We start from the raw sequence: 92,746 nt of genomic DNA, 5'->3' as shown, positions 1-92,746 counted from the left end.
CGGCGCAGGCCAGCGACAGGGCAAGCACAAGGGGGCGGGGGCACAGCATCGGGGGCTCCAGGGGTTGACGCAGAGCGTCGTCATCCTGGGTAGACGCGGAACGAGGGCCGATGTCAGGGTGCACCGCGTTGTTCCCGTCGCGGCGGCAGCCACACCTGCATTCCTGCGCCGATCCGCAGCACGCGCACATGCAGCTGCGCGGCCAGCTGGTCGCGGTTGCCGGCCGCATCATCAGCACTGCCGAGCAGAGTGACCGGCTGCTGGCGCAGGCGGGCGCCGACAATCCAGGTGCGCCCGCCATGCCAGCGATCCAGGCCCTGGGTCACCTCGGCAAGCGGAGCGGACACCCAATGCAGCCGTCGCTCGCGCCAGGCCATCGCACCTGCATCGGCGGCATGCGGCAGGGCCGCCGTCTTTCCGTCGAAGCGCAGCTGCTGCCCTTCGGTGGCCTGCAGGTTGCCGCTGCCGCCGTCCACGCGCACGCGATGCTCGGTGACCGTGACCACGCTGTCGTCACGCTGCACGGCCAGATCAAACGCGGTGCCCAGCGCGGTGACGGTACCGTGCGGTGTGTGTACCTGAAACGGTCGCGCAGCGTCGACGCTGACCTGGAACCAGGCCTGGCCGCGCTCCACCTGCAGCTGGCGACGCTGTGCGTCGATGCGGACATGCACTTCGCTGCCCGGCGACAGCAGTACATGCGAACCATCCGCCAGGGTTTCGTCACGGATCTCGCCGGACGCGGTGCGCAATACCTGCGCAGCAGGCGGTGAGGCATGGCGGCTGTACAGGCCGAGCGCACACAGCAGCAGCACCGCAAGGCCGGCTTCACCCAGGCGGCGGCGCTGCCGTCGTTGTTGTTGCCGCTGCAGGCTGGGCATCGTCGCACCGGCCTGCCACAGCTGCTGCAGGTGCAGGTACTGCGCGGCATGGCTTGGATCGGCCCGGCACCATTGCTCGAACGCGTTCTCGTCGCGGTCGCCGTCGTGCCCATCCAGCCACCAGCGGGCAGCTTCGCGCGCAATGGCCTCCTGGCTCATGCGCCGGGTACCTGCTGCAGGGCGACCAGGGCGCGCAGCAGATGGCCATGCGCGGTCTGCCGGCTGATGCCGAGCTGGCGGCCGATCTCGGCCAACGCCATCTGTTCCACGCGGGCCAGCAGGAACACCTGCCGCGCGCGCGGCGGCAACGCGGCGATGATGGCATCGAGATGGCGCAGCTGTTCGGCATCAAGCAGGCGCTGTTCCGGCAGGGGCGCAGGATCGGCGATGGCATGCAGCTGGGCATCCTCCAGCGCCTCTTCGCGACGACGCTGGCGTTGCCGATAGTGGTCGACGATCAGGTTGTGGGCAACGCGATACAGGTATGCACGGCCATTGCTCAGCAGACCGCTGGCGGCGACTTTGACGACACGCAGCCAGGTTTCCTGGACGACGTCATCGGCGTCGCTGCGTTGCGGGAGTTTACGGCGGACATGGGCGTGCAGCGGCCGGTAATGGGCCGCGCACAGATGCGCGACATCCGTCGGTTCGACAGGCGTGGACACGGGGCGGGCGACAACTGGGAAAGGGAACAGCCCGCGGCGGCAAGGGCAGCGGCTGCACCTTACAGCAAAAGAGAATCATTTGCATCCATGTGCGATGTGCGTCGACGGGTGGTGGTTGCCGCGTGGCAAGGTCAGCAGGCTGGAAAATTGGCATGCGGCCAGCACTACCGTGACGATCGTCAGAGATCGCGGTACTGGATCTGCGCGGCCAGCACACGCAGTCCGTCGGCATTGCTGGACAGGATGCGCTCTTCGCCGACCCCCTTCTGCCGCTTCAACTGGAAGCCCTGGTGGGCAGGCAGCTGCGCGGCGATGCTGTCCATGCGCTGCAGGGCATCAGGTCCGCTGCAGTCGAAGTGGCCCCAGTAGGCGCCGTTGCGGTGGATCTGCAACCGGTAGTTCATCGCGGTATCTCCTGCAGGTCCTGCAGCCAGTGGTCGAACATCGCGGTAGCGGCTGCGGCCAGTGGTGCGCCATAGCGGCGTGCCTGCGCGCGCAGGTCGTTGGGGTCGATGCCGGCCTGGGCCAGCTCCAGCGTGTGGCCGATCAGCCAACGCTCGAACTGGCGGGCATCCAGTTCCGGATGGCATTGCAGGGCCAACGCGTGCTGACCGATAGCAAAGGCCTGGTGGCGGCAGGCCGGCGTGCTGGCCAGGCGGCGTGCATCGGCTGGAAGCTCGAACGCCTCGCCGTGCCAGTGCAGTACCGGAATGCCCTGCAGTGCCTGCAGCGGCGAGCGCTGGCCCTCATCGGTGAGCAGCAGGGGCGCGAAACCGATCTCCTTGCCGCCACTGGGGGCAACGCTGGCACCCAGCGCTCGCGCCATCAGCTGCGCGCCGAGGCAGATGCCCAGCGTGGGCCGCTGCTGCTGCAACCGCGCCTTCAACAGCGCGATGCTGTCGTTGAGGAACGGGTAAAGATCAACATCGTTGACGCTGATCGGCCCCCCCAGCACCACCAGCAGGTCAGCCGCTTCGGCCGGATCGAGTGCATCTACACCAGCCTGCAGCACCTGCAGTTGCCAGCCCTGCGCCAACAGCAGTGGCTGCAGGGTGCCGAGGTCTTCAAAGGCAACGTGTTGCAGGACAACCGCGTTCTTCATGCCGGGGCTCCGTTGTTCGGCCAGTAGAAGCTGTCCGGAGTGGCGCGGGCGCCGAAGATGGCCTGGCCGACGCGGACTACGGTGGCGCCTTCCTCGATGGCCACTTCGAAGTCCCCGGACATGCCCATCGACAGCTGCGACAGGTCGATGCCGGGTGGGGCGGTATGCTGCAGCTGGTCGCGCAGTTCACGCAGGCGCACGAAGCACGCGCGCACACGTTCGACTTCGGGAGCGAAGATGGCCAGGGTCATCAGGCCGCGCACGCGTAGCCTGTCGAAGACTGGCAGCTGCTGCACGAAGGTCTCGACGGCGTCGGGTTCCAGGCCGTACTTGCTGGGTTCCGCAGACGTGTTGACCTGGACGAATACATCCAGTGTGCGATTTTCCAGCTGCAGGCGCTGCTGCAGCGCCTCGGCTACGCGCAGGCTGTCCAGCGCCTGGAACTCGCTGGCAAAGCGCGCCACGTAGCGTGCCTTGTTGGTCTGCAGATGGCCGATCACCGACCAGTGCACGCCCAGGTCGGCCATTGTCTCGGCCTTGCGCTGTGCCTCCTGCACCTTGTTCTCGCCCAGTTCGTGGCAGCCGGCGGCCACCGCCATGCGGATGCGGGCGTCATCGACGGTCTTGCTGACTGGCAGCAGGCGCACGCTGGCCGGATCCCGGCCTACGCGGGCACAGGCATCGGCGATGCGTTGTCGCACCGTGACCAGGTTGGCGGCGATCTGTTCAACAGACTGGGCGACGGGCCAGTCGGCGGCGGCAAGGGGCATGCGGGCACCTCCAATGCAGGGCGGCCAGGGTGGGATACACTGGCACAGGACAAGAATTATTTTGGCATAGGACAAAATGAAAATCACCGGGCATAGCGCCGAGTCGATCTTCGACAGCATCCGCGATGGCATCGGCAAGGGCCGTCTGCCAGCCGGCAGCGTGCTGCCGCCGGTGCGCGATCTGGCCGACCAGCTGGGGGTCAATCGCAACACCGTGGCCGCCGCCTACAAGCGATTGGATGCGGCGGGCCTGGCCAGCACCGCGGGCCGGCGCGGCACGGTGGTGCGTGGCCTGCCGCCGACGCTGGCCCGCGAGGGCAGTGTGCCCGGGCTGGCCCTGCATGACCTGGCCGGTGGCAATCCGGACCCGCGCCTGTTGCCCAGTCTGCGCCTGGCGCCGGCCGCGCCACGGCTGTATGGCGTGGGCACGGTCGATCCGCGACTGCAAGCGTTGGCGCGGGCCTCGCTGGATGTGGACTGCCCCGAGGGCTATGCGCTGGAACTGACCCATGGCGCGGTCGATGGCATCGAACGCCTGCTGGCGGCGTGGCTGCTGCCGGGCGATCGCATCGCGGTGGAAGATCCATGCTTCCTCGGCAGCCTCAATGTGCTCAATGCTGTGGGCCACGCGCCGTTGCCGGTGGCGGTGGATGAACACGGCATGCAGGTCGAATCGCTGCGGCAGGCGCTGGAGAGCGGCGCACGTGCGGTGCTGTTGACCCCACGGGCGCACAATCCGACCGGTGCCAGCCTGGATGCGAAGCGGGCACGCGCATTGCGCCAGCTGCTGGCCGCCTATCCGCAGGTGGCGGTGTTGATCGACGATCACTACGCACTGCTCTCGCAGCAGGCCTATCACTCGGTGCTGCCGCTGGATGGCCGGCGCTGGGCGCTGCTGCGCTCGCTGTCCAAGCCGCTGGGCCCGGACCTGCGGCTGGCCTGGCTGGCCTGCGATGAAGAGACTGCGATGCGGCTGCGGTTGCGGTTGGCGTCCGGTATTGGCTGGGTCAGTCACCTGCTGCAGGATGCGGCGACGTCGGTACTGGCGTCGGCGTCGCAACGGGCGAAGATCGTCTCGGCGGGGAAGTGTTACCAGCAGCGGTTGCAGTCGCTGCAGGAACTGCTGCGGGCGCGTGGCGTGCCGACGCCACAGCCGATGGAAGGATTGAACCTGTGGCTGCCGCTGCAGGCTGACAGCCATCCGCAGGTGCTGGCGCTGGCTTCGCGCGGATGGCATGTGCGCGCGGGCGAAGTGTTCGCGGTGGCAGCACCGGGGCATGGCCTGCGCCTCACCTGCGCGGCGCTGGGGGCGGCGCAGCTGCGGCAGCTGGCCGATGATCTGGCGGCGGTGTGTGGGGTTGTAGCGTCGAGCCATGCCGGACGTTGCTTCGCCTTTGTAGAGCCGAGCCATGCTCGGCTGCTGTTGATAGAAGCAGTCGAGCATGGCTCGACTCTACACAAGCAGGTCAGGGCGCGGCGTTCGCGCCCGGGCGCACGTAGTAGGACTGGCCACTGTCATCGACGAACATCAGCTCCGGCTTGCCCTGCCAGGACGTGAGCATGGCGCCGGTGTTGTTCTGGTGCTTGACCATCAGGCTGGCGCCACGGTCCGGGTTGGCGACGACCTTGAAGACTTCGGTGGTGCCGGTGGCATCGTCCAGAGTGAGCAGGGCTTCGCCGCCGCGGTCGCTGGTGCCATAACCGCCGCGCTCGGAACCGTCGGGCCCAAGCAGGATCAGGCCGGACAGCGCGGTGGCACGCGGGCCTTGGGTGCGGCCCTTGCTGAGGGGGTCCGGCACCGGCGCACCAAGGATCACCCGCGGCTGGCCGCCTGCGTCGCGGATGACGAGGCCGCGCGCTTCGATGATCCGCTCTGGCGATTGGCTGCGATGCAGGCTCCAGGCGGTCCAGCCGGAAACGAGCAGGGCAAGGGTCGAGACCACCAGGGTGGTCAGCAGCAGCGCACGGGGCATCGGGTCGTCCTTCCTTGGATGTGCCGACGATAGCGGATGCCAGCGGGAAAAGGCCAGTTCGTTGTGTGACGATGTGTATCGTCAGTGGAAATCGCGGCTGTGGCTGCGCAGTCCCTGCAGCAGCTCATCCAGGCAATGCATGCGCTGCACGATGACATGCTGCACGCCATCAACGCGTTCCAGGCGGCCATCGATCTGCATCAGCTGGGTGTCGACCAGCACCCGGTGCTGGCGGTCGGCCAGGTGGCGCCAGACCACCGCATTGACCATGCCGGTCTCGTCCTCGAGGGTCAGGAAGGTAACGCCACTGGCGGTCTGCGGGCGCTGGCGCATGCGTACCAGGCCGGCGATGCGCACGCGGCGGCCATGGCCGTGCCCCGCCAGTTGTGCGGCATCCAGGCAGCCACGGCTGCGCAGCTGCGTGCGCAGGAACGAGATCGGATGGCGGCCGAGGGTGGTGCCGGTGCTGCGGTAATCGGCCTGCATGTCGTCCCATGCGCTGGGCAGCGGCAACGGCACGCGGGCCTCGGCGGTGGCACGCGCCTGGTCGAACAAGGGCAACCGGTTCTCCACGCCGGAGATATCCCAGCGTGCGCGATGGCGATGGCCGCTGAGCCCACGCAGCGCACCGGCATCGGCCAGCAGGCCCTGGTGGCGGCGGTCCAGGGCGGTGCGCTGGCACAGGTCGCCGACGTCCTCGAACGGCCGCCGCGCGCGCTCGCGCATGATGGCCTGCACGGCCGCTTCGTTGCAGCCGTCGATCAGGCGCAGGCCGAGCCGGATCGACGCCGCGCCCTTGCTGAAATCCAGGGTGCAGTCCCAGTCGCTGTGGCGCACGTCCACCGGCAGCACGCGGATGCCATGGCGGCGTGCGTCCTGCAGCAGTTGATCGGGGCTGTAGAACCCCAACGGCTGGCTGTTGATCAGGCTGGCGGTGAACGCGGCCGGGTGGTGGCACTTCAGCCAACAGCTGGCATAGGTGAGCAGGGCGAAGCTGGCGGCGTGGCTTTCCGGGAAACCGTAATCGCCGAAGCCCTTGATCTGCTCGAACAGGTGCTCGCCATACTCGCGGCTGAAGCCGTTCTTCAGCATGCCGGACAGCAGCTTCTCGCGATGCGGTTCCAGCCCGCCACGGCGTTTCCAGGCCGCCATCGAGCGGCGCAGCGCATCGGCCTGGCCTGGTGTGTAATCGGCAGCCACCACCGCCAGCTGCATTACCTGTTCCTGGAACAGCGGCACGCCCAACGTGCGTGCGAACACGCGTTCCAGCCGTGATGGATAGAGCGGATTATCCGGATCGTTCAGCGCATCCGGGCCTTGCTCGCGCAGGATCCTTCGCCGCTCCAGATAGGGGTGCACCATGTCACCCTGGATCGGGCCGGGACGCACGATCGCCACTTCGATCACCAGGTCATAGAACTCGCGTGGCTGCAGGCGTGGCAACATGGCCATCTGCGCGCGCGACTCGATCTGGAATACGCCGATGGTGTCGGCGGCGCAGATCATGTCGTAGGTCGGACCGTCTTCATCGGGGATCGCATCCATGCGTCCTTCGTGCAGGCCGTGCTGCTTGAGCATCGCCAGGCACTTGCGGATGGCGGTGAGCATGCCCAGTGCCAGGCAGTCGACCTTCATCAGGCCGGTGGCATCCAGGTCGTCCTTGTCCCACTGGATGACGGTGCGATCGGCCATCGCCGCGTTCTCCACCGGTACCAGCGTCGACAGCGGATGTTCGGAGATCACGAAACCACCCGGGTGCTGCGACAGGTGGCGCGGGAAGTCGATCAGTTCGGCAGTCAGTGCCAGCAGTCGCCGCATCAGCGGTGTGTCCGGATCGAAGCCGCGCTCGCGCAGGGTCTCCGGCAGCGGTACATGACCGCCCCAATGGTCCATCGCCGCCCCCAGTTCGTTGACCTGGTCCATCGGCAGGCCGAGTGCGCGGGCGACGTCGCGGATCGCGCTGCGGCCACGGTAACTGATCGCCACTGCGGTCAGCGCAGCACGTTCGCGGCCATAGCGCTTGAACACGTACTGCAGCACCTCTTCGCGGCGCTCGTGCTCGAAGTCGATGTCGATATCCGGCGGCTCGTCGCGCTCGGCGGAGATGAAGCGTTCGAACAGCAGGTTGCTGCGCGCAGGATCGATCTCGGTCACGCCCAGCACGAAGCACACCGCCGAGTTGGCCGCCGAGCCACGCCCTTGGCAGAGGATGTCCTGGCTGCGGGCGAAGCGCACGATGTCATGCACGGTAAGGAAGTAGGAGGCGTAGTTTTTCTCCCGGATCAACGCCAGCTCATGTTCGATCTGCTTGCGCTGTGCGTCCTTGATGCCTTCTGGCCAACGCCAGGGAATCTTTTCTTCGACCAGCTCGCGCAGCCAGCTGTCCGGGTCATGCCCCTCCGGCACCAGTTCGCGCGGGTAGGTGTACTGCAGCTGCTCCAGGGTGAAGTGGCAGCGTTCTGCGATGCGCAGGGTCTCGGCCAGCAGTTCGGGCGGGTACAACTGGGCCAGTGCGCTGCGCGGGCGCAGGTGGCGCTCGCCGTTGGGAAACAGGCGCCAGCCGGCTTCGGCCACGCTGCAGCGATGGCGGATCGCGGTCAGCGTGTCCTGCAGGGCGCGGCGGCGTCGCACGTGCATGTGCACATCGCCACTGGCGACCAGCGGCAGGTGATGGCGTTCGCCGAAGGCCTGCAGCTGCTGCAGGCGGCGTGCGTCGTCGTGTTCGTGGTGCAGTTCCACCGCCAGCCACAGTCGATCATTGAAGCCGGCGCGCAGCAGTTCCAGATCGGTGGCGGCCGGTTGCCGGTCCAGCCACAGGCACAGCAGGCCGTCGGGCAGGCCGAGCAGGTCCTCGCGCAGGCAACGGTACTCGCCCTTGGCCGCGCGCCGCCGGCAGGTAGTGATCAACTGGCACAGCCCGGCATAGGCGGCCTGGTCGGTGCACAGCAGGGCCAGCTTGGGTCCGTCCTCGACCTGGAATTCGGCACCGACGATCAGCGCCACGCCATGCGCCTTCGCCGCCTGCCAGGCACGCACGATGCCGGCCAGCGAGCATTCGTCGGTGATCGCCAACGCGCGGTAGCCCTGGCCGGCGGCGCGCGCGAACAGCTCTTCGGCGATCGAAGCACCACGCTGGAAACTGAAGGCTGACAGGCAGTGCAGTTCGGCGTAGCCGGGCAGTTCGCTGTGCATGGCGGCTCAGCCGAACCAGCCGTGCAGCATCCACGGCGCATGCGGGTCATTGCGTGTGCGGAACGCCCAGCCGCGCTGGCCGTGTGCGGTTTCCACCACGTAGTAATCGCGGCGCGCGTCGGCCTGGTCCCACCAGCCCGATTCGATCCGCTCCGGCCCGGCGATGATGCGCAGGCGCGGATCACGCAGTGGTTGCGGGGTGTCCAGCAGCCAGCCTGGGCGCAGTGGCCAGTAAGCGGGCGGTTTGGTCGGGGGCTGGATACCACTGGCGCGTTCAGGGCGATGGTCGGCCTGTACCGCCAGCGGCTGCACGGCGTCATCGCCCAGCCGTGCGCGCAGGCGCTCACGCAGCTGGCTCCAGGGCATGGCCTGCGCCGGCCGGGTATCGAACAGGTCGCGTGCGGCGGGCACGAACGGCGGCAGCTGCTCGGCCTGCAGGCGCAGTGCGCGGCTGCCAGCGGGCAGGGCGAAGGCCTCCATGCGATTGCGCGCGATCTCGAACAGCAGTGTGGGATCGCGTTCGGGTGCCAGCAGGCCGATGGTCAGCACGCTGGCCGGCAGCAGGTCATGCTCGAAATGCAGGTCGAAGCGTTGCACGCCGCCATCGCGCGAGCACAGGAAGGCGGCCAGGTCCAGCAGCAGGCGACGCAGCGGGAACAACAGGGCCTGGCTGGATTCGATCTCGTATTCGAATTCGATGCGCGCATCGAACCGGTCCGGTGGCTGGTAGTAGCGCAGTGGCGCGGTGGGCAGCCCACGCAATGCATCCAGCTGCTGCAGTACCTCGGGGGCGAAGCGCCGGGCCAGGCTGTCGCGCGGCAGTTCGAGCACCGCACCCAGCGTGCGCAGTCCGGAGCGGCCCAGTACGGTCACCGCTTCGCTGGGCAGGCCGCAGCGCGGCAACGGCAGTTGTGCCAGCGCCGCCGGCAGCTGCTGCGCATCGATGCCGAGGCCATCGTGGACGTTGGCCAGCACGCGCGCGGCATGTGGGGTAGGTGCGGCCACCAGACGGTGACGGAAGCCAAGTTCGTGCAGTTCGTTGCGAAGCCGCTGCTGGATCGTCAGCCAGTCGCCGAACAGGGCGCGGCTGGCGCCGATCTCCAGCACCAGCGCATGCGGGAAATCGAGGCTGACCTGCGAGCTGTAAGCGTAGGCCCAGCTGGCCAGCAGCTGTCGGGTGTGCTGTTCGGCGTTGGGGTCGTAATCGTGCAGATGCAGGTCCTGCACCAGCACCTGCGCGGCCGACAGCAGCATGCCCGGGCGCAGCCCCGCTGCGCGGGCGGCCGGGCTGACCGCACGCAGCACGCGACGCTGTGCCGGCCCCTGCAGCAGCACCAGTGGCCGCTGCGGGTCCGGCTGCAGGCGCAGCACGCTGTCCAGCGCCAGCTGCGGCAACAACAGGCAGGCCCAGTGCATGGCGCGACCTCAGTGGACGATGGCCAGCGGCAACGGCTGCGCCGGCGGCAGACCGCCTCGGCACTTCAGCACCCGCACCTGGCCGTGGTCGAGCTGCAGGCGCAGGCTGGCCGGAGAGGGGTTGCGCGCCGCCTGCGCCTCGCGGAACACGAAGCCCAGGCACTGGCCGCTGTCGGCGGCCACCTGCAGGCGGCGCAGGGCGCGGTCGTCGGCCTGGTGTGGCCAGCACAGCACCGCCGCGCAGGCGGCAGAGCGCAGGCACTGCTCGGCGGCCCAGAGCGCTTGTTTCGGTGCGGCGTGGATGATCTGCAGCTGGGCCAGGTCCAGCCCGGCTGCCGCCCAGGCCGGGGCATGCGGGCGATAGGGCGGGGCGACCAGCACGATCGGGCGGTCGCGCTGGCTCAGCTTCGCCAGTGCGGGCCAGACCAGGGCCAGCTCGCCCACCCCGGGCGCGCCCTGCAGTACCTCGCACAGCCCGCTGGCCGGCCAGCCGCCGCCGGGCAGGCGCGCGTCCAGTGCCGGGTGGCCGCTGGCCAGGTGGTCGCTGGCCGGCCCCTGGCGGGCCGGGCCGCGCCACAGCTGGCGGCCGTCAAGCAGCCGGTCGAGGGCGACGACGGCACCCATCAGCCGGCCCTCCAGGGGAGGCGCCGGGCGGGCTGGAAACGGCAGGAACGGGCGGAGACGGCGGGCATGGCGCGAGTATCGACGGGCCGGTATCAGGGGCTGAGACCAGACATGCTACTCGCCTTGTGAGTAAAATTACTAATGAAATCGGAGGGTCCGGTTTCAGGTTGCTGAAGGGTAAAAAGGAGTGCCGACCAAGGTCGGCACCCACAGTTCCCGGTTACGGGCGCACTGGCAATGCCACCGGTCGCAGCGGTGCGGCATCGCCGCCGCGGATCTTCAGCGGGCCGCCGATGAAGGCGAACTCGTAGACCTTGTCGCGGGCCAGTTCGTCCAGCGCCACCAGCTCGATGATCGGCGCGCCCTGCTGGGCCAGCAGGTAGGTGTGCAGCGGCACGTAGTCGTCGGACACCTCCGAGGGGAAGGTCTCGAAGCTGAGGTTGTCGGCACCGACGATCATCGCGCCGCTGTCCTCGACCAGGAAGCGCGCCGCGTCCAGGCCCATGCCCGGCGGGTTGGCCATGTACGCCTTGGGCTGTTCGAACAGGCGCATGCGGCCGGTGCGGATCAGCACCACGTCGCCCTGCTGCAGTTTCACCTTCTGGCGTGCCAGCGCATCCTTCAGGTCCTGGCGGGTGACGCGGTAGCTGTCCGGCAGCATGTCCACGCCCTTGGCGGCGGCCACGTCGATCAGCACGCCCCGCGCGATCAGCGGCGGGAATTTCTCGATGCCGGTGACATTCCAGCCACGGTCGCCAAGATGCTTGTCGGCCTCGAAGCCGTTCCAGATCTTCCCGTGGATGCCGAAATGGTTCAGCGCATCGATGTGGGTACCGGTGTGGCTGTACATCGAGAACGCGGTGCCGGTGTAGCTGCGGGTGAGGTTCATGGTCTCGCCCACGCCCATCGGGTCGTCCATCACCGTGCCGCGCGGGGTGTGGGTCATCCAGAACTGGTAGTGCGGGTCGCCGGCATCCTGCCAGCTGGGCATGCCGACGTAGTACTCGGTGGCCAGGTCATAGGCCTTGCCGCCGCTGACCCGCGACAGGATCGCCGCGCGCGAGGCCTCGGTGATCAGGTTGAGGCGGCCGATCTCGTCCTTCGGCCCCCAGGGGCTGGTGCCGACCTGCTGGCCGGAGGGAACGCGTTCGTGCGCGGACACGGTGGTGGACGCGGCGGCGCCGGCCAGCAGCAGGGCCAGCGCGGTGGCCAGGATGCGTGGGGTCATGGGAAGTCTCCTTGCAGGGTGGGGGAGGGTGCGGCTCAGGCCGCGACCAGGGGCGCCAGGGCCTGGCGCAGGTGTGGCAGCGGCAGGGTCTGCAGGCGCAGGCCGTTGCCGCCGATCACGGTGGGTATGGAACGGATGCCAAGGGCAGCGGCTTCGGCACGATCGTCCTGCACACGCTGGCACACTGCGTCGCTATGCATGTGGTCAGCGAACGCGCCACGTGGGTGGCCCAGCGATTCGGCGATATCCAGCAGTACTTCGGCATCACCGATGTTGCGGTGCTGGTGCAGGTGCGCCCACTGCACGGCATCGAACATCGCGCCATGGGCGTTGTTGCCGCCCATCAATCCGGCGGCCTGGCAGGCCAGTGCGCCGAGCCAGCCGGAGGGATATTCGAAATCCTGTGCGCGCATGCCTTCGATATCGATGCGCGCGGTGTCTTCATGCGCGGCGCAGTCGGTCCAGTGGCGCAGGATGATCGCCTTGGCGCGCTCCATCGAGCCGAACACCTCCACCATCTGCGCGCGCGAGTCCTGCAGCACGAAGCTGCGGTGGCGCACCTGGATGCCGAGTTCGGCCGAGACCTGCTGCAGGCGCGGGGCCAACACGAAGCACCAGCCGCAGACCACGTCGTGGAAGAAATCGACCACCGGCACGGCGGTGGTGGGGGACGGAACGGAAGACATCTGCCTGCCATCGGTGAGAGGGGAGGCGGCAGAGTAGGCAGCGTGGCGTGGCTGAAACAGCGCGCCGCGGGCAGCTCAGTTTTCGCTGGCGGTTACGAATCCAGGCCGGCGCAGCCGGGCAGCTCGGCGTGCAGGAAATCGATGAAGGCACGCACCTTGGGCTGCAGGTGGCGCGAGGTGGGATAGACCGCATGCACGAAGCGCGGCGGATAGCGGTGGTCGGGCAGCACCTGCTGCAGTTCGCCACGGGCCAGCGCCGGTGCCGCCAGGAACGAGGGCAGCGCGCCGATGCCCATGCCGGCCACCAGCAGGTCGCGCAGCAGCAGGCTGTTGTTGACGGTCACGCGCGCTGGCAGGGTGATCGTCACCTGGCCATCCGGGCCGAGCAGCGGCCAGCTGCCGGGTGAGTCGGACAGGCTGTAGGCCAGCACGCTGTGGACCTGCAGATCGTCCACTGCCTGTGGTGCAGGGTGCTGCTGCAGGTAGGACGGCGCCGCGCACAGCACCTGCTGCAGCGAGGCCAGGCGGCGTGCCACCAGCCGTGAATCATCCAGCTCGGCACGCAGCCGCAGCGATACATCGAAACCCTCACCGACCGCGTCGAGCAGGCGGTCTTCCATCACCAGGTCCAGCGACAGCTGCGGATGCTGCTGCAGGAAGCGTGGCAGCAGCGGCGACAGCGTGCTCAGCGCGAACGACTGCGGCGCATTGACGCGCAGGCGTCCGGCCACCTCGCCACGCTGCTCGGCGATGCCGCGTTCCAATGCGTCCAATTCGTCGAGCAGGCGGCAGCATTCGCGGTAATAGGCGTGGCCGGTCTCGGTCAGGCTCATGCGCCGCGTGGTCCGCTGCAGCAGCACCACGCCCAGGTGGGTTTCCAGCGTGCGCAGCTGTTTGCTCAGCCCGGCAGGCGACATGCCCAGGTCTTCGGCGGCGCGGGCCAGCCCGCCGCGTTCGACGATGCGGCGGAAGGCACGCATCAGGTTGAAGGAATCCATGCCGGCCCCGGGCGCGATGAGGGCGCCATTGTAGAGCCGCGCCATGCGTGATGTGGGAAACGCGGCGCCGACCAAGGTCGGCGTCTACCCGGTGCGCGCGGGTTGCGCCGTTTGTTCAAGCCAGCACCCCATACGCGGCGCCAGCATGCAGGCCCCTCACTTTCCGGGTTGCCCATGAAGCACTGGATGCTCCGCCTGTATGCCCCGTTGTTCCTGCTGGGTTTCATTGCCGCTGCCGTCGTCTGGGTCGGCCACTGCCACGGTGACCCGCTGTGGTTGCTGGCCTTGCTGGCGGTCGCCATCGCGGTCTCGTTCGCCGCCGAGCGTGCCTGGCCGTACGACCCCGCGTTCAACCACGACCACGGCGACAGCCTGCGTGACACCCTGCATGCGCTGGTCAACGAAGGCCTGAACCTGCTGTCGATCGCCGCGGTGCCGTTGCTTGCGGCGATCATTCCGTGGCAGTTGTGGCCGGTGCAGTGGCCATTCGCGCTGCAGGTGCTGCTGACCATCGTCTGCGCTGATCTCGGCATCACCTTGGTGCACTACGCCAGCCATCGCATTGGCTGGTTGTGGCGGCTGCATGCGGTGCATCACAGCGTCACCCGCATGTATGGCTTCAACGGCCTGATGAAACACCCGCTGCACCAGGCGGCCGAAGCGGTGGGCGGCGTGCTGCCGCTGCTGCTGGTGGGCCTGCCGATGCCGGTGGCTGCGGTGCTGGCGTTCGCCATTGCCATCCAGCTGCTGCTGCAGCACTCCAACGTGGACATGCGCCCCGGCGTGCTGGGCCGGGTGATGGCCTGGGCGCCGCTGCACCGCTTCCACCACATGCGTTACGGCACCGCGGGCGACGTCAACTTCGGCCTGTTCCTGACCGCCTGGGATCACCTGCTGGGGACCGCCTTCGATGCGCCGGGCTATCGGCTGCGTCAGCACGACCTCGGCATCGGCAGCCAGCCGGACTATCCGCGCGATTACCCCGGGCAGCTGCTGGCGCCGTTCCGAGAACTGCCACATGGCGAGGTGCCGGAGCTGCCCGAAGGCCTGCGCAGGCGCGAATGATCGAACGTGTCAGGCCGCGTGAAGCTGCAGGCCCTGCAGCTGTGCGGCACCGATGCCGAACATGCGGCGCAGGCTGCGCGAGAGATGGGCCAGGTCGGCGAAGCCGGCGGCATGTGCACTGTCGGTCAGGCTGTGCCCCTGCAGGTGGTGCGCGAGCGCGGCACGCAAGCGTTGCCACAGCACCCAGCCGCGCAGGGTCACCGCCAGGTCAGACTGGAAACGCCGGTGCAGCTGGCTGGTCGACAGATGCGCCGCCTCGGCGATGTCGGCGGCCGGCACCGGGCCGGGCAGGTGCTGGGTGATACGGGCCAGCGCTGCCTGCACCCGCCGGTCCAATGGCTGCGCGCGGCTCAATCGCGGCAGCCAGTCCTGCAGTTCCATCGCAGTGTCGGGCAGCGCGTGCAGGTGCTGCTGGATCTGTTCGAGGTCGGCATGCGCCGGCTCAAGGAACACCGTGCAGCCCGCCTCCGGCGCCGACAGGATCGCGTGCGGCTGGAACGAAGGCAGCCACAGCCGCTGGCCCTGCTGGCGCACACCGTCGATTTCGACCCGCCAGGGAACATCCTCGCTCAACAGCAGCTGGTGGGCGTAGTGCGCATGTACATCGCTGTCACCGGCATGGCCCTGCAGCACGGCCACGTGAGCATCCAGCAGCAACGTGCCATTCCAGGGCAGGGCAGGGGAGGACATGGAGGGATTGTAGATCCACGCCATGCGTGGATGAATCTCCATCGAAATCGAATATTCCGAGAGTTGGACGAAGAGCAGCCGAGCATGGGCTCGGCTCTACAGCAGGCCGTGCGGGGAATTGTCGAAGGCGGGCCCATCCCGCCTACCCACAGGAGCCCGGCTGTTGCTTTGGCTTTGGCTGTCGCCTCTGCGGGTGCCGGGCGCCGCCCGGCCGAACCCTCACCGCCCCTGCGGATCCGGCCGGTGATGCACGTACTCGACCACCGTGCCATCGGGATGCACCGCGTTGAACGCCGCCCCGGTGGGTACCACCTGCAACGGGAAGATGATCTCGGCGCCAGCCGCGACCAGTTTGTCGTGATAGGGCCGGACGTCATCGACCAGCAGTGTCCCCGTGGTCGAAGTGAACGGTGCCAGCGCCGCCTCGCTGCCTTCGATCAGCAGGAACGCACCGACCATCGCCAGGCGCAGCCCGGCCTCCGGAAACGGGAACCCCGCATCGGCCACCACGCCCTGCAACTGCTCGTAGAAGGCCACGCTGCGCTCCAGCTCCCCCGGGGCCACGAACACCCGGATCAACACGCGCGGCGCGCGCTGGCTGGAGGTGTCACAGCGGTCGCGCCAGAGATGGTCGAAGTCGCGATGGACGGTCATGGGCTCGGTTCGTGGCCAGGGACCCTCATTATCGGCAGCCTCGCGCGGCGCGCTGATGACCGCCGGTGATGGCCTGATAACCGCTGGCCGGGTTGCCCCTGTGACTTAGGTCCTGTTGACAGGTGTGAACGCCCTCGCACAATCTTCACAGGATTGGGCCGCCCTGCGCGGCCTGGGCAGGCAGGTTGTCACGCCGGGAGGAGGGTCCCGCGCGCAGACCGGCCCGTCCATAGGCCTGCGGGACGTTGCCTGGCAACCCCTGCGCGGCATGAACGCTGCACCCTTCGGCGGCACTTTCCCTGGACCGATTGCCTTGGCAACGGAATTACGCCTGCCGATGAAAACGTTTACAAAGCCGCTTGCACTGTCCCTGGCCCTGTCTGCCGCACTGGCCGCCCCGGCCTGGGCCGACCCCGCCGCGTTCACTGTGCTGACCCTGGAACAGGCCCCGACGGACGAGGCGATGCCGGCCCTGGCCGCCCAGCTGAAGACCCTGCAGGTGGACGCGGTGAGCGTGCGCCAGGTGCAGCGCGGCATCGGCCAGGTCGATCCGCTGCAGGTGCTGGCCGATGGCCTGGGCTACGAGTACCGCTTCATTGCTGCCGGCAAGGACGATGGCCAGACCCAGCGCGGCCAGGCCGTGCTGACCCGACTGCCGATCGCCGCTGAATCCGGCCCCGACCAGCCGGGCCTGAACTACCTGCGCCTGGACGACGGCCGCCACACCGTGGCGGTCTATACCGATGCCGGTGCAGGTGCGGCGCAGCTGCCGGCGCTGGTCACCCGTTCGCGGCTGGGTGCACCGGCGGTGCTGCTCGGCGCGGTGGCCGGTGAATCGGCCAAGGCCGCAGGCTTCGATCCGGCGCGTGTGGCGTTGGAAGCCGATGCCAGCTATTTCAGCGATGGCTTCCAGGCCGCCAGCAGTGCGCCGTTCAAGGTGGAAGGCAGTACCCTGCGCGCCACCCTGCTGACCCTGGCCTATGCCGCCGACAAACATGGCGACAGGCCGTGGATGGACACCACCCTCAACGCCGATGCGCGCGCTGCGCTGCTGCTGAAGGCGATGACCGAGGACGAGAAGTTCCAGATGCTGCACAGCTATTTCGGGCTGGGCAAGGACGGTGGCCCGCTGCCGGAAGGCGCGGTCGGTTCGGCCGGTTTCGTGCCGGGCGTGGCGCGGCTGGGCATTCCGTCGCAGCAATCGGCCGATGCCGGCGTCGGCGTGACCAATCCCGGTGGTATCCGTCCGGGTGACTTTGCCACCGCCATGCCGTCCGGCCCGTCCACCGCCTCCAGCTGGAACCGCGATGTGGCCTTCGCCGGTGGCGCCACGATGGGCCGCGAGGCATGGCAGCAGCGCTTCAACATCCTGCTGTCAGGCAGCGTCAACCTGCAGCGCGACCCGCGCAACGGGCGCAATTTCGAATACGCCGGTGAAGACCCGCTGCTGGCCGGCTCGATGGTTGGCGCGCTGATCCAGGGCGTGCAGAGCCAGCACGTGATCTCCTCGATGAAGCACTTCGCGCTGAACGACATGGAGACCCGTCGCAACTTCCACGACGTGCGCATCGGCGAACAGGCCATGCACGAGTCGGACCTGCTGGCCTTCGAGATCGCGCTGGAGGCTGGCCGCCCGGGCGTGGCGATGTGCTCGTACAACAAGATCAACGGCACCTACGGCTGCGAGAACGGCTACCTGATGAACCAGGTGCTGAAGCAGGAATGGAAGTTCCCCGGTTTCGTGATGTCCGACTGGGGCGGCGTGCACAGTGGTTCGAAGGCCGCGCTGGCCGGCCTGGACCAGCAGTCGGCCGGTGAAGTGTTCGATGCGGCCGTGTTCTTCGATGAACCGCTGCGCCTGGCCGTGCACGGTGGCGTGGTGCCGCAGGCGCGCCTGAATGACATGGTGGCGCGCATCCTGCGCACGATGTTCCTGCATGGCAACTTCGACAATCCGCCGCAGCACCAGAAGGTCGATGCCGAGGCCGGTTTCGCCGTCGCCCAGCGTACAGTGGAAGAAGGCAGCGTGCTGCTGCGCAATGAGGGCAACCTGCTGCCGCTTGCCGACAGCGTGAAGCGCATCGTCATCATCGGCGGCCATGCCGACAAGGGCGTGATCGGTGGCGGTGGTTCGTCGATGGTGGGCGTGACCGCCAAGGGCACCAATGCGGTGCCGGGCGTGCTGCCGACCACCTGGCCGGGCCCGGTGATCTTCCACCCGTCCTCGCCGCTGGAATCGCTGCGTGCGGCGCGCCCGGACGCGACCATCGAGTACGTGGACGGCAGCAATGCCGCCGCTGCGGCCAAGGCAGCCGCGCAGGCCGACGTGGCCATCGTGTTCGCCACCCAGTGGGCCGCCGAATCGGTGGACCTGCCGGACATGCAGCTGCCGGACAACCAGGATGCCCTGATCTCGGCAGTGGCCAAGGCCAACCCGAAGACCGTGCTGGTGCTGGAAACCAACGGCCCGGTGCGCACGCCTTGGCTGGCGCAGGTGCCGGCGATGCTGCAGGCCTGGTACCCGGGCATCCGCGGCGGTGAAGGCATCGCCGCGCTGCTGACCGGCCAGGCCAACCCGTCCGGCCGCCTGCCGGTGACCTGGGTGGTGGACGAATCGCAGCTGCCGCGCCCGCACATCGACGGCCTCGGCTTCAAGCCGGCCAAGCCGTTCGGTGATGTGTTCGATTTCGATATCGAAGGCGCCAACGTCGGCTACAAGTGGATGGCGGCCAAGGGCCTGACCCCGACCTTCGCGTTCGGTCACGGCCTGTCCTACACCTCGTTCGCCTATGAAAACCTGAAGGTGAGCGTGGAGGGTTCGCGCCTGGTCGCCAGCGTCGACATCCGCAATACCGGCAAGCGCGCCGGCGCCGACGTGGCCCAGCTGTACCTGAAGCTGCCGGCCGGCAGCACCACGCCGATCCGCCTGATCGGCTACGACAAGGTGAACCTGCAGCCGGGAGAACAGCGCCGCATCCGCATCGAAGCCGAGCCGAAGACCCTGGCCCACTACGATGCACAGGCGCGCCAGTGGAAGATCGACGGCGGCACCTACCAGGTGCAGCTGTCGCGCAATGCGGCCGAGCCGCTGCAGAGCGTGGACGTGCAGCTGGTGGAGCAGGTGCTGCGCTGATGCCTGAAGACACGGCCCCGGAAGGGGCCGTGTTTGTTTGCAGATTGCCGCTGCGCTCGCCGGGCACGGCCCGGCGCTACCGGATATCTACTGTAGAGCCGAGCCCATGCTCGGCTGTTGTAGAGCGGAGCCGAGCGTGGGCTCGGCTCTACAGAAGGCCGCGCCCGGCGGACGCCGTCATCACCCGGGCGTGCCGGTGAACCACCCGCGCAGGAAATCGATCAGCTGACGCACCTTCGGCGAGGGCTGCGTGCTGTGCGGGTAGACCGCGTACACGCTCTGCTGCGGGAAGCGGTGCTGGCGCAGTACCGGGCGCAGCCGGTCCTGGGCCAGATCGTCCTCGATCAGCCAACGTGGCAGCACGATGACCCCGGCGCCGGCCACGGCGAAAGCGCGCAGGCTGCTGGCACCATCTACGCGCACTACCGCATTGCCCGGGTTGGTGGCAAACAAGGCGTCGCTGCCATCCGGCGCTACCACCGGCACATCGGCCAGGCGCGGGTAGCCCAGGCGGGGCAGGGTGCCCAGCTGCACGGGGTCATCGGCAGCATCGGCAGAGGGCAGGCGTACGAGCAGGGACGGAGCCGCCACCGCGCACAGTGGATGGCGTTCCAGCTCGCTGGCATGCAGCTCTGAATCCGGCAGGCGGCCGAGGCGGATGGCCAGGTCGAAGCGTTCGGGAATCAGGTCGGCCGGTGCCGGTGAGGTCGACAGGTGCAGCTGCAGGGCCGGGTGCCGCGCACGGAAGGCCTCCAACGCAGGAATCAAGCGTAGCTGGGCGTACTCCGGCGTGGTGGTCAGGCGCAGCACGCCCTGCAGCTGATGCTGGTCGCGGCGCGCGGCATCGATCGCTGCCTGTGCGGCGTCCAACGCCTGCACGCAGTGCTGCAGGAACTGTTCGCCGGCCTCGGTCAGGGCCAGGTGGCGGGTGCTGCGCAGCAGTAGGGTCACGCCCAGCTCCTGCTCCAGCCGCTTCAGGTTGAAGCTGACCACCGCGCGGCTGAGGCCGAGCCGATCGGCTGCTGCGGTGAGGCTGCCGGCCTCGACCACGGCGCGGAAGATATCGAAGCGATCGAGGCTGACCATGGCAATTCATTGTCAAAGTGGATTTGACAGTGTTGCAGTTGCTGTCGTGTTTTTCCAACAAGGCCCGCACGGCATGCTGGCCGCTTCCCTGTTGGAGCGCCGCCGATGCCGTCCCCCCGCCTGCGCCATGAGGCGATCTTCCTGCTGGTATTCGCCCTGGATCTGGGCAACATGTTCATCGCCACGGTGGCCTATCCGGCATTGGCAGCGGAGCTGCACGCCGACGTCAGCACCCTGGCCTGGGTCGGCACGGCGTACATGCTGGGCCTGAGCGTAGTGATTCCGCTGGCGCCGTGGCTGGCCGCGCGCTGTGGCGAGCGTCGCCTGCTGCTGGTGGCGTTGCTGTTGTTCGCGGTCGCCGCTGTGCTGGCTGGCGCAGCGCCAGGAATCGGCTGGCTGCTCGGCTGGCGCCTGCTGCAGGGCCTGGCCGGTGGCCTGCTGATTCCCGTGGCGCAGGCAGCCGCCTATCGACAGTGCACGCCGGGCCAGCGTGGCGCGCTGACCCGCCGCATCCTGCTGGTTGCGCTGCTGGTACCAGCACTGGCGCCCGCGCTCGGTGGGCTGCTGGTGCAGTGGTTGTCCTGGCGCGGTGTGCTCTGGGCCAGCCTGCCGCTGGCCGTGCTGGCGATTGGACTGGTGCTGGCGTGGATGCCGGCCGATGGCGCGCGCAGTGCGCCGCGCCTGCAGGCCTATGCGCTGTCTACCGCGATGCTGGCGCTGGGCGCGCTGCTGCTGGCGCTGACCTGGCTGGGCGAACCCGACCATCGGGCCGCCGGTGCCGCATTGCTGCTGATCGCATTGCTGCTGGCGGCATTCCACCTGCGGCATGCACGACGGCAGGCGCACCCGTTGCTGCGCTGGTCGCTGCTGTCCCATCGCAGGCTGCGGCTGGCAATGCTGGTGTATCTGGCAGTGCCCGGCGTGTTCATCGGCAGTCAGCTGGTCAGCACGCTGCAGCTGCACCAGGCCGGTTACAGCGCCGCGCGCATCGGCGCATTGATGCTGCCGTGGGCGCTGGCCTCGGCCATCGCGATCACGGCCAGCAAGCGCCTGCTGGCCCGGTTCGGCCCGGCCACGGTACTGCGCGTGGGCATGCTGCTGCAGGCCAGTGGGCTGCTATTGATGGCGCTGCTGCCTCAGCCCGCCTTCGCATCGGCCGCGCTGTTGTTCGCGCTGATGGGCGCTGGCGGCAGCCTGTGCAGCAGTACCGCGCAGACGCTGGCCTTCCATGGCGTGGAGGGGGAGGCGCTGGGCGATGCCAGTGCCCTCTGGAACCTCAACCGCCAGCTCAGTTTCTGCCTCGGTACTGCGGCCATCGCGCTGCTGCTGGCACTGGCCATGCAATGGCTGCCGGCCCATGCCACCGGCGTGGCGCTGGGTCTGGCCGCCGTACTTACCCTGCTGCCCCTGGCGCTGTTGCGCCGGCCGCAACAGCTTTCCTTTCCGCAACCCGAGAATGCCTGATGGATACCACCGCAGAACATGAAATCCACCACCTGCACGACAAACTGCAGGGCTGGTTCCGTGCCGACGTCAGCACCGATGCGCTGGATGGTCTGATGGCCCATTTCTGCGCAGACTTCAGCATGGTCGGCATCGCAGGGCGGCGGCTGGATCGCGATGCCGTGCAGGCGCTGTTCGTGGGAGGCCATGGCGCGCGCGCCGGGTTGCAGATCAGCATCGAGGCCGTGCAGGCCGTGGAAGCGCCGTCACCGTTGGCGGTGCTGCGTTATCGCGAAGGCCATTCGATCGATGGCGGCACGCCTGCTTGGCGGGAGTCGCTGGCGGTGCTGCGGCAGGAAGCCGGGTGCTGGCGCTGGCTGGCCCTGCACGAAGTGCCGGCGGCCTGATGTTGTAGAGCCGAGCCCAGGCTCGGCTGGGGCCACCGCAACCTGCCCGAAAAGCAGCCGAGCGTGGGCTCGGCTCTACAGCGTCGGGTCTGCGCACGCCTACCCGGCCGCACATGTGCCATCAGTCCTGCCTGCATCCGCCGCAGAATGCAAAGTCCGCCCACACCTCATGGCTCAAGGCAGGAGTAGGCTTGAGGCTTTCCTGCCGGGAGGGGTTGTCCATGCGTGTGCGTGCCGTCGCTGTAGCCATTGCCCTTTGCCTGTCCAGCACCGTGCTGGCCGCCGATACCCCGCCGATGACCCCGGACATCAGCGGCAAGCCCTTCGTTGCCCCTGATGTCGGTCGTGACTACGACAAGCGCGTGGTGATGGTGCCGATGCGTGATGGCACCAGGCTGTATACGGTGATCGTGGTGCCCAAGGGCGCCCGCAATGCCCCGATCCTGCTGACCCGCACCCCCTACGATGCCGCTGGCCGCGCCAGCCGCAGTGATTCGCCGCGCATGCGCGACCTGCTGCCGCAGGGCGACGAGGTGTTCGTCGACGGCGGTTACATCCGCGTGTTCCAGGACATCCGTGGCAAGTACGGCTCCGAAGGCGATTACGTGATGACTCGGCCGTTGCGCGGGCCGTTGAACAACACCCAGGTCGACCACTCCACCGACGCCTGGGACACCATAGATTGGCTGGTGAAGAACGTGCCGGAGAGCAATGGCAAGGTCGGCATGCTCGGCTCGTCCTACGAGGGCTTCACCGTGGTAATGGCGCTGACCGACCCACACCCTGCGCTGAAGGTGGCCGCACCGCAGAGCCCGATGGTCGATGGCTGGATGGGTGACGACTGGCTCAACTACGGTGCATTCCGCCAGGTCAACTTCAACTATTTCGCGATGCAGACCGAGAAGCGTGGCAAGGGTACGCCACTGCCCAGCCTCGGTTACGATGACTACAGCACCTTCCTGCGCATCGGTTCGGCTGGCGACTACGCGCGTTTCACCGGCGTGGACCAGCTGACCTGGTGGAAGAAGCTGGTCGAGCACCCGGCCTATGACGGCTTCTGGCAGGGCCAGGCGCTGGACGCGGTAATGGCGAAAACACCGTTGAAGGTGCCGACCATGTGGCTGCAGGGCCTGTGGGACCAGGAGGACATGTGGGGTGCCAACCACGCCTACCAGGCGATGGAAGGGCGCGACAGCGGCAACAACCGCAACTACCTGGTGATGGGCCCGTGGCGACACAGCCAGGTGAACTACAGTGGCAGTGAGCTGGGCGCGCTGAAGTTCGATGGCGATACCGCATTGCAGTTCCGTCGCGATGTGCTCAAGCCGTTCTTCGACCAGTACCTGGTGGACGGTGCGCCGAAGGCCGACACGCCGCCGGTGCTGATCTACAACACCGGCGAAAATCACTGGGATCGCCTGAAGGGTTGGCCGCGCAGCTGCGACAAGGGCTGTGCTGCCAGCAGCAAGCCGCTGTACCTGCGTGCCGGCGGCAAGCTGGCGTTCCAGGCGCCGGCGGCGGGCGAGGGCGACTTCGAGGAGTACGTGTCCGACCCGGCCAAGCCGGTGCCGTTCGTGCCGCGTCCGGTCCGCTTCGGTGACCGCGACATGTGGACCACCTGGCTGGTCAAGGACCAGCGCTTCGTCGATGGTCGCCCGGACGTGCTGACTTTCATGACCGAACCGTTGACCGCGCCACTGCGCATCGGCGGCGCGCCGGTAGTGCACCTGCAGGCCTCGACCAGCGGCACCGACAGCGACTGGGTGGTGAAGCTGATCGATGTGTATCCGGACCAGGAGGCCTCGGCGCCGGAGATGGGCGGCTATGAGCTGCCGGTGTCACTGGCGATCTTCCGCGGCCGCTATCGTGAGAGCTTCAGTGATCCGAAGCCGCTGGCGGCCAACCAGGTGCTGCCGTACCGCTTCGACCTGCCCAACGCCAACCACACCTTCCAGAAGGGGCACCGGGTGATGGTGCAGGTGCAGTCCAGCCTGTTCCCGCTGTATGACCGGAACCCGCAGACCTACGTGCCGAACATCTACCTGGCCAAGCCGGGCGATTACCAGAAGGCCACGCAGCGGGTCTGGCACAGTGCGGCGCAGGCCAGCTACATCGATCTGCCGGTGTATTGAGGTTGGTGAGATCCGCCGGGTGTGCGATGCCCGGCGGCTGCGGTAGTGCCGGCCGCTGGCCGGCAACTGCAATGGCGCGAGAGCGTGTCGACCAAGGTCGACACCTACCAAGGCACTGGTCTTCACCCCACCTTCGAGGGGCCCGTGCGCCAGCGGCTGGGGACCAGGCCGAAGCGCTTGCGGAATGCAGCGGCGAAGTTGCTGGGGTGGCGGTAACCACTGGCGGCAGCGGCCTGCTCGACCGTCCAGCCGTCCTCGCGCAGGCCCTGCTCGGCATGGCGCATGCGCTGTTCGTGCAGGTAGTCGAACACAGAGCTTCCGTACTGCTGGGCGAAATGACGGCGCAGCGAACTTGGGCTCATGCACGCCAGCTGCGCCAGCTCGACCAGGCTGTGGGCGTGGCTGGGGTCGTCATGCAGGTAGGCACGCACGCGCTCCAGGCGCTCGCGCTGGCCGGCCCGCAGCGTTCGTACATGGTCGGTCTGCAGATCCTCGGCCTTCAGGCCAACGGCCAGCAGCTGCAGTGCAACGCCCTCGCGCCACAAGGCGTCGATGCCATCTTCCCATGGGCTGTCGAACAACTGGCCGAGTACCGGCAGCAGGGTATGCGGAATGGCCCAGTGGCGGCATTCCAGGTGGCTGTTGAGCGCGGTCTCCAGCTGCGGCAGATGGAACAGATCCGGATCGATCTGGCCGGGCACCATGACGCTGACGCCGCGCATGCGCGTTTCGCCGGGATGCGCACCGGTCATCTCGACCTGCTCGCGGTGGTGCGCGGTCATCGCCGTGCCGGCGCGCAGGGTGAAACCACCGCGTCGCGGAATGCGCACATCGACCTGGCCCTGCAGCATCACGCGGATGGCCAGGCCGGGGCTCTGCTGGGCGGTCGCTACATAAGGAAAGCGATTATGGACGTCGGAGGCGATCAGGCTCATGCCGCCGCGCAGGAATTGCTCGTTGACCTCGCCATGGCCGGCCCACTGGTCGTCGCGCAGGTGTTCCGGGTCAGCGCGGTAATCGAAGCCATGACGGTGGCCAAAGCGGCGGTAATCGGCAAAAGTGAAGTATCGGGACATCGCTCGGCACGTACTTTGGAGGTGGACGCTGGCATTACCTCGCCCACGCGCTCTGCAACGCAGATGCAGATCCGGTCGTTACCCGCGCAGGCATGCTGGGAAGCAGTGGCGTGGGCACTCTGGATGGCTGGGGAAACGCCAGGTTGAATGGAGTGTGTCGAAGAAACTGGAAACGTTTCCCATTGTCGCCTCGATTCGCGCGCTTTTGATTCCAATAGGGTCAAAACGATTGACGATTACGGCCAAAGTGAAAATGCCGCCGAGCATACGCAGGCGTTTTGCATGCATATCCGTACGTAATTCCATACATCAACTTGAGTTGAGGTTTCATGGCTGGAACGATCGCCCGTAGACGCGGTGTCAGCCAGGCCATCACAGGCACGCGCGTAGGGTGGGGCGGTTGGCTGCTGCAGGCCACTTCGATATCCCCACTGATGGAGAACGCAGATGATTGACTACCAACTCACCGGCAAGACCGCGATCGTGACCGGCGGTGTGTCCGGCATTGGTCTGGCCGTGGCGCAGACCCTGGCGGCGTCCGGCGCGCGGATCTCGGTCTGGGACCTGAAGCAGGATGCGGTGGATGCGACCGTGGCGCAGTTGCGCGATGCCGGTGCGCAGGCGATTGGCATCGCGCTGGACGTCACCGACGATGCCGCGGTGGAGGCGGCGGTGCAGCGCACGATCAACGAACTCGACGGCCTGCATGTGGCGGTCAACAACGCCGGTATCGGCGGGCCGGCCGCCAGCAGCGGTGACTATCCGATCGATGGCTGGCAGCGGGTCATCGACGTCAACCTCACCAGCGTGTTCCTGTGCCAGCGTGCGCAGATCCGGGCAATGCGATCCGCTGGAACCGGCGGCAGCATCATCAACATGGCCTCGATCCTGGGCCAGGTGGGGTATGCCGGTTCCACCGCTTACGCGGCGGCCAAGCACGGCGTGGTCGGGCTGACCCAGACAGCCGCGTGGGAACATGCTGCCGACGGTATTCGTGTCAACGCGGTCGGCCCGGGCTTCATCAGCACGCCGCTGCTGGAGAAGATGGACCCGAAGGTGCGCACGACGCTGGAAGGGCGCCACGCCCTGAAACGCCTGGGCACGGCCGAGGAAGTGGCGGCACTGGTGGCCTGGCTGGCCAGCGACGATGCCTCGTTCGCGACCGGTACCTACTACGCCATCGATGGTGGCTACCTGGCGCAGTGAGCGAATGCGGTCAGTAGATCCACGCCATGCGTGGATGACAGCGTGGGGTGAAGAAGGCGTGCCATCGCCTTCACCCCCGTCCCACGATCGCCACGCGACGCTCCGGGAAACTCCCGGAGCCTGCCCATGGAACTCACCCAGGATGTCTCGATCCTGCTGCGCGTAGCCGCAGCGATGCTGTTCGGCGGCGTGCTCGGTGTCGAGCGCGAAATGGGCAAGCACGCCGCCGGCCTGCGCACGCACATGCTGATCGCCGGGGCCGCTGCGCTGATCGTCGGCCTCGGCGACTCGGTCGCCGAACATTTCCAGCAGGAGCGCTATCGCGACCTGTTGCAGGTCGACCCGGTCCGTCTGATCGAAGCGGTGGTGGCCTGTGTCGGCTTCGTTGCCGCCGGCACCATCCTGCGCGGCTCGCGCGAAGACCAGGTCAGCGGATTGACCACTGCCAGCTCGTTGATCATGGCGGCGGCCATCGGGATTGCGGTGGGGATCAGCAAGTACGTGATCGCCATTGGAGTGAGCGTGCTGTGTGTGCTCGTGCTGGCGGTGATGCGGCGGTTGGAGAAGAAGATCTCATAGGGGAGGGGGCGGACGAGGTTGCCAGCCAGCGGCCGGCACTACCACGGGTAGTCATAATGGTAAGACCAATATGTGATCTAGCCCTATGGTCTAATAGGCGCTTCGTCAGTGTGGCGGTTAAATCCGCTCTACGTGGCCTGATCAAGATCGATATTGGTAAGACCAATGATCGACAGGCACGGCGACCCACCGCCTGCGGTGGAGCACATCCCGCCCCCAGTCGAGAGCTTTCATGCAGCCCTGGCAACACCTGTACGACCCCGCCGGCAACCTGTGGTTGTCGAGCCTGATCGCGCTGCTGCCGATCGCGTTCTTCTTCGTTGCCCTGGCCGTGCTGCGCATGAAGGGCTGGCTGGCCGGCACCATCACCGTGGCCATCGCACTTGGCGTTGCGCTGCTGTTCTACCGCATGCCGCTGACCCAGGCGCTGGGTGCGGCTGGCTTCGGCTTCGTCTATGGGCTGTGGCCGATCGCCTGGATCATCATCGGCGCGGTGTTCCTGTACAAGGTCTCGGTCAAGACCGGGCAGTTCGACATCATCCGCGCCTCGATCCTGTCGGTCACCGAAGATCAGCGCCTGCAGATGCTGATGGTCGGCTTCGCCTTCGGTGCCTTCCTGGAAGGTGCGGCCGGTTTCGGCGCACCGGTGGCGATCACCGCGGCGCTGCTGGTTGGGCTGGGCTTCAAGCCGCTGTATGCGGCTGGCCTGTGCCTGATCGTCAACACCGCGCCCGTGGCCTTTGGTGCCATGGGCATTCCGATCATCGTGGCAGGGCAGGTCACGGGGCTGGATGCGTTCGAGATTGGCCAGATGGCGGGCCGCCAGTTGCCCTTCCTCACCATCATCGTGCTGTTCTGGATCATGGCGATCATGGATGGCTGGCGCGGCATCAAGGAAACCTGGCCGGCGGTGCTGGTTGCGGGTGGCTCGTTCGCCATCGCCCAGTACCTGACCTCCAATTTCATCGGCCCGGAACTGCCGGACATCACCGCGTCGCTGGCGTCGCTGGTGTGCCTGACCCTGTTCCTGCGCCGCTGGAAGCCGGTGCGGATCTTCCGCTTCGACACTGAAACCAGCGCCGAAGCGGCCGCCCAGGCACTGGAAGCGCCGCGCTACAGCGTTGGCCAGATCGCCAAGGCGTGGTCGCCGTTCCTGATCCTCACTGCGATGGTCACCCTGTGGAGCATCAAGCCGTTCAAGTCGCTGTTCGCGGCGGGCGGCCCGCTGGAAGGCTGGGTGCTGAAGATTCCGGTGCCGGGGCTGGACCAGCTGGTGCAGAAGATGCCGCCGATCGTGGACGCGCCGCTCAGCTATGAGGCGGTCTATAAATTCGACTGGTTCTCGGCCACCGGGACCTCGATCATCCTCGCGGCGGTGATCGCGATCATCGCGCTGCGCATGCCGGCCCGTTCGGCGCTGCAGACCTTCGGCGAGACCGTGCGTGAGCTGCGCATGCCGATCTACTCGATCGGCATGGTGCTCGCGTTCGCCTTCATCGCCAACTATTCGGGCCTGTCGGCCACGCTCGCCCTCGCGCTGGCGCACACCGGCGATGCGTTCCCGTTCTTCTCGCCGTTCCTGGGCTGGCTGGGCGTGTTCCTGACCGGTTCGGACACCTCGTCCAATGCGTTGTTCTCGGCACTGCAGGCCACCACAGCGCAGCAGATCGGCGTGTCCGACGTGCTGCTGGTAGCGGCCAACACCACCGGCGGTGTCACCGGCAAGATGATCTCGCCGCAGTCGATTGCCATTGCCTGTGCGGCGGTCGGCCTGGCCGGCAAGGAATCGGACCTGTTCCGCTTCACGGTGAAGCACAGCCTGGTCTTCACCACGATGGTCGGCCTGATCACCCTGGCCCAGGCCTACTGGCTGACCTGGATGATTCCCTGAGCCATGCCACGCCGGCCATCCCTCTGCCGCGTGCTTCGGGCCACAATGGCGCCATGAGCATGCAACGCATTTCCGACAAGGTGGCCGCACAGCTGCGCGGCCTGGTGCAGGAACAACGGCTGCAGCCCGGTGACCGGCTGCCGGCCGAGCGCACCCTGGCGGTGCAGCTGGGGGTCTCGCGCACGGCGCTGCGCGAAGCGATCGCGCAGCTGGCCAGCCAAGGCCTGCTGACCGCACGCGTCGGTGGCGGCACCTACGTAGCCGAACCTGCGGCGCGCGCGAGGCAAGCGCTGGATGAACCGCTGGCGCCGTACCTGCCGCTGTTCCAGGGCGACCCGGAATACCGCTTCGACGTGCTTGAGATCCGCCACGCACTGGAAGGCGCCACCGCCTGGCATGCTGCATTGCGCGCCACCGACGAGGACCGCGCGCGCATCGCGCAGGCGTTCCAGACCATGATGGATGCGCACGGCAAGGACGACCCCACCGGCGAGGCCGAGGCCGACGCGGCCTTCCACCTGTCCATCGCCGAGGCCTCGCACAACCTGGTGCTGCTGCAGGTGATGCGAGGCTTGTTCGAGCTGCTGCAGACCAACATCTCGCAGAGCCGCGAGAAGCTCTACACCTCGGCGAGGACCTTCTCGCCGCTGTCCGACCAGCACCGCGAGATGATGGATGCGGTGCTGGCCGGCGACCCGGAACGCGCGCGCGCCGCCGCGCATGCCCACCTCGAGTTCGTGCACACCACGCTGCGCACCCTCGATGACAACGAAGCCCGGCGTGCGCGGGCCTCGCGTCTACCTTCCCCACACGGTTGACCCCATGATCATCTCCGCCTCCACCGATTACCGTGCCGCAGCGCAACGCCGGCTGCCGCCGTTCCTGTTCCACTACATCGATGGCGGCGCGTATGCCGAGCACACGCTGAAGCGCAACGTTTCCGACCTGTCCGACATCGCGCTGCGCCAGCGCATCCTGCGCAACATGTCCGACCTGAGCCTGGAAACCGAGCTGTTCGGCGAAAAACTGGCGATGCCGGTGGCGCTGGCGCCGGTCGGCCTGACCGGCATGTACGCGCGGCGCGGTGAAGTGCAGGCGGCGCGCGCGGCCGACAGCCGGGGCATCCCGTTCACCCTGTCCACGGTGTCGGTCTGCCCGATCGAGGAAGTGGCCCCCGCCATCCAGCGGCCGATGTGGTTCCAACTGTATGTGTTGCGCGACCGAGGCTTCATGCGCAATGCGCTGGAGCGGGCGCAGGCCGCCGGCGTGACCACCCTGGTGTTCACCGTGGACATGCCGGTGCCGGGCGCGCGCTATCGTGACGCGCACTCCGGCATGAGTGGCCCGAACGCCTCGCTGCGCCGCATCGGCCAGGCCATCACCCACCCGCACTGGGCGTGGGACGTGGGCCTGTTCGGGCGCCCGCATGATCTGGGCAACATTTCCACCTACCGTGGCAACCCGACCGGGCTGGAGGACTACATCGGCTGGCTGGGCAGCAACTTCGATCCGTCCATTTCATGGAAGGACCTGGAATGGATCCGCGAGTTCTGGAAGGGCCCGATGGTGATCAAGGGCATCCTCGACCCGGACGACGCACGCGATGCGGTCAAGTTCGGTGCCGATGGCATCGTGGTCTCCAACCATGGTGGCCGTCAGCTCGACGGCGTGCTGTCCACCGCACGCGCACTGCCGGCCATTGCCGACGCGGTGCAGGGCGATCTGAAGATCCTCGCCGATTCGGGCATCCGTACCGGGTTGGACGTGGTGCGCATGCTGGCGCTGGGTGCCGACACCGTGCTGCTGGGCCGCGCGTTCGTCTATGCGCTTGCGGCACAGGGCGAGGCCGGCGTGGCCAACCTGCTGGACCTGATTGCCAAGGAAATGCGGGTGGCGATGACGCTGACCGGCGCGCGCCGCATCGCCGATATCGGCCGCGATTCACTGGTCAGCCTGCCGTGAGTGGCCACGACGCGGTGCTCGCGCAGTTGCGCGACGCGGTCGGCAGCCGCCATGTACTGACCGACGACAAGGCCACGCGCCGCTTCCGTCGCGGCTACCGCTTCGGCGATGGCCCGGTGCTGGCGGTGGTGCGCCCGGGCACGCTGCTGGAGCTGTGGCGCGTGCTGCAGGCGGCGGTGCAGGGTGGGGCGGCGATCATCCTGCAGGCGGCCAACACCGGCCTGACCGGCGGTTCGACCCCGGATGGCAACGACTACGGTCGCCCGATCGTGCTGGTCAGCACGCTGCGCCTGACCGGCATCCAGCTGTTGAACGAAGGGCGCCAGGTGCTGTGCCTGCCCGGCGCGACGCTGGACCGGCTGGAGCAGACACTGGCACCGCTCGGCCGTGAGCCGCATTCGGTGATCGGCTCGTCCTGCATCGGTGCGTCGGTACTCGGCGGCATCTGCAACAACTCCGGCGGCGCGCTGGTGCGCCGTGGCCCGGCCTATACCGAGCTGGCACTGTACGCGCAGGTCGACGCGCAGGGCCGGTTGCAGCTGGTCAATCATCTGGACATCGCGCTGGGTGATACGCCCGAGCAGATCCTGCAGCGCCTGCAGGCCGGCGACTACACGGCGACGGACGTGGGTGACGGCGACGGCCGTGCGGCCTCCGATCCGCGCTACGCGGAGGAGGTGCGCAGGGTCGACGCCGAGACCCCGGCGCGCTTCAATGCTGACCCCAGCCGTCATTACGAAGCGGCCGGTTCGGCCGGCAAACTGGCGGTGTTCGCGGTGCGCCTGGACACCTTCGAGAAGGAAGCTGCCGAGGTCTTCTACATCGGCAGCAACCGCACTGACAGCCTCACCGCGATCCGTCGCCAGCTGCTGACCGGCTTCGAGCGCCTGCCGATTGCCGGTGAGTACATCCACCGCGATGCCTATGACATCGGTGAACGCTACGGCAAGGACAGCTTCCTGCTGATCGACCGCCTCGGCACCGCGCGCGTGCCGGCCGCGTTCGCCCTGAAGAGCCGCGTCGATGGCTGGTTCGAGCGGTTGGGCCTGCGCGGCGTGACCGATCGGGTGATGCAGGTGCTGACGGGCCTGCTGCCTTCGCACCTGCCCAGGCGCATGGGTGAGTTCCGCCAGCGCTATGAGCATCACCTGCTGTTGAAGGTGTCCGCGCAGGACGCAGCGCAGACCGAAGCCTGGCTGCGCGATTTCTTCGCTGGCCACGAAGGCGGCTATTTCCACTGCACGGCGGAGGAGGGACGCAAGGCGTTCCTGCATCGCTTTGCCGTGGCCGGTGCCGCAGTGCGCTACCGTGAAGTGCATCGTGACCAGGTGCAGGACATCGTCGCGCTGGACATCGCGCTGCGACGTGACGACGCCGACTGGTTCGAACAGCTGCCGCCGGAGATCGACGGCCGCCTGCTGCACAAGCTGTACTACGGCCACTTCCTGTGCCACGTGTTCCACCAGGACTACATCGCCCGCAAGGGGGAAGACCCGATGGCGATCGAGCACGCAATGTGGGCATTGCTGGACCAGCGTGGTGCCGAGTACCCGGCCGAGCACAATGTCGGTCACCTGTACCCGGCCAAGCCGGCGCTGGCGGGCTTCTACAGGCAGCTTGATCCGAGCAATACGTTCAACCCGGGCATCGGCCAGACCTCGAAGGCCAAGGGGTGGGGGGGCTGCGACTGCGGATGATGTAGAGCCGAGCCGGCGCTCGGCTGGTATTTGTGGTGAGAAGCAGTCGAGCAGGCTCGACGCCGCCTGGTCAACGGTTACCATCGGAAGCCCATACGCAGGAGCCGTCCATGCCCACCGCTGCCGCCCGCGCCACCCTGTGCACTGCATTGCTGGCAACCCCGCTGCTGGTGCTGGCCCAGGGCGCGATCCTGCCGCAGCAGCGCGATGCCGCCGGCAATGTGATGGAGCCGCTGGGGCAGGTGCTGATCGCGAATGAGACCGGACCGTCGGGGCTTTATGACTGCACGCGGGACGGCAACTGGTGCGTGCGCGTGCAGCCCGCAGCCGAGGAGGGTGATCGGCCCACCCTGCTTGAAGTGCTTGAAAAGGTGCAGGGCCAAGGCAAGCCCCACAGCTATCACGTCAGCATTGACGTGCCGCAGGAAAGCGAGCTGAAGCTCTGGCCCTGGATCGTGCGCCTGGCCCCGGGCGTCGGCAGCGATGAGCCGGTGACCGATCCGCAGCAGCGCGCCCGCCAGAACGTGCTGGTGGGCGGCATCGTCACGTTCAGCACCATGTATTCCGGTGGAGGTGCCGACGCGTCCACGCTGCAGCTGGCACGCGTGCGCCATCTGCAGGACGATATCCAGGTGGACGATGATGTGCTGACCCTGCCATGGCTGGGCAACGCGATGATCCGTGCCTGCTTCAGCGAACAGGACAGCAAGCAGCGCGCAGGTGCCTGCCACGACGAGTACGGCTTTTCGGCAAAGCTGGCGCTGGACGTTGCAGGGCAGGGGATGCCGGTGCTGCGCTACCAGACGGTGGCGACCCGGTTTCCGGCCGGTGTTTCGCGCTTCGAGGATTCGCTGGCCAAGGGGCCGCTGAAGAAGAAGGACCTGCGCACCGAGCAGGATCCGGCGTGCACCTATACGCGGCTGTTCCGTTTCCGCGAGGGCATGTTCCACCCGGACCAGGCACTTCCGGACTGCGCCGGTTATACCGAGCCCTGAGCCCTCAACCCTGGATTGTAGAGTCGAGTCATGCTCGACTCGCGTTTTCTGTAGAGCCGAGCCTACGCTCGGCTGTCACGGAAGCGCAGCCGAGCGTGGGCTCGGCTCTACAAAAACCGAGGCGGCGCTTATTCGCAGCGGGTAGCGGTGATGACGTTGTCCTTGTCCACGAACACGCGCAGGCGGTCCTGGCGGATGTCCTTGGTGGTGATGGTGCTGGGGCCGATCGGGTTGACCAGGCCGGCACCGCTTTCGGCGGACAGGCGGCGGATGTTGGGTTCGTTGGCCGGCTGGCCGATCGCCCAGCCCAACTGGCTGGCATCGCACTGGCCGCTGCCCTTGACCTGCGGGCCGGGCGTGCTGACGCAGGCCGAAAGCAGCAGGGCCGAGGCGGGCAGCAACAGGAACAGACGGAAGGTGGACATGCGAGCGCTCCTGCGCAGGGGAGATGGCGGGAACGATAGCACCCAGCGTGCGAAAGGCGTCAGCATCACGGTCATTGCCGGCAGAGCGTGGCCATTGCATAGTGGGAGGGATGACTGGCAGCACGCCAGCGGGCGAGCCGGGCCATTCCGGTGCAGGTGCTGGACACGGTATGACGGCAGGCAGTTTCCGCGACAAGGGCAGGACGATGATGGCACTGGCGCTGTCCATGCTGGGCATGGCGTTTGCCGTCGCCGCTGCCGAACCGGAACCTGCGTCGGCCGAACCCCCGGTGTTCGGTGCCTGGCGCAACCTGCAGACCGAGGCCGGCTTCGTACCGGCCCAGCGCAACCTGGCCTTCGGCATGCTGCCGCAGGCGGCGAGCCGGGGTGATCGCTTTGCCATTCTCGATCGTGAAGGCAAGCGCACGGTGTGCTGCCTGCAGGTGGCCAGTCCCTCGCTGGGCGTGGCGGCGCTGCATGAGCAGTACCACCTGCCGCAGGCCTGGGTGACCGACCTGAGCAATGGCCGCAGCCCTGCACGCCCCTATGTTCCGCACGTCTACGCGATGCAGCGGGTGGACGAGCTGGCCGACTACAGCTTCGCCGATGTACCGGGCGCCTACAGCGACCTGGGTGGGCTGCTGATACCCGAGGGAGCAGCACTGGACGCCGATGGCAGCGCGGTGCGCCTGGGCGACAGCCGCTATCCGCTGCATTTCCAGCGCCAACCGCACGCCGACGACGATGGTGCGCTGGACCGCTACACCCTGCAGGCAGGCGAGGGCGCCGCCCCGATCGTGGTTGAAGTGCCGTTCGGCACTTACTGATTGCAGCACTCCACTGGCTAGAATGCGGCGCGGCGCCGTCTGCCGTGCCTGTTCCGTGAGCCGTTGCCGTGTCCCTGCGCCCCTTCCTGCTGCCGTCCCTGCTGCTGTTGTCCGCCTGTGCCAGTGCCCCCCCACCGCCACCGGCCCATTCCGATGCGCTGTGGCGATTGATTGAACGTGATTGCCGTGGCGCCGAAGGCCCGCGGGGTGACTGTCTGCAGGTGGACGCTGCGGCGGATCGCCGCGATGTGCTGGTCAAGGACGCGCACGGTGACTACCAGTTCCTGCTGATGCCGCTGGACAAGGTCAGCGGCATCGAGAACCTCGCCCTGTACCAGCGCGGAGCGCCGAATTACTTTGCCGCAGCCTGGCAGGCCCGCAGCCATACCGAGCGGGCTCTGGGCCAACCACTGCCACGCAGCGTTGCCAGCTTGGCACTGAATTCCCCCCACGGCCGCTCGCAGCACCAGCTGCACATCCACGTCGACTGCCTGCGCGCCGATGTGCTGCAGGCCCTGGATGCACATGCCGGTGCCCTGGGCGCCCGGTGGGCGCCACTGCCGGTGCTGCTGCGCGGCCATCAGTACCAGGCCCGGCTGCTGCCGGGCACGGAGTTGACCGCCAATCCGCTCAACCTGCTCGCCTACGACCTGAGCGGCGTGGATGACGTCGGCCAATGGAGCCTGGTGGTGGCTGGCCGGGACAACGTGCAGGCTGGACCGGGCTTCATCCTGCTCGCCACCCGCGTCGACGCGGGTAGCGGCAACGAGGCCAGTGGCGAAGAGCTGCAGGATCACGCCTGTACAGTCCTGACCGGTGCTGGCGACGCGCTGGAGCGGGTGCGCTAACCCGCTGCAAGCTGGTGGCTGCGCCAGATCGGCGCAGTCAGCGCCAATAGCTGGCGGTCCTGCCAGCCCTCCGGACCCAGGTGCTGGTCGCGCAGCACGCCTTCCTGTTCAAAGCCACGGGCGCGAAGCGCGTGGGCAAACGGGGCGCCGCAGTCGGGCGGCAACATCACGAACAGGCGGTGCAGGCCGACATCCTCGAACAGGAACGGGCACAGGGCCCGCAGGGTCGCATCGGTGTGGGGATGCCAATGCTGCAGTGACAGCAGCTCGGCGCAGCGTGAATGCAGTGAATGCAGGCGGACGTGCAACTGGTCCAGCACGGTGCCGTGTTCGTCGTCGAAGACGCCCAGCATCAGCTGGTCGTTGTCCTGCTCAAGGCGGGAGCGGTGCATGTGCGCCAGGAAGCGGGCTTCTTCGTCGATGCCGGGTTGAAGATGCCGGCCGCGGCGGCGGCGGTCGTCGAACAGGCGCCAGCTCGGCAGGTCGGTGCGCTGGAACGGGCGAAGGGTGACCGGAGCCACCTGCAGCTGCAGCAGATGGCGGCGCGACACAGGGCGCAGGGCGGGGAGCACGGATGTGGGATACGGGGTCATCATCCCCGGAACGATGGCAATGCCTGGTTTGCGAGACCATTCAAAAGATTGCAAAAACGCGACGATCAGCGGGCGGAGCCTGATTCGGTTCAGGCATAAGTCCATCAGGGCTGGTCATTTCCGTTGAAACCACCCATTCAGGACACTTTCGTTACGGGATCGTTATGTGCCGCACAGGCCTCCGACCCCGTACCACCCGCCCAACTCCCTCAGGAAGCCCATGTCTGCCTCTCACAAGGCGCTGCGCCCGCGTCCGCTGGTGCTCGCGCTGTCGTCCCTGATGCTGCTCTCGTTGCCGGCCTTCGCGCAGGAAAGCGCACCCACGTCGTTGCAGGAAGTGAAGGTCACCGGCTCGCGCATTCCGCGCGCCAGCGTCGAGGGGCCATCCCCGGTGACGGTGATCAGCCGCGAGCAGATCGACGCGCAGGGCTACCGCAATGCGTTCGACGCGCTGAGCGCCCTGACCGAAAACACCGGCAACGTGCAGGGCGAGGACTTCGGCAACACCTTCACTCCGGCGGCCAACACCATCAATCTGCGGGGGCTGGGTCCGAACCGCACGCTGGTGCTGGTCAACGGCCGCCGCCAGGCCGACTACCCGCTGGCCTACGAGGGCTCGGTGAACGTGGTCAACCTGGCCAACATTCCCAGCGCCCTGATCGAGCGCATTGAGGTGCTCGCCGCGGGTGCGTCGGCGGTGTATGGCTCCGATGCCATCGCCGGCGTGGTCAACATCATCCTCAAGGACCGCTTTGAAGGCGTGGACGTGAACGTGCGCGCCGGCGGCACCCAGCAGGGCGGGGGTGACAACCAGCGCGCGCAGGTGGTCGGTGGCAGTTCCGGCGAGCGTTGGGATGCGCTGTTCGGCTTCGAGTTCGACGTGCGCAAGGCGATCCACGCGCGCCAGCGCGACTTCATGGATTCACTGGACGATGATCCGGCCGGCAAAGCGCCGCAGGCGACCGCGATCGCCTATCGCCGCAATGCTGCCACCGGCCGCAACATCGATCCTGGCGTGAGTGGCTGCGACGCGGCGTCGGACATCTATGGCGGCAGCGTGTTCCGCGCCTTCAACCCGCGTCAGGGCTGGTACTGCGGCAGCAACGAGGCCACCGCCAGCTACTGGACGGTGCAGACCGAGAAGCGCAACCTCAACGGCTACGGCCTGCTGACCTTCCACGTCAACGAGACCACCGACCTGTTCGCCGATCTGGCCGTGGGCAGCGCACGCATCACCAACAACACCCGTGCGCCCACCTGGACCTCGGCCCGCAACTACTTCTACAACCAGACCACCGGCAACCTGGAAAGCTGGTACCGCCGCTTTGCACCCGAGGAAATCGGTGGCCTGCCGCGCAATGCCAACCGTTTCCTGGAAAATTCCTGGTCGTTCAACGTCGGCGCGCGCGGCCAGATCGGTGACAGTGGCTGGGATTATGAAGCGGTCTACAGCCGCTCACGCTACGAAAACCGCACCCGTCGCCCGGTGCTGCTGGCCGGCATCAATGAATACCTGCTGGGCCCGAAGCAGGGCGTGCGCAATGGCGTGGAGGTCTATGCGCCGGACCCGGCGCGCCTGTTCCAGCCGCTGAGCCCGAACGAGTACCAGGACCTGTCCGGCTACCAGGAGAGCCGCAACGCGGCGTGGCTGCAGACCTTCAGCGCCAGCGTCAACGGCCGGTTGTTCGCACTGCCCGGTGGCGACGCCGCGCTGGCTGCGGTGGTCGAGGCCGGCAGCCAGGGTTACCGCAACCGCCCCGACCCGCGCCTGGGCACCGGCGAGTTCTGGAACACCAGCGCCGGTATCGGTGCCGGGGGCGAGCGCGACCGCTATGCCGCCGGCGTGGAGCTGCAGCTGCCGTTGCTGCAGTCGCTGACCACCACCCTGGCCGGTCGCTATGACCAGTACCGTGCCGGCGGCGAGCACATCGGCAAGGCAACCTGGAGCTTCGGCGTCGAGTTCCGCCCGATCGAGAGCCTGTTGATCCGTGGTACGGCGGCGACCAGTTTCCGGGCGCCGGACATGAACTACGTATTCGCCACCGAAACCCGCGGCTACAACCCGGGCATGACCGATTACTGGCGCTGCCGCACCGCAGGCCAGTCGTACGACAACTGCGACTACAACGGCCTGTCGATCGACTACAGCAACCGTGCCAACCCGCAGCTGCAGCCGGAATCGGCCAAGTCCTATGGTTTCGGCGTGGTCTGGTCGCCGCTGGCTGGCCTGGATTTCAGTGCCGACTACTACGACATCCGCATCGACAACGAGGTGACCAGCCTCGATACCAGCCGCATCCTGCGTGACGAGGCCGATTGCCGGTTGGGAAAAACGCTGGGTGGCGAGGCGCGTGACATCGGCTCACCGCTGTGCCAGGACGCGCTGTCGCGGGTGATCCGTAATCCGTCCAATGCCACGGTGCAGCCGGACCAGGTGACCCGCGTGCTGATCAACCCGATCAACGCCGCCTCCGAGTCGGTGCGCGGTCTGGACCTGAAGGGCAACTGGCGTTTCGATGCCGGTCGCTATGGCCACTTCACCACGCGCCTGGCCTACACGCTGGTGCTGGAGCACACGTACCGGCAGTTCTCCGACGACCCCGAGCGCGACATCCGCAATTCGCTGGATGACTACCAGTGGCGCAGCAAGGCCAACGGCAGCATCACCTGGAACCAGGGCGACTGGACCACCACCCTGTACGGCAATCGTTTCGGCTCACTGCCGAAGACCGATGGCAGTGGCCGCATCGCGCCGTACATGACCTACAACGCCAGTGTCTTCCGCCAGTTCGGCGAGAATCTGTCGGTGGGCGTGATCGTCAACAACCTGCGTGACAGCCGCCCGCCGGCGGACAAGAATGGAGGCGGGTGGCCGTTCTATCCGGTCGGCAATTACGACCCGTACGGCCGCCAGTACTGGGTGCAGCTGGATTACCGGTTCCGTTGAACCGGCAGGCGAATGAAAGGCCCGGCAATGCCGGGCTTTTCTTTGTGCACCGCACCGGTGCTGCCGCTGCGCGCATGGCATGCTGTGGCGCTACCCGGAGGAGGATGCGCATGGATGTCAGGGTGTGGAGCGTGATTGCCGTGCTGGCCATTGCCGGTTGCAGCAGCAAGCAGGCGGCCAGCGTGGATGATGCTGCGACCTAAGGTGCACTGTCAGCGGAAAAGAGCGACGTGATCCTGGGCTCGGACAACGCCTTCGCGCAGGCGATCAGCCAGCTCGAACGGGATGCGGCGGGCCAACCGGAAGTGCAGGACCTGACCAGGCTCTACAGGACGGCCGCGACCCGGCTCATCGGCAGCGACGGCACGCTGGTGTCTTTTGCCTGTGGCTACAGCCTGTGTGTCGGCGAGATCCGAAGCCGTACCGATGACGATTTCAATGCCTGGTCCGAGGCGATCGGCATGGACAAGGCAGCCCCGGTCTACAGCCTGGCGACGGCACCGATGACATGGGGCAGGGACCAGCGTGGTGGGCGCTTCGTATTCTCGGTGGATCCGTCAGCCAACGCGATCTCGAGCCGGTGATCCGGTCGCGCCCCGCCGCGTGCCAGCGTCAGCGTCAGGGCAGCGCCTGCTGCAGGTACGATTCGATGACGTAGCTGAAGGGCTGCTGCTGGCGGTCGCGCAGCAGGGCGCGCACCTCCAGGATCACGCCGTGGTCGCCTTCGCCGCGTGGCGGCCAGAAGGTCTGGTCGGCCAGGGTCTGGCGCTGGAAGCCGAGCGGGCCGACCACACGGCCGAAGGGTTCGTCGGTGCTGTCCAGCACCTGGTTCATGGCAGGGCTGAGATGCTCCGGCAGGTACCAGTTGTCGGCCTCGGAGAGGACGCGGCTGCCACAGACCAGCTGTACGCGGCGGTAGCGCAGCTCGGCGCCGGGTGCCGCACCCAGTGCCTGCAGTACGTCGGCCGGGGCCGGCTTGTCCTGGCCGTGCACACGCACCGCGCGTACACGGGCCTGTTCGGCCAGGCCGTGTTCGGCACACCAGTGTTCCAAAGTGGCGGTGGCGCTCTGCCCGGACAGCACGCGCTGGTGTAGGCGCTCGACCAGCGCTGCCGGGGCGATGCGCTGCTGGCCGGGCGGTGACTGCAGCGGCGCGGCAGCCGCGGCATCGGTGGCGGACAGGCTGGCGATCGGGGCGGCGGCAAGCAGGGACGCGGCCTGCCAGCGGCGGAGACGATCGTGGCGGTCGGACGGGCCCATGCGGCATCACAGCGGAAACAGGCGCCCATGGTACCCGTTCAGGCGTGTGCACGGCGTGGCTGCGACCGGTTGTCGCAGGGCAATCATCGTTCTGGTGAATGTGTGCCATCCAGATATTTCGTTGGCCGATGGCTGTGCCGAGGCGCACGATGGCGCCATTCTTGGCTTTCCGGGAGTTCCCGATGACCCTCCAGTTCGTCCATGGCGGTGTGGACCGCAACGGTATGCCACTGCATTTCCATATCCGTGATGGCCGCATCAGCGGCCTCAATGCAGATGACAGGCCTGCTGATGGGGCGGATTGCATCGACCTGGAGGGTCTCGCGGTCCTGCCCGGCCTGGTGGACGGCCATATCCACCTGGACAAGAGCTTCGTCGGTGACCAGTGGCACCCACACCAGCCTGTGAACAGCCTGCGTGAACGGTTGGCGGTGGAAAAGGCGGCGGTGGCCGGCGCAGCACCGATGGTGGATCGCGCCGAGGCCTTGATCCGCCAGTGCAGCGGCTTCGGCACGGTGGCGATGCGCTGCCATGTCGATATCGATGGCGGCACCGGACTGCGCCACCTTGAAGCGGTGCGCGAGGCAGCACTGCGCTGCGCCGACATCATGCGCATCCAGCTGGTGGCGTTCCCGCAGGCAGGCGTGATGTCCTGTGCGGGCACCGCCGCTGTGCTGGAGCAGGCGATTGCGGCGGGCGTGGAAGTGCTGGGCGGAATTGATCCGACCACCCTCGATGGCGATGCCGAAGGCCAGTTGGCAGTGCTGTTCGGCCTGGCCGAGCGCTATGGTGTGCAATTGGACATCCATCTGCATGAGCCGGGCGAGACCGGTCTGGCCCAGTTGCTGCGCATTGCCGCGCGCACCCGGGCTGCCGGTCTACGGGGGCGCGTTGCTGTCAGCCATGCCTATTCGTTGGGCGAGGTGCCTCTGGCGCGCGCGCTGCAGGTGGGCGAAGCGCTGGCCACGGCCGGCGTGGCAATCATGAGCAATGCACCCGGCGATCATCCATTCCCACCGCTGCGCGCGCTGCATGATGCTGGTGTGCGCGTGTTCGCCGGCAACGACAACATCCGCGACTGCTGGTGGCCCTATGGCAATGGCGACCTGCTGCAGCGGGCGATGCTGCTCGGCTATCGCTCGGGCTTCTACACCGATGACGACCTGATGCTGGCGCTGGACATGGTCACCACCCATGCCGCGCAGGTGATCGGTCTGCCGCGCTACGGTATTGCCGAAGGCCTGCCGGCCACGTTCGTGGCGGTGCGCGCCGACCACGGCCCGGCCGCGGTGGCTGCGGTGCCGGTGGAGCGCCGCGTGGTGGTTGATGGTCGCTGGCTGTAGATCCACGCCGCGCCAACCCCCTTGTAGCGCCGAGCCATGCCCGGCGGCATTCAGGCGTAATCGTCGGCGCGGGTAGCGACGAATTCTTCCAGCCATGCCAGCAGATGTGCGATGTCGATGACCTCGCCCTGTTCGACGCGCTTGAGCAGCAGCGTGCTGGCGCCGATCTGCAGGCTGCTGTCGGCATAGCGCAGCACTGCATCGATGCCCCAGGCATCGGTGACCTGCATCCAGGCCAGGCCAGGCACGCGTTGCGCCAGAGTGTCACCGAACGCGACGCCCAGGGCTTCCCAGCCATCGCAGTCGTCACGATCGATCAGCTCGGCATCGACCACGCGCTGCAGGGTTGTGGCCGCCAGCGGCCACTGCACCGGCAACGTCGGGAAGCCCACAGCCACGCGCGCGGCGATCAGCGAGCGCTGGTGCTGCAGATGCGTCTGCAGGGCCGCGGGTAGGGGATCGAAGCGGGTCGAGGGTTGGTCGGACATGGCGAGGCGCCGTGGAGCACGGAAACAACGGGCACTGTACGAGGCGATGATGCCTGCCGTGCGGCAGGATTGATCAGATATCGATGATCAATGCGCGAGATCCACGCACATGGGGTCAGATCCGTTTTCCGCAGGAAAACGGATCTGACCCCACGCCAGGCAATGCGGCTGTCGAGGTTGCCGGCCAGCGGCCGGCAACACCTCAGGTGCGGTGGTCAATCCGGTTCGTGCTGTACCTGCCGCCACAGCTCGCTGGCCAGTGCCCGCACCGCATCATCGGCATCGGCACGATGCAGCAGGCCGATCTCGTAGTTGTCGATCACCGGCAGGTCGCGCTCGCCATCGATGATGCGGTGCTCGCGGGTGACTGCGCGACGCGGCAGCAGGCTGATGCCGATGCCATCGGCCACCGCGCCCTGGATGCCACTCAGCGACGAACTGGTGAAGGCAATGCGCCAACGCAGGCCCAAGGCCTCCACGGCGTGGATCATCTCGTCGCGGTACAGCCCTCGCGGCGGGAAGGTGACCAGCGGCAGCGGCTCCTGCTGCAGGCAGCTGCTGCGCAGGCTGTCGATCCAGTGCATCGGCTCGCGCCGGCAATGCACCGCCTGGCGGCTGTTGCGGCGCTGCTTGACCAGCACCAGGTCCAGCTCGCCGTGGTCGAAGCCGTGCGCCAGGTCACGGCTCAGCCCGCTGCTGATCTCCAGCTTCACCTGCGGGTGGCGGCGGCTGAAAGCGGCCAGCATGCGGGTGGTCTGCGGGTTGACGAAGTCCTCCGGCACGCCGATGCGCACGGCGGTTTCCACCGTTGCGCCGGCCAGGGCTTGGGCCATTTCGTCGTTCAGATCCAGCATGCGCCGCGCGTAGCCGAGCAGGGTGTGGCCGGCGTCAGTGGGGTGCACGTCGCGGTGGCCGCGCTCAAGCAGGCGATGCCCGGCCAGTTCCTCCAGCCGGCGTACCTTCTGGCTGACCGTGGACTGGGTCGAATGCAGGCGCGTGGCCGCCGTGGTGAAGCTGCCGCAGTCGGCGACCATCACCAGCGCCCGAAGCAGGTCCAGCTCGAACAGAGTTCTATTCGATTTGGAACTGTCTTGCATTTGAACATTTCACTTCTGGATACCGAGGCCGACTTCTACCATGCAGGACGGGGGCCGGCAATGCCCGGCTGTTGCTACCGTCACGCTGCGTTCCGTGGCGACGGACATGAGGAGACACTGCCATGCGCTTCCGTCGTTCCCTTCGCTGGCCCGCACCTATGGCGCGCATGCTGCTGCTATGCCTTCTGGCCATGGTCACCCCTGCCTGCACTGCGACCCCCAAGGCTGATGGGGGGATCCGACTGCGCGATGCCGCCAGCCGTGGCGACGCCGATGCCGTACGCGAGGCGATCGAGCAGGGGGCCGATCTGGAGGCGCGTGACGGCCAGGGCCGCTCCGCGTTGTTACTGGCGACCCATGGCAACCACGTGGATGCCGCGCGCGAGTTGATCGAGGCCGGTGCCGACGTCAACGCCAAGGATGCGCTGCAGGACAGCGCCTACCTGTACGCCGGCGCGCGTGGCCTTGACGAGATCCTGGCGATGACCCTGGCGCATGGTGCCGATCTTCGCAGCACCAACCGCTATGGCGGAACCGCGCTGATTCCCGCCGCCGAGCGCGGCCATGTCGCCACCGTGCGCACGCTGCTGCGGGCCGGCGTGGCGGTGGACCATGTCAACCGCCTGCACTGGACCGCGCTGCTGGAAGCGATCCTGCTCGGCGACGGCGGTGCGCGCCATGCACAGATCGTGCAGCTGCTGCTGGAGGCCGGTGCCGACCCGGAGCTGGCCGACGGTGATGGCGTTACACCGCTGGCCCATGCCCGTCAGCGCGGCTATACCGACATTGAAACGCTGCTGCGCCAGCACGGCGCAACGCGCTGATACAGAGCCCCTTCCACCCCGCACGCTGGTCGTGCCCACCAGGATGCTGTCCATGTTCCGTTCCCGTCCGTTGTCCCTCGCCATCCTTCTTGCGGTGGCACCGCTGTCGGCTTCTGCCGCCGAGCGCGCCGACCTGTTGATCCGCAACGCCACCGTGGTCGATGTCGAGCACGCCAGCACCGTGGCCGGGCAGAGTGTGGTGATCCGTGGCGAGGACATCGTCGCCGTCGGCCCGGACGCGCAGCTGCGCAGCCAGTGGAGCGCCGCCCGCCAGATCGACGCCAAGGGCAAGTACCTGATCCCCGGCCTGTGGGACATGCATGTGCACTTCGGTGGTGGCCCGGCGCTGATCGAGGAGAACAAGGCGCTGCTGCCGCTGTACATCGCGCACGGCATCACCACCGTGCGTGACTGCTCAGGCGACCTGCCCGGGCAGGTGCTGCAGTGGCGTGGCGAGATCGCCAAGGGCACGCTGTTCGGCCCGCGCCTGCTCAGTTCGGGCGCGAAGATCGAAGGCATCAAGCCGGTCTGGAAGGGCACCATCGAGGTGGGCAGTGAGGCCGATGTCGACAAGGCCATCACTCGCCTGCAGCACGACAAGGTCGACTTCGTGAAGATCACCGACAGCACGCTGAAGCCGGAACTGTTCCTGTACTCGGCCAGTGCGGCGCGCAAGGCGGGCTTCAAGGCGTCGGGCCATATTCCGATGGCGTTGACGGTGGAGCAGGCGGTCGATGCCGGCCTGGCTTCGATCGAGCACCTGGACTACGCGTTCAAGGCCGGCAGCAGGGACGAGGCGCAGATCGCCGCCGACTTCGGCGCCGGCCGCATCGACCGCGCCGAAGCCAACCGCCGCCTCGACGCCAGCTTCGACCGTGACACCGCGATGCACGCCTACCGTGATTTCGCCAAGCGCGGCGTGTTCGTGACCCCGACCCTCAACGGTGGCCGCATCCTGGATTTCCTTGACCAGGACGACCATGCCAACGATCCGTACCTGGCCTACATCGGTCCGGGCCTGCGCGCGACCTACCAGTGGCGCGTGGACCGTGCAGCGAAGGCGACGCCGGCACAGATCGAAGCGCGCCACGCGCAGTACCACCAGGTAGCGGCCGTGCTGCCGTTGCTGCAGGAGGCGGGCGTGACGATCATTGCCGGCACCGATGCGGGCTTCCTCAACTCGTTCAACTTCCCGGGCATCGCCCTGCACCAGGAACTGCAGCTGTTCGTGAAGGAAGGGCTGAGCGCGCCGCAGGCATTGTCGGCGGCGACCCGTTCCGGACCGGCCTGGTTCGGCCAGATGGACCGCTATGGTGGTGTCGCGCAGGGCAAGGCTGCCGACCTGGTACTGCTGACCGCCAACCCGCTGCAGGACATCGCCGCCACCGAGAAGATCGACAGCGTGATCCTGCGCGGCAACGTGTATGACCGCGCCGCGCTGGACAGGATGCTGGCTGATACCAAGGCCAAGGTGGCCGCGTGGAATGCCGAGGCTGCCAAGGCCAACTGATGCCCCCGGGGTCGGATTCCTTTCCTTCGGAAAGGGATCCGACCCCGACCGACGCCCTTGCTTCCGGCACGGGAAGGATCGGGCATGGGCGCCTAGCATGGTGGCCGGTTCCCGTTCGACGCCGTGCATGTCCGTTGCCCCCGCCTGTGTGTTGCCTGCCCCCGAAGCACCGTTGTCGTTGCCGCGCCCACGCGTGGTCATGCTGGGATTGTGGGCGCTGCTGATCGCCACCGCGGTGCCGGCGGTGCACCTGAGCCAGCAACCGGGTGGTCTGGTTCCAGCGGCGTTGTTCATCGTCGGTGCCGAGCTGCCCTGGATGCTGGCGACGCCAGCGCTGTGGGCGGCCTGCCGGCGCTGGCCCTTGCCGGGACGGCGCCCCCTGATCGGCTGGTTGTTGCTGGGCCTGCTGCTGACACCGGCATTGACTGCGCTGGGCTGGGGGCTGGGCCATCTGCTGCTGCAGCTGTGGCAGGCGCAGCCGCTGCCGTCGTCGCGCCACGTGGCCCGAGCAATCGGCGTTACCACGTTGTTCGCCTTTCCCACCTTCATCGCAGTGGCCGGTACCGGTCACGGCCTGGCCTGGTTGCAGCGGCTGAACGCGCAATCGCAGGCCCTGCGACTTGCCCGCGAGGTCGCACTGCGACAACACCTCCAGCACCATTTCCTGTTCAACGCACTCAATGCCATCGGTGGCCTGGCGCTGCTGCGTCCACTGGCGGCGGACGCGGCCCTGGTGCAGTTGTCCTCGTTGCTGCGCGACACCCTGCAATGCCCGGCGCAACGTCCGCTGGCGGATGAGCTGGGCGCTGTACAGGATTACGTGTCCCTGCAGTCGCTGTTGCATGACGAGGCGTTGCATCTGCACCTGCAGGCCAGCGCCGAGGCCCTGCACTGGCCGGTGCCGGGGCTGCTGCTGCAGCCGCTGATCGAGAACGCCGTGCTGCATAGTGGCTGGCAGGCGGGGGATCCTCGTCTGCAGATCGAGCTGAAAGCGGAGGTGCAGGGTAGCGGGTTGGAGGTGGCCGTGTTCAATCCCTGCCTGCGTCCTGCGCGCAACGAAGGCCTCGGCAGTGGCCTGGCCACACTGCAGCGCCGGTTGGCGATGATCGGCGGCCATGTGCAGGCCGGCCACAGCGGCAGCGGCTACAGAGTCTGCCTGTTCCTGCCGGAACCGATGGCATGATGCGCCCGTTGAGCGTGCTGCTGGTGGATGACGTGGCATTGGCGCGTCACCGCCTGCGTGAGCTGCTGGCGCACATTCCGCCGGTCAGGGTCGATGCTGAAGCGGCCAGCCTGGACCAGGCACGCAAGCACCTGCAGGGGCGGCGCTTCGATCTGTTGCTGCTGGATCTGGTACTGCCCGATGGCCGCGGCTGGGAACTGCCGGCGCAGCAGCCTGCACTGGCTGCGCACACCATCTTCGTGACCGCACTGCCACAGCATGCGCTGCAGGCTTTCGAGCTGGGGGTGGCCGACTATCTGCTAAAGCCGGTCGCGCTGCCACGACTACAGGAAGCGATCACGCGGGTGCGTCGCCTGGCCGGGCTGCTCGACGATGGGCAGGCCAATACGCAGGTTCTGGCCGTGCCGGCGGTGGGTGGAACGCAGTACGTACCGTTGGCGCAGATCGACTACATCGACATGGCCGGGCACTATGCGTGTGTCCACGTCGGGCAGCGCCTGCATCTGCTGCGCGAGACGATCGCGCGGTTGGCCGAGCGCCTGGCGCCGGGCGGCCTGCTGCGCGTGCATCGCTCGGTGCTGGTCAATCCGTTGCGCGTGCAGGGCGTGGTCGAGCGTCACAACGGGGATGCGCTGCTTGAGCTGGCCGGGGGCGCGCAGGTGCCGGTCAGTCGCAGCTATCGCACCGCCTTGGCGTCCGCTCTGGACGCGCGGCTGAAACACGGTTGAGGCCAGCCGCGGCACGGTTGGCACCATCGACGCCGGTTCCTGCGGTACATGCCGCTCCCTCCGGGCACCCTCTCCCTTTTGCGGACGAGGGCAGGACATGCGGAAACGAGCGGGGTGGGGATGGTTGCTGTGTGCGCTGGCGATTCCGGCGATGGCCGATGTCCGCGTTGAGGTTGATGACCAGCACGGGCGTGCCGATCGTATTCCGGTGATCAAGGTCGAGGGCCTTGCCGTCGCCGAGACGGTGCGCCTGCGCCTGTCGATGCAGGACAGCCGGGGCCAGCGCTGGCAGTCAGAGGCCGTGCTGCGTGCCGATCTGCGTGGCCAGGTCGATACCACCGGCAGCGGATCGGAGCAGGGCAGCTACCGGGGCATCGATGCGGGCGGACTGATCTGGTCGATGCAGCCGCAGCAGAGGCGCGCCAGTGCAATGCCGCTGAATTGGCGACGCGCGGCCGATGGCATGGGCTTCCTGCCGCAGACGTTCGAACTGGAGGTTGAGCGGGCCGGTTCGGTCGTTGCACGGCAGACCCTGCAACGTCACCTGATGCTGCCTGGGGTGCGGGTGCAACGGGTCGATATCGGCGGGCGCGAGGCGCGTCTGTACCTGCCAGCGGACAGGCCCGCCCGGACACGAGGGCCGGCGCTGGTGACGCTGGGTGGCGCGGAAGGCGGCTTCGAGGGCGGCGACCAGTACGCCGCCTGGTTGGCCAGCAACGGCTACATCGCCGTGTCGATTGCGTGGTATCGCGGGCCCGGTGTGCCCAAGGATCTGATTGACGTGCCGCTGGAGACCGTTCGTGATGCGGTGCACTGGCTTCAGCGACAGCCTGGCGTGGATCCGCAGCGGGTCGGTCTGCTGGGCGGTTCCTGGGGCGGGATCGCAACCATGGCCACCGCCGTCCATCTGCCCACGCTGCGCGCGGCGGTGTCCTGGGTTGGCAGCCCGGCTCCGTTCCGTGGCATTGCGCGCGACGTTGCCCCGGCCGATTTCAGGGCCGTGGATCGCTCACCCCTGAGTTGGCAGGGCAAACCGCTGGCGTGGCTGCCGTATCGGGAGGATGTGGACTGGGGACGGCCGGGGCCGCAGTGGGCGCCTGCATTGCAGGCGGCGATGCTGCCGATCGAAACGATCGCTGCACGGACATTGTGGGTGGGAGGCGGCGATGACCGCCTGGGCGACTCCGGCGTGATGATGGCCGTTGCCCAGCGTCGGTTGGCCGAAGCAGGGCGAGGTGATCGCGACCGGTTCCTCTACTACCCCGATGCGGGGCATCTGATCACGCCGATTCTTCAGCCGAGCTCCCATCGCCATGACGTGGGTCCGTTCCTTGAAGTCGGGGGCACCGCCGAAGGCCATGCGCGCGCCGACCGTGAAGTGGGCCCGGCCGTGCTGGCGTTCCTGGCCGAGGCGTTGTGAGCGGGCGCTAATGCGTTGCCGGCCGCATGCCGTGCAACTGCGGAAGTGCGGCCTTCATCGCTTCGATGAAGGCGCGCAGCCGTGGCGGCTGCTGGCGCGCGGCAGGAAACACGACGTGTACCGGCAGTGCCGGCGCCTGCCAGTCCGGCAGCAGCTGCACCAGGCGCCCTTGTGCCAGGTCCTCGGCAACCAGCCAGGCCGAGACCACCGCCGCGCCCAGCCCGGCGCGTGCAGCCTGCTGCACCACGAACAGGTTGTCGCTGAGCAGGCGTGGGCTGATCGAAAGGGTGTGCGCACGCCCCTGCGCGTCGTGCAGCAGCAGGCGTTCGCGGTAGTAGGTGACCAGCGAGATCCACGGTAGGGACTGCGCCTGTTCCGGCGTACTCACCGCAGTGTCCTGCACCAGCGACGGCGCCGCTACGACGATGCGCGGCACCTCGGCCAGTGGCAGTGCCACCATGCGCGGCTCGTCGACAGGGCCCACCCGCACCGCGCAGTCGATGCCTTCTGCGATGAAATCCGGGCGACGATCTTCAAGGATCCACTCCAGGCTCAGCTGCGGGTGCTCGGCGAGGAATGCGAGCATGGTCGGCAGCAGCTGCGCCTGGCCAAAGGCGTGCGGCACCATCACCCGCAGGCGTCCGCGCAGCGTTTCTGGTTCGCCCTGGAGTTCGGCCTGCAGCGACTCCCATTCGTCGACCACGCGCTGCGCATGACGCTGGCAGCGCAGCCCGTCCTCGGTCAGTTGCAGGCCATGGGTGGAGCGCTGCAGCAGGCGCAGGCCCAGCTGCCGCTCCAGTGCCTGCAGGCGGCGGCTGACGGTGGGCTGGGTGGTTCCCAGCTGCACGGCTGCGGCCGACAGGCTGCCGGCATCGACGATGCGCAGGAAGGTACGCAGCAAGTCCAGGCGATCGGCGCCGGTGGCGAGGTCTGTCATGCGCAGGGCGTATGAAGGGTATGCGAATCAGCCTACTACAGACGTTGGGTGAATATCGGCACGATACGCCCACTTCCTCCACCGGACTTCCCCATGTCTACCCCCTCGCTGTCCGTCGCCGCACCCTCGACCGCGCCTTCCACCCCATTGGTGCTGGCGATGGCGGCCGGTGCCGGCTTCTCTGTGGCCTCGCTCTACTACAGCCAACCGATGCTGGGCCTGATCGCCCAGGATCTCGGCGCGGGGGAGCGCGCGGCCGGCCTGGTGCCGACCCTGACCCAGCTGGGGTATGCGCTGGGCATCCTGCTGCTGGCACCGTTGGGTGACCGTTTCGACCGCCGTACCCTGATCCTGTTGAAATCCGCGCTGCTGGCGCTGGCACTGGGCGCGGCAGCGATGGCCGGGCACCTGCCGGGCCTGCTGATGGCCAGCCTGCTGGTGGGGCTGATGGCCACGCTGGCGCAGGACATCGTGCCGGCCGCTGCGGTGCTGGCGCCGGATGCGCAGCGCGGGCAGATCGTCGGCCGGGTGATGACCGGCCTGTTGCTTGGCATCCTGCTGTCACGGGTGGTCAGTGGCGTGGTGGCCGAGGCGTGGGGCTGGCGTACCCAGTTCGTGCTGGCTGCGTTGTCGGTGGCGGCGATGGGCGCGGTGATGGCGCGTGCGCTGCCGCGTTTTGCACCGACCAGCACGCTGCGCTATCCGGCATTGTTGGGTTCGTTGCTGGCGTTGTGGCGCGAGCAGCCGCAGCTGCGCCGTGCGGTGGCCAGCCAGTCGTTGCTGGCGGTGGGCTTCAGCGCGTTCTGGTCGACCCTGGCGCTGATGCTGCATGCACGGTTGGGGCTGGGTAGTGCCGCAGCGGGTGCATTCGGCATCGCCGGTGCGGCCGGTGCGCTGGCCGCACCGTTCGCCGGTCGCTTCGCCGATCGATTGGGGTGCCACGCGGTGGCGCGGCTGGCGATCGCGGTGGCGCTGCTGGGTTTCGGCCTGCTGCTGGCCGAGACCTGGCTGCCGGCCGTCGCGCTGCTGCCGCTGCTGGTGGTGAGCGCGCTGCTGTTCGACTTCGGGTTCCAGTCGGCGCTGGTGGCGCACCAGACGCTGGTCTACGGCCTGGTGCCGCCGGCACGCAGTCGCCTCAATGCGCTGCTGTTCACTGGCATGTTCATCGGAATGGCGGCAGGTGGCGCGCTGGGCAGCCTGGCGCTGGCGCAGTGGGGATGGCACGGCGTGGCCTGGGTGGCGGTGGTGTGTGCGGGCGGCAGCCTGGCACTGCGTTTGAAGTAGGGGGTTGTTCGGCAGGGCTTGCAGCCCTGCACCTGCTGGAGGCAACAGCAACAGCAACAGCAACAGCAACAGCAACAGCAACAGCAACGGCACCAGCAACGGCGGGGTTCCTGTAGGTAGGCGGGATGGGTCCGGTTGCGGGGGACGCCGTGAATCCGTCCATGGAGGCTCGGTCGCGCCATCCATGGCGCTCACGCCCCCGCAACCGGACCCACCCCGCCTTCGACAGGTTCCTGCGGTCTGTTGGAACGGCTCTTGGGGGTCAGATCCGTTTTCCGGAGGAAAACGGATCTGACCCCTGATTGATTTCGATATGCGACAGAAGTGTCGACCAAGGTCGACACCTACCGACAGCCGCAGGAATCTGTCAGAGGTGGGGCGGTGTCGGAGTGCGGGGTGTCCGCGGCATGGATGCCGCGGCCAAGCCCCCATGGACGGGTTCACGGCGTCCCCGCAGTCCGACACCGCCCCGCCATCCCACGGAATCCATGCTCTTGCTGTTGTTGTTGAGGTTGCCGGCCAGCGGCCGGCACTACCGCAGGTGCAGGGCTGCAAGCCCTGCCGCCCCCCCTAATCGTGCCCGCTGTCGTCCAGGCTGATGATGCCGCGCCGCAGTGCCTGGGTGACCGCATGCGTGCGGTCACCGACGCCGAGCTTGTCCATCAGGCTCTTCATGTGCGCCTTTACGGTCTGCTCGGAAATCTGCATGCGCTCGCCGATGCGCTTGTTCGACAGCCCGCCGGCGACATGACGCAGTACCTCGGTCTCGCGGGGCGACAAGCGGTCTTCCACCACGTGCGCGGCGATGCTGGCGGCCACCGCCGGGGGAATCGGTGCGCGCCGGCCGCCGGCGACCATGCGAATGGTGTCGACCAGCTCGTGGCGCAGCATGTCCTTAAGCAGGTAGGCGCTGGCGCCGGCCTGCAGCGCCCGCACCGCGCGCACATCGCCGCGGTAGGTGGTCAGCACGATGATGCGCGCACGCGGGTCCATCGCGCGGATCCGCACGATTGCTTCGACGCCATCCAGGCGTGGCATCTGCAGGTCCATCAGCACCACGTCCGGCTGCAGCTGCTGGTAGCGTGCGATGGCTTCCTCGCCATCGGCGGCCTCGCCGAGCAGGCGCAGGTCGGAGTGGGCGCCCAGCAGCGCCGCCAGGCCGTCACGCAGCAACGGGTGGTCGTCGACCACCAGCACGCCGATCGGGGCAGGGTTCTCAGTCATGGTTTGCTTTACTCCAGGGCCAGCGCCAACGTGAGGGGCGGCGGTGATACAGGCGCCGCGCGGGAACCGCCAGCGCTACTTCCGTACCCAGTCCGGGGCGGGTCCACAGCTGCAGCTCGGCACCGAGCCGCTGTGCACGCTCGCGCATCCCCTGCAGTCCCCAATGGCCGTGCCCAGCGTCTTCATCGGTGATGCCGACACCGTCATCCCGCACGTGCAGCAGGAAGCAGCGCGTGCCGTAGGACAGCTCCACTTCGATCGCGCTGGCATTGGCATGGCGCAGCGCATTGCGGATCGCCTCGCGTCCGATCAGGAACACTTCCTCGGCGGCATCGCTCTGCAGCGGCGGCAGCGCACCTTCCACGGTCAGGCGCAACGGATTGGTACCGTGCCCGGCGTACTCGGCATGCACATCGGCCAGTGCCGAAGCGAGGTCGCGACCCGCGAACGGCCCCTCGCGCAGCGCATTGACCCGCTCGCGACCCTCGGCCAGATTGCGTTCGGCCAGTTGCATCGCTGACTCCAGCTGGCCGCGTACCGGCTCCGGGGTCTGGGGTGACTGGCTGATCGCGTGCAGGCGCAGGATCAGGCCCTGGCTTCCCTGCAGCAGGGTGTCGTGCAGGTCGCGCGCGATGCGTTCGCGCTCGCCGTTGCGTTCCTGCAGGCGCGCGCGGAACAGCGCGGCCAGCTGCCCGCTGCGGATGCGTACCGCCATCACCAGCAGCGCGAGTATCGCGGCTGCGCACAGCAGCTTGAACCACACGGTCTGCATGAAGGTGGGCGCGATACGGAAGCTGCGGCTGGCCGGCGCCGTACTCCAGATGCCGTCTTCATTTGCCGCTTCCACTTCGAAGCGGTAACTGCCCGGCGCCAGGTTGGTGTAGTACGCGCGCGTGCTGCTGCCGGCGTCCTGCCAGCCATCATCGACGCCGGACAGGCGGTAGCGGTAGCGGTTGCGCTCCGGGCGGGCCAGGGACAGGGCCACATAATCAATCTGCAGCTGGCTGGTGCCGGCCGGCAGGCGCAGACCGTCCCGCAGGGGCTGCTGCTCGCTGCCGTACAGCACGTCACCGATGCGCACGCTGGGGGCCATCGCATTGATGTGCGAACGGTGGGTGTCCAGCCAGGCCAGGCCCTGGTTGGTGGCCAGCCACAACAGGCCATCGTCGGCCAGGACAGCCGTGGAGATCGGCCCGCTCTGCAGGGCGATACCCGGCATGCCGTCCACGGCATCGAACAGGCGCGGCGCAACCTGCGATCCCGAGCGCAGTGCGCGGCGCAGCAGGTTGCTTTCCAGCCTTACCAGGCCACGGCTTCCATTCAGCCACAGGTGCCCGTGCGCATCGGCGACCATGCCGGTGATGCCTTCGAGCACCCCAGCCATATCGGTGCGTACCGCGGTGAAACGTCCCTCGCCGATGCGAGCGGCCAGCCCGGCTTCGCCGGCGACCAGCAGCAGGTCCTGGTGATGCAGCATCGCCGTGATCGGCCCCACCGACAGGCCCTGGCTGGCATCGAAGTTCTCGATGCGGTTCGCACTCATCCGGCGCAGGCGGCCGTCGGCATAGCCAAGCAGCAGCTGGCCTTGGGCATCCAGCGCCAGCGACGAGCAGGCCTGCTCGGGCAGGCGGATCTCGCGCTGCCACTGGCCGAGCTGGTAGTGCAGCACCCCGCGTTCGCCGGTGCACACCCAGGCCTGCGCGTCGTCGGGGAACAGCAGCGCATGCAGCGGTTGCCCGGTGAACGGCGCCGGCAGCGGGATCAACGAGGTACGGCCGGCGACCGTGCGCGCAAGATTGACCCAGTCGAACTGCCAGATTGGCGTGGCTGCCTGGCGTGCGGCGGACTGCAGTTGCATGGCGCTGCCATCCAGCAGGGTACGTCCCAGGTCGTACGGCTTGAGGTCTTCGCCGTAGCCATACACGCGGCCATCGCTGGCCCGCACCAGCGAGCGGTAGGGATCACTCGGGCCAACCGCCAGGGTGTGCACGCTGCGTGCGCGGAAGCGGTTGAGGCCGAGATTGGTGCCAACCCAGAGATTGCCTTCGCGATCGACGATGATCGGCACCGCCGAGGTGGCGGTCAGTCCGTGCGGTGAATCGAAGCGCTCCATGCGCACGGCCCGGGTGCCGTCGAAGGTGATGCGGGCGACGCCGCCGTGCGGGCTCATCGTGGCCCACAGCGCGCCATCGGCAGTGAACTGCAGGCGCGCAGCAACCAGTTCCGGAAGACGCCGCGCTTCACGTTCGCCAGCCGCCAACAGGCCCTGCGCGTTGGCCAGGGGGGAGGTGCCGCGCACCCGGTCGGCCAGCCACACTTCACCCTGCGGGCTTTCAGCAAGCGTTGCCATCTGCGAGACGGCGATGCCGGTGTCTTCGAACGCGGGCTGACCGGGCGCACGCATCCAGATCTTCAGGTCGGCCAGTACCCAGAACCTGCCCCGGCTGTCGTGCAGCACCCACTGCACTCGGCGCTCGGGCAGGCCGGCAGCGGCCGGCAGTGGCTGCCAGCGTTGTCCGTCAAAGCGGCGCAGTCCGCCATTGATCGCCGCCCACAGCTGGCCCTCGCGATCCTGGCTGAAGTGCGGGACCACGCCGACCGGCACCCCTTGCTCGTGGCCGTAGCTGTGCAGCCGCCCCTGCGCGAACCGGCTGATGCCGGCCTGGAAGTAGCCGATCCACAGGGCGCCATCGCGGCCCTGTGCCAGCGTGACCATGTTGGTGGACGGGAACTGGTTGTCGACGGGCGCCGCCTGCCGTTCGAAACGACGGCCATCGAAGCGGTACAGGCCCGAGCCCGTGGCCAGCCACAGCAGGCCGTCGCGGTCCTGGCTGATGTCCCAGATGTCGCCTGGAGCGCCCTGGCCGACGCGCCAGGCGGTGTGCTCGTAATCGGGCAGCCCGCCGCTCACTGGCGGGCGCTGCACGGCAAGAGCGGGCAGGGCGGTCAACAGCAGCAGGCACGTCAGCAGCGTCGGCAGGCGACGCAGGAACGGGAAGGGGCAGCCTCGCATGGCGCGCATTCTGGCAGGTGCGGGGCAGTCCCGGGTGACCCGAACGGGGTAGGCGCCCGGCGCCCCGGTCGGCTATCACGCCGACATGTTCCCCGGAGCCCGGCCATGCAGCGCCTGTTCGTGATGTTTCCCGATCGTGGCCCGGGCGTCGGTCTGCTGTGGCTGCGGTTGTGCCTGTCTGCGGCACTGTGCATGCCCGGCACGCATGCGGGTGGGTGGTCGGCGCTGTGCCTGCTGGCAGTGCCGATGCTCATGCTGGGTGTATTGACGCCACTGGCGGTGCCGATAGCGGCCGTGGGCATGCTCGTGCAGCAGGCTCCGTGGCCACAGGTGGTGCTGCCGTTAGCGCTGTTGATGCTTGGTCCTGGCGCCTATTCAGTGGATGCGCGGTTGTTCGGGCGCCGTCTGCTCGGCCGTCGGCCTCCCCCATTCGGGTAGGTGCTGGCCTCGACCGACGGGGGTAGGGCATCGCGCGCACGCGCCGCACCATGGGCCACCCCCTCACGGCGTCCTCGATGGCCACCGTCCTTCCACCTGCCCCCCCCGCCGCGTCGCTGGCACCGCAGCAGGCCGCCGCGTTGCAGCGCGCTCTGCGCTATGTCGATGAACACCTGTCACAGCCGCTGCGGGTCACCGAACTGGCGGCCGCCGCCTGCGTCAGTCGCTTCCATCTGGTGCGCCTGTTCCGCAGCGGTACCGGCGCCAGCCCGCTGCGCTATGTACGCCGCCGCCGTATCGAACGTGCGCGCCAGCTGTTGTCGGCCCAGCATCTGCCGATGTCCTGCCTGGCGCAGCAGCTGGGCTTCTTTGACCAGAGTCATTTCGTCCGCAGCTTCCGCGCAGAGACGGGCTGCAGTCCCGGCCAGTACCTGGCCGGTGATGCCGCCCTCCTGCTTCCCCCAGACCTTGATTCCAACGGAGTCCACGCATGAACCTTGCAACCGCCACGCCCGCTCCTTCCCTGCTGTCACCGACCGACCATGCGCTGGTACTGATCGACTTCCAGTCGCAGATGGCCTTTGCCACCCATACCATCGACATCTCCGCGCTGCGCAACAACGTGGCGCTGATCGGCAAGGGCGCCAAGGGCTTCAACGTGCCGGTGCTGTTGACCACGGTGGCCGAAGCCTCGTTCTCCGGCCCGATGTTCCCGGAACTGCCTGCGATCTTCCCGGGCCAGCGTGTGTTCGACCGCACCTCGATGAACACCTGGGAAGACCAGCCGGTGATCGACGAGATCAACCGCATCGGCAAGCGTCGGCTGGTGATGGCCGGGCTGTGGACCAGTGTCTGCATCGTGGGCCCGGCCCTGTCGGCACTGGCGCAGGGCTTCGAGGTCCATGTGATCACCGATGCCTGCGGCGACGTCAGCGAGGAAGCGCACGAGCGCGCGATCACCCGCATGGTGCAGGCCGGTGCGGTGCCGATGACCAGCGTGCAGTACCTGCTGGAGCTGCAGCGCGACTGGGCACGCGGTGAAACCTACGATCTGACCACCGGCATCGCGCGCGATCATGCGGGTGGCTACGGCATCGGCATCCAGTACGCCAAGCGCATGTTCGGCGCGCAGGAAGGCGGGCACTGAGCATGCTGGCCGGCCATGGCCTCGACCTGGCCCTGCTGATGCTGCGCGTGGCGGCAGGAGGCTTCCTGCTGCCGCACGCACTGGGCAAGCTGTTCGGCTGGTTCGGTGGTCCGGGGTTGTCCGGTTTCGGCACCGAACTGCGCGGCTTCGGGTTGCCATCGGCAGCGCCGTTGCCGCTGCTGCTGGCGTTGACACAGGTGGCGTCCGGCCTGGCCGTGCTGCTTGGCTGGCAGACCCGCATTGCCGCGCTGGCGGCAGCGGCCTTCATCGGCTTCACCGTACTGCTGGCCCTGCCCAAGGGCTGGTTCTGGATGCGCGGCGGCACGGAGTACCCGTTGATGTGGACGGCAGTACTGCTGGCCCTCGCCCTGGCCGGGCCTGGCGCCTGGGCGCTGGACGGCCAACATCTTCCGGGAGATTTCGCATGAGTCACGATCCCCTCGATCCCGGCCGCCGCAATGTGGTGTTGGCCAGCGGCGCTGCTGTAGCGCTCGGCCTGGCCGGCCGCGCCGCTGCCGCACTCGATTCCACTTCCAAGGAGCGTCGCATGAGCACGCTGGTCATCCGCAATGCCCGCATCACCACGCTCGATCCGCAGCAGCCGCATGCACAGGCGCTGGCCGTGCAGGAAGGCCGCATCGTCGCCGTCGGCAGCGACGAGGAGATCACGCGTGGCTGGGGCAATGAAGCGACCTTGATCGACGCCCAGGGCCGGCGCCTGCTGCCCGGCCTCAACGACAGCCACACCCACCTGATCCGCGGTGGCCTGAACTACAACCTGGAATTGCGCTGGGACGGCCTGCGCTCGCTGGGTGACGCGCTGGACATGCTGAAGGCGCAGGTCGATCGCACGCCAGCGCCGCAGTGGGTGCGCGTGGTCGGTGGCTTCACTGCCACGCAATTCAACGAGAAGCGCCTGCCGACCCTGCAGGAGCTCAACGACATCGCACCGGATACGCCGGTGTTCCTGCTGCACCTGTACGACCGCGCGCTGCTCAACCGCGCCGCCCTGCGCGCCTGTGGTTACAACAAGGACACTCCCGATCCGCCGGGTGGGCAGATCGTGCGTGACTCGCTGGGCAACCCGACCGGGCTGCTGCTGGCCAAGCCGAACGCGCTGATCCTGTACGCGACGCTGGCCAAGGGGCCACGCCTGCCGATCGAGTACCAGGCCAATTCCACGCGCCACTTCATGCGCGAACTGAACCGGCTTGGCATCACCTCGGTGATCGATGCCGGCGGCGGTTTCCAGAACTATCCCGAGGACTACCAGGTCATCGAGCAGCTGCACCGCGACGATCAGCTGACAGTGCGCATCGCCTACAACCTGTTCACCCAGAACAAGGGCAAGGAAGTGGACGACTTCCGCGGCTGGAGCGAGATCCTGCAGCCGCGGCAGGGCGATGACCTGCTGCGCCACAATGGTGCCGGGGAAATGCTGGTGTTCTCGGCCGCCGATTTCGAGCTGTTCAACGAACCGCGACCGGAGCTGCCACCGGAACTGGAGCCGGAGCTGCACGACGTGGTGAAGCTGCTGGTCGAGAAGCGCTGGCCGTTCCGCATCCACGCCACCTACGACGAGAGCATCAGCCGCATTCTCGATGTCTACGAACAGGTCAACCGCGAGGTGCCGTTCGATGGGCTGCACTGGTTCATCGACCACGCCGAGACCATTACCCCGCGCAACATCGAGCGCATCCGTGCGCTGGGTGGCGGCATCGCGGTACAGCACCGCATGGCCTACCAGGGTGAAGCCTTCGTCGAGCGCTACGGCGTGCAGGCCGCGCGGCACACGCCGCCGGTGAAGCGGATGCTGGCCGAGGGCGTACCGGTGGGCGCGGGCACCGATGCCACCCGCGTGGCCAGCTACAACCCATGGGTGGCGCTGTCCTGGCTGGTGACCGGGCGCACCGTCGGTGGCCTGGCCCTGTATGGCGAGGAAAACCTGCTTGAACGCGAGCAGGCGCTGCGCCTGTGGACCCAGGGCAGCGCCTGGTTCTCCGGCGACGAGGCGGTGAAGGGCACCCTGAAATCCGGCCAGCTGGCCGACTTCATCCTGCTCTCGGCCGATTTCTTCCGCGTCGACGACGCGCAGATCGCCGACATCACCAGCGTGCTGACCGTGGTCGGTGGCCGCATCGTGCATGCCGACGGCGACTACGCAGGCCTGGCACCGCAGCTGCCGCCGGCGATGCCCAACTGGTCGCCGGTCAACAGGTTCGGTGGCTACCATGTCGGGGGCGCCGCCACCGGCTTGGCAGCTGCACATCGCCACCATCACGGCGTGGCCTGCAGCACCCACGGCGCGCACGGGCATGCCGCGCAGCACGCGGCACCCACCGACGATCTGACCGCGTTCTGGGGCGCGATGGGATGCTCGTGCTTCGCGTTCTGAGCCTGGCGCTGCTGGTTGTGCCGACACTGGCGCTGGCCTGCGAAGGTGGCCGTTGCACCGAAGCAGGCGACGGCCAGCTGCAATGGGACGCGTCGCTGCGCGTGCGCGGTCTGTACTACGACCCGACCCGGTTCGGCATCGGCGGCAGCGAGGATGGCTATGGCCTGCTGCGTGCGTTGGCGTCGGCCACCTATGCCCGCGATGACTGGCAGGTGAAAGTGCAGCTGGGTGTCCACGGCGAAAATGGCAGGGCCGGTGGCCCTGGCCGCACCGACCGCAGTGCGCTGGACGTGCAGCAGGCGTACTGGCGTTGGCAACGTGGCGGTTTCCACATGCAGCTGGGGCGGCAGGAAGCCGGCTATGGAAGCTCACGGTTGTTGTCGGTTCGCGATGGCCCGAACATCCGGTTGGCCTTCGATGGCGCACGGGCAGGATGGAAGGGGCAGTTCGGCACGCTTGACCTGATGGCCCTGCGACCGGTGGAGAACCGGCCGGGGGCGTTCGATGATCGCGGTGAGTCCGGGGCGCATCTGTGGGGGGCGTATGCCACCACAGCGCGCGGCCGCTGGCCTGGGCAATGGGACCTGTACCTGCTGGATTACCGTCGCGACGGTGCGCGGTTTGCCGCTGGCTCCGGCAACGAGCGGCGGCAGACACTCGGCATGCGCTGGTTCGGGCAGGCCGGTTCGCTGGACTGGAACAGCGAGCTGGTGGTGCAGGGCGGTGAACTGCGTACCGCTGCCGGCAATCTCGACATCCGCGCCTGGACGCTGGCGACCGATACCGGCTGGCGCTGGAGCGATGTGCCGCTGCAACCGCGCCTGGGGCTGAAGGCCGACATCGCCAGCGGCGATGGCAACCTGCACGATGGACGATTGGGTACCTTCAACGCGTTGTTCCCGAAATCGGCCTACTTCAGCGAAGCCAGCCTGTTGGCGCCCGCCAACCTGATGGACGTGCAGCCTACGCTGGCACTGCGCCTGCACGACGCGGTGACGACGGAGCTGGGCGTACAGATGGCCTGGAAGCATCGTCGCGCAGATGCGGTCTACACCACGCCGGCACCACTGGTGGCATTGCCGGGCAGTGCCGGTGGTGGGCGCCGAATCGGCACCCAGTACAAATCCGAAACCCGCTGGCAGGCCAGCGAACACTGGCAATGGCAGCTGCAGCTGGCCTGGGTCGACGCCGGACCTGCACTGACGCAGGCCGGTGGCCAGGACACGCTGTTCGCCTCGATCGTTGGAGCATGGCAATGGTGAACGCAACCGCTTCGCACCCCCCCGCACAGGCCGCAGGGGCCTGGTCCCCGCTGAAGATCCAGATGTTCCGTTCGATCTGGCTGGCCATCCTGGCCAGCAACATCGGCACCTGGGTCAATGACGTGGCCGCCGCCTGGGTGATGGCCGAACGCACCGGTTCGCCGCTGATGGTGGCGCTGGTGCAGTCGGCCACAACGGTGCCGATCGTACTGTTGGCACTGGCGGCCGGAACACTGGCCGACATTGTCGATCGCCGGAAGTACCTGTTGGCGACCCAGGGGTGGATGCTGCTGGTGGCTGCGGTGATGGCCGCACTGACGGCGATGGACATGCTGACCCCGCAGCTGCTGGTGCTGTTGACCTTCTGCATGGGGTGCGGTGCGGCAATGGCGATGCCGGCGCAGGCGGCGATCGTGTCCGAGCTGGTGCCGCAGCCGATGCTGGCCTCGGCGGTAGCCTTGAACTCGATCGGCATCAATATCGCGCGTTCGATCGGCCCGGCCATCGGTGGCGTGATCGTCGCGCAGCTGGGCGCGGTGTGGGCATTCGGCTTCAATGCCATCACCTTTGCCGCGATGCTGTTCGTGGTGTGGGGCTGGAAGCGTGATCCGAAGCAGTCCAGCCTGCCACCGGAAGGCTTCGGTGCCGGCTTGAAGGCGGGCCTGCGCTACGCCAGCCGCGCCGGGCGGCTGCAGGCGGTACTGATCAAGTCGGTGGGCTTCTTCTTCTTCGCTGCGGCGATGAACGCGCTGCTGCCGGTGGTGGTGCGCGGCCAGATGCAGGGTGGAGCGGGGCAGTACGGCATGCTGCTCGGCTGCATCGGTATCGGTGCAGTGGGCGGTGCGTTGCTGCTGCCGAAGCTGCGCGCGCAGATGGATCGCGACCTGCTGGTGCTGCTGGCCACCCTGTCGCTGGCGCTGAGCCTGGTCGGGTTGGCGCTGACCCGCAGCTGGTACGTGCTGCCATTGGTGATGCTGATCAACGGTTTCGCCTGGATCACCGTGCTGTCTTCGCTGCAGATTGCCGCCCAGACCGCGGTACCCGCGTGGGTACGCGCGCGTGCATTGGCGCTGTACATCATGGTGTTCTCCGCCGGCATGGCGGCCGGTGGCCTGAGCTGGGGCGCGCTGGCTCAGCGCACCTCGCCGGAGCTGGCGCTGCTGGTGGCTGCCGCAGGCGCGGTGATCGGCGGATTGTTGGTGTGGCGCGTGCGCATCGCCGGTACCGAAGACCTGAACCTGCGTCCAGCCGGGCACTGGCCGGCACCGGAACTGTCGGTGCCGGTGTCAAACGATCGAGGTCCGGTGCTGGTCACCATCGAGTACCGCATCGACGATGCAGATCGTGCCGCGTTCCAGGCGCAGATGCGCGCGCTGGGAACGATCCGCCGCCGCGATGGCGCGGTGGTCTGGGGCGTGGTCGAGGATGTGGCCAGTCCGGGCATCCACCTGGAGTATTTCGTGACCCCGTCGTGGCTGGAGCACCTGCGCCAGCACGAACGCATCACCGCCGACGACAAGGCGATCCAGGAAGTGCTGCGTGGGCTGCATCGCGGTGAACGCGCACCGGTGGTGCGTCACTTCGTGGGCGGTCACGATCCGCTGCCCAGGACTGGGGTCCCGCACCACCACAGCGATATCTGAACTGCCCTTGGTAGAGTCGGCCGCTGGCCGGCTGTGCAGATTGCGATGGATTGATCGGGTTGCCGACCAGCGGCCGGCACTACCGAAGGAGCGGGGGCGCCGTTGGGGCGCCGCCCCGGCACATCAGCTGCGTGCGAACGCCAGCAGGTCGGCGTTGAACTGGTCGGCGTGGGTAACGGTCAGGCCGTGCGGCGCACCGGGGTACACCTTCAACTCGGCGTCCTTGATGATCTGCGAGGACAGTTTGGCCGAGGCATCGAACGGCACGATCTGGTCGTCATCACCGTGCACGACCAGTGCCGGCACATCGATCTTCTTCAGGTCCTCGGTGTAATCCACTTCCGAGAACTCGTGCACGCAGTCGTACTGACCCTTGACGCCGCCGAGCATGCCCTGCAGCCAGAACGAATCACGCATGCCTTGGGTGACGCTGTTGCCATCGCGGTTGGCACCGAAGAACGGCGTGGTCAGGTCCTTGAAGAACTGCGAGCGGTCGCCGCCGGTGCCCTTGCGGATGCCGTCGAAAACTTCCAGCGGGGTGCCCGCCGGATTGCCGGCCGTCTTGAGCATCAGCGGCGGTACGGCGCCGACCAGCACCACCTTGGCCACGCGCTTGCTGCCGTGGCGACCGATGTAGTGGGCCACTTCGCCACCACCGGTGGAGTGGCCGACCAGGATCGCATCCTTCAGGTCCAGCGCCTCGATCACCGCCGCCAGATCGTCGGCGTAGGTGTCCATGTTGTTGCCATCCCAGGTCTGGCTGGAACGGCCGTGGCTGCGGCGATCATGGGCGATCACGCGGTAGCCGTTCTGGCCCATGAACAGCATCTGCGGGTCCCAGGCATCGGAGGACAGCGGCCAGCCGTGGGCGAACACGATCGGCTGGCCGGTGCCCCAGTCCTTGTAGAAGATGCGCGCGCCGTCGGCGACGGTGACGAAGTTGCTCATTGCGGTTTCCTTGGCGGAAGGGAGGGGTGGCGCCGGCCAATATGCCGGTACCACCGGCAGTACAACGCACGTCCTGGCGGAGGGCTTGCACGGCTGTGCTGGATTGACCGGGGTGTGACGCGTATCGCTCTGGAACCCGGCCGCTTTCGCGCTGACGATGATGGCCGTCCTGTCCAGGAGCGAGCGATGTCCAGAGTGCGGTGCAGCCCGCTGTTGTGCTTGCTGCTGGCCACGGCGGTTCATGCGCAGACCAACGTCTACAAATGCGTTGACGGTCCGCATCCGGTCTATCAGCAGACACCCTGCCAGGGGCGTGCGGAATGGCGCTGGGAGGTGCCGGAGGAGCAATCGCTGTCGCGCGGACCGGTGACAAAGGCGGCCAGGGCGGGCAGCGCGGTGCTGGCGCCACCGCGTACCGTGCGCTCGGGGCGGGCGCATGCCGTGCTGATACCCATCAGTACAGACCCCAGGGCCTGTGAACGCGCACGCCAGCACCGCGGGAACGTGTTGGCCAGGAACAAGCAACTGCACTTCCTGCAACGCCGTCAGCTGGACGACGCGGTGTACGACGCCTGCCGCTGAGCGTGGTTCGCGAAAGGCCAAAAACGACAACGGCGCCCTGGGGCGCCGTTGTGCGTGGATGCGGAAGGCGGGGCCTCAGCGGCCGTCGCTGGCGGCAGCCGGTGCCGGCGAAGGCACGCTTTCCGGCTTGGGCAGGCTCAGCTCCGGGTTGCCCTGTTCGGCCTGCAGGATCTGGATGCGGCGTTGCAGGGCATCCAGCTGGCTGTTGGTGCTCTGCACGTCGGTGCTGAGGCTGACCGCCTGCTGCTGTGCCTGCTGCAGGGCGGCGCTGACCTGGGCCGACTGCGCCTGCTGTTGTTCCATTTCCTGCTGCAGGGTGCGCAGGCGTTCCTCGTTGTAGGCCACCAGGCGCTCGGTGTAGCGCTTGCCGGCTTCCAGGCGGGTGGTATCGATGTAGACCTGGGCCAGCTGTTCGGACTGCTGGGCAAAGGTACGGTAGACCCGCTCGGCGTTGTCGACGGCATCGGTCTTGATCACCCGCCAGAAGTTCTTCTCCTGGAACAGGGCGACGTAGTAGGTCAGAGTGTTGGCGTTGAACAGCAGGCTGGCGCCGTAGTTGCCGTTGTAGGTCGTGCGCAGCTCGGTCAGCTGGCGCGAATCCATCAGCTGCTTGAGCTCGTCAACGGTGTTGCGCACCACCGGCGCGCTGCGTGCGGCCGGCTCGGCGGCTGCCTCACGGTCGCCACGGGCAGCCATCGCCGCCGGTGCCACCAGCATCATGGCCACGGCCAGCAGTGCCGCGCCGCGCGCGTGCCGGGCGAAGACCGCGCCCCCTGAAGTTTCTCGCATGTCTAGACCATCCACGGATGAGTGTGGGTTGAGATGAAGGTGGTTCCCCGCCGGGAGTCTAGCATGGGCGCGGGCGCCGCCAAGGGCGCCCGTCACGGGTCAGTAGACCAGCTGCGCCGCGCTGCACTGGATCGACTGCACGTTGACGTCGGTGCGGCCCAGTTCCAGGCCCAGCACGCTCGCCAGCAGGTTGGTCAGCAGCGTGCCGACGCTGTTGAGCACCGGCCGCAGGGCGGCCAGGATCGGCTTGAGCAGCGTGCACAGCAGGCCACTGCAGCTCACGCTGCCATCCGGATTGGTGACGCCGGTTCCCCCGGCGCCATCGAGGAAGCCGGCCGGCGCGGTCTGGATGTACGAGGCCAGGTTGTTGCGTACGCAGCCGTTGTAGTCGATCAGGTTGCCGAGCAGGCTGTCGCAGCGGTTGATCAGCAGGCCGCCCACCAGCGATCCGAGCAGCCCATCGAGCACGCCCAGTCCCTGGCCGGTGACGGTCACCTTGAACGCGTCCCAGACCGGACCGTCCTTGTGGCAGGTGGCCAGGTTCAGCAGGCCGCAGGCGTAGGGCAGGCCTCCGGGCACGGTCCAGCTGTTGAGCGGGGCCAGTTGCCGGCTTGCGTCGCCATCGCGCAGCAGTGGAATCAACTTGTCCACCTCATAGCGGGTGTTGGGCGGGAAGGTGGCCTGCAGATAGCGGTCGGCCAGTGCCTTGGCGGTGTCGTTGGCGCTCATGCCCTGCTTGGGCGAGCTGAGCATGCCAGACAGCACGCGCAGCAGTTCATTGACCAGGTCTGACACCGCGTTGCCCACTGCCAGTGGATTGATCCGGGTCGAGGCGGTTTCGCCCGCAGCCAGGGTCAGGCTCTGCGAGCTGGTCAGGGCGGGCAGGGTGATCTTGTCATTGATCAGGGGTTGCCCGAGCAGTTTCAGCAGCTGCTCGTTCTTCAGGGTGGCGTCGCAGACATTGCTCCTGGAAAAGCGCTGCGCCGGATCGACATTGCCGACACAGGCGCGCAGCACCGACGAATCGACCTGGATGGTGGCCTTCTGCGGGCTGGCGCCGCATTGGATGCCAGTCAGCGTGCCCATCGCATTGGCCACATCGACATGCAGTGGCAGGTGCAGTCGCGTGCCGAGCAGGTTCAGCAGCGGGCCCACCGCGAACAGGTTGTTGCTGTCCACGTCCGCCATCAGCCGCACCTGCGCGTTGTACGCGCGGGTACCAACACCACCGATGGCGATCGAGGGCGGCTCGACCACGCCGGCCTGGATGTTGATGCCCAGCAGGTCCAATCCCTTGACCGCCACCCCGTTGCCGTCATTGGCGATGGAGATGGCGGTGCTGATCAGGTTGAGTACGTTGACCTTCGTTTCCAGCGCGCTGCCGACGGTGCCATCCGGCGAGACGACTTCGGCGAACAGGCCACCGCCGCCGGACTGGCTGCCCAGCACGATGTTGAGCTTGTTGATGTCCAGCTGGGTGGCAACCAGATCGGACAGCGCGCGCAGCTGTACGCCCACGGTGGTATCGCGGCCGACCACGGTGGCGGTGGCATCGACCAGCTGTGCCAGCGAGATCTTGTTGACCGACAGCAACCGGTTGAAGTCGGCCACGCTGAGGTTGGCGCTGACCGGGATGTTCAACGCCTTCAGCAGGCCCGACGGGGTGATGTTGGCCTGGGCCAGGCCGTCATAGGAGAGCACGGTGGCATTGGTGACATCCAGGCCGACCAGGCGCAGGGTCGAAAGCAGTACCGAGTCGCCATTGGTGCGAAGCAGCTGCGAACCGACCGCGAACACCGCGGTCGGTTCGGAACGTCGGGCCACCGCCTCCACGCTGACGGTGGGCAGGCGGGTGTTCTGGCCGAAGAACGGCACCACGCTGCGCTGCGCGACCACCTGCACGGCATTGCGTGGGTTGCTGGCATCGACGGTGGTGACGAAGCGGTTCGACGTGCTGCGTGCGGCGCTCCAGTTGCCGCAGCGGATCTGCAGGGTGCCTGCAAACCTGTTCTGGGTGACCGCGCTCTGCCGCGCTGCGCTGTTGTCGCTGTTGTCAGGCGTGCACAGCTCCAGCCGCTGTGCACCGGCCAGTGCGGCGAGGTCTGCGACCTTCTGCGCGTCGCGCTTGGCCCAGAACAGATAGCCGATCTCGATCAGGCCCAACATCGCCAGCAATGCCAGCATGACCAGCATCATGGTGATCGACATGCCGCCGCGCGGGCGGCTGAAACTGAACTGGCGTGGGCGTTTCATGGCCTGTCTCAGCGTCCGGATGAGGATGTTCCCTTGGACTTGGCGACATCGGTTTCGAAGAAGTCCGGGATCTCGTGTTCGAAGCTCTTCAAGTAGCGGGCGTAGCTCAGCGTGGCCTGGTCGCCGAGGATCGGCAGGCGTTGCCCCGCCTGCTGCCCTGATGCCTGCAGGCGGAACAGGTCGCGCGCGGTATCGCCGATCTGCGTGCGTGCAGGGCGGGGCGCGGATGCGACGTGGTCGGTGGCAATGATCGCCGGGGCGGCGGCCGGTGATGCCGACGGAGCAGGGGCTGCAAGGTCCACCGTGGCCAATGCCTCGGACTGCAGCGGCTGCGGGGCCGCTGCCACTGGTGCGCTGCCGCCGAGCATCTGCCCGGTCAGGGGTTGCTGCTGCGCCTGCGCGCCGCCGGCCATCAGCAGGCAGGCCAGTGCAGGCAACAGGCGTCGGGTCAGGGGCATCGCGCTCATGGAGTGTTCCCGTTCGGCTGATCGGAGGTGCTGAAACGTTCCAGCATCGAGGGCGGCAGGCGTTGTGGGTCGCGCGCATCACGGATGTCGCGACGTGGTTCGGCGGCCAGGCGAGTGGTGCTTTGCGGCGCACGGGTAGTGGTACCGGCGATGACGCGGCTGGGCGGGGGCGCCGGCACAACCCGTTCTGCGGCGGCCTGGCGCTGCTGCAGCCGCGTGCGGATCTGCGCGGCCTGCTGCTGGATGCTGTGCTGGGTGTCCTGGTTGAGGTTGGCCTGCTGGACCAGGCGCTCGGCGGTGGCGGCATCCCCGCGCAGTACGGCCCACAAGGCAAGATTGGCGGTGGCCTTGGCATTGCCCGGCGACAGTTCCAGTGCCTTGGCAAGTGGCTCGCGCGCCTGCTCGAAGCGGCCCGCACGCAGGCGCGCGTAGCCAAGATCGCCCAGGTAGTCGGTGTTCAAGGGCTGCAGCTGCGTCGCCCGGGCCAGCGCCTCTTCACTGCCGCTGTCGTCGTCACGGCGGGCAGCGATCAGGCCCAACCCGTGCGCGGCCGCTGCGGCCTGCGGACTGCTGGAAAGTTCCCGGTACAGGGCGATGGCAGCGTCGGCCTGGCCGGTCTCGCGCAGGGCGTCGGCCTGCAGCAGGCGCAGCGCCGGCGGATCGCCGTAGCGCTGGCGGAAGGCATCGACGTGGGCCAGCGAGGCATACCAGGCACCCTGCTGCTGCATGCGCCCGATCAGTTCCAGGTAGGCATTGCGGCTGTCCTGCGGTGCCGGTTCGGGCGCAGCCAGGCTGGGGGCGCGCAGGTACTTCGGCGTGGTCGACGCACAACCACTGGCGACGGCGGCGAGGGCAAGCAACAGGCAGGAGGTGCGCAGGGCAGGCATCAGGGCGATCCCATCTTGGACATGGTGGTGGCCAGCGCGACCAGCGCCGGTCCGGCAAGAACCAGCATCAGCGCTGGCAGCAGGGTCAGCATCATCACCACGGTCATCTTCACCGAGAGCTTGCCGACCTTTTCCTTCAGGGTGTTGCGGCGCTGTTCCCGCAACCGGATGCTGAACTGCCGCAGCGGTTCCTGCACCGCGCCGCCATGTGCGTGCACCTGCAGGATCAACTGCATCAGGCTGGTCAGGTCGTCATCCGCATAGACCTCACTCAGGCGACGCAGGGACTGCGCGCGGGTACGGCCATGGGTGTAGGCGACGTTGGCCTCCTGCAGCTCGCCGCCGAGCACCGGCAACGCATCGCGCAGCTTGTCGCCCAGCGTCTGCAGGCTCTGGTCCATGCTGAAGCCCACGCCTTGCAGCAGGCGCAGCAGGTCGATCAGCAGGGGCAGCTCGTTGTCGACCGCGCGCCGGCGGCGCTTCACCCACGAAGAGAGGATGAACTTCGGCAGCAGCAGGCCTGCCGCGAGCGCACCGATCACGACCATCATCCTGGCCAGCCCCTGGGCACTGCTGAACGCCAGGGCCAGCGCCAGCACCAGTACGCCCAGCAGCAGTCGCACGCCAAGATAGATGGCGGTGCCACGTCGTGTGTTCCAGCCTGCCAGGTCCAGCAGCAGCCGGTCTTCATTGGCCAGCAGCGCGGATTCCAGGCGGCCGCCACTGAGCGCGCGCCCGAAGCGTTCCAGCCAACCCAGCGAATCACGGCGCGCGGCCTCCGGGTCGCGTGCTTCATCCCGCGGTTGCAGCGCGGTCTTCAAGGTGGCCGAGGTGCGCTGTTCGCGGTGGCTGCGTATCCATCCGGCGATGCCCAGCAGGGCAACACCGGCGGCCAGCACCAGCAGGGACAGGGCAAACCAGGTGCTTGCGCTCATCGGGCACCTCCGTGGTGGATTCCGGTGGTCATAGCGACTTGGCCAGGCGATAGAGCAGGAAGGCGCCAAACAGCTCCAGCCCGAGCGCGATCAGCAGGATCTTGTGACCCAGCGGATCGTGCAGCACCGGCTGGAAGAACTCAGGGCTGGAAATCGCCATCAGCACCGCGCTGGCCGGTGGCAGCAGGCCGAGCACCCAGGCCGACATGCGCGTTTCCGACGTGGTCGCGGCCAGCTCCTGCTGGGCCTGCTCCAGGTCGCGCATGAAATCGCCCATGCGCTGCAGGATCTGATCGGAGCGCCCGCCGATGCGCACGCTGACGCCGATCACCACGGACAGTACCTTGAGCACGTCCATCCGGTAGGGTTGCGCCGCCAGGCTCAAGGCACGGTCCAGGTCCATGCCGCTGCGTGCGTAGCGCACGGTGGTGTCCAGCAGTCCGCGCAGCGGCGCGCTGGTCTGCATCGACGCCACCTGGAACGCCGCCTGCAGGCTGTTGCCGAGTGCGGTCAACCGCACCAGGTTGTCGAGGAAGTCGGGCAGCTGGTGCAGCAGCTGTGCACGCAGTTTCGTGGTGCGGCGCATGACCCACAGCCAGCAGCCCAACAGGTACAGCAGCAGGGTCAGGGGGAACATCCACGCCGTGCCGAGCCTCAGCATCGCCACGACCGAGAGCACCAGCCCCGGCACCAGCAGCATGAGGGGCAGCTTCCAGCCCGTCTGCAGGCCCGCACGTTGCAGCAGGCCATCCAGCGGCAGCACCCGGCGCCCGGCACTTGCAGGTCGCGCCGGGTCGTTGGCGGCGGCCACCGATGCCCCGGCCGGTGCTCCGCCACTGGCACCTCCGCGAGCCAGCTGCTGCTCGGCGTGCTGCAGCGAGGCCTGGCGCTGTTCGCGGTTGCTGGCGGTGCCCCACAGCCACACCGCAAGCGCCAGCAGCACCGAGATGATGCTCAGTACACCCAGCAGCAGGCCCGTGCCCATGCTCAGAAGTCTCCGTACAACGATTCGCGCAACTGCTGGCGGAACGGTTCCAGCTTGTGCGAGTGCGGATGGAAGCCCAGTCCGATCCAGCGGTCGGTTTCCTTGCCATTGCCGTCGATCTGCAGTTCGTGACGGAACATCTCCTGGGTCGTGATCAGGTTGTCGCTGACACCGGTGATTTCCGTGATCGAGACCAGCACGCGCCGGCCGCTGCCCAACCGCGATATCTGCACGATGAAGTCGATGGCGCTGGCGATCTGCCGGCGCAGGCTGTCCTCGCTGCCCTGGAACCCGGCGAAACCGGCCAGCATCTCGATGCGGTACAGGCAGTCACGGGGTGAGTTGGCGTGGATGGTTGCCATCGATCCGTCGTGGCCGGTGTTCATGGCCTGCAGCATCTCCAGCACTTCGGCACCACGCACCTCACCGACCACGATGCGGTCCGGGCGCATGCGCAGGCTGTTGCGGACCAGGTCGCGGATGCTCACCGCGCCATGGCCTTCGGCACCACCGATGCGGCTTTCCAGGCGGACCACGTGCGGATGGTTGAGTGACAGCTCGGCTGTGTCTTCGACCGTGATCACGCGCTCGTTGGGCGGTACGTAGCTGGCCAGGGCGTTCAGCAGCGACGTTTTGCCCGAGCTGGTGCCGCCGGACACCAGGATGTTGCAGCGGCCCAGCACCATCGCCTTCAGAAGCGCCTGCATCGGCGCATCGAAGGTGCCCTTGGCCAGCAGCTCGTCGGGGGTGAACGGGTCCTTGCGGAACTTGCGGATGGAGACCATCGGCCCATCCACCGCCAGCGGCGAGATGATCGCGTTGAGGCGGCCGCCGTTGGGCAAGCGTGCGTCGACCATCGGATTGGAGTCATCCAGGCGGCGGCCCAGCGGCGCGAGGATGCGGCGCAGGATGCGCAGCAGGTGGGTGTCGTCGGTGAAGCGCTGGGTGGCGCGCTTGAGCTGCCCTCCCTGCGAGACGTGCACATCCTTGAATCCGTTGATCAGGATGTCTTCGATCGTCGGGTCATGCAGCAGGTCGTCAAGCGGGCCGAAGCCGGTCAGCTCCTTGACCAGTCCTTCTGCGACCACCTGCATCTCCTCCTCGTTGATCGGGATGCGCCATTCCTGGATGAAGCCCACCGTCTGCACCTGCACCCAGCGGGCGATGGTGTCAGGCGCCCAGGAATCGATGTCGATGCGCTCGTCTTCGATGCTGTTGAGCAGGTGTTCGTGGGCGGCCGACAGCACCTTCTGGTACTGCTCGGTCTGCGCGAACGGCAGGTGGCCCGGGGCGCTGTCGGGCAGCACCGGGCGGGTGGCGGCATGCGGGAACGGGGTTACCTTGTCTTCCATTGCGATCCACCCAGGGCAAGGGAGAGTCTTTCCCGCAGGCCATGGGCCTGGACCGGGCAGGCAGCCGGATCCAGGCGCGAGACGAGCGGGGCGAGGGCACGCAGGTAGGGGTCGCGCGGTGCGTCCTGCAGCAGCAGATGCCCCTGGCTGGCCGCCAGGCGCACGCGCGGGCGCTCGGGCAGCGTGGCCAGCAGTGGCACTTCGAATCGGCGCGCGATCTGCTCGGGGCTCATGCCGCTGCTGTCGTCGTGGCGGTTGATCACCAGTTGCAGCCGCTTCTCCCGTTCGCGCTGGCCGGCCAGGTGCTTCAAGGCCTGGTCGAGCGAAACCAGCGTGGCGATCGAAGCGTCCGTGACCAGCCAGATCTCGTCGGCCTGGTCCAGCAGCAGGGGCGGCATCTGCCGCAGCGGGCAGCCACCGGCATCGCACAGCACGCTGGCGAACACGCTGCGCAGGCGCTGCAGCAGTGCGCCCGGGTCCGACGGCGGCACGGCATCACTGCCGCTGGCGCGGTCGAGCAGCACCAGGCCGGTGTCATGGCGGGCCATCGCCGTCCGGGCCAGGGTGGCGTCGATGCGGCTGGCGTTGCGCAGTGCATCTTCGTAGTGGAAGCGGCTGTCCAGGTTGAGGTACAGCGCCAGGTCGCCGGACGGCTGCGCCAGTTCCATCAACAGGCCGTCCTGCTGCAGGGCCTCGCCCTGGGCCAATGCGCGGGTCTGCTGGGCCAGTACCGAAAGATGCGCGGCAAGGGTGCTGGTGCCGACCCCGGCACGCACGCCCAGCAGGACGATCAGGCGCGCCTTGTGCGCGTGCTGGGCGGTGGCGGCTGGACGTGGCGACAGGGCACGACGCAATGCAGCCTCGATGCCGATGTTGTCGCTGTCCAGGTCCAGCACATCGCGCAGGCCGGCACGCAGCGCGATCACCACGCCTTCGACCTGGGCGGCGCTGGTGGCGCCGACGGCGACCAGGGGCAGGTCGGGTTGGGTCTGCTGCAGCTGTTGCGCCAGCAGGCTGGAGGCCGCGGCGTGTTCCGGGCGGAAGTCGAGCAGCACCAGGCTCTGTGGCCCGCGCTGCAGGTCCTGTGCGGAGGTCGGCATGCTGCTGTCCTGCCAGTGCAGGGTGGTGGTCGGCGGCAGTTTCGCCGCCAGCCGGGGCAGCAGTTCGCGATCCATTCCGTACAGGACCAGATTCATCGGCGGTCCTTGCGGATGCAGCGGCTGGGCGGTGGCGTAGGGCATGGGCGTGGTATCGCAGGCATCATGGGAATCAGCGTGAGAAGCCAGGTACCGGATCCTGGCTGATCGGGCCAAGCAGCCACGCCCCCCACTCGGGAAGGTTCGGCCTGGCTTCGCGTTCGCCAGGCAACGGCAGCTCGGTATTGCGCGCCAGCGGCTGCACCAGCCGCGGCGTGACGATGATCACCAGCTCCTTGTCCTGTCGCTTGTAGTCGAAGTTGCGGAAGAACGAACCGATGATCGGCAGGTCGCCAAGCAAGGGAATCTTGCCGACGTTGGAGACGACATTGGAGCTGACCAGGCCACCGATCACGAAGCTCTCGCCGTCACCCAGTTCGACCGTGGTGTCGGCACGGCGCGTGGTGATCGATGGAATCTGCACGCCGTTGAGGGCAATGGCGTTGCTGTAGTCCAGATCACTGGCTTCCGGTGCGACCTTCAGCGCGATGCGGTTGGGGGCCAGCACCGTCGGGGTCACGGTCAGGCCGATGCCGAACGGCTTGTAGGTGATGGTGGTGGTGCCCAGGCCCTGCGGTTCCAGGATCGGCAGTTCGCCGCCTGCCAGGAAGCTGGCGCTCTGGCCGGACAATGCAACCAGGGTAGGTTCGGCCAGCACGCGCGCCATGCCGTTGCTCTGCAGCAGGTCGACATCGGCGTTCCACAGGCCCTTGGTCGAGCCGAACACCAGCCGGAACGCCGAGGAAATGGGCGACTCGGACTCATTGCCGGAGTTGCCTTCCTTCATGCCGGGCAGGATGCCGGTATTGCCCGGCAGCTGGCCGCCCGGGCGGGCGAAGCCGTAGGCGAAGTTGCCATTGCGGTTCTGGAAGCTGATGCCGATCTGCTTCAACGCGGTCTTGTTGAATTCGACCACCTTGACCTCGACCTGGACCACGCCGCCGCTGCTGACCGTCGAGGCGTCGGCAAGCAGCCCGTCCTTGCCCAGCGCCATGGCGGCGGTCTTCTGTTCCTGCATGTGCGAGAGCACGCTGTCGGTGCTTCCCTGCAGCAGGCCCTGGTTGTCCTGCTGGGTGAACACCAGCCCATTCGAGCCCGCGTCTGCCGCGCCCTGCACGGCACTCTGTACGCGCACCTGCAGGCGTTGCGGCTCGGCCTGCTTGCGGTGCCACAGCAGGAGGGTGGTCGTACCCGGCGCCTTCCCGACCAGCAGCGCCTGGCGCTGCCCACGCAGCATCACGATGTCGGCGACGCCCGGATCGGCGATGGCCACCCGTTCCAGGTCGGCCGGGAGGGTCCATGGGCGCTGCTCACGCGCCTGCAGCACGAGATCGTCGGCGGCCACGCTTGTCGCCGGAGCCAGCAGCACCAGCAGCAGGGCCAGCCAGCGCTGGCGAGGGGAGGGGCGTGGGCGGAGGCGTTCGGTCATGGATGCGCTCGATGCAGGTCAAAGGGAACCACGGGGGGCGGAGCTGTCGCCACGGATGATCTCGATGCCCGACGCACGCGGTGCGCTGCGCCGAGTCGGCGGCGCACGCGCCGGGATCCCCGGGGTGCTGCGGGCCGGCGTGTTGCCGCGGCCGGCCAGGGCGTCACCATCGATGCCGGCGAAGGCATGGTTCTCCGGCCGCTGCAGCGCGAGCTGCTGTTCGGCATCGAGTCCACGCAAAGGATCGATCACGCCACGCGCCTGTGGAAACAGTGCAAGGTCGGGTTGCCCCGTATCAGCCGGGTTGCGCAGGGCCAGGAACAGCTTTCCCTGCTGCGCACCCAGCAGCAGCCGGTTGGCATCGGCCACCGGCACTGCCAGCACCGCGCTGCGTGCCGGCTGGGTGGCCTCGTTGCCCGAGCCATGGCTGCTGCCATTGCCGGTGATGTCCGCGGCGCGGGGGTCGTTGCGGGTATCGCCTTCGTTGCCGGCGACGGCATCGCCGGTGACCGGAGCGATGTCCTGTTGGCCGTAGCTGAGCACGCGCAGCCGTGACAGCAGCAGGCGGGTCTGCGCGGCCTCTGCCGGACCGCTGGCGTTGGGCTGGGCATCGCGCAGGTTGAGGAAGACATCGACGAAATCACCCGGCAGGATGCGGTTTCCGGCGCCGACCAGTTCATCCACCGGAACGGCCAGTGCGCGTTCGCCCGGGCGCAGCTGCAGCGAGAATCCCTGTGCCAGGGCGTTGCTGCTGATGGCGGTGCCCTCGGCAATGTCCTGCACTGGTACCTTGCCGACTACGGCAGAGATGCTGGTGGCTGCACCGGCTACTGCCGTGGTTCGCTGCGCCAGGCGCAGGCCGTTGGCGGTGATCGGTTCACCGGCAGGCAGCCGGGCCACGGCTTCGACCACGGTGATCGCCTGGGCTTCGCTGTGCGCGACGGGCGCGGCCGTCGCTGGCGCGGCCGGTTTGCGCCCGATCATCAGGGCGATCACTGCCAGCAGCACGGCCAGCCCGATCAGGGCGACGGCAGCGATGCGGGTCAACTTGAGCATGGAACCGTCTCCTGTACCGATCGTCAGTTGCCGCTGCCGAGGTCGAGCTGGGCGACCGCGACACTACGGATGGGAGCCTGCATCACCCACTTGTAAAGCGTGGCGGTGCCCGGCAGGAAGGGATGGCTGGCGTAGTCATAGCTGACCGTCACCGTCATGCACTGGGCAGTGGCCAGGCCGGCGCAGGGGGCCTGCGCGGAGACCACGATGGCGTTGCTGCCGCCATTGCTGCAGTCGACACCCTGTCCAGAGAATTTCAACAGCCACTGCATCGAACTGCGGGCTGCGAGGCAGGCTGCAGTACGCCGTTCATTGGCGCTGCCATAGCGCAATGAAGCGCGAGCGCCCTCGGCCGAGGCCGTCGCCAACGTCTGTTGCGCGGCCATGATCATCACGCCGGAGAATGTGAACAGCAGCAGTGGCAGTAGGCCCAGCATCAGCATCAGGGCAAATTCGATGCTGGCCACGCCGCGTTGAAGCCGTGGATTGTGGATGCTCATGCCACACCTCCATAGACGCTTGCCAGAACCCAGCCGATGCCGGCGATGGCCAGGTAGGCTGCATAGGGAATGCCCTGTCGTCCCTGGCGGGCGGCCTGCATGTCGCGCAGGGCGGGGTGCGATTGCCATTGGCTGCTGGCGCGGTTGACCTGCATCTGAAGGCCCGTGGGTAGCATCACGCCCAAACGGCGGCCAATAATGATCACTGCCGCGTGCAGGCCGGCCGCGAGACTTGCCACCACCCAGATCGGCAGCAGGGCCTTCCAGCCCAGCATCAGGCCCAGTACCGCGAAGAACTTGACGTCGCCGGCGCCCATCCAGCGGATGGCATAGAACGGCAGCAGGGCCACCAGGCCGAGCGCCGCGCCCGCTGCGTGGTCAAGCCACGGCTGGCGCGGCGCGCTGAACTGTCCCGCGATGATCAATGCGATGGCAATGGCGGATGCAGACAACAGCCAGGCATTGGGCACCCGGCGGGCATACAGGTCGCTGATCGCGATCCGCAGGCACACGCCGATGGCCAATAGTCCCAGCAACGTCATCGCACACTCCGTCGTCCGTCATTGGACAGTCTGCAGTTGCCACCGGGCACATCCCAGCACCGCTGCAGGGACGTGCGATGCACGCAGGCTCAGCCGCCGGTCGCAGGTGCCGACCCGGAGGCCTTGGTGGCAAGGTCGGAGAGGTTCTTGAACAGCGTCTCGAAGAACCCCTTGATCTCCTTGTTGCCGACCGCGATCAGGATGCCGGCGATGACGGCGGCCAGCAGCCCGTACTCGAGCGCGGTGACGCCATCTTCTTCCTTCAGGAACTTGCGGATGGATGCGTTCATGGCCTTGTCTCCCTCTACTTGTTGTCTGCAGATGCAGGACACCTGTTGGGCGGTGGCCCGGCTCCGCCGGGATCGTCCGTGGGCCCCGCACATCCTGGCGGGGTGGCATGGCGGGAATGCCCCGCCGTGCTCATTCTGGGTAATCGGCCCCGGGGAAAATGCCGGCCGCAACGTCGCGACCACGCGGCGCTGCGCCGGTGGTCGAACTGTTCCGCGATACGGTCGTGGCCATGCGCTCCCCCAGGTGTGGTCGTTTTGAAGCGACCGGATCACCGTGTCATCGACTTTGCCTGAATGGCGGTTGGCTGCAACTGGAACCTATATGCAAATTCGGCAGAAACGCGCCGACCCTTAGACTTTCAGGCTGTTTCTGTGACGTATATCCGTTCGCTGGCAAAACGATTCATCGACGTGCAGATAATGTGATGTCGCAAATGACGCATGCGAAAATCGTGCCACTGGCGACCACATTTTCTTCATCTGTGTATCTATTTTCTTCAATGCAGGGTTCGGGTTTACCTTCGATGATTATCGGGCATACTCGGTTCCAGGTTGCTGCTTTCAATCGGGTTGGTCGTGCGGCACCGGCCGCAGCGATCCCGGCAATGGCGAAGGTTCCTGGAGGAATGGTGTGGCCCTGTCAGGCAGTGGGGGCCGCAGCGTGTTGCGGATCAACGGGGGGACGACACTGTCATGGTCGATGGTGGGGTAGAAGACAGCGACGACAGCGGCCTGCGATCGATTGATCTGGCGACGCTGAGCGGCGTGCTTCGTGTATGCGATGTCGAACTGCTGCTGCTCGATGGCAACGGGCCGCGGGCGGCCTTTGTTTCGCGCGTGCATGAGGAAGCCCTGTTCTGCAGCATCAGTTGCGGCTTCCATTGCCGTGGCCGCTTCATGCTGCCACCTGACTGGGCGATGCTGGGGTATCTGCACGCGACCGATGAAACACTGAGTTGTGGTGCCACGGGGTGCCGCTTACACCGGGGATGGCGCTGACGGTGATGCCCGAAGGCATCAGCGAGTTCACGCTGAGCCCAGGTACGCACATGACCCTGATGCTGGTGCCGGTCGCACGGGTGCAACGCAAGTTGACCGAACTGAGCCTGCGCAGCACGCCGCCCGCGGGCCAGGCGCTTTCACTGTTCAATCTGGCGAACGATTCGGCACCACTTGCCCATCATTATCAGCAGCTGCATCTTCAGCTCGGCCAGGGTGCTGGCCTGCAGCCGGAAGAAACCGAACGATTGCTGCACGAGCACGTGCAGGCCCTGCTCGGTGCAGGCGCCGCCGATCGCCCTGGTTGCAGCCGCGCGCGGCGCACGCATTATCTGATCGCGCAGCGGGCGGAGAACTTCATGCGGCTCAACCTGCGCCGCAATATCTACATGAACGAGATATGCGACGCGGCGGGTGTCAGCGAACGCGGCCTGCGCTATGCCTTCGAGGATCTGTTCGGAACCTCGCCCAACCGCTATCTGTCCATGCTGCGCCTCTGTGCTGCCTGTCGCAGCCTGTCGATGGCCGATTCCAGCCGCCGTTCGGTGAAGGCGATCGCCCTCAGCTGCGGCCTCTGGGATCTCTCCCGCTTTGCCGACAATTACCGCAAGGTCTTCGGCGAACTGCCGCGCGATACGCTGATGCGCGCTCCCGCGCAGATCGGCCAGCCGGCCTGAATCAAGCGCCGCAAGGGTTTTTGGGTGGTTTCTGCCGGAATTGCCCATGCGCTTGCCGATATCGTTGCCGCTTCTGCATAACCCGCTGCCGATTCCGGCCGTGGATTTGCCGGAATGCGCGATTGCCGTGCCGGAATGAAGTGCGCAGCCGCCGCCGCGAGCGCTGAAATGTCAATCACCTGCCAAACGGCAAGTCCACTGACATTCCAGTTGTTCGCCTACGGGGGAAGTGCTCATGAATCGCATCTACCGGCGTGTATGGAACCGCCAGCTCAATGCTCTGGTCGTGGCCTCCGAACTGGCCACCGGCGACAGCGGTGGCAGTGCCGCGCGGGATCCGCGCGCCTTCCTGCTGATGCCCACCACGCTCGCCCTGGCCCTGCTGTGTGCACTGGCCAGTGGCCACGCAGGGGCCTCCGAATCCAATCAGTCGCTGCGTGATCTGCAGGCACTTGCAGCCAAGTACACCCAGCCCATGCCGGTCAAGGTCGATGCCGAGGTGGCCCTTGCGGCTGCCGCAAGCCAGGCCCAGAGCAGCCCGGCAATCAGCGCGGATGCGCGCGTCGGCCTGCAGTTGAGCACCGCGGCGCTGCCGGTGGTGCGTGACGTGCTGCCGGCCACCGTGCAGGTGAAGCTGGCCGCGAACACGGCGCCGAAGCAGGTCGCCGTCCCGGGGCTTGCTGCGGATGTCCACGCGAAAGCCAACATCGGCCTCGGCGGTGCGCAGGTGGCATCCATCGATACCGGTGCAAAAGCGGCCGCCGGCATCAGCGGCGCGCCGGCTGGTGCACTGCGGGGCCTGAAGGCTTCTGTAGATGGCGCGCTGGATTCGAAGCTGAAAGTGGCGGGCCATCAGATCGACGCCCAGGGCCAGGCGAAGGCGACGGCGGCGATCACGCTGCCCGCCAAGGAGGAACTGCCGGGAGAAACCCACGATCGGGCGATCACTGCCGCATTCGATGCCGGTGCAGCCGGCAAGGTGCGCGTGCAGGCGCCGGATGGCCAGGAAGTGGTTGCCGATCGCAATCTGAAGCTGGCGGGCCAGGCAATGGTTGCGGCGCAGAACAGCGCATTGGGTGTCGGGGGGCTGGTGGGCGGCGTGGTCGGCGCCGCGGGCAACGCCGTCGGTGGCGCGCTCAACGGCACGGTCGGTACGGTCGGTGGCGCGGTCGGCGGAGCCCTCAACGGCACCGTCGGTAGTGTGGGCGGCGCCGTGGGCGGCACGCTCAACAACACTGTAGGCGCCGTGGGTGGCGCACTGAATGGCACTGTAGGCACGGTCGGTGGCGCGGTCGGCGGAGCCCTCAACGGCACTGTCGGCAGCGTCGGCGGCGCCGTAGGCGGCACGCTCAACAACACGGTAGGCGCCGTGGGTGGCGCACTGAACGGCGCCGTAGGCAGCGTCGGTGGTGCGGTCGGCGGAGCCCTGAACGGCACCGTCGGCAGTGTGGGCGGCGCCGTAGGCGGCACGCTCAACAACACGGTAGGCGCCGTGGGTGGCGCACTGAATGGCACTGTGGGCACCGTCGGTGGTGCGGTCGGCGGAGCCCTCAACGGCACTGTCGGCAGTGTGGGCGGCGCTGTAGGCGGCACGCTCAACAACACCGTTGGCGCCGTCGGTGGCGCATTGAATGGTGCGGCAGGCACTGTCGGCGCGGTCGGAGGCGCTGTTGGCGGAGCCCTCAATGGCACGGTCGGTAGCGTCGGCGGTGCTGTAGGCGGCACGCTCAACAACACGGTAGGCGCCGTGGGTGGCGCACTGAATGGCGCCGTAGGCACCGTCGGTGGTGCGGTCGGCGGAGCCCTCAACGGCACCGTCGGTAGTGTGGGCGGCGCCGTAGGCGGCACGCTCAACAACACCGTCGGCGCCGTAGGTGGCGCATTGAACGGTGCGGCAGGCACTGTCGGCGCGGTCGGAGGTGCTGTTGGCGGAGCTCTCAATGGCACCGTCGGCAGCGTGGGCAGCGCCGTAGGCGGCACGCTCAACAACACCGTGGGCGCCGTCGGTGGCACGGTTGGCAGTGTCGGCACTGCGGTCGGCGGCACGCTCAACAACACGGTCGGTTCCGTCGGCGGCCTGCTTAATGGCGCCACTGGCTCCGGCACGGGCCTGGGTGGCCTGCTGGGCAATACGCTCGGCAACGTCGGCAGCGCCGTGGGCAACCTGCTCAACGGCAACCTCAACGGCACTCTTGGCAATCTGGGCAGCGCGGTCGGCGGCCTGGTCGGTGGCACGCTGAGCGGCCTGGGCCTGACCAAGCCCTCCGCGATTCCCCCCACCAGCCCGAAGGCCCCTGCCGCCGCGGATCCGAATGCGGGCCTGATCATCGGCACCGGTGGCCTGGTCGGCAATGTCGGCCAGCTGATCGGGCCGACCACCACCAGCCTGTTCGGCGGCAACGGCTACCTGAGCAACGGCAACCTCAAGCTCAGCAATGCCAACGTGATGCAGACCTACTCGACGGTCAACGTGCTGGGCCTGCCGGTAGTGAACCTGTCGCCGGTCGGCAGCACCCTCAACGGGCTGGGTGGTGCCGTTACCGGTGGCAGCTCGCACCTGACCCTGATCGGTGGCGTGACCTCCGACAGCTACATCTACAACATCAACAACGGCAACCCGGGCGGCCTGCTGGGCCTGCTGCTGCCGAAGGATTCGCCTGCCTGGGCCGCCAAGTGCCTGGACGTCGCCCTGGCCGACATCTCGTGCTGGGCGGTCAACGCCGCGCAGGACTACCAGGTGCTGATGGGCGACGGTGCGTTCGCCAACGGTTCGAAGGAAGTGGTGATCGGTGCCAACGCACGTCACGAGCTGCCGAAGGTTGATGCCAACGTTGCCTTCCCGGGTGATGGGGTCAACGACCCGAGCAACCCGACTGGTGTGCCGACCGCCGACTACGCGGCACGCATGGGCCATTCGGTGATCGTGGGTGACAGTGCCGTGGGTACCGCCAACGGCCAGACCCTGCTGGGTGCTGAGGCCACCTCCAACCAGGCCAACTCGGTGGCACTGGGCTACCGTTCGGCCGCACTGCGCGGCGCGCAGGCCAGCTACACCGCGTATGGCCTCACTGCGCCGCAGGTCTCGGCCGGTGAAGTGTCAGTGGGCACCGCCGGTGGCGGCGAGCGCCAGATCACCAACGTGGCTGCCGGCAGTGTCAACACCGATGCGGTCAACGTGGCCCAGTTGAAGGGTGCGATCAGCCTGATCAACGGCGTGGCCGATGCCGCGGTGACCTACGACCTGGATGCCGGTGGCAATCCGAACTACCGCCGGGTCACCCTCGGCGCCGGTACCGGCACCACCACCATCGGCAACCTGGCCGGCGGCGCGATCACCGCAGGCAGCCTGGAGGCGGTCAACGGTGGCCAGCTGGCTGGTACCAATGCAGCCATCGCCAGCTTCTTCGGTGGCCGCGCGGCGTTCGACCCGGCCAGTGGTGTCTTCACCGCACCGCTGTTCGAGATCAGCAGCATCTCCACCGGTGGTGCCATCGCCAAGGGCCTGTATGAGAACGCCACCGATGCCTTCGCCGCTGTCGATGGCTCGCTGGTCAACCTCAACACGCAGATCACCGACATCCGTAACGGTGGCACCAAGTACCTGCGGGTGAACTCGACCGGTATCGAGGCCCTGGCCAGTGGCACCGACTCGATTGCAGTCGGCACCAATGCCCGCGCCACCGCCGCCAACAGCATCGCGGTCGGTGCCGGCAGCCTGGCCGATCGTGCCAACAGTGTCTCCATCGGCGCGGCCGGTGCCGAGCGCCAGGTCACCAACATGGCCGCCGGTACAGCGGCGACCGATGCGGTCAACGTGGGCCAGTTGCAGGCTTCCGAGCAGGGCGCCCTGCGCTACGACCTCAACGGCGACGGCAGCGTCAACTACGCCAGCGCCACGCTGGGCCAGACCGGCACCGCGACCACGCTGCGCAACCTCGGCCCGGGCCAGGTCAGTGCCACCAGCAGTGAAGCCATCAACGGTGCACAGCTGTTCGCCGCCAACCAGGCCGTGGCCACCCACCTCGGTGGTGGTGCAGCGGTCAACGCCAGCGGCGTGCTGACCGCACCGACCTACTCGATCAACAACGTGGCCGCCAACGGCACGATCACCAAGGGCAACTACAACGACGTCGGCACCGCCTTCGACGCGGTCAGCAATTCGCTGGCCAACGTCGCCGACCAGACCGGCGAGATCGACAAGCTGGCGGTGAAGTACGACGTCGATGGCAGTGGCAACGTGATCAACAGTGTCTCGCTGAAGGGCACCGGCACCGGTGCGGTGAAGGTGACCAACGTGGCCGCGGGCAGCATCCTGGCCGGCAGCAGTGATGCCATCACCGGCGACCAGCTGTTCAGCACGAACAGCACCATCGCCAACTACTTCGGTGGCACCACCGCCTACAACGGCACCACCAACGTGTGGACCGCACCGAAGTTCAGCATCTCCAGCATCGCCACCGATGGCACCTTCACCAGCGGTGATTACAACAACGTCACCGCCGCATTCACCGCCGTGGATGGCTCGCTGAAGGTCCTCAACCAGCGCATCACCAATGGTGGCGGTGGCAGTGCCTACCTGGCGGTGAACTCGACGGCAGCGGCTGCAACGGCGGCCGGCGCGGAGGCGGTGGCGGTCGGCCCGCAGGCGAGTGCCGCAGGTGCCAACAGCGTGGCGGTCGGCAATGGCGCCAGTGCCAGCGCGGGCAACAGCGTGGCGCTGGGTGCCGGTTCGGTGGCCAGCGTCGGTGCGCAGAGCGGCTACACCGGCGCCTATGGGCAGACCGGTGCCAGCAACTCGGCAGGTGAGGTGTCGCTGGGCAGCACCGGCAGCGAGCGCAAGATCACCCATGTTGCTGATGGCTCCGACGACCACGATGCGACCAATGTCGGGTAGCTGAAGAACGGCGTGAACTACGCCATCGACCAGTCCAAGTCCTACACCGACCAGAAGATCCAGAACATCACCAATGTGGCCGGCAGCTTCCGCGCCAACAACACCAACAACCTGGCCGACCCGTCCGCCAGCGGTGCCAATTCGGCCGCCGGTGGTGCAGGCTCCACCGCTGCCGGTGCCAATTCGACAGCGCTGGGCAATGGGTCGCAGGCACAGGCCGACAATTCGGTGGCCCTGGGTGCGGGTTCGGTTGCGAACCGGGCCAATACGGTGTCGGTCGGTGCCAGCGGTGCCGAACGCCAGGTAGTCAATGTGGCCGATGGTTCGCAGGCCACCGATGCGGTCAACGTGCGCCAGCTGCAGGCTTCGCAGCAGGGCACGATCCGCTACGACACCACGGTGAACGGCGCGACCAACTACAACAGCGTCACCCTGGGCAGCACCACCAGCGGCCCGACCACGGTGCGCAATGTCGCCGCGGGCACCGCCGGAACCGATGCGGTCAACGTGGACCAGCTGAAGTCGGGCATGGCACAGACCCTGGACTGGTCCAAGGCCTACACCGACGAGCGCATGGGCGGCTTCGAGCGCGACCTGCGCAAGACCGACAATCGCGCTTCGGCCGGTATCGCTTCGGCGATGGCCACCGCTGCTCTGCCGCAGCCCAGCGAAGCGGGCCGCAGCATGGCCTCGGTCGCAGCCGGCAGCTACAACGGTGAGTCGGGCGTGGCGATCGGTATCTCCGGAGTCTCCGAAGGTGGTCGCTGGATCTACAAGTTCAGCGGCTCCACCAACAGCCGTGGCGAGGCCGGCGTGGCCGTCGGTGCCGGCATCCAGTGGTGATCCCCGCCGCCGGGTCGCAGGTGCGGCCCGGCATCGCGGAAACGTCTACAGGGGGAACGACATGAAACAGCATCGCATCGCCCGCACCGGCCAGCTGGCCGCTACGCTGGGCCTGATCCTGGGAATGGGGCTGCTGGCCGCGTGCCGCAGCCATGCGCCGGCCGCCGACGGTCCGGCCGAAACCACCGCCGTCCACTTCCCGGACGCCTCGAAGGCCTCGCTGAAGGAGGGCATCTATCCCGATGTCGCCGACCTGCGCCGCTTCGCGCCGGGCATGAGCAAGCGCCAGCTCTACACCTTGTTGGGCACGCCGCATTTCAACGAAGGCATGTGGGGCGTGCGCGAGTGGAACTACCTGTTCAACTTCCGGACGGCGCAGGGTGCCGAATACTTCACCTGCCAGTTCCAGGTGCGATTCGACAGCAAGGGCATCGCCCAGGGCGGCTACTGGAAGCCGGAATCGTGCGCGGCCGTGCTCGAGCCGCCGCGGCCGCCAGCACCGCCGCCGCCGGCACCGTTACCGGAACAGCCGCTACGACTGTCTGCCGATGCGCTGTTCGGGTTTGACAGCGCCGTGCTCAGCGCAGAAGGCCAGCAGGCGGTGCAGGGGGTGTTGGCGCAGGTGCGCGAGGCCGCGCAGGTGCAGTCGATCCGGGTGACCGGATTCACCGATCGCATTGGCAGCGCCAGTTACAACCAGACGTTGTCGCAGCGCCGCGCCGAGGCCGTGCGAAATGCCCTGGTGCAGGGCGGGGTGCCCGCCACCGCGATCAGTGCCGAAGGGCGGGGTGCGGCCGAGCCGATCGTGCAGTGCGAGCAGCGCAACCGTCGCGAGCTGATCGCGTGCCTGGCACCGAACCGGCGCGTTCAGATCGCCGGGATGGCCCAGCCGCGCTGACAGTTCCACGCCGGGGAAGTGTCCCGGTATACCGAGCCCCCCCTGACCGCCGGCAGGACGTGGTTACGTCTCCCCCGTCGACCACGCCTGCCGGCGGCTCAGGTTTTCTCCATGGTGCACGCGATGAATGCCCAATTCCTGCCTCTTCCCATGAAGACGGAAGCCACACTGAGTGTGTATGGCCAGCTCGGCAACCATGCCGTGGTGCGCATTCCCGGGCGGCGCCTGCCAGGGCTGATCCTGCAGGCCGATACCGTGGCCGGGTTCCTGGCGCAGCTGCAGGAGGCCCAGGCCTGCCTGCGCAGCGGCCGCGCGCAGCGCACCGATGCCGAGCTGGACATGCTCATCGACGTGTTGCAGCAGTGGTATGCGCTGATCGAATCGCGCTTGGCCGACGCCGGCGAGGCGCTGTAGCGCCCCACGTACCCTCATCCACGCCATGCGTGGATGGCCCTGCTCATGCGCGTGCGCGGATCAACCAGCAGGCCGCATCCACGCGGACCCGATCGCCCTCGATGAATGGCGTGAATGCTGCCAGCGCCTTGTCGCGGAGTGCGGCGGCGCGTTCTCCGGGCCGGTCTCGCAGGGCAAGACCCAGTGCACCGAGCTGCCCCACATAGGTCGGCAGTTCATCGAGGGCGAGTGAGCAGGGCAGGTCCACCGCAGTCACTTCGACGTACTTCCAGCCGGCGTCCTGCAGCAGGCGGTGGATACGTTCGCCGTCGGCGAAGGCGAACTGCCCGGATGCGCCAGGGATCCGTGGCGGCAGATCCAGCTCATCACCGATGGCCCGTTCGGCGGTCGTCATGAACGGGTTCTCTTCTGCGCTGCGCCAGGCAATGAAGCGCAGGCCCGCATCTGGCGTGGCTGCGCGATGCAGGTTGGCGAACGCGGCCCCGGTATCCTCGAAGAACATCACCCCCAATCGCGACTGGATCCAGTCGAAGTGCCCCGAGGGCAGAGGGTGCTGTTGCGCGTCTGCGACGATGAAGTCAGCGTCCAGCCCCGCCGCCTCAGCACGCTCGCGTGCCATTGCCAGCATCGGTGCGGAGATGTCCACGCCGGTGCAGTGGGCGGCCGGGCGTGCCGCGCCGGCGGCAAGCAGGCTCGCGCCCGTGCCGCATCCGATGTCGAGCAGTTGCGTGACGGTTTCTGGCAACTCGGCGACCAGCAGGTCGGCCATCGGCTGGAACAGGCCATCGAGGATGGCCTGCTGGGCGACCCAGATCTGGCCGCTGGGGCCATTCCAGAGGGTGTTCTGATCAACGGGGGATGTGCTGGCCATGGCCTTGCCTTGTCCGGAAGTGGCCCATAGGTTGCTGCTTGAAGACGACTTGAGGTCAAGCCCATGCGTGAACTGGATATCGGCGAGGTGGTGAAGCGCAGCGGGGTGCCGGCCTCGACCCTGCGCTACTACGAGCAGCTGGGGCTGTTGCAGGCGCTGGGGCGCCGTGGCCTGCGACGGCAGTATGACGAGCAGGTGCTGGAACGGTTGGCGCTGATCGGCCTGGGCCAGGCGGCCGGACTGTCGTTGCAGCAGATCGGGCTGTCGTTGCCGCAGCAGGGTTGCATTACCCTGGATCGCGAGGCGCTGCTGGCGCAGGCCGAGGTGCTGCAGCGGCAGATCACGCAGCTGGAGCGGGTGCGGCGGCATCTGCAGCGGGCTGCGGCATGCCCGCAGGCAGAGGATGCCCGGAAGTGCGGTTCGTTCCGGAAACTGTTGCGCGCGCAGCAGCGAATGGGTGGGTGAGAGGAGGGCATCCACGCATGGCGTGGATCTACTGCACCACGGCTTCGGCAGATCCACGCCATGCGTGTATGAATCAATCGCGGGTGCTGACTTCCCACGTGGCATGCAGCACGCCCGGTACGTGCTCCATCCGCGCCAGCACCACATCCAGCTCGTCGGCACTCACAGCGGTACTGACCAGCACGGCGATCACATCGGAGGGCGCGTCGGCATGCTCGACCACCTGCACGTCGCCTACCGGGTACTGTGCCGCTTCCAGCGCGTCGACCAGCCGTTCGCGCACCCGCGGCACGGCTTCGGCATCCACGCTCAGTCGCACTTCATAGGTGGCTTCGGTGGCGGCCTCGTTGATCGGAATGCGGTTGATCGCGTTTACCAGCGGCCGCAGCAGGGTATTGCCGGCGATGATCAGTACGGTCAGCAGCACGCCTTCGGCCAGCATGTCCGCACCGGTGCAGCTGCCCACCGCCGCCGAGCACCACAGGGTGGCGGCGGTGTTGAGGCCGCGCACGTTCATGCCTTCCTTCATGATCACGCCAGCGCCGAGGAAGCCGACGCCGGAGACCACGTAGGAGATCACCCGCACGGCTTCGGCGCTGCCGGCGATGCGCATGCCCAGGTCGACGAAGGCGGCCGCGCCCACGGCCACCAGTACGTTGGTGCGCAGGCCGGCGGTGCGCTGCCGGTATTGGCGCTCGGCACCGATCAACGTGCCCAGGACGAAGGCGGCCAGCAGGCTGACCACGGTGTCGGCGAAGGGACCGGCCTGGAAGGTTTCAATGAAGCGCATGGCCGGAGTCTACCCGGTCGAGGTGACAGTAGATCCACGCCATGCCTGGATTTCGAAAGTGCCAGAAACGACTTGATCCCCTCCGTCCCCTTCTTTGCGGGGTCAGTCGGTGTCCTCCACCCGCTCGCCCATCAGCTCGCGCTGGCGCTTGTCCAGTTCTTCGGCGTAGCGCTTGCGCACGAAGGCTTCGGAGACGACGCCCAGCACCTGGCCGTCGGCGCCGACCACCGCCAGCTCGTCGGCCTGGGTCTGGTCGAAGCGCTGCATCACGCTGACCACGTCGGAGGACGGTGCCAGCGAGACGTCACGGTTCTCGGCCAGTTCGCCGATCAGGGCTTCCGGCTTCACGCCATCGCCGTAGACCCGTGGAATCTGCACGATGCCGGCATAGTGGCCCTCGCTGTCGATCAGGATCACCCGGGTGCCCGAGCCCAGTGGAAAGCGTTGGCGGAAGGAGGCCACATCGAGATCGGCCGGGGCGGTGGCCACGCCCTTGCGCATCAGGCGCCCGGCATTGAGGTTCTGCACCCAGCCGACGTCGCGGGCGCTCTTGATGGTCTCGCCGCGCAGGTGCATGCGCCAGGTCGAGAACGAGTAGCCGAACCATTGCCGCACCAGTGTGCTGGACACCAGCACGGCGCTCATCACCACGCTGGTCAGCAGGAAGTCGTGAGTACCTTCCAGCACCAGCATGGCCATGGTCATTGGCGCACCAACGACGGCGGCGGCCAGTGCGGCCATGCCGGCCAGCGCGGCGGAGGTGGCATCGATCACCGGCACGCCGGTGGCCATGCCCAGCAGGCCGGCGAACAACGCGCCGACCAGGGTGCCCATGAACAGCGAAGCGAAGAACAGGCCGCCACGGAAGCCGAAGCCCAGCGAGATGCCAGAGGCCAGGCACTTCAGGGTCAGCAGGCCGCCGATCCAGATCAGCGGGAGATGCGTGGTCAGGTCCAGGTGCAGCGCGCCGTGGCCGGACGACAGCACCTGCGGGCTGGCCAGTGCCAATGGAATCAGCAGCAGGCCGCCGACCACCGGCCGGCCCCACGCGGGCAGCGGGCTGCGCTTGACCGTGCCTTCGATCGAAGCGATCAGGCGCATGATGGCAATGCCGACCATCGCGCAGCAGCAGCCGAGCAGGCCGTAGATGGCGTAGTCGGCGGCGCGCACGTCGATGGTCGAGGCAGCGGGCAGCAGATAGGCCTCGATCCCGGCCTGGTCGGCCACGAACGCGCCGGCCAGTGCGGCCACCGCCACCGGCGCCAACGCGGCCGGGGTGTAGGCGCCGATGACGATCTCGAACGCATAGAACGCACCGGCCAGCGGCGCACCAAACGCAGCGGCGATGGCGCCGGCGGCACCGGCACCGACCAGGATGCGCACGTCGTTCCGGCGCAGGCGCATCACCCGGCCCAACTGAGAGCCGCTGCCTGCGCCCATCTGCGTATACGAAGCCTCCAGGCCGACCGACGCGCCGCAGCCGTTGGACAGCAGGGTCTGGGTCAGCACGATCAGGTTGTCGCGCATCGACATGCGGCCACCGTGCAGGGCATTGGCTTCGACCGCGTCGAGCAGGGGCCGTTTCAGCCGCGTCGCCGCCAGGCTGACCAGGCCGACCAGCAGGCCACCCAGCGGCAGCACCAGCAGCGCTGTCCAGGTCAGCGAGGGCAGGGAGCTCAGGCGCATCCCTTCATCCAGCCCGTACAGGGAGCCTTGCAACCAACGTGCAATGCCGGACTGCAGCAGGGTCAGGTAGCCGGCGATCAGGCCGACCAGCAGCGCCAGCGCGATGAACCACAGGTCGCTACCGCGCAGCCGCAGGCGCAGGCCCTGGAAGGCCAGATGCAGGCGCGATGGCGAAACAGGCGAAGACATGGTGGCGGCATGATACGCCGCCACCGTGAGCGCCACCGTCACCGCATCGGGCGGCTACCGGCTCAGAAGCGGTAGCGGCCCTGCACGTAGAAGGTGCGCGGCGCGGCCACCATGCGGCCGGCGTTGCCATCGACGTTGCGGGTGTACCAGCGCTTGTCGGCCAGGTTGTTCACGCCCAGTGCGATCTCGCTGTCACCCAGGCCCGGCACCTGCCAGGCCACCTGCGCGTTCCACAGGCGCACGCCCGGCACGCGGCCCACGCGCGCATCAGCGGTTTCTTCCCAGGTGTTGGCGGCATCGGAGAACTGGCCGCTCTGGTGGGTGCTGGAGACATTGAAGGTCCAGCCGGCCAGCGCGTAGCGGGCGCCCACGCTGTCGGTGTCGCGCGAGTAGAACGGCACGTCCAGGCCACGGTTGTCGCCCGACTGCTGGATCGCCTTGGTCCAGGTGTAGTTGGCGTACAGCTCCAGACCGGCCAGCGCGCTGTCCTCGGCGAAGTGGTACTCCAGTGCGCTCTCCACGCCCTTGTGGTCGGTGGCACCAATGTTCTGGAAGGTGGGCGGGGTGATCCCCGGCACCTGCAGGATCTGGTTGTCGAAGCGCATCTTGAACACGGTCACTTCCGCGCGAAGTGCACCGTCCTGCCAGCGTGCGCCCAGTTCGGTGGTCTTTGCCACCTCCGGGTTCAGCGGATTGCTGGCGGTCTGCGAATTCAGCTGGATGTTCTGCACCGGTCCGAACGAGGTGGTGTAGTTGCCAAACACAGTCAGCTGCGGGGTCAGCAGGTAGGCGACGTTGATCGAGGGCAGCGCCTTGTCGTTGCGGCTGCTGAAGGTCGCCGTGCCACCGGCCTGGCGGCGGTCCATGTCGATCCATTCCATGCGCACGCCGGGCGTGATCCGCCACTGGCCGATCGCGATGCGGTCGTCGATGTAGAAGGCGTGCGCGTCGGTGGCGTTGTCGAAGCGGGTGGTGGCACTGGCCGCGCCGGTGCGGCGGGTTACGGTGTAGCTGCGGTCGTTGCCGCGCTCGCGCAGGAAGCGGTAGCCGGCGGTGATGTCATGCACCGTGCTGCCCAAGTGCAGGCGCTGGGTGTAGCGCGGCTCGATGCCAAGCACGCGGTAGTCTCGCGGCTGCACGGTCAGCTGGGTGTTGGCCGCGTTTATCAGCGAGCTGGCGCGGGTGCTTTCGTTGTAATAGGCCAGCACCTCGAACTCGCTGTTGGCCGACAACGTGTTGGTGTAGCCCAGGTCGATGCCGGTGCGATGGCCCTTCCAGAAGTCGGTCGGCCGGGTGTTCTGGAACGGGTCGGTCTCGTACTGCGCGCGGGTCAGGCCGCCCGGGGTCAGTGAGCGAACGTCGTAGTAGGACAGCTTGGCTCGCAGCGCCTGCTGTCCGTCGATGGCATAGGCGAACTTCAGCGCGAGATCGTTGAAGCGGTCATCGCTGCCCTGGCGCCAGCCGCGGCCATCCTGGCCGGAGTAGAGCAGGGCGGCGCCCAGCCCGTTGTCGCCGGTGCCGCCGAGGAAGGCGTTGTACTGGGTGCTGTCACCGCCGCCGTGGTCGTAGGCGGTGTAACGCACCCCGGCTTCGCCGTGCAGGCCGGTCCCGGTGGGAATGGCGCGGGTGCTGAAGTTGATGATGCCGCCCACGTTCTGCGGCCCGTAGCGCACCGCGCCGCCGCCACGCACCACGTCGATCGACTCGATGTTGGACAGGCTGGTCGGTGCGAACGACAGCTGCGGTTGGCCATACGGCGCTACCGCAAGCGGCACGCCGTCCAGCAGTACGGTCGAGCGCGGCGAGTAGCGGCCGGTGAGGCCACGCACGCCGATGTTCAGCGACACCGAGCTGCCGGCGGTGCCGGCGTTGTCGGTGACCTGCACGCCGGGGATGCGTCGCATCGCATCACCGATGCTCGCCGCGCCGCTGGCCTCGATGCGCTGGCGGTCGACTACGGTGCGTGCGCCGGCGAAGCTCTTGACGCTGTCATGCAGGCCGGTGCCCAGCCAGTTGCCGGAGACCTGGATGCTGTCCAGCGTGGTGGCGCTGTCCTGGGCGGAGGCGGTAGCGGCCGGCAGCAGGCACAGGGCAAGGGCGGCGGCCAGCGGCAGGCGGGCCGGTTGCATGGCGTGGGTGGGCATCGGTGCGGGCTGTGGAAGGTGGTAAATGAGAATTATTGCTGATTCCATTCGCCAATGGAATGCGCCGCCGGTTCACGCTGTTCCCCCGGTGGTAGAGTGGGCGATTGCTTCCTGACTCGCTGAGATCCGCCATGTCCCAAGCCGCCTTCTACCCCGTCGGAATCCCTGGCCAGCCGTGGGGAGCGGCGGAACGGGAGGCGTGGCGTGGCCGCCAGCAGCGCCTGCGCCGCTACGACGAGGAGGTGCTGCCGCGCATCGAGGCGCTGGCCTCCCGCTTCGAGAAGGTGGCCTATGGCCAGCTCGACTACGCTGGCGAGACCTACACCCTGTTCGCCCTGCGCAGCCGCGACTGGAACCCGGCGTTGCCGGCCGCGCTGGTTACAGGTGGCGTGCATGGGTATGAAACCAGCGGCGTGATGGGCGCGCTGGAGTTCCTTGAGAAGCATGGCACCGACTATGCAGGCAAGGCCAACCTGCTGGTGGCGCCGTGCGTGAACCCGTGGGGCTTCGAGCGCATCAACCGCTGGAACTTCGATGCGATCGATCCGAACCGCAATTTCCGCGCCGATGGCCCGGCCCGCGAATCGACCGCTGTCATCGAGCTGATCGCGCCTTACAAAGGCCAGTTCGTGCTGCATATCGACCTGCACGAAACCACCGACAGCGACGAGAGCGAGTTCCGCCCGGCGCTGGCCGCACGTGACGGCAAGCCGTTCGAGCCGGGCCTGATTCCCGATGGCTTCTATCTGGTGGATGACAGCGAGAACCCGCAGGCGGCGTTCCAGCAGGCGGTGATCGCCGCGGTGGAAAAGGTGACCCATATCGCCCCGGCCGACGACAAGGGCGAGATCATCGGTTCGCCGGTGGTGGCCCACGGCGTGATCGAATACCCGCTGGTGAAGCTGGGCCTGTGCGCTGGCATCACCGGTGCGAAGTACACCACCACCACCGAGGTCTACCCGGACAGCCCGCGCGCCACCCCGCAGCAGTGCAACGACGCCCAGGTGGCAGCGGTGTGCTCGGCGCTGGATTACGCGCTCGCCCATCGTTGATCGGTAGTGGGGGGCCCGCGCCGCGCGCCGGGCCGCCCCCGCCCGTACCTCCTCCACCCGCCCCCCCCACCAACCACCCCCCGGCCCCCGCACTACCCCCGTGGGAAGCGGGGACCGGATTACCGGGCCCAAAAAACACCCCAGCCCGACAGCCACGCGGCCCGAGACAGCCCCCGCCCACCCACCCCACCGGCACTCAAAACCGCACTCCTCGCTCCAAGGCCAC

The 92,746-nt window shown here is 67.6% G+C and carries 79 protein-coding genes and 2 pseudogenes; 39 read left to right on the top strand and 42 right to left on the bottom strand.

Annotation, left to right across the window (positions count from 1 at the left end; genetic code table 11):
* Window positions 1-113: 113 nt before the first annotated feature.
* The 5 genes from QRO91_RS03020 to QRO91_RS03000 form a co-directional block, all read right to left on the bottom strand.
* Entirely contained in the window at window positions 114-1,040 is a 927-nt protein-coding gene (locus QRO91_RS03020) for a FecR domain-containing protein (protein WP_285310248.1), read from the bottom strand.
* Window positions 1,037-1,546, bottom strand: coding sequence for an RNA polymerase sigma factor (locus QRO91_RS03015; RefSeq protein WP_049427146.1), 510 nt, complete (start codon window positions 1,544-1,546; stop codon window positions 1,037-1,039). The genes QRO91_RS03020 and QRO91_RS03015 overlap by 4 nt, the downstream gene beginning before the upstream one ends.
* Before the next feature lie 179 nt (window positions 1,547-1,725).
* Entirely contained in the window at window positions 1,726-1,950 is a 225-nt protein-coding gene (locus tag QRO91_RS03010; protein ID WP_049427144.1) for a hypothetical protein, read from the bottom strand.
* Window positions 1,947-2,648, bottom strand: a complete 702-nt coding sequence (locus tag QRO91_RS03005; protein ID WP_049427143.1) for a glutamine amidotransferase — start codon at window positions 2,646-2,648, stop codon at window positions 1,947-1,949. The genes QRO91_RS03010 and QRO91_RS03005 overlap by 4 nt, the downstream gene beginning before the upstream one ends.
* Window positions 2,645-3,418 (bottom strand): YggS family pyridoxal phosphate-dependent enzyme, encoded by a 774-nt coding sequence (locus QRO91_RS03000; RefSeq protein WP_049427141.1) that lies wholly within the window; start codon window positions 3,416-3,418, stop codon window positions 2,645-2,647. The genes QRO91_RS03005 and QRO91_RS03000 overlap by 4 nt, the downstream gene beginning before the upstream one ends.
* Window positions 3,419-3,494: 76 nt before the next feature.
* On the opposite strand from QRO91_RS03000, the pseudogene ptsJ reads away from it, so the two are divergent.
* Window positions 3,495-4,778, top strand: a pseudogene (ptsJ, locus tag QRO91_RS02995) (transcriptional regulator PtsJ); the annotation flags it as partial.
* Between the two features lie 106 nt (window positions 4,779-4,884).
* Here the strand turns inward: ptsJ and QRO91_RS02990 are convergent.
* From QRO91_RS02990 to QRO91_RS02960, 7 genes are all read right to left on the bottom strand, one after another.
* On the bottom strand, window positions 4,885-5,391 hold the full coding sequence (locus QRO91_RS02990) for a hypothetical protein (RefSeq protein WP_049427137.1): 507 nt from the start codon (window positions 5,389-5,391) through the stop codon (window positions 4,885-4,887).
* A gap of 81 nt (window positions 5,392-5,472) precedes the next feature.
* A complete protein-coding gene (locus QRO91_RS02985) occupies window positions 5,473-8,583 on the bottom strand; it encodes an error-prone DNA polymerase (RefSeq protein ID WP_100443819.1) in 3,111 nt (1,036 codons plus the stop codon).
* Between the two features lie 6 nt (window positions 8,584-8,589).
* Window positions 8,590-9,999: a DNA polymerase Y family protein gene (locus tag QRO91_RS02980; RefSeq protein ID WP_049429046.1), complete on the bottom strand. Its 1,410-nt coding sequence runs from the start codon at window positions 9,997-9,999 to the stop codon at window positions 8,590-8,592.
* Window positions 10,000-10,008: 9 nt separating this feature from the next.
* Window positions 10,009-10,623 carry a translesion DNA synthesis-associated protein ImuA gene (gene imuA / locus QRO91_RS02975; protein ID WP_049429045.1) on the bottom strand — a complete coding sequence of 205 codons (615 nt, stop codon included), beginning with the start codon at window positions 10,621-10,623 and terminating at the stop codon, window positions 10,009-10,011.
* A 220-nt stretch (window positions 10,624-10,843) separates the two neighbouring features.
* A complete protein-coding gene (locus QRO91_RS02970) occupies window positions 10,844-11,851 on the bottom strand; it encodes a cyclase family protein (protein WP_049429044.1) in 1,008 nt (335 codons plus the stop codon).
* Window positions 11,852-11,886: 35 nt separating this feature from the next.
* Window positions 11,887-12,537: a DsbA family protein gene (locus QRO91_RS02965; RefSeq protein WP_049429043.1), complete on the bottom strand. Its 651-nt coding sequence runs from the start codon at window positions 12,535-12,537 to the stop codon at window positions 11,887-11,889.
* 92 nt (window positions 12,538-12,629) lie between these two features.
* Entirely contained in the window at window positions 12,630-13,580 is a 951-nt protein-coding gene (locus QRO91_RS02960) for a LysR family transcriptional regulator (RefSeq protein ID WP_180849033.1), read from the bottom strand.
* A gap of 141 nt (window positions 13,581-13,721) precedes the next feature.
* On the opposite strand from QRO91_RS02960, the gene QRO91_RS02955 reads away from it, so the two are divergent.
* Window positions 13,722-14,600: a sterol desaturase family protein gene (locus QRO91_RS02955; protein WP_238378689.1), complete on the top strand. Its 879-nt coding sequence runs from the start codon at window positions 13,722-13,724 to the stop codon at window positions 14,598-14,600.
* A 9-nt stretch (window positions 14,601-14,609) separates the two neighbouring features.
* On the opposite strand, the gene QRO91_RS02950 is transcribed toward QRO91_RS02955, so the two are convergent.
* Window positions 14,610-15,314 (bottom strand): AraC family transcriptional regulator, encoded by a 705-nt coding sequence (locus QRO91_RS02950; protein WP_100443820.1) that lies wholly within the window; start codon window positions 15,312-15,314, stop codon window positions 14,610-14,612.
* A 195-nt stretch (window positions 15,315-15,509) separates the two neighbouring features.
* Window positions 15,510-15,944 (bottom strand): VOC family protein, encoded by a 435-nt coding sequence (locus tag QRO91_RS02945; protein WP_049429041.1) that lies wholly within the window; start codon window positions 15,942-15,944, stop codon window positions 15,510-15,512.
* 337 nt (window positions 15,945-16,281) lie between these two features.
* Between QRO91_RS02945 and QRO91_RS02940 the strand changes: the two genes are divergently transcribed.
* Window positions 16,282-19,077: a beta-glucosidase gene (locus QRO91_RS02940; protein WP_080355000.1), complete on the top strand. Its 2,796-nt coding sequence runs from the start codon at window positions 16,282-16,284 to the stop codon at window positions 19,075-19,077.
* Between the two features lie 180 nt (window positions 19,078-19,257).
* On the opposite strand, the gene QRO91_RS02935 is transcribed toward QRO91_RS02940, so the two are convergent.
* Window positions 19,258-20,163: a LysR family transcriptional regulator gene (locus tag QRO91_RS02935; protein ID WP_197650547.1), complete on the bottom strand. Its 906-nt coding sequence runs from the start codon at window positions 20,161-20,163 to the stop codon at window positions 19,258-19,260.
* A 105-nt stretch (window positions 20,164-20,268) separates the two neighbouring features.
* On the opposite strand from QRO91_RS02935, the gene QRO91_RS02930 reads away from it, so the two are divergent.
* From QRO91_RS02930 to QRO91_RS02920, 3 genes are all read left to right on the top strand, one after another.
* Window positions 20,269-21,627 (top strand): MFS transporter, encoded by a 1,359-nt coding sequence (locus tag QRO91_RS02930; RefSeq protein WP_049429039.1) that lies wholly within the window; start codon window positions 20,269-20,271, stop codon window positions 21,625-21,627.
* Window positions 21,627-22,013, top strand: a complete 387-nt coding sequence (locus QRO91_RS02925; protein WP_049429038.1) for a DUF4440 domain-containing protein — start codon at window positions 21,627-21,629, stop codon at window positions 22,011-22,013. The genes QRO91_RS02930 and QRO91_RS02925 overlap by 1 nt, the downstream gene beginning before the upstream one ends.
* Window positions 22,014-22,234: 221 nt before the next feature.
* On the top strand, window positions 22,235-24,145 hold the full coding sequence (locus QRO91_RS02920; RefSeq protein ID WP_049429037.1) for a CocE/NonD family hydrolase: 1,911 nt from the start codon (window positions 22,235-22,237) through the stop codon (window positions 24,143-24,145).
* 122 nt (window positions 24,146-24,267) lie between these two features.
* Here QRO91_RS02920 and QRO91_RS02915 read toward each other — a convergent pair whose 3' ends face one another.
* Window positions 24,268-25,221, bottom strand: a complete 954-nt coding sequence (locus tag QRO91_RS02915; RefSeq protein ID WP_049429036.1) for an AraC family transcriptional regulator — start codon at window positions 25,219-25,221, stop codon at window positions 24,268-24,270.
* Window positions 25,222-25,668: 447 nt separating this feature from the next.
* Here QRO91_RS02915 and QRO91_RS02910 point away from each other — a divergent pair, with 447 nt between their 5' ends.
* The 7 genes from QRO91_RS02910 (at window position 25,669) to QRO91_RS02880 (ending at window position 33,551) form a co-directional block, all read left to right on the top strand.
* Window positions 25,669-26,427, top strand: coding sequence for an SDR family NAD(P)-dependent oxidoreductase (locus QRO91_RS02910; RefSeq protein WP_049429035.1), 759 nt, complete (start codon window positions 25,669-25,671; stop codon window positions 26,425-26,427).
* A 126-nt stretch (window positions 26,428-26,553) separates the two neighbouring features.
* A complete protein-coding gene (locus QRO91_RS02905; protein ID WP_049429034.1) occupies window positions 26,554-27,006 on the top strand; it encodes an MgtC/SapB family protein in 453 nt (150 codons plus the stop codon).
* Window positions 27,007-27,238: 232 nt separating this feature from the next.
* Window positions 27,239-28,897: an L-lactate permease gene (gene lldP / locus QRO91_RS02900; RefSeq protein ID WP_049429033.1), complete on the top strand. Its 1,659-nt coding sequence runs from the start codon at window positions 27,239-27,241 to the stop codon at window positions 28,895-28,897.
* A gap of 53 nt (window positions 28,898-28,950) precedes the next feature.
* Window positions 28,951-29,715: a transcriptional regulator LldR gene (gene lldR / locus QRO91_RS02895; protein ID WP_049429032.1), complete on the top strand. Its 765-nt coding sequence runs from the start codon at window positions 28,951-28,953 to the stop codon at window positions 29,713-29,715.
* Between the two features lie 4 nt (window positions 29,716-29,719).
* Complete coding sequence (gene lldD / locus QRO91_RS02890; RefSeq protein WP_010485059.1) at window positions 29,720-30,859, top strand: FMN-dependent L-lactate dehydrogenase LldD; 1,140 nt, start codon at window positions 29,720-29,722, stop codon at window positions 30,857-30,859.
* Window positions 30,856-32,556: a D-lactate dehydrogenase gene (gene dld, locus QRO91_RS02885; protein WP_049429031.1), complete on the top strand. Its 1,701-nt coding sequence runs from the start codon at window positions 30,856-30,858 to the stop codon at window positions 32,554-32,556. Before lldD ends, dld begins: the two co-directional genes overlap by 4 nt.
* 110 nt (window positions 32,557-32,666) lie before the next feature.
* On the top strand, window positions 32,667-33,551 hold the full coding sequence (locus QRO91_RS02880; protein WP_100443821.1) for a hypothetical protein: 885 nt from the start codon (window positions 32,667-32,669) through the stop codon (window positions 33,549-33,551).
* A 128-nt stretch (window positions 33,552-33,679) separates the two neighbouring features.
* Here the strand turns inward: QRO91_RS02880 and QRO91_RS02875 are convergent, their stop codons facing one another.
* The gene (locus QRO91_RS02875; RefSeq protein ID WP_049429030.1) at window positions 33,680-33,976 is read right to left on the bottom strand and encodes a hypothetical protein; all 297 of its coding nucleotides are present in this window, start codon (window positions 33,974-33,976) and stop codon (window positions 33,680-33,682) included.
* A gap of 170 nt (window positions 33,977-34,146) precedes the next feature.
* Between QRO91_RS02875 and QRO91_RS02870 the strand changes: the two genes are divergently transcribed.
* On the top strand, window positions 34,147-34,803 hold the full coding sequence (locus QRO91_RS02870) for a hypothetical protein (RefSeq protein ID WP_049429029.1): 657 nt from the start codon (window positions 34,147-34,149) through the stop codon (window positions 34,801-34,803).
* A gap of 68 nt (window positions 34,804-34,871) precedes the next feature.
* Window positions 34,872-35,651, top strand: coding sequence for a CDP-diacylglycerol diphosphatase (locus QRO91_RS02865; RefSeq protein WP_049429028.1), 780 nt, complete (start codon window positions 34,872-34,874; stop codon window positions 35,649-35,651).
* On the opposite strand, the gene QRO91_RS02860 is transcribed toward QRO91_RS02865, so the two are convergent.
* Entirely contained in the window at window positions 35,648-36,247 is a 600-nt protein-coding gene (locus QRO91_RS02860) for a GNAT family N-acetyltransferase (protein ID WP_049429027.1), read from the bottom strand. The genes QRO91_RS02865 and QRO91_RS02860 overlap by 4 nt on opposite strands.
* Before the next feature lie 217 nt (window positions 36,248-36,464).
* Here QRO91_RS02860 and QRO91_RS02855 point away from each other — a divergent pair, with 217 nt between their 5' ends.
* Both QRO91_RS02855 and QRO91_RS02850 read left to right on the top strand, forming a co-directional pair.
* Window positions 36,465-39,191 carry a TonB-dependent siderophore receptor gene (locus QRO91_RS02855; RefSeq protein ID WP_049429026.1) on the top strand — a complete coding sequence of 909 codons (2,727 nt, stop codon included), beginning with the start codon at window positions 36,465-36,467 and terminating at the stop codon, window positions 39,189-39,191.
* A 230-nt stretch (window positions 39,192-39,421) separates the two neighbouring features.
* On the top strand, window positions 39,422-39,775 hold the full coding sequence (locus QRO91_RS02850; RefSeq protein WP_285310246.1) for a hypothetical protein: 354 nt from the start codon (window positions 39,422-39,424) through the stop codon (window positions 39,773-39,775).
* A gap of 34 nt (window positions 39,776-39,809) precedes the next feature.
* On the opposite strand, the gene QRO91_RS02845 is transcribed toward QRO91_RS02850, so the two are convergent.
* Complete coding sequence (locus tag QRO91_RS02845) at window positions 39,810-40,451, bottom strand: hypothetical protein (protein ID WP_049429025.1); 642 nt, start codon at window positions 40,449-40,451, stop codon at window positions 39,810-39,812.
* A 182-nt stretch (window positions 40,452-40,633) separates the two neighbouring features.
* On the opposite strand from QRO91_RS02845, the gene QRO91_RS02840 reads away from it, so the two are divergent.
* On the top strand, window positions 40,634-41,794 hold the full coding sequence (locus QRO91_RS02840; RefSeq protein WP_197632220.1) for an amidohydrolase family protein: 1,161 nt from the start codon (window positions 40,634-40,636) through the stop codon (window positions 41,792-41,794).
* A gap of 50 nt (window positions 41,795-41,844) precedes the next feature.
* On the opposite strand, the gene QRO91_RS02835 is transcribed toward QRO91_RS02840, so the two are convergent.
* Together QRO91_RS02835 and QRO91_RS02830 are read right to left on the bottom strand one after the other, a co-directional pair.
* Window positions 41,845-42,282: a DUF3806 domain-containing protein gene (locus QRO91_RS02835; protein WP_049429023.1), complete on the bottom strand. Its 438-nt coding sequence runs from the start codon at window positions 42,280-42,282 to the stop codon at window positions 41,845-41,847.
* 215 nt (window positions 42,283-42,497) lie between these two features.
* Window positions 42,498-43,379: a LysR substrate-binding domain-containing protein gene (locus tag QRO91_RS02830; RefSeq protein WP_049429022.1), complete on the bottom strand. Its 882-nt coding sequence runs from the start codon at window positions 43,377-43,379 to the stop codon at window positions 42,498-42,500.
* 122 nt (window positions 43,380-43,501) lie between these two features.
* On the opposite strand from QRO91_RS02830, the gene QRO91_RS02825 reads away from it, so the two are divergent.
* The 5 genes from QRO91_RS02825 to QRO91_RS02805 all read left to right on the top strand — a co-directional run bounded on the left by QRO91_RS02825 (window position 43,502) and on the right by QRO91_RS02805 (window position 49,044).
* Window positions 43,502-44,203: an ankyrin repeat domain-containing protein gene (locus tag QRO91_RS02825; protein ID WP_049429021.1), complete on the top strand. Its 702-nt coding sequence runs from the start codon at window positions 43,502-43,504 to the stop codon at window positions 44,201-44,203.
* 52 nt (window positions 44,204-44,255) lie between these two features.
* Window positions 44,256-45,713, top strand: coding sequence for an amidohydrolase family protein (locus QRO91_RS02820; protein WP_049429020.1), 1,458 nt, complete (start codon window positions 44,256-44,258; stop codon window positions 45,711-45,713).
* A gap of 127 nt (window positions 45,714-45,840) precedes the next feature.
* On the top strand, window positions 45,841-46,896 hold the full coding sequence (locus QRO91_RS02815) for a sensor histidine kinase (RefSeq protein ID WP_285310245.1): 1,056 nt from the start codon (window positions 45,841-45,843) through the stop codon (window positions 46,894-46,896).
* Window positions 46,893-47,624, top strand: a complete 732-nt coding sequence (locus QRO91_RS02810; RefSeq protein WP_197651223.1) for a LytTR family DNA-binding domain-containing protein — start codon at window positions 46,893-46,895, stop codon at window positions 47,622-47,624. The genes QRO91_RS02815 and QRO91_RS02810 overlap by 4 nt, the downstream gene beginning before the upstream one ends.
* Window positions 47,625-47,721: 97 nt before the next feature.
* Complete coding sequence (locus QRO91_RS02805; protein WP_049429017.1) at window positions 47,722-49,044, top strand: acyl-CoA thioesterase/bile acid-CoA:amino acid N-acyltransferase family protein; 1,323 nt, start codon at window positions 47,722-47,724, stop codon at window positions 49,042-49,044.
* Between the two features lie 7 nt (window positions 49,045-49,051).
* Here QRO91_RS02805 and QRO91_RS02800 read toward each other — a convergent pair whose 3' ends face one another.
* Window positions 49,052-49,981, bottom strand: coding sequence for a LysR family transcriptional regulator (locus tag QRO91_RS02800; protein WP_285310244.1), 930 nt, complete (start codon window positions 49,979-49,981; stop codon window positions 49,052-49,054).
* Window positions 49,982-50,074: 93 nt separating this feature from the next.
* On the opposite strand from QRO91_RS02800, the gene QRO91_RS02795 reads away from it, so the two are divergent.
* The gene (locus tag QRO91_RS02795; RefSeq protein WP_285310243.1) at window positions 50,075-51,265 is read left to right on the top strand and encodes an MFS transporter; all 1,191 of its coding nucleotides are present in this window, start codon (window positions 50,075-50,077) and stop codon (window positions 51,263-51,265) included.
* A 570-nt stretch (window positions 51,266-51,835) separates the two neighbouring features.
* Here the strand turns inward: QRO91_RS02795 and QRO91_RS02790 are convergent.
* The gene (locus QRO91_RS02790; RefSeq protein WP_049427795.1) at window positions 51,836-52,489 is read right to left on the bottom strand and encodes a response regulator transcription factor; all 654 of its coding nucleotides are present in this window, start codon (window positions 52,487-52,489) and stop codon (window positions 51,836-51,838) included.
* Window positions 52,482-55,511: a sensor histidine kinase gene (locus tag QRO91_RS02785; protein ID WP_049427793.1), complete on the bottom strand. Its 3,030-nt coding sequence runs from the start codon at window positions 55,509-55,511 to the stop codon at window positions 52,482-52,484. Before QRO91_RS02785 ends, QRO91_RS02790 begins: the two co-directional genes overlap by 8 nt.
* Window positions 55,512-55,607: 96 nt before the next feature.
* Here QRO91_RS02785 and QRO91_RS02780 point away from each other — a divergent pair, with 96 nt between their 5' ends.
* From QRO91_RS02780 to QRO91_RS02750, 7 genes are all read left to right on the top strand, one after another.
* The gene (locus QRO91_RS02780; RefSeq protein WP_049427791.1) at window positions 55,608-55,940 is read left to right on the top strand and encodes a hypothetical protein; all 333 of its coding nucleotides are present in this window, start codon (window positions 55,608-55,610) and stop codon (window positions 55,938-55,940) included.
* A 50-nt stretch (window positions 55,941-55,990) separates the two neighbouring features.
* On the top strand, window positions 55,991-56,434 hold the full coding sequence (locus QRO91_RS02775; RefSeq protein ID WP_053091927.1) for a helix-turn-helix transcriptional regulator: 444 nt from the start codon (window positions 55,991-55,993) through the stop codon (window positions 56,432-56,434).
* On the top strand, window positions 56,431-57,087 hold the full coding sequence (locus tag QRO91_RS02770) for a hydrolase (RefSeq protein ID WP_049427787.1): 657 nt from the start codon (window positions 56,431-56,433) through the stop codon (window positions 57,085-57,087). Before QRO91_RS02775 ends, QRO91_RS02770 begins: the two co-directional genes overlap by 4 nt.
* A 2-nt stretch (window positions 57,088-57,089) precedes the next feature.
* Window positions 57,090-57,515 (top strand): DoxX family protein, encoded by a 426-nt coding sequence (locus tag QRO91_RS02765; protein WP_197632227.1) that lies wholly within the window; start codon window positions 57,090-57,092, stop codon window positions 57,513-57,515.
* Window positions 57,516-57,634: 119 nt separating this feature from the next.
* Window positions 57,635-59,482, top strand: a complete 1,848-nt coding sequence (locus QRO91_RS02760; RefSeq protein WP_197651053.1) for an amidohydrolase — start codon at window positions 57,635-57,637, stop codon at window positions 59,480-59,482.
* The gene (locus tag QRO91_RS02755; protein WP_049427782.1) at window positions 59,461-60,744 is read left to right on the top strand and encodes an alginate export family protein; all 1,284 of its coding nucleotides are present in this window, start codon (window positions 59,461-59,463) and stop codon (window positions 60,742-60,744) included. The genes QRO91_RS02760 and QRO91_RS02755 overlap by 22 nt, the downstream gene beginning before the upstream one ends.
* Window positions 60,738-62,387 carry an MFS transporter gene (locus QRO91_RS02750; protein WP_285310242.1) on the top strand — a complete coding sequence of 550 codons (1,650 nt, stop codon included), beginning with the start codon at window positions 60,738-60,740 and terminating at the stop codon, window positions 62,385-62,387. The genes QRO91_RS02755 and QRO91_RS02750 overlap by 7 nt, the downstream gene beginning before the upstream one ends.
* A gap of 123 nt (window positions 62,388-62,510) precedes the next feature.
* Here QRO91_RS02750 and QRO91_RS02745 read toward each other — a convergent pair whose 3' ends face one another.
* A complete protein-coding gene (locus QRO91_RS02745; protein WP_049427779.1) occupies window positions 62,511-63,335 on the bottom strand; it encodes an alpha/beta fold hydrolase in 825 nt (274 codons plus the stop codon).
* A 186-nt stretch (window positions 63,336-63,521) separates the two neighbouring features.
* Here QRO91_RS02745 and QRO91_RS02740 point away from each other — a divergent pair, with 186 nt between their 5' ends.
* The gene (locus QRO91_RS02740; protein WP_049427777.1) at window positions 63,522-63,917 is read left to right on the top strand and encodes a DUF4124 domain-containing protein; all 396 of its coding nucleotides are present in this window, start codon (window positions 63,522-63,524) and stop codon (window positions 63,915-63,917) included.
* A 75-nt stretch (window positions 63,918-63,992) separates the two neighbouring features.
* Here the strand turns inward: QRO91_RS02740 and QRO91_RS02735 are convergent, their stop codons facing one another.
* From QRO91_RS02735 to QRO91_RS02675, 13 genes are all read right to left on the bottom strand, one after another.
* Window positions 63,993-64,706, bottom strand: a complete 714-nt coding sequence (locus tag QRO91_RS02735) for a DUF2968 domain-containing protein (protein ID WP_012480553.1) — start codon at window positions 64,704-64,706, stop codon at window positions 63,993-63,995.
* Window positions 64,707-64,805: 99 nt separating this feature from the next.
* Entirely contained in the window at window positions 64,806-66,959 is a 2,154-nt protein-coding gene (locus QRO91_RS02730; RefSeq protein WP_100443822.1) for a TadG family pilus assembly protein, read from the bottom strand.
* An 8-nt stretch (window positions 66,960-66,967) separates the two neighbouring features.
* Window positions 66,968-67,426: a DUF3613 domain-containing protein gene (locus QRO91_RS02725; protein ID WP_049426682.1), complete on the bottom strand. Its 459-nt coding sequence runs from the start codon at window positions 67,424-67,426 to the stop codon at window positions 66,968-66,970.
* Window positions 67,423-68,313, bottom strand: a complete 891-nt coding sequence (locus tag QRO91_RS02720) for a Flp pilus assembly protein TadD (protein ID WP_049426683.1) — start codon at window positions 68,311-68,313, stop codon at window positions 67,423-67,425. Before QRO91_RS02720 ends, QRO91_RS02725 begins: the two co-directional genes overlap by 4 nt.
* Complete coding sequence (locus QRO91_RS02715) at window positions 68,313-69,248, bottom strand: type II secretion system F family protein (protein WP_049426684.1); 936 nt, start codon at window positions 69,246-69,248, stop codon at window positions 68,313-68,315. Before QRO91_RS02715 ends, QRO91_RS02720 begins: the two co-directional genes overlap by 1 nt.
* 28 nt (window positions 69,249-69,276) lie before the next feature.
* A complete protein-coding gene (locus QRO91_RS02710; protein WP_049426685.1) occupies window positions 69,277-70,233 on the bottom strand; it encodes a type II secretion system F family protein in 957 nt (318 codons plus the stop codon).
* 2 nt (window positions 70,234-70,235) lie between these two features.
* Window positions 70,236-71,585, bottom strand: a complete 1,350-nt coding sequence (locus QRO91_RS02705) for a CpaF family protein (protein ID WP_049426686.1) — start codon at window positions 71,583-71,585, stop codon at window positions 70,236-70,238.
* Complete coding sequence (locus tag QRO91_RS02700; protein WP_049426687.1) at window positions 71,570-72,826, bottom strand: fimbrial protein; 1,257 nt, start codon at window positions 72,824-72,826, stop codon at window positions 71,570-71,572. The genes QRO91_RS02705 and QRO91_RS02700 overlap by 16 nt, the downstream gene beginning before the upstream one ends.
* 28 nt (window positions 72,827-72,854) lie before the next feature.
* Window positions 72,855-74,210 (bottom strand): type II and III secretion system protein family protein, encoded by a 1,356-nt coding sequence (locus tag QRO91_RS02695; RefSeq protein WP_049426688.1) that lies wholly within the window; start codon window positions 74,208-74,210, stop codon window positions 72,855-72,857.
* 18 nt (window positions 74,211-74,228) lie between these two features.
* Window positions 74,229-75,266, bottom strand: coding sequence for a Flp pilus assembly protein CpaB (gene cpaB / locus QRO91_RS02690; RefSeq protein WP_049426689.1), 1,038 nt, complete (start codon window positions 75,264-75,266; stop codon window positions 74,229-74,231).
* Between the two features lie 23 nt (window positions 75,267-75,289).
* Window positions 75,290-75,766, bottom strand: coding sequence for a TadE/TadG family type IV pilus assembly protein (locus QRO91_RS02685; RefSeq protein WP_049426690.1), 477 nt, complete (start codon window positions 75,764-75,766; stop codon window positions 75,290-75,292).
* On the bottom strand, window positions 75,763-76,308 hold the full coding sequence (locus QRO91_RS02680) for a prepilin peptidase (protein WP_049426691.1): 546 nt from the start codon (window positions 76,306-76,308) through the stop codon (window positions 75,763-75,765). Before QRO91_RS02680 ends, QRO91_RS02685 begins: the two co-directional genes overlap by 4 nt.
* Window positions 76,309-76,397: 89 nt before the next feature.
* The gene (locus QRO91_RS02675) at window positions 76,398-76,598 is read right to left on the bottom strand and encodes a Flp family type IVb pilin (RefSeq protein ID WP_049426692.1); all 201 of its coding nucleotides are present in this window, start codon (window positions 76,596-76,598) and stop codon (window positions 76,398-76,400) included.
* 693 nt (window positions 76,599-77,291) lie between these two features.
* Between QRO91_RS02675 and QRO91_RS22480 the strand changes: the two are divergent.
* The 5 genes and pseudogenes from QRO91_RS22480 to QRO91_RS02650 all read left to right on the top strand — a co-directional run bounded on the left by QRO91_RS22480 (window position 77,292) and on the right by QRO91_RS02650 (window position 85,323).
* Window positions 77,292-78,274 (top strand): annotated as a pseudogene (locus tag QRO91_RS22480) (helix-turn-helix domain-containing protein).
* Window positions 78,275-78,509: 235 nt separating this feature from the next.
* A complete protein-coding gene (locus QRO91_RS02660; RefSeq protein WP_404830222.1) occupies window positions 78,510-83,168 on the top strand; it encodes an ESPR-type extended signal peptide-containing protein in 4,659 nt (1,552 codons plus the stop codon).
* A 12-nt stretch (window positions 83,169-83,180) separates the two neighbouring features.
* Entirely contained in the window at window positions 83,181-84,011 is an 831-nt protein-coding gene (locus QRO91_RS22535; protein WP_404830221.1) for a YadA-like family protein, read from the top strand.
* Window positions 84,012-84,072: 61 nt separating this feature from the next.
* Window positions 84,073-84,909 (top strand): OmpA family protein, encoded by an 837-nt coding sequence (locus tag QRO91_RS02655; RefSeq protein ID WP_197651180.1) that lies wholly within the window; start codon window positions 84,073-84,075, stop codon window positions 84,907-84,909.
* 123 nt (window positions 84,910-85,032) lie between these two features.
* Window positions 85,033-85,323 (top strand): DUF6959 family protein, encoded by a 291-nt coding sequence (locus QRO91_RS02650; RefSeq protein ID WP_285310239.1) that lies wholly within the window; start codon window positions 85,033-85,035, stop codon window positions 85,321-85,323.
* Window positions 85,324-85,366: 43 nt separating this feature from the next.
* On the opposite strand, the gene QRO91_RS02645 is transcribed toward QRO91_RS02650, so the two are convergent.
* Complete coding sequence (locus QRO91_RS02645) at window positions 85,367-86,194, bottom strand: class I SAM-dependent methyltransferase (protein WP_197651178.1); 828 nt, start codon at window positions 86,192-86,194, stop codon at window positions 85,367-85,369.
* A gap of 63 nt (window positions 86,195-86,257) precedes the next feature.
* Here QRO91_RS02645 and QRO91_RS02640 point away from each other — a divergent pair, with 63 nt between their 5' ends.
* Window positions 86,258-86,659, top strand: a complete 402-nt coding sequence (locus QRO91_RS02640) for a MerR family transcriptional regulator (protein ID WP_197651177.1) — start codon at window positions 86,258-86,260, stop codon at window positions 86,657-86,659.
* Window positions 86,660-86,732: 73 nt separating this feature from the next.
* Here QRO91_RS02640 and QRO91_RS02635 read toward each other — a convergent pair whose 3' ends face one another.
* The 3 genes from QRO91_RS02635 to QRO91_RS02625 form a co-directional block, all read right to left on the bottom strand.
* Window positions 86,733-87,449, bottom strand: a complete 717-nt coding sequence (locus QRO91_RS02635; protein ID WP_049427162.1) for an MgtC/SapB family protein — start codon at window positions 87,447-87,449, stop codon at window positions 86,733-86,735.
* Between the two features lie 102 nt (window positions 87,450-87,551).
* Entirely contained in the window at window positions 87,552-89,324 is a 1,773-nt protein-coding gene (locus tag QRO91_RS02630; RefSeq protein WP_285310238.1) for a chloride channel protein, read from the bottom strand.
* A gap of 62 nt (window positions 89,325-89,386) precedes the next feature.
* Entirely contained in the window at window positions 89,387-91,468 is a 2,082-nt protein-coding gene (locus QRO91_RS02625) for a TonB-dependent siderophore receptor (RefSeq protein WP_285310237.1), read from the bottom strand.
* Between the two features lie 131 nt (window positions 91,469-91,599).
* On the opposite strand from QRO91_RS02625, the gene QRO91_RS02620 reads away from it, so the two are divergent.
* A complete protein-coding gene (locus tag QRO91_RS02620) occupies window positions 91,600-92,520 on the top strand; it encodes a M14 family metallocarboxypeptidase (protein ID WP_049427612.1) in 921 nt (306 codons plus the stop codon).
* The last annotated feature ends 226 nt before the right edge of the window (window positions 92,521-92,746 follow it).

It is taken from the genome of Stenotrophomonas maltophilia group sp. Smal32 (assembly GCF_030237085.1).
Lineage (GTDB): Bacteria > Pseudomonadota > Gammaproteobacteria > Xanthomonadales > Xanthomonadaceae > Stenotrophomonas > Stenotrophomonas maltophilia_Q.
This window is presented reverse-complemented; position numbering and strand designations above follow the sequence as displayed.

Coding starts and splice junctions, on each gene's coding strand:
- QRO91_RS02700 (WP_049426687.1), bottom strand. CDS start 72,826: ATGCCCTACGCCACCGCCCAGCCGCTGCATCCGCAAGGACCGCCGATG.
- QRO91_RS02910 (WP_049429035.1), top strand. CDS start 25,669: ATGATTGACTACCAACTCACCGGCAAGACCGCGATCGTGACCGGCGGT.
- QRO91_RS02985 (WP_100443819.1), bottom strand. CDS start 8,583: ATGCACAGCGAACTGCCCGGCTACGCCGAACTGCACTGCCTGTCAGCC.
- QRO91_RS02870 (WP_049429029.1), top strand. CDS start 34,147: ATGACGGCAGGCAGTTTCCGCGACAAGGGCAGGACGATGATGGCACTG.
- QRO91_RS02705 (WP_049426686.1), bottom strand. CDS start 71,585: ATGGAAGACAAGGTAACCCCGTTCCCGCATGCCGCCACCCGCCCGGTG.
- QRO91_RS03020 (WP_285310248.1), bottom strand. CDS start 1,040: ATGAGCCAGGAGGCCATTGCGCGCGAAGCTGCCCGCTGGTGGCTGGAT.
- QRO91_RS02640 (WP_197651177.1), top strand. CDS start 86,258: ATGCGTGAACTGGATATCGGCGAGGTGGTGAAGCGCAGCGGGGTGCCG.
- QRO91_RS02935 (WP_197650547.1), bottom strand. CDS start 20,163: ATGGTCAGCCTCGATCGCTTCGATATCTTCCGCGCCGTGGTCGAGGCC.
- QRO91_RS02810 (WP_197651223.1), top strand. CDS start 46,893: ATGATGCGCCCGTTGAGCGTGCTGCTGGTGGATGACGTGGCATTGGCG.
- QRO91_RS02620 (WP_049427612.1), top strand. CDS start 91,600: ATGTCCCAAGCCGCCTTCTACCCCGTCGGAATCCCTGGCCAGCCGTGG.
- QRO91_RS02625 (WP_285310237.1), bottom strand. CDS start 91,468: ATGCCCACCCACGCCATGCAACCGGCCCGCCTGCCGCTGGCCGCCGCC.
- QRO91_RS02720 (WP_049426683.1), bottom strand. CDS start 68,313: ATGCCTGCCCTGCGCACCTCCTGCCTGTTGCTTGCCCTCGCCGCCGTC.
- QRO91_RS02960 (WP_180849033.1), bottom strand. CDS start 13,580: ATGGCGCGGCTCTACAATGGCGCCCTCATCGCGCCCGGGGCCGGCATG.
- QRO91_RS02685 (WP_049426690.1), bottom strand. CDS start 75,766: ATGAGCATCCACAATCCACGGCTTCAACGCGGCGTGGCCAGCATCGAA.
- QRO91_RS02635 (WP_049427162.1), bottom strand. CDS start 87,449: ATGCGCTTCATTGAAACCTTCCAGGCCGGTCCCTTCGCCGACACCGTG.
- QRO91_RS02875 (WP_049429030.1), bottom strand. CDS start 33,976: ATGTCCACCTTCCGTCTGTTCCTGTTGCTGCCCGCCTCGGCCCTGCTG.
- QRO91_RS02715 (WP_049426684.1), bottom strand. CDS start 69,248: ATGAGCGCAAGCACCTGGTTTGCCCTGTCCCTGCTGGTGCTGGCCGCC.
- lldR (WP_049429032.1), top strand. CDS start 28,951: ATGAGCATGCAACGCATTTCCGACAAGGTGGCCGCACAGCTGCGCGGC.
- QRO91_RS02835 (WP_049429023.1), bottom strand. CDS start 42,282: ATGTCCGACCAACCCTCGACCCGCTTCGATCCCCTACCCGCGGCCCTG.
- QRO91_RS02750 (WP_285310242.1), top strand. CDS start 60,738: ATGGTGAACGCAACCGCTTCGCACCCCCCCGCACAGGCCGCAGGGGCC.
- QRO91_RS02920 (WP_049429037.1), top strand. CDS start 22,235: ATGCGTGTGCGTGCCGTCGCTGTAGCCATTGCCCTTTGCCTGTCCAGC.
- QRO91_RS02805 (WP_049429017.1), top strand. CDS start 47,722: ATGCGGAAACGAGCGGGGTGGGGATGGTTGCTGTGTGCGCTGGCGATT.
- QRO91_RS02915 (WP_049429036.1), bottom strand. CDS start 25,221: ATGTCCCGATACTTCACTTTTGCCGATTACCGCCGCTTTGGCCACCGT.
- QRO91_RS02845 (WP_049429025.1), bottom strand. CDS start 40,451: ATGGGCCCGTCCGACCGCCACGATCGTCTCCGCCGCTGGCAGGCCGCG.
- QRO91_RS02790 (WP_049427795.1), bottom strand. CDS start 52,489: ATGACTGAGAACCCTGCCCCGATCGGCGTGCTGGTGGTCGACGACCAC.
- QRO91_RS02645 (WP_197651178.1), bottom strand. CDS start 86,194: ATGGCCAGCACATCCCCCGTTGATCAGAACACCCTCTGGAATGGCCCC.
- QRO91_RS02905 (WP_049429034.1), top strand. CDS start 26,554: ATGGAACTCACCCAGGATGTCTCGATCCTGCTGCGCGTAGCCGCAGCG.
- QRO91_RS02730 (WP_100443822.1), bottom strand. CDS start 66,959: ATGAAACGCCCACGCCAGTTCAGTTTCAGCCGCCCGCGCGGCGGCATG.
- QRO91_RS02825 (WP_049429021.1), top strand. CDS start 43,502: ATGCGCTTCCGTCGTTCCCTTCGCTGGCCCGCACCTATGGCGCGCATG.
- QRO91_RS02735 (WP_012480553.1), bottom strand. CDS start 64,706: ATGCGAGAAACTTCAGGGGGCGCGGTCTTCGCCCGGCACGCGCGCGGC.
- imuA (WP_049429045.1), bottom strand. CDS start 10,623: ATGGGTGCCGTCGTCGCCCTCGACCGGCTGCTTGACGGCCGCCAGCTG.
- QRO91_RS02980 (WP_049429046.1), bottom strand. CDS start 9,999: ATGCACTGGGCCTGCCTGTTGTTGCCGCAGCTGGCGCTGGACAGCGTG.
- QRO91_RS02970 (WP_049429044.1), bottom strand. CDS start 11,851: ATGACCCCACGCATCCTGGCCACCGCGCTGGCCCTGCTGCTGGCCGGC.
- QRO91_RS02745 (WP_049427779.1), bottom strand. CDS start 63,335: ATGAGCAACTTCGTCACCGTCGCCGACGGCGCGCGCATCTTCTACAAG.
- QRO91_RS02830 (WP_049429022.1), bottom strand. CDS start 43,379: ATGCAAGACAGTTCCAAATCGAATAGAACTCTGTTCGAGCTGGACCTG.
- QRO91_RS02795 (WP_285310243.1), top strand. CDS start 50,075: ATGTCTACCCCCTCGCTGTCCGTCGCCGCACCCTCGACCGCGCCTTCC.
- QRO91_RS02725 (WP_049426682.1), bottom strand. CDS start 67,426: ATGAGCGCGATGCCCCTGACCCGACGCCTGTTGCCTGCACTGGCCTGC.
- QRO91_RS02770 (WP_049427787.1), top strand. CDS start 56,431: ATGAACCTTGCAACCGCCACGCCCGCTCCTTCCCTGCTGTCACCGACC.
- QRO91_RS02660 (WP_404830222.1), top strand. CDS start 78,510: ATGAATCGCATCTACCGGCGTGTATGGAACCGCCAGCTCAATGCTCTG.
- QRO91_RS02880 (WP_100443821.1), top strand. CDS start 32,667: ATGCCCACCGCTGCCGCCCGCGCCACCCTGTGCACTGCATTGCTGGCA.
- QRO91_RS03010 (WP_049427144.1), bottom strand. CDS start 1,950: ATGAACTACCGGTTGCAGATCCACCGCAACGGCGCCTACTGGGGCCAC.
- QRO91_RS02630 (WP_285310238.1), bottom strand. CDS start 89,324: ATGTCTTCGCCTGTTTCGCCATCGCGCCTGCATCTGGCCTTCCAGGGC.
- QRO91_RS02760 (WP_197651053.1), top strand. CDS start 57,635: ATGAGCACGCTGGTCATCCGCAATGCCCGCATCACCACGCTCGATCCG.
- lldD (WP_010485059.1), top strand. CDS start 29,720: ATGATCATCTCCGCCTCCACCGATTACCGTGCCGCAGCGCAACGCCGG.
- cpaB (WP_049426689.1), bottom strand. CDS start 75,266: ATGCTCAAGTTGACCCGCATCGCTGCCGTCGCCCTGATCGGGCTGGCC.
- QRO91_RS02860 (WP_049429027.1), bottom strand. CDS start 36,247: ATGATGACCCCGTATCCCACATCCGTGCTCCCCGCCCTGCGCCCTGTG.
- QRO91_RS02925 (WP_049429038.1), top strand. CDS start 21,627: ATGGATACCACCGCAGAACATGAAATCCACCACCTGCACGACAAACTG.
- QRO91_RS02940 (WP_080355000.1), top strand. CDS start 16,282: ATGAAAACGTTTACAAAGCCGCTTGCACTGTCCCTGGCCCTGTCTGCC.
- QRO91_RS02945 (WP_049429041.1), bottom strand. CDS start 15,944: ATGACCGTCCATCGCGACTTCGACCATCTCTGGCGCGACCGCTGTGAC.
- QRO91_RS02815 (WP_285310245.1), top strand. CDS start 45,841: ATGTCCGTTGCCCCCGCCTGTGTGTTGCCTGCCCCCGAAGCACCGTTG.
- QRO91_RS02840 (WP_197632220.1), top strand. CDS start 40,634: ATGACCCTCCAGTTCGTCCATGGCGGTGTGGACCGCAACGGTATGCCA.
- QRO91_RS02780 (WP_049427791.1), top strand. CDS start 55,608: ATGCAGCGCCTGTTCGTGATGTTTCCCGATCGTGGCCCGGGCGTCGGT.
- QRO91_RS02680 (WP_049426691.1), bottom strand. CDS start 76,308: ATGACGTTGCTGGGACTATTGGCCATCGGCGTGTGCCTGCGGATCGCG.
- lldP (WP_049429033.1), top strand. CDS start 27,239: ATGCAGCCCTGGCAACACCTGTACGACCCCGCCGGCAACCTGTGGTTG.
- QRO91_RS02855 (WP_049429026.1), top strand. CDS start 36,465: ATGTCTGCCTCTCACAAGGCGCTGCGCCCGCGTCCGCTGGTGCTCGCG.
- QRO91_RS02800 (WP_285310244.1), bottom strand. CDS start 49,981: ATGACAGACCTCGCCACCGGCGCCGATCGCCTGGACTTGCTGCGTACC.
- QRO91_RS02775 (WP_053091927.1), top strand. CDS start 55,991: ATGGGCCACCCCCTCACGGCGTCCTCGATGGCCACCGTCCTTCCACCT.
- QRO91_RS02710 (WP_049426685.1), bottom strand. CDS start 70,233: ATGGGCACGGGCCTGCTGCTGGGTGTACTGAGCATCATCTCGGTGCTG.
- QRO91_RS03000 (WP_049427141.1), bottom strand. CDS start 3,418: ATGCCCCTTGCCGCCGCCGACTGGCCCGTCGCCCAGTCTGTTGAACAG.
- QRO91_RS02740 (WP_049427777.1), top strand. CDS start 63,522: ATGTCCAGAGTGCGGTGCAGCCCGCTGTTGTGCTTGCTGCTGGCCACG.
- QRO91_RS02765 (WP_197632227.1), top strand. CDS start 57,090: ATGCTGGCCGGCCATGGCCTCGACCTGGCCCTGCTGATGCTGCGCGTG.
- QRO91_RS02950 (WP_100443820.1), bottom strand. CDS start 15,314: ATGGCGTGGATCTACAATCCCTCCATGTCCTCCCCTGCCCTGCCCTGG.
- QRO91_RS02755 (WP_049427782.1), top strand. CDS start 59,461: ATGCTCGTGCTTCGCGTTCTGAGCCTGGCGCTGCTGGTTGTGCCGACA.
- QRO91_RS02655 (WP_197651180.1), top strand. CDS start 84,073: ATGAAACAGCATCGCATCGCCCGCACCGGCCAGCTGGCCGCTACGCTG.
- QRO91_RS02955 (WP_238378689.1), top strand. CDS start 13,722: ATGCTCCGCCTGTATGCCCCGTTGTTCCTGCTGGGTTTCATTGCCGCT.
- QRO91_RS02990 (WP_049427137.1), bottom strand. CDS start 5,391: ATGCCCCGTGCGCTGCTGCTGACCACCCTGGTGGTCTCGACCCTTGCC.
- QRO91_RS02930 (WP_049429039.1), top strand. CDS start 20,269: ATGCCGTCCCCCCGCCTGCGCCATGAGGCGATCTTCCTGCTGGTATTC.
- QRO91_RS02675 (WP_049426692.1), bottom strand. CDS start 76,598: ATGAACGCATCCATCCGCAAGTTCCTGAAGGAAGAAGATGGCGTCACC.
- QRO91_RS02785 (WP_049427793.1), bottom strand. CDS start 55,511: ATGCGCGCCATGCGAGGCTGCCCCTTCCCGTTCCTGCGTCGCCTGCCG.
- QRO91_RS02820 (WP_049429020.1), top strand. CDS start 44,256: ATGTTCCGTTCCCGTCCGTTGTCCCTCGCCATCCTTCTTGCGGTGGCA.
- QRO91_RS02965 (WP_049429043.1), bottom strand. CDS start 12,537: ATGTCTTCCGTTCCGTCCCCCACCACCGCCGTGCCGGTGGTCGATTTC.
- QRO91_RS03005 (WP_049427143.1), bottom strand. CDS start 2,648: ATGAAGAACGCGGTTGTCCTGCAACACGTTGCCTTTGAAGACCTCGGC.
- QRO91_RS02650 (WP_285310239.1), top strand. CDS start 85,033: ATGAATGCCCAATTCCTGCCTCTTCCCATGAAGACGGAAGCCACACTG.
- QRO91_RS02695 (WP_049426688.1), bottom strand. CDS start 74,210: ATGACCGAACGCCTCCGCCCACGCCCCTCCCCTCGCCAGCGCTGGCTG.